General features: G+C 44.4%; 102 protein-coding genes and 1 tRNA gene (2 of these 103 cut by a window edge). 79 read left to right on the top strand and 24 right to left on the bottom strand.

Translation table 11 applies throughout. The features are described from left to right. Positions 1-132 carry the beginning of a CopG family transcriptional regulator gene (locus L5L91_RS04195; RefSeq protein WP_263235719.1) on the bottom strand. It extends 333 nt beyond the left edge of the window, so the window shows 132 of its 465 coding nt (coding positions 1-132); it begins with the start codon at positions 130-132; its stop codon lies beyond the left edge, outside the window. Then, on the bottom strand, positions 92-898 hold the full coding sequence (locus L5L91_RS04190; protein ID WP_263162167.1) for an AAA family ATPase: 807 nt from the start codon (positions 896-898) through the stop codon (positions 92-94). Before L5L91_RS04190 ends, L5L91_RS04195 begins: the two co-directional genes overlap by 41 nt. Positions 899-1,425: 527 nt before the next feature. Between L5L91_RS04190 and L5L91_RS04185 the strand changes: the two genes are divergently transcribed. From L5L91_RS04185 to L5L91_RS04165, 5 genes are all read left to right on the top strand, one after another. Next, positions 1,426-1,896 (top strand): GNAT family N-acetyltransferase, encoded by a 471-nt coding sequence (locus tag L5L91_RS04185; RefSeq protein WP_263235718.1) that lies wholly within the window; start codon positions 1,426-1,428, stop codon positions 1,894-1,896. 152 nt (positions 1,897-2,048) lie between these two features. Beyond that, positions 2,049-2,258, top strand: a complete 210-nt coding sequence (locus tag L5L91_RS04180; RefSeq protein WP_006082494.1) for a DUF3820 family protein — start codon at positions 2,049-2,051, stop codon at positions 2,256-2,258. A 125-nt stretch (positions 2,259-2,383) separates the two neighbouring features. Beyond that, complete coding sequence (locus tag L5L91_RS04175; RefSeq protein WP_006082493.1) at positions 2,384-2,686, top strand: hypothetical protein; 303 nt, start codon at positions 2,384-2,386, stop codon at positions 2,684-2,686. 186 nt (positions 2,687-2,872) lie between these two features. Then, positions 2,873-3,394, top strand: a complete 522-nt coding sequence (locus L5L91_RS04170; protein WP_219250966.1) for a GNAT family N-acetyltransferase — start codon at positions 2,873-2,875, stop codon at positions 3,392-3,394. Positions 3,395-3,560: 166 nt separating this feature from the next. Continuing rightward, complete coding sequence (locus tag L5L91_RS04165) at positions 3,561-4,085, top strand: GNAT family N-acetyltransferase (RefSeq protein ID WP_263162170.1); 525 nt, start codon at positions 3,561-3,563, stop codon at positions 4,083-4,085. 235 nt (positions 4,086-4,320) lie between these two features. Here L5L91_RS04165 and L5L91_RS04160 read toward each other — a convergent pair whose 3' ends face one another. Together L5L91_RS04160 and L5L91_RS04155 are read right to left on the bottom strand one after the other, a co-directional pair. After that, a complete protein-coding gene (locus L5L91_RS04160; RefSeq protein ID WP_263162173.1) occupies positions 4,321-5,031 on the bottom strand; it encodes a pirin family protein in 711 nt (236 codons plus the stop codon). A gap of 13 nt (positions 5,032-5,044) precedes the next feature. Next, positions 5,045-5,488: a DoxX family protein gene (locus L5L91_RS04155; RefSeq protein WP_263162176.1), complete on the bottom strand. Its 444-nt coding sequence runs from the start codon at positions 5,486-5,488 to the stop codon at positions 5,045-5,047. A gap of 183 nt (positions 5,489-5,671) precedes the next feature. Between L5L91_RS04155 and L5L91_RS04150 the strand changes: the two genes are divergently transcribed. Further along, a complete protein-coding gene (locus tag L5L91_RS04150; RefSeq protein WP_168824535.1) occupies positions 5,672-6,565 on the top strand; it encodes a LysR substrate-binding domain-containing protein in 894 nt (297 codons plus the stop codon). A gap of 84 nt (positions 6,566-6,649) precedes the next feature. Here L5L91_RS04150 and L5L91_RS04145 read toward each other — a convergent pair whose 3' ends face one another. Continuing rightward, entirely contained in the window at positions 6,650-8,395 is a 1,746-nt protein-coding gene (locus L5L91_RS04145) for a bifunctional metallophosphatase/5'-nucleotidase (RefSeq protein WP_219250961.1), read from the bottom strand. 144 nt (positions 8,396-8,539) lie between these two features. Beyond that, positions 8,540-9,631 carry a CNNM domain-containing protein gene (locus L5L91_RS04140; protein ID WP_028761257.1) on the bottom strand — a complete coding sequence of 364 codons (1,092 nt, stop codon included), beginning with the start codon at positions 9,629-9,631 and terminating at the stop codon, positions 8,540-8,542. 151 nt (positions 9,632-9,782) lie between these two features. Between L5L91_RS04140 and L5L91_RS04135 the strand changes: the two genes are divergently transcribed. The 8 genes from L5L91_RS04135 (at position 9,783) to der (ending at position 18,751) form a co-directional block, all read left to right on the top strand. Next, a complete protein-coding gene (locus L5L91_RS04135; protein WP_028761256.1) occupies positions 9,783-10,904 on the top strand; it encodes a bifunctional tRNA (adenosine(37)-C2)-methyltransferase TrmG/ribosomal RNA large subunit methyltransferase RlmN in 1,122 nt (373 codons plus the stop codon). 32 nt (positions 10,905-10,936) lie between these two features. Continuing rightward, on the top strand, positions 10,937-11,725 hold the full coding sequence (pilW, locus tag L5L91_RS04130) for a type IV pilus biogenesis/stability protein PilW (RefSeq protein ID WP_028761255.1): 789 nt from the start codon (positions 10,937-10,939) through the stop codon (positions 11,723-11,725). Next, on the top strand, positions 11,722-12,786 hold the full coding sequence (locus tag L5L91_RS04125) for a RodZ domain-containing protein (RefSeq protein ID WP_168824531.1): 1,065 nt from the start codon (positions 11,722-11,724) through the stop codon (positions 12,784-12,786). The genes pilW and L5L91_RS04125 overlap by 4 nt, the downstream gene beginning before the upstream one ends. A gap of 48 nt (positions 12,787-12,834) precedes the next feature. Then, the gene (gene ispG / locus L5L91_RS04120) at positions 12,835-13,950 is read left to right on the top strand and encodes a flavodoxin-dependent (E)-4-hydroxy-3-methylbut-2-enyl-diphosphate synthase (RefSeq protein ID WP_168824529.1); all 1,116 of its coding nucleotides are present in this window, start codon (positions 12,835-12,837) and stop codon (positions 13,948-13,950) included. A 144-nt stretch (positions 13,951-14,094) separates the two neighbouring features. Next, a complete protein-coding gene (gene hisS / locus L5L91_RS04115) occupies positions 14,095-15,372 on the top strand; it encodes a histidine--tRNA ligase (RefSeq protein ID WP_263222182.1) in 1,278 nt (425 codons plus the stop codon). Between the two features lie 13 nt (positions 15,373-15,385). After that, on the top strand, positions 15,386-16,006 hold the full coding sequence (locus L5L91_RS04110; RefSeq protein ID WP_168824527.1) for a tetratricopeptide repeat protein: 621 nt from the start codon (positions 15,386-15,388) through the stop codon (positions 16,004-16,006). An 11-nt stretch (positions 16,007-16,017) separates the two neighbouring features. Then, positions 16,018-17,205 carry an outer membrane protein assembly factor BamB gene (gene bamB, locus L5L91_RS04105; protein ID WP_263235717.1) on the top strand — a complete coding sequence of 396 codons (1,188 nt, stop codon included), beginning with the start codon at positions 16,018-16,020 and terminating at the stop codon, positions 17,203-17,205. Positions 17,206-17,284: 79 nt separating this feature from the next. After that, a complete protein-coding gene (gene der, locus L5L91_RS04100) occupies positions 17,285-18,751 on the top strand; it encodes a ribosome biogenesis GTPase Der (protein WP_006082478.1) in 1,467 nt (488 codons plus the stop codon). An 82-nt stretch (positions 18,752-18,833) separates the two neighbouring features. On the opposite strand, the gene xseA is transcribed toward der, so the two are convergent. Beyond that, entirely contained in the window at positions 18,834-20,180 is a 1,347-nt protein-coding gene (xseA, locus tag L5L91_RS04095; RefSeq protein ID WP_168824523.1) for an exodeoxyribonuclease VII large subunit, read from the bottom strand. Positions 20,181-20,300: 120 nt separating this feature from the next. Here xseA and guaB point away from each other — a divergent pair, with 120 nt between their 5' ends. From guaB to tadA, 4 genes are all read left to right on the top strand, one after another. After that, entirely contained in the window at positions 20,301-21,767 is a 1,467-nt protein-coding gene (guaB, locus tag L5L91_RS04090) for an IMP dehydrogenase (protein WP_263235716.1), read from the top strand. Positions 21,768-21,883: 116 nt separating this feature from the next. Then, entirely contained in the window at positions 21,884-23,461 is a 1,578-nt protein-coding gene (gene guaA, locus L5L91_RS04085; RefSeq protein WP_263235715.1) for a glutamine-hydrolyzing GMP synthase, read from the top strand. A gap of 373 nt (positions 23,462-23,834) precedes the next feature. Next, the gene (locus L5L91_RS04080) at positions 23,835-27,671 is read left to right on the top strand and encodes a hypothetical protein (protein ID WP_263235714.1); all 3,837 of its coding nucleotides are present in this window, start codon (positions 23,835-23,837) and stop codon (positions 27,669-27,671) included. 157 nt (positions 27,672-27,828) lie between these two features. Then, positions 27,829-28,353 (top strand): tRNA adenosine(34) deaminase TadA, encoded by a 525-nt coding sequence (gene tadA / locus L5L91_RS04075; protein ID WP_219253484.1) that lies wholly within the window; start codon positions 27,829-27,831, stop codon positions 28,351-28,353. Positions 28,354-28,822: 469 nt separating this feature from the next. On the opposite strand, the gene mltF is transcribed toward tadA, so the two are convergent. Beyond that, a complete protein-coding gene (gene mltF / locus L5L91_RS04070; RefSeq protein ID WP_263235713.1) occupies positions 28,823-30,253 on the bottom strand; it encodes a membrane-bound lytic murein transglycosylase MltF in 1,431 nt (476 codons plus the stop codon). 279 nt (positions 30,254-30,532) lie between these two features. Here mltF and purL point away from each other — a divergent pair, with 279 nt between their 5' ends. From purL to cydX, 4 genes are all read left to right on the top strand, one after another. Next, the gene (purL, locus tag L5L91_RS04065; RefSeq protein WP_263235833.1) at positions 30,533-34,414 is read left to right on the top strand and encodes a phosphoribosylformylglycinamidine synthase; all 3,882 of its coding nucleotides are present in this window, start codon (positions 30,533-30,535) and stop codon (positions 34,412-34,414) included. Between the two features lie 1,273 nt (positions 34,415-35,687). After that, positions 35,688-37,244, top strand: coding sequence for a cytochrome ubiquinol oxidase subunit I (locus L5L91_RS04060; RefSeq protein WP_028761244.1), 1,557 nt, complete (start codon positions 35,688-35,690; stop codon positions 37,242-37,244). Between the two features lie 15 nt (positions 37,245-37,259). After that, positions 37,260-38,399: a cytochrome d ubiquinol oxidase subunit II gene (gene cydB, locus L5L91_RS04055; RefSeq protein ID WP_028761243.1), complete on the top strand. Its 1,140-nt coding sequence runs from the start codon at positions 37,260-37,262 to the stop codon at positions 38,397-38,399. 19 nt (positions 38,400-38,418) lie between these two features. Further along, on the top strand, positions 38,419-38,535 hold the full coding sequence (gene cydX, locus L5L91_RS04050; protein WP_011788717.1) for a cytochrome bd-I oxidase subunit CydX: 117 nt from the start codon (positions 38,419-38,421) through the stop codon (positions 38,533-38,535). A gap of 667 nt (positions 38,536-39,202) precedes the next feature. On the opposite strand, the gene L5L91_RS04045 is transcribed toward cydX, so the two are convergent. Further along, entirely contained in the window at positions 39,203-41,206 is a 2,004-nt protein-coding gene (locus L5L91_RS04045; RefSeq protein ID WP_263235712.1) for a methyl-accepting chemotaxis protein, read from the bottom strand. A gap of 260 nt (positions 41,207-41,466) precedes the next feature. On the opposite strand from L5L91_RS04045, the gene L5L91_RS04040 reads away from it, so the two are divergent. Then, complete coding sequence (locus L5L91_RS04040) at positions 41,467-41,712, top strand: YdcH family protein (RefSeq protein WP_113939445.1); 246 nt, start codon at positions 41,467-41,469, stop codon at positions 41,710-41,712. Here the strand turns inward: L5L91_RS04040 and L5L91_RS04035 are convergent. Both L5L91_RS04035 and L5L91_RS04030 read right to left on the bottom strand, forming a co-directional pair. Further along, a complete protein-coding gene (locus tag L5L91_RS04035; RefSeq protein ID WP_263235710.1) occupies positions 41,697-44,777 on the bottom strand; it encodes an efflux RND transporter permease subunit in 3,081 nt (1,026 codons plus the stop codon). The genes L5L91_RS04040 and L5L91_RS04035 overlap by 16 nt on opposite strands. Positions 44,778-44,779: 2 nt before the next feature. Then, positions 44,780-45,886 (bottom strand): efflux RND transporter periplasmic adaptor subunit, encoded by a 1,107-nt coding sequence (locus L5L91_RS04030; protein ID WP_263162201.1) that lies wholly within the window; start codon positions 45,884-45,886, stop codon positions 44,780-44,782. 139 nt (positions 45,887-46,025) lie between these two features. Here L5L91_RS04030 and L5L91_RS04025 point away from each other — a divergent pair, with 139 nt between their 5' ends. Continuing rightward, a complete protein-coding gene (locus L5L91_RS04025; RefSeq protein ID WP_263235708.1) occupies positions 46,026-46,655 on the top strand; it encodes a TetR/AcrR family transcriptional regulator in 630 nt (209 codons plus the stop codon). Between the two features lie 120 nt (positions 46,656-46,775). Next, on the top strand, positions 46,776-47,720 hold the full coding sequence (locus L5L91_RS04020; RefSeq protein ID WP_263162204.1) for an autotransporter outer membrane beta-barrel domain-containing protein: 945 nt from the start codon (positions 46,776-46,778) through the stop codon (positions 47,718-47,720). 12 nt (positions 47,721-47,732) lie between these two features. Here the strand turns inward: L5L91_RS04020 and L5L91_RS04015 are convergent, their stop codons facing one another. The 3 genes from L5L91_RS04015 to L5L91_RS04005 all read right to left on the bottom strand — a co-directional run bounded on the left by L5L91_RS04015 (position 47,733) and on the right by L5L91_RS04005 (position 51,654). Beyond that, positions 47,733-48,293 (bottom strand): chalcone isomerase family protein, encoded by a 561-nt coding sequence (locus tag L5L91_RS04015; RefSeq protein ID WP_263235707.1) that lies wholly within the window; start codon positions 48,291-48,293, stop codon positions 47,733-47,735. A gap of 303 nt (positions 48,294-48,596) precedes the next feature. Further along, positions 48,597-49,076: a DUF2947 domain-containing protein gene (locus L5L91_RS04010; RefSeq protein ID WP_263162210.1), complete on the bottom strand. Its 480-nt coding sequence runs from the start codon at positions 49,074-49,076 to the stop codon at positions 48,597-48,599. A 118-nt stretch (positions 49,077-49,194) separates the two neighbouring features. After that, the gene (locus tag L5L91_RS04005) at positions 49,195-51,654 is read right to left on the bottom strand and encodes a 6-hydroxymethylpterin diphosphokinase MptE-like protein (protein ID WP_263235706.1); all 2,460 of its coding nucleotides are present in this window, start codon (positions 51,652-51,654) and stop codon (positions 49,195-49,197) included. A 406-nt stretch (positions 51,655-52,060) separates the two neighbouring features. On the opposite strand from L5L91_RS04005, the gene pseB reads away from it, so the two are divergent. Both pseB and pseC read left to right on the top strand, forming a co-directional pair. Next, positions 52,061-53,062, top strand: a complete 1,002-nt coding sequence (gene pseB, locus L5L91_RS04000; protein ID WP_105251911.1) for a UDP-N-acetylglucosamine 4,6-dehydratase (inverting) — start codon at positions 52,061-52,063, stop codon at positions 53,060-53,062. Next, positions 53,059-54,207, top strand: coding sequence for a UDP-4-amino-4,6-dideoxy-N-acetyl-beta-L-altrosamine transaminase (gene pseC / locus L5L91_RS03995; protein ID WP_263235705.1), 1,149 nt, complete (start codon positions 53,059-53,061; stop codon positions 54,205-54,207). Before pseB ends, pseC begins: the two co-directional genes overlap by 4 nt. A gap of 81 nt (positions 54,208-54,288) precedes the next feature. Here pseC and L5L91_RS03990 read toward each other — a convergent pair whose 3' ends face one another. Both L5L91_RS03990 and L5L91_RS03985 read right to left on the bottom strand, forming a co-directional pair. Then, entirely contained in the window at positions 54,289-55,989 is a 1,701-nt protein-coding gene (locus L5L91_RS03990) for a cytidylyltransferase domain-containing protein (protein ID WP_263162218.1), read from the bottom strand. Next, positions 55,982-57,904: a glycoside hydrolase gene (locus L5L91_RS03985; RefSeq protein ID WP_263235704.1), complete on the bottom strand. Its 1,923-nt coding sequence runs from the start codon at positions 57,902-57,904 to the stop codon at positions 55,982-55,984. Before L5L91_RS03985 ends, L5L91_RS03990 begins: the two co-directional genes overlap by 8 nt. Positions 57,905-58,111: 207 nt before the next feature. On the opposite strand from L5L91_RS03985, the gene L5L91_RS03980 reads away from it, so the two are divergent. From L5L91_RS03980 to L5L91_RS03960, 5 genes are read left to right on the top strand one after another with little or no spacing between them, the layout of a single operon-like run. Further along, on the top strand, positions 58,112-59,023 hold the full coding sequence (locus L5L91_RS03980) for a class I SAM-dependent methyltransferase (protein WP_131523690.1): 912 nt from the start codon (positions 58,112-58,114) through the stop codon (positions 59,021-59,023). Between the two features lie 24 nt (positions 59,024-59,047). Continuing rightward, positions 59,048-60,253, top strand: a complete 1,206-nt coding sequence (locus L5L91_RS03975) for a class I SAM-dependent methyltransferase (RefSeq protein ID WP_131523691.1) — start codon at positions 59,048-59,050, stop codon at positions 60,251-60,253. A 16-nt stretch (positions 60,254-60,269) separates the two neighbouring features. Continuing rightward, on the top strand, positions 60,270-62,045 hold the full coding sequence (locus L5L91_RS03970) for a 1-deoxy-D-xylulose-5-phosphate synthase (protein WP_131523692.1): 1,776 nt from the start codon (positions 60,270-60,272) through the stop codon (positions 62,043-62,045). Between the two features lie 3 nt (positions 62,046-62,048). Next, positions 62,049-62,804, top strand: coding sequence for an SDR family NAD(P)-dependent oxidoreductase (locus L5L91_RS03965; protein WP_131523693.1), 756 nt, complete (start codon positions 62,049-62,051; stop codon positions 62,802-62,804). Further along, positions 62,794-64,011, top strand: a complete 1,218-nt coding sequence (locus L5L91_RS03960) for an ATP-grasp domain-containing protein (RefSeq protein WP_131523694.1) — start codon at positions 62,794-62,796, stop codon at positions 64,009-64,011. The genes L5L91_RS03965 and L5L91_RS03960 overlap by 11 nt, the downstream gene beginning before the upstream one ends. A 60-nt stretch (positions 64,012-64,071) precedes the next feature. Here the strand turns inward: L5L91_RS03960 and L5L91_RS03955 are convergent, their stop codons facing one another. The 5 genes from L5L91_RS03955 to L5L91_RS03935 form a co-directional block, all read right to left on the bottom strand. Continuing rightward, positions 64,072-64,932: an N-acetylneuraminate synthase family protein gene (locus L5L91_RS03955; RefSeq protein ID WP_131523695.1), complete on the bottom strand. Its 861-nt coding sequence runs from the start codon at positions 64,930-64,932 to the stop codon at positions 64,072-64,074. Positions 64,933-65,010: 78 nt separating this feature from the next. Continuing rightward, the gene (locus L5L91_RS03950; protein ID WP_105251922.1) at positions 65,011-65,250 is read right to left on the bottom strand and encodes a hypothetical protein; all 240 of its coding nucleotides are present in this window, start codon (positions 65,248-65,250) and stop codon (positions 65,011-65,013) included. Further along, positions 65,247-66,575 (bottom strand): motility associated factor glycosyltransferase family protein, encoded by a 1,329-nt coding sequence (locus tag L5L91_RS03945; protein WP_263235703.1) that lies wholly within the window; start codon positions 66,573-66,575, stop codon positions 65,247-65,249. Before L5L91_RS03945 ends, L5L91_RS03950 begins: the two co-directional genes overlap by 4 nt. 51 nt (positions 66,576-66,626) lie before the next feature. Beyond that, positions 66,627-66,702 (bottom strand) — tRNA-Arg (locus L5L91_RS03940). 55 nt (positions 66,703-66,757) lie between these two features. After that, positions 66,758-67,924 (bottom strand): flagellar assembly protein FlgT, encoded by a 1,167-nt coding sequence (locus tag L5L91_RS03935; RefSeq protein WP_173243771.1) that lies wholly within the window; start codon positions 67,922-67,924, stop codon positions 66,758-66,760. A 279-nt stretch (positions 67,925-68,203) separates the two neighbouring features. Between L5L91_RS03935 and L5L91_RS03930 the strand changes: the two genes are divergently transcribed. Next, positions 68,204-68,836, top strand: a complete 633-nt coding sequence (locus L5L91_RS03930) for a FlgO family outer membrane protein (protein ID WP_028761216.1) — start codon at positions 68,204-68,206, stop codon at positions 68,834-68,836. Continuing rightward, entirely contained in the window at positions 68,833-69,282 is a 450-nt protein-coding gene (locus L5L91_RS03925) for an LPP20 family lipoprotein (protein ID WP_028761215.1), read from the top strand. Before L5L91_RS03930 ends, L5L91_RS03925 begins: the two co-directional genes overlap by 4 nt. Before the next feature lie 127 nt (positions 69,283-69,409). Here the strand turns inward: L5L91_RS03925 and L5L91_RS03920 are convergent, their stop codons facing one another. The 3 genes from L5L91_RS03920 to flgA form a co-directional block, all read right to left on the bottom strand. After that, complete coding sequence (locus tag L5L91_RS03920) at positions 69,410-69,835, bottom strand: flagella synthesis protein FlgN (protein WP_173243774.1); 426 nt, start codon at positions 69,833-69,835, stop codon at positions 69,410-69,412. 2 nt (positions 69,836-69,837) lie between these two features. After that, complete coding sequence (flgM, locus tag L5L91_RS03915) at positions 69,838-70,161, bottom strand: flagellar biosynthesis anti-sigma factor FlgM (protein ID WP_107948432.1); 324 nt, start codon at positions 70,159-70,161, stop codon at positions 69,838-69,840. Positions 70,162-70,236: 75 nt separating this feature from the next. Next, entirely contained in the window at positions 70,237-70,944 is a 708-nt protein-coding gene (gene flgA, locus L5L91_RS03910; protein WP_173243777.1) for a flagellar basal body P-ring formation chaperone FlgA, read from the bottom strand. Positions 70,945-71,149: 205 nt separating this feature from the next. On the opposite strand from flgA, the gene L5L91_RS03905 reads away from it, so the two are divergent. The 45 genes from L5L91_RS03905 to L5L91_RS03685 all read left to right on the top strand — a co-directional run. Then, positions 71,150-72,070, top strand: a complete 921-nt coding sequence (locus tag L5L91_RS03905) for a chemotaxis protein CheV (protein WP_028761211.1) — start codon at positions 71,150-71,152, stop codon at positions 72,068-72,070. 100 nt (positions 72,071-72,170) lie between these two features. Then, complete coding sequence (locus L5L91_RS03900) at positions 72,171-73,010, top strand: CheR family methyltransferase (RefSeq protein ID WP_168824478.1); 840 nt, start codon at positions 72,171-72,173, stop codon at positions 73,008-73,010. A gap of 143 nt (positions 73,011-73,153) precedes the next feature. Beyond that, positions 73,154-73,558, top strand: coding sequence for a flagellar basal body rod protein FlgB (gene flgB, locus L5L91_RS03895; protein WP_113939454.1), 405 nt, complete (start codon positions 73,154-73,156; stop codon positions 73,556-73,558). A 2-nt stretch (positions 73,559-73,560) separates the two neighbouring features. Beyond that, positions 73,561-73,977 (top strand): flagellar basal body rod protein FlgC, encoded by a 417-nt coding sequence (gene flgC, locus L5L91_RS03890; protein WP_006085646.1) that lies wholly within the window; start codon positions 73,561-73,563, stop codon positions 73,975-73,977. 24 nt (positions 73,978-74,001) lie between these two features. After that, positions 74,002-74,772, top strand: a complete 771-nt coding sequence (gene flgD, locus L5L91_RS03885; RefSeq protein WP_131523075.1) for a flagellar hook assembly protein FlgD — start codon at positions 74,002-74,004, stop codon at positions 74,770-74,772. An 82-nt stretch (positions 74,773-74,854) separates the two neighbouring features. After that, positions 74,855-76,216, top strand: coding sequence for a flagellar hook protein FlgE (gene flgE / locus L5L91_RS03880; protein ID WP_028761207.1), 1,362 nt, complete (start codon positions 74,855-74,857; stop codon positions 76,214-76,216). A gap of 173 nt (positions 76,217-76,389) precedes the next feature. Then, positions 76,390-77,133: a flagellar basal-body rod protein FlgF gene (flgF, locus tag L5L91_RS03875; RefSeq protein ID WP_105251930.1), complete on the top strand. Its 744-nt coding sequence runs from the start codon at positions 76,390-76,392 to the stop codon at positions 77,131-77,133. Positions 77,134-77,143: 10 nt separating this feature from the next. After that, on the top strand, positions 77,144-77,932 hold the full coding sequence (gene flgG, locus L5L91_RS03870; RefSeq protein ID WP_028761205.1) for a flagellar basal-body rod protein FlgG: 789 nt from the start codon (positions 77,144-77,146) through the stop codon (positions 77,930-77,932). 11 nt (positions 77,933-77,943) lie between these two features. Further along, on the top strand, positions 77,944-78,618 hold the full coding sequence (gene flgH, locus L5L91_RS03865) for a flagellar basal body L-ring protein FlgH (RefSeq protein WP_028761204.1): 675 nt from the start codon (positions 77,944-77,946) through the stop codon (positions 78,616-78,618). An 11-nt stretch (positions 78,619-78,629) separates the two neighbouring features. Next, on the top strand, positions 78,630-79,721 hold the full coding sequence (locus tag L5L91_RS03860; protein ID WP_263162236.1) for a flagellar basal body P-ring protein FlgI: 1,092 nt from the start codon (positions 78,630-78,632) through the stop codon (positions 79,719-79,721). Positions 79,722-79,738: 17 nt separating this feature from the next. Next, positions 79,739-80,881 (top strand): flagellar assembly peptidoglycan hydrolase FlgJ, encoded by a 1,143-nt coding sequence (gene flgJ / locus L5L91_RS03855; protein WP_028761202.1) that lies wholly within the window; start codon positions 79,739-79,741, stop codon positions 80,879-80,881. Between the two features lie 40 nt (positions 80,882-80,921). Continuing rightward, on the top strand, positions 80,922-82,847 hold the full coding sequence (gene flgK / locus L5L91_RS03850) for a flagellar hook-associated protein FlgK (protein WP_263162239.1): 1,926 nt from the start codon (positions 80,922-80,924) through the stop codon (positions 82,845-82,847). 11 nt (positions 82,848-82,858) lie between these two features. Then, a complete protein-coding gene (flgL, locus tag L5L91_RS03845; protein ID WP_198572631.1) occupies positions 82,859-84,070 on the top strand; it encodes a flagellar hook-associated protein FlgL in 1,212 nt (403 codons plus the stop codon). 94 nt (positions 84,071-84,164) lie between these two features. After that, the gene (locus L5L91_RS03840; RefSeq protein WP_028761199.1) at positions 84,165-84,986 is read left to right on the top strand and encodes a flagellin; all 822 of its coding nucleotides are present in this window, start codon (positions 84,165-84,167) and stop codon (positions 84,984-84,986) included. 253 nt (positions 84,987-85,239) lie between these two features. Continuing rightward, on the top strand, positions 85,240-86,058 hold the full coding sequence (locus tag L5L91_RS03835; protein ID WP_131523080.1) for a flagellin: 819 nt from the start codon (positions 85,240-85,242) through the stop codon (positions 86,056-86,058). Positions 86,059-86,198: 140 nt separating this feature from the next. After that, entirely contained in the window at positions 86,199-86,576 is a 378-nt protein-coding gene (locus tag L5L91_RS03830) for a flagellar protein FlaG (RefSeq protein WP_131523081.1), read from the top strand. A gap of 33 nt (positions 86,577-86,609) precedes the next feature. Further along, a complete protein-coding gene (fliD, locus tag L5L91_RS03825; RefSeq protein WP_173243786.1) occupies positions 86,610-87,980 on the top strand; it encodes a flagellar filament capping protein FliD in 1,371 nt (456 codons plus the stop codon). A 30-nt stretch (positions 87,981-88,010) separates the two neighbouring features. After that, positions 88,011-88,331 (top strand): flagella biosynthesis chaperone for FliD, FliT, encoded by a 321-nt coding sequence (locus tag L5L91_RS03820; RefSeq protein ID WP_263162246.1) that lies wholly within the window; start codon positions 88,011-88,013, stop codon positions 88,329-88,331. A gap of 6 nt (positions 88,332-88,337) precedes the next feature. After that, positions 88,338-88,748 carry a flagellar export chaperone FliS gene (gene fliS, locus L5L91_RS03815; protein ID WP_028761195.1) on the top strand — a complete coding sequence of 137 codons (411 nt, stop codon included), beginning with the start codon at positions 88,338-88,340 and terminating at the stop codon, positions 88,746-88,748. Positions 88,749-89,035: 287 nt separating this feature from the next. Beyond that, positions 89,036-90,469: a sigma-54 dependent transcriptional regulator gene (locus tag L5L91_RS03810; protein ID WP_105251936.1), complete on the top strand. Its 1,434-nt coding sequence runs from the start codon at positions 89,036-89,038 to the stop codon at positions 90,467-90,469. Positions 90,470-90,578: 109 nt separating this feature from the next. Further along, complete coding sequence (locus L5L91_RS03805) at positions 90,579-91,661, top strand: sensor histidine kinase (RefSeq protein WP_113939465.1); 1,083 nt, start codon at positions 90,579-90,581, stop codon at positions 91,659-91,661. Next, positions 91,654-92,997 carry a sigma-54-dependent transcriptional regulator gene (locus L5L91_RS03800; RefSeq protein ID WP_173243795.1) on the top strand — a complete coding sequence of 448 codons (1,344 nt, stop codon included), beginning with the start codon at positions 91,654-91,656 and terminating at the stop codon, positions 92,995-92,997. The genes L5L91_RS03805 and L5L91_RS03800 overlap by 8 nt, the downstream gene beginning before the upstream one ends. 231 nt (positions 92,998-93,228) lie before the next feature. Next, positions 93,229-93,564: a flagellar hook-basal body complex protein FliE gene (gene fliE, locus L5L91_RS03795; RefSeq protein ID WP_028761191.1), complete on the top strand. Its 336-nt coding sequence runs from the start codon at positions 93,229-93,231 to the stop codon at positions 93,562-93,564. 45 nt (positions 93,565-93,609) lie between these two features. Then, on the top strand, positions 93,610-95,298 hold the full coding sequence (gene fliF, locus L5L91_RS03790; protein WP_028761190.1) for a flagellar basal-body MS-ring/collar protein FliF: 1,689 nt from the start codon (positions 93,610-93,612) through the stop codon (positions 95,296-95,298). Next, entirely contained in the window at positions 95,291-96,343 is a 1,053-nt protein-coding gene (gene fliG / locus L5L91_RS03785; RefSeq protein WP_028761189.1) for a flagellar motor switch protein FliG, read from the top strand. The genes fliF and fliG overlap by 8 nt, the downstream gene beginning before the upstream one ends. Further along, on the top strand, positions 96,330-97,325 hold the full coding sequence (gene fliH / locus L5L91_RS03780; RefSeq protein WP_263162250.1) for a flagellar assembly protein FliH: 996 nt from the start codon (positions 96,330-96,332) through the stop codon (positions 97,323-97,325). The genes fliG and fliH overlap by 14 nt, the downstream gene beginning before the upstream one ends. Continuing rightward, positions 97,294-98,631, top strand: a complete 1,338-nt coding sequence (gene fliI, locus L5L91_RS03775; protein ID WP_028761187.1) for a flagellar protein export ATPase FliI — start codon at positions 97,294-97,296, stop codon at positions 98,629-98,631. Before fliH ends, fliI begins: the two co-directional genes overlap by 32 nt. Positions 98,632-98,660: 29 nt before the next feature. Continuing rightward, on the top strand, positions 98,661-99,107 hold the full coding sequence (gene fliJ, locus L5L91_RS03770; RefSeq protein ID WP_028761186.1) for a flagellar export protein FliJ: 447 nt from the start codon (positions 98,661-98,663) through the stop codon (positions 99,105-99,107). A 242-nt stretch (positions 99,108-99,349) separates the two neighbouring features. Continuing rightward, the gene (locus L5L91_RS03765) at positions 99,350-100,939 is read left to right on the top strand and encodes a flagellar hook-length control protein FliK (protein WP_263162253.1); all 1,590 of its coding nucleotides are present in this window, start codon (positions 99,350-99,352) and stop codon (positions 100,937-100,939) included. An 84-nt stretch (positions 100,940-101,023) separates the two neighbouring features. Then, complete coding sequence (fliL, locus tag L5L91_RS03760; protein WP_263162256.1) at positions 101,024-101,551, top strand: flagellar basal body-associated protein FliL; 528 nt, start codon at positions 101,024-101,026, stop codon at positions 101,549-101,551. 39 nt (positions 101,552-101,590) lie between these two features. Then, entirely contained in the window at positions 101,591-102,619 is a 1,029-nt protein-coding gene (gene fliM / locus L5L91_RS03755) for a flagellar motor switch protein FliM (RefSeq protein WP_105251943.1), read from the top strand. Positions 102,620-102,630: 11 nt separating this feature from the next. After that, the gene (gene fliN, locus L5L91_RS03750; protein ID WP_028761182.1) at positions 102,631-103,011 is read left to right on the top strand and encodes a flagellar motor switch protein FliN; all 381 of its coding nucleotides are present in this window, start codon (positions 102,631-102,633) and stop codon (positions 103,009-103,011) included. 30 nt (positions 103,012-103,041) lie between these two features. Continuing rightward, complete coding sequence (fliO, locus tag L5L91_RS03745; RefSeq protein WP_105251944.1) at positions 103,042-103,470, top strand: flagellar biosynthetic protein FliO; 429 nt, start codon at positions 103,042-103,044, stop codon at positions 103,468-103,470. Beyond that, positions 103,467-104,213 carry a flagellar type III secretion system pore protein FliP gene (gene fliP / locus L5L91_RS03740; protein WP_028761180.1) on the top strand — a complete coding sequence of 249 codons (747 nt, stop codon included), beginning with the start codon at positions 103,467-103,469 and terminating at the stop codon, positions 104,211-104,213. The genes fliO and fliP overlap by 4 nt, the downstream gene beginning before the upstream one ends. Before the next feature lie 18 nt (positions 104,214-104,231). Further along, a complete protein-coding gene (gene fliQ, locus L5L91_RS03735; RefSeq protein WP_012587225.1) occupies positions 104,232-104,501 on the top strand; it encodes a flagellar biosynthesis protein FliQ in 270 nt (89 codons plus the stop codon). A 4-nt stretch (positions 104,502-104,505) separates the two neighbouring features. After that, on the top strand, positions 104,506-105,303 hold the full coding sequence (gene fliR / locus L5L91_RS03730) for a flagellar biosynthetic protein FliR (RefSeq protein WP_028761179.1): 798 nt from the start codon (positions 104,506-104,508) through the stop codon (positions 105,301-105,303). Between the two features lie 18 nt (positions 105,304-105,321). Further along, entirely contained in the window at positions 105,322-106,452 is a 1,131-nt protein-coding gene (gene flhB, locus L5L91_RS03725) for a flagellar biosynthesis protein FlhB (RefSeq protein WP_131523091.1), read from the top strand. 183 nt (positions 106,453-106,635) lie between these two features. Next, complete coding sequence (gene flhA / locus L5L91_RS03720; RefSeq protein ID WP_263235701.1) at positions 106,636-108,735, top strand: flagellar biosynthesis protein FlhA; 2,100 nt, start codon at positions 106,636-106,638, stop codon at positions 108,733-108,735. Between the two features lie 11 nt (positions 108,736-108,746). Further along, complete coding sequence (flhF, locus tag L5L91_RS03715; RefSeq protein WP_113939473.1) at positions 108,747-110,129, top strand: flagellar biosynthesis protein FlhF; 1,383 nt, start codon at positions 108,747-108,749, stop codon at positions 110,127-110,129. 4 nt (positions 110,130-110,133) lie between these two features. Then, positions 110,134-111,015 carry a MinD/ParA family protein gene (locus tag L5L91_RS03710; RefSeq protein ID WP_006082389.1) on the top strand — a complete coding sequence of 294 codons (882 nt, stop codon included), beginning with the start codon at positions 110,134-110,136 and terminating at the stop codon, positions 111,013-111,015. Continuing rightward, on the top strand, positions 111,008-111,721 hold the full coding sequence (locus tag L5L91_RS03705; RefSeq protein ID WP_028761175.1) for an RNA polymerase sigma factor FliA: 714 nt from the start codon (positions 111,008-111,010) through the stop codon (positions 111,719-111,721). The genes L5L91_RS03710 and L5L91_RS03705 overlap by 8 nt, the downstream gene beginning before the upstream one ends. A gap of 47 nt (positions 111,722-111,768) precedes the next feature. Continuing rightward, entirely contained in the window at positions 111,769-112,152 is a 384-nt protein-coding gene (gene cheY, locus L5L91_RS03700) for a chemotaxis response regulator CheY (RefSeq protein ID WP_007649667.1), read from the top strand. 13 nt (positions 112,153-112,165) lie between these two features. After that, the gene (locus tag L5L91_RS03695) at positions 112,166-112,903 is read left to right on the top strand and encodes a protein phosphatase CheZ (RefSeq protein WP_028761174.1); all 738 of its coding nucleotides are present in this window, start codon (positions 112,166-112,168) and stop codon (positions 112,901-112,903) included. Between the two features lie 15 nt (positions 112,904-112,918). Next, on the top strand, positions 112,919-115,168 hold the full coding sequence (locus tag L5L91_RS03690; protein ID WP_263162258.1) for a chemotaxis protein CheA: 2,250 nt from the start codon (positions 112,919-112,921) through the stop codon (positions 115,166-115,168). 20 nt (positions 115,169-115,188) lie between these two features. Then, on the top strand, positions 115,189-115,343 hold the beginning of the coding sequence (locus L5L91_RS03685; protein ID WP_263162261.1) for a chemotaxis response regulator protein-glutamate methylesterase. 973 nt of this gene lie beyond the right edge of the window; 155 of the gene's 1,128 nt are visible here — the first part of the coding sequence; the start codon lies at positions 115,189-115,191; its stop codon lies beyond the right edge, outside the window.

The following is a 115,343-nucleotide window of genomic DNA, read 5'->3' as shown; positions in this document are numbered from 1 at the left end:
ATTGCTTTTTATCTTATTCAGACTTTGTCCCATTGCGTACAAGTTTGCCGCTTCAATAAACTCATCTAACGAAAGCGAGTGCTGTAAGCTGCTAGATGACATAGCGTTTTTCTTGAGATCGCTGAGTCCCATTTTGCCCCCTTCGTTGAGTAGTCGTGTGAGTGGATTGAGTTTGATGGGGCAAATGATGATGCATTTGACTCACCCCCTTAGCGTGTATCGCGGGATGTAGGAGATTGGCTAAGCTGGCAGCACAATCGACTTGGAATAGTTCGCAGGCGATAGTGCGAATTTCTTCGGCTGCTTTTCCTGCGGGCTCGATTTCAATTACCGATAATCCTGATTCTTCACTGTCATCATAAACATTACGACAGTAAGTTATCGCGTCAAGGACATGGATATCATAGGTTTTACAGACTTCTTTGGCCTCTAAAATTCGGTTAGCTTGATTGGGTAGACTTGGACATTGGGTGATCACAAAAGATGCCTGTAACTTGGGATTAATCATCTTACACGTCGCGACGATATCGTCCATGTGACACACAGTTTTTAAATCGCGGCGCTTAGGTCTTAAGGGCATTAAAATGTAAGAGGCGACTGACATGGTTGCTCGTAGCGCTAGGTTATCTTGACCACCGCAGTCGACGAGAACGACATCATAGTGTTGCTCAAGACTGAGTAAGTCATTACGGATCTTACCGTAAAGCTGCACGCAATTGATGCTGGCCAGTTGCGGATTGTTGTTTCTTGCATGGATCCAGTCAGAGGTGGTGCGCTGGGGATCGCAGTCCACCATAATGACCGAGGCGTTACATTCTGTGGTTAGAAATACAGCTATATTTTGGGCCAAGCAACTTTTACCGCTGCCGCCTTTTTCTCCACCGATTAAGACTATCATGACGTATTCCTTAATTCTTTTGATGACCCTTGTGCAGCGAGTTGATGTGTTTGGATCTATCCGCATTGATGTCCGAAATCGAATGTAAACCTAATGTTAATCTCGGTCAATTGGCTGATTTTTGACGTTTTTTTAATTAAATTGTCGTAGGCGTTTTTCTGTCAGTATCTGGTCATATGCCGTTAATTTGACAAAAAAGATGAGACGAGGGATTTATAAAAATGTTTTTTTATCTTATTGGTTTTACATTGTTTTATCTGTTATCCGTCAGTTAAAAGGGTTGTTTGTGGTGATCGGTAACTGTGCATAGGACTTAGGGTGTAGTTTTTTATTTCTTCCTTGGTACAAATGTTAATTTTATATTTCTAAATGTTATTAACTGATCTGAGTAAATTATCAGCTTCTCAGTCGAAAGTGGTCTTGTTTGGTGAGGCACTTGTCATCAAACTGCCAAATGCTGGCTTTATCATCTCTATAGACTGACGTCTAAATCGCTTGAAATTTCAACCATGGAGAAGGGATGCCAAATGGATATCAAAACTATTATGCCTATTAAGTTTGAACTCGTTGAAACTGCAACGTTATTTCATGAACTACTTAATCTGCGGGCCACAGTTGGCCTCCCTTCTATTGGCGTTGAACTTGCGGATGTACAGGCATTGTTCTGGGTCTCTATTCGATTAAGTGACAAGACTGAATTGGAGCATGCCGGCGCTGGGGCCGCTAAGTCTAATCTATTGGCAACGGCGTGTGTTTATGGCAACAAGCCCGGGCATTTGATGATTGAAGATTTTATTGTCTTACCCGAATACCAATCCTACGGGCTAGCAAAGATAATACTTGAGCGGGTGATGGCCTTTGTTGATGACCATGCGAGTGCGGGAACTTGTGTCAGTATGACCGCCCATGGTGAGCATGAGCGCTTATGTAGTGAATATGGTTTTCAGTATGCTCCCTGCGCTAATTTAGGGCCTAATCTGTTAAAAATTATCGCTTAATATTCATGTGAGAATGCCTTTTGGATGTTAGCTAGCGCGTATTTTAGCCCTTGGGTATATAGTCACTTTTGCGTGAGTTAACGGCGACATTCGTTCGCTTATGTTGTAGCATCCGTAGGATTATCGTGACGTTCTGTATGAGATAACAACCTATGGATCAGCAACTCCTTATTGATGCTGTTAATCAAAAAATGCCCTTTGGTAAGTACGCTGGACGTAAGTTGCTCGAATTACCCGAACCTTATTTGGTGTGGTTCCATAAGCAAGGTTTTCCTCAGGGGAAACTTGGTGAGCAATTAGCGCTAATGTACGAAATCAAACTTAATGGCTTAGAAGGCATGCTAAAACCGCTGTTGAAATGAGTTCCCTTCTTTTAAGAAAAATACTGCTTTTGCGATAAGTGTTGTATTTCGTGATAGAGATTAGCGATTTATTGTTTTTAGCGTGCTTTAATGCAGCATATTAGCAAAACAAAAGGAACGCAGGCATGATGGCAAAATGGGTAAAATTAGCGGCAGTAGCGACTTTAGCGTTAGGCATGTCAAGTGCTTGGGCTCAGGGTGTCACCCACGAAGGTACTGTTGTTGATACGATGAACGGTGGTGGTTACACCTACGTACAGATTAAAGAAGCTGATACCACTTTTTGGGCCGCGGGTCCTCAAACTGAAGTGAGCAAAGGCGATAAAGTGGCTGTGGTTGAGCAAATGTGGATGAACGAATTCACCAGCAAAACCTTGAACCGCACCTTTGATAAACTGTTATTTGTTGGCCAAATCGATAAGAAATAGTCAGCAGTATCGAGTGCGCTAACCTGAGCGCCTCTGTAATTCAACGGCTTCGATACTTTCGAGGCCGTTTTTGTTTTTAGCGTTCAATGCCGCTAAATCTGAGTTTGTGACTATCTCGATGGGGACAAAGGCGGCAAAATAGCGGCTATTTTTCTAGCCGTTATTACTCAGCAGGGGATCACTCAAGTGATGGCGTTTGAACAGTTCGAGATCCAGCCTTATCAGTCATGTTATGCACGTGAAGTGAGTGAGTTATTTCACCTTTGCGTGCACAGCATTACCCATGTTCGTTATGCGCAGGCGCAGCTTATGGCTTGGTCTGCGGCGCCAAGATCGGCTAAACATTGGGATTTACGGTTACGTCGCTCGAAGGCGTGGGTGGTTTTAGCCATAGATGAAGCGACTGCTTCTTCTGTTTGTTGCGGTTTTATCAATGTCGAAACCCATTTCCCCCGTCAAGGTTACTTAGATAGCTTATATATACATCCAGATTATCAAGGTCAGGGATTAGGTGAGCGCGCTTATCTTGTTTTAGAAGCTTGGGCTAAGGCACAAGGCTATGTGCGCTTGAGCTTGGACGCATCTTATCTCTCTAAAGGGTTGTTTACTCGGATGGGATTTATTCAAATACAGCGCAGTTATCAGCAAAAACTTGGGCAAGTGATCCCCGGTTTCTATATGGAAAAGAATATAGGAAAGAATATTTAACGCGCGTTTACTATGGTTTCAGCTAGAAAGTGATGTAAGGTATTCCATAGTAAAACATTAGCTTAACGCCGTTTAGTGACACTATTTAACTAAATAAGCACTGTTTAGCTTAAATTAGAATTCGGTTAATCTAAGTCAATTAATGATTCAAGATGGAGGGCAGAGAATGAAGATTCGACTATTTACGCCATCGGATGTCTCGCAGTTGGCGGCAATCTTTGAGGCGAGTGTAATGCAAGGCTCTGGCGAGTTTTACTCGTTTGCCGAGCGCTCTGCTTGGGCTTATATTGAAGGTGAGACCCGCAGCGAGAGTTATTGGCTTGAACGCTTACAGGGAACCACTATTTGGGTTGCCGAAACCGATAATATGCTGGTGGGTTTTATCAATCTTAAGATAGGCGCCGACAGCGATGTTGAAGCCGCTGCTGAAGTGGAATGTTTGTTTGTTCATCCAGAATATGCCCGTTCTGGGGTGGCGACCTCTTTGTATTTTGCGTTGTTTGAAGAAGTTAAAATCTTAGCGCTGAAACGATTAACGGTTGAAGCATCCTATCTCGCGCGGCCTTTTTTTGAGAAACAGGGATTTCGCAGTATTCGTCGTAATGAACATAAGCGTTTTTTGAATGCGGCGGATAAAGCACAGGGTCAAGCTCAAGTGTTGGTTAACTTCAGCATGACGCTCGCCCTCTAACTCAGCTTATCAAGGGCTGTTCTGGTAGCTAAACGAAGCCGTTAGCACTGCTTTATAACATCGCCATAGAAGCGCCAATAAAAAACACTGCCAAAGATGACTTGTGGCAGTGCTTCTTGGTGAGTGCTTATCAAGCTGGCATCTAATCACTTACTCAATCGTTTGCTTGGTAGTTTGCTAATAACTAATAAATAGTGAAGCTGAATTACTGAATCGCTTTGTTAAATCACTTGTATTACGCATTAGGCGATAAATCGAACACTAATGCGGTAACTGGGCCGCTTGTTGCAGTAAAGTCGACACTTGCGAGTTGTGTCAGATGCGCGCCATCCCCAGCCGTGAGTGTTGTGCCATTGATATCCAACGTACCTTCAATCAATTGAACATACAGATGACGATTTGCTTGAGCGGCGCTTCTGTCCATCGTTACTTTTTCGCCTTCACTCAACACTAAACGATATAGGGTCGCATCCTGTTGCACTTTGAGCGTGCCATTTTCACCGTTTGGTGTCACCACGGCCGTCAGTGGTGAGCTTTGCTCGAATGCCTTTTGCTGATAACCCGCATCTATGCCTAAAGTATCTGGGCGGATCCAAATCTGTAAAAAGTGCAGCGGCTCGGTTTTAGAGGCATTAAACTCGCTGTGGTAAATGCCTTTACCTGCGGACATCAATTGAAACTCTCCTGCGGGTAAGGTTTTGATATTGCCGAAGCTATCCTTGTGAGCGATAGTGCCGGATATCACGTAACTGATGATCTCCATGTCTTTATGACCATGGGTATCAAAACCTGCGCCGGGTGTTACTCTGTCATCGTTGATGACTCTTAGGGATGAAATCCCCATGTGCTCTGGGTCATAGTAGCTAGAGAAAGAGAAGGTATGTTGACTCTTTAGCCAGCCTAAGTCTGCTTGACCGCGATCTTGTGCTTTTCTTAATGTGATCATCTTGCTTTCCCCTTTATTTGATGCGGTTAGCGAATCGGTTATCTACAGCGAATTTGCCAGCACCAGATACCGTCAATGAGACTGTGGCTGCTAATAGGGCGAGACCAAATTCGTAACCGTTATTGGCAAGGAACAGACCGTTGCCTATATGTACCGAGAAAATCGCCACAACCATAGTGAATGACAAGACGAGGGCCGTTGGGCGAGTCAGCAGGCCGAGCAATAGGAACAGGCCGCCGAAGAATTCACTTGAACCTGCCATCAATGCCATTAAGTAACCTGGTGTCAAACCAATGGATGCCATCCATTGTCCAGTGCCTTCTAAGCCGTAACCGCCAAACCAGCCAAACAGTTTTTGTGAACCATGGGCGATTAAGATGATCCCGATAGGAATGCGCAGTGCCAGTGGGGCAAAACTCGGGGCTGATTTCAGTGTTTTTGTGATCAGTGCTTTCATGGGATATTCCTTATTTCAAATTATTTAACGAATAGTTAAGGGTATTGTTCACTCAGTCTTAAGTCAGTTTGGCTGCAGTTCCGCAGAACTTCTCCATTGCTAAGCAGTGTAGACTTGACCTTTGGCAAAGAAAATCGGAACATTTTCAATGTCCATTTCAAATAATTTGAATATAAGGTTTATATGTTGCCATCTATTAGTCTCGATGGATTAATCGTGCTCGATGCCATTGATAAGAAAGGCAGTTTTTCCGCTGCTGCCGAGTCCTTGTTTCGGGTGCCATCGGCACTGACCTACACAGTGCAGAAACTGGAAAGCGATTTAGGCACAAAATTATTTGAACGTAAGGGCCAGCGCGCCGAGCTGACCTTAGTCGGTCAACTTGTGCTGCGCCAAGGCAGAGAAATCCTTGCGGCAACATCAAGGCTCGAAGAGGCGGTGCGTCAACTCGAGACAGGCTGGGAGTCTTCATTGACCTTAGCCATAGATACAGTGGTGCCGGATTTACCCCTGCTGCAGTTGATTGGTGAGTTTACTGAGCTGGGTAAGCAAGTGACTGTGAATATCAGCGAAGAGTCCTTAGGTGGCGGGTGGGATGCGCTCTATTCTGGCCGTGCCGATATCGCCATCGGCGTAACAGGGGAGTTGCCCAAAGGCCAATATCATGTGGTTGAAATTGGGGAGTTGGAGTTTGTATTTGCTTTAAATCCTGCGCACCCATTGGCGCAACATGCAGGTCCAATTCCGACCGAGGCATTGCTGCAATTTCCTTCTATTGTGGTAGCAGATAGTTCGACTGCCCTAGCACAGCGATCAAGTGGTTTATTTGATAGTCGCCAAGTGATCCGTGTGCCGAATATGCAGACCAAAATTAAGGCGCAGCAATTGGGATTAGGTGTGGGTTACATTCCAAAGCACTTGATCTTAGATGCGTTGGCGGCGGGAAGCCTAGTGGCTTGTCATGTGGAAATGCCGCGCCCAACGCAAGCTGTGTTTATGGCATGGCGTAAATATGCTGAAGGCAAGGCGCAGGATTGGTTTACTGCGCGTTTACCGCAATGTGATTGGCAATTTTAAGCTCAGGTTTGTTTAGTGCTTTGTAAGTTGCCACTCACTTTGCACCTCACAGCATTAATGTTTACGCCATGAGGAGCATAGCGCCTAACCTATACGTTGGCTGTGGCTGGTGTAATGCACATGCTGTGACAATAAATCAGACAGATTCGGTGAGCGATTCAAGAATCGAATAAAGGCCTGTGGCAAAGTCAGTGACTCCATCGACTCCTGCCAGCGGGCTTGCAGCAATGGAGAATAACCTTCTTTACCAGCGGCGGTATAAGATGTTGAAACTCCTACGTAAAGTGACTCAGGTTCAACGGGATACCATAGTGATTGGCTGTCCTGCTGCATCATCTCCAATCTAAATAAACGCTCACCCAGTGGGCGTCGCCCATCGTAGTAATACCGTAGGCCGTAAGTGTAGGGGAAGCTACCCGCACCTGTGCCACGGACACTGTTGTTGGTTGCCGCGTTAATCGCCGATTCGAGCGCTTGATAGAGGAACTGGCCTTGAATTTCATATTTAACTAATGGCAATTCGAAGGGCAGCAACTGCCCCATCACATCCGCTAGCGTCAACTGACCTTGGGCCACTGACTGGCGTACACCGCCGGCATTATGCAGAGCAAAGTTCACTCTTGGGTCGACCAGTTTGGCTTCTTGGAACATGCTGCGACTCACCCAAGGTGCTATTTCACTGCCGTGGGGCAGGGCTTTAGAGGGTAAGCGGGTATGGACTAAGTTCTTCGGCACCAGTGCTAACACTTTGTTTTCCATCTCTGCGATAGCGGGTTTGTAGATATCTCGGATCACGCCATCGATATCGGCATCGGCATCATCCCAAAAGATATTCGGATGCTGATTAAGCTGCTGGCGCACAGCTTGGTAATCTTGGTTATCGACTGCCGTGTTAGCACTTAAGATAAAGTGTTGATCTAGCATGAAGTAGTTGCCGCCTGTTAAGCTCAGCATTTTACCTTCAGCGTCAAATACTACCTCGGCCAAGCCGACGACTTCGGCATACTTACCCGCATGCACTATGGGCGTGTTATTGATGACTTCACCGTAGGGCAGGTTGCTCAAACCTAAGGCGCGAAAATCCCCCTGTAGCGTATGCGTGTGACCGCCGACGATAAGGCTAATACCATCGACTTCGGCCGCGAGGCGTTTATCCTGATCTAAGCCTAAGTGACTGAGCACGATAATATGCTTAATACCTTGATTTTTAAGGTGCTCAACCGTGCGCGCGGTAGTGGCGATAGCATCGACAAAATGGGTGTCGGGATCGGGACGAGCGATCTCTTTCATCTGATCTAAGGTAATACCGACAATTGCTAATGTCTTATCGTGGAAGGGCTTAAGCAGGTATTTCGCGCGTTTTTGCTCATGATCATAATCCAAGATATTAGGCAAACCTCGCAGACAACCGGGTTTGTTGAGATCTTCTTGGCTTAAATCCATATTGCCCGCAAGCAATGGGAAATCAATTTGCTTGGCAAACTCGGCAAGTCTGGCGTTACCTTCATCAATATCGTGGTTGCCAATGACCATAGCATCAGGTGCCAACAGATTGAGTAAGTGGGCGTTGGCCTTACCTTTAAAATGGCTGAAATACAGCGTGCCCTGGAAGCTGTCACCACCATGCAGGAAAATAAAAGGCGTATTGGTTTGTGCAGCGGTGTGACGCGCTTTTGTGATGTGATGGCCGATGCGGGCATAACCACCGCTATGGCTGGTCACATCTAGCTTATGTTGACCTATGTTAAGGCTAAATTGGACGCGGCAGGGTTCAAAATTCGAATGGGTGTCATTAATGTGCGCGAGTGAGAGTGTGTAGCTCTGTGTCATAACTTACCTCTATTACGGCGGGTGAGTATATACCCAAGCAACCTGAAAATGCGAGTTTCAGAGGGTTCTGAGTCATCCGCATTCTAAAAGAATAAAGGGAGCTAGGCTCCCTTTATATTAACAAGCACTAAACTTGGTTAGCCTTCAGCCGGATTTGGCTTCGTCATCATCGGATGCGGCTTCAAAATCACCGTCATCGGATAGGCGAATGCCTTTTTGCTTCATGCGCTTAGTCCAAAGTTTACGTGCCAATTGCTGCATATCGGTCGCGGGGTCGTTTAGATCGACAATCTCTAATCCTAACATAGATTCGATGATATCTTCTTGAGTTACGATACCTTGGCTACTGCCGTACTCGTCGACCACCATCGCAATTTGGGTGTTACGTTTAATCATACGCTCAAAAAGTGGCAGAATTTTTGCGGTTTCAGGCACCACAAATAAACTCCGTTTAAGTTCACCAATCGGTGCTTCTGGCGTGTAACGCTCTGCTAGCAATACATCGGTGCGGGTAATGTAACCAATCACATCATCATGATCTTGGTCGTATACTGGAATTCGGGTAAAAGGCTTGTCGCGGTATTGGCGCACAAACTCATTTTGGGTGAGATCTATGGGTAAAGAAAACATCACAGTGCGCGGCGTCATGATCGCCGTGACTGGCATATCTCGCACCTTCAGCATTTGCGTCAAAATTTTTGACTCTTGCTCATCAAGCTCACCGGATTCATGGCCAATTTTGGCCATAGCACTCATCTCTTGGCGTATGTAGTGGCCTTCATCACCTTTGCCCATTAGGCGAGTGACTTGCTGTGACATCCAGATCAGCGGTTTAGTGGTACGCTTCATCCACAGCACGGCAACAGAAACACTTGGTGCGAGGCGACGCCAATGGTTTGCACCCAATGATTTAGGAATGATTTCTGAGAAAAACAGGATAATAAAGGTTAATACGCCCGAGAAAACACCTAACATATCGTCACCAAATACTTTAGCCGCTTGCGCACCTGCAACGGCGGCACCGACGGTATGAGCGATAGTATTTAGGGTAAGGATTGACACCAAAGGGGCTTCGACATTCTCTTTCAATCTACGCAAGCGCGCGGCTGCGGCACTGTCAGTTTGTTCGAGTGATGCGATATAACTTGGGGTAACCGATAACAGAACTGCTTCGAACACACTGCACAGAAAAGAAACAGCAACAGCGACAAGCACTATAATGATGAGGGTTAACATATAGGTGGAATTACAACTCCGTATTTTAGGCCAATATTAGCCCTTGGAGATTCTATCATAGGTGAATTGAGTTACTGGCTAAAATTTATTTGCGTCTGTATAATTCGCCGCCCTGTTGCAGGATCCGGTTTTTGGTGTTGAGGTTAGCTATATGAGTGAAAAGAAGATCAATTTATTAGACCTTGATCGTAAGGCGATGCGCGCATTATTTGCGGAAATGGGTGAAAAACCCTTTCGTGCCGATCAGCTCATGAAATGGCTATATCATTTCGGTGTCAGTGACTTCGAAGAGATGACCAACATCAACAAAGTGTTACGTCAAAAGTTGGCGGCCCGCTGCGAGATCGTTGCACCAGAAATTTCGAGTTTCCAAAAATCGACCGATGGTACGATAAAATTTGCAATTAATGTTGGCCAAGGCCAAGAAGTGGAAACGGTTTATATTCCTGAGGATGATCGTGCGACCTTGTGTGTATCTTCACAGGTTGGTTGTGCGCTGGAATGTACTTTCTGCTCGACGGGTCAGCAAGGTTTTAATCGTAACTTAACGGTTTCTGAAATCGTCGGCCAAATCTGGCGCGTGTCGCACTTTTTAGGATTTGCAAAAGACACGGGCGAGCGTCCGATCACTAACGTCGTGATGATGGGCATGGGTGAGCCATTACTCAATTTAGCCAATGTGATCCCTGCGATGGACATCATGCTCGATGATTTTGGTTTTAGTTTATCAAAGCGCCGCGTGACTTTATCAACATCAGGCGTAGTGCCAGCGTTAGATAAACTGGGCGATGCCATCGATGTGGCACTTGCTGTCAGTATTCATGCACCGAATGATGAGTTGCGTGACATTCTGGTCCCGATCAATAAAAAGTATCCGCTGGATGAGTTTTTAGCGGGTATTCGTCGCTATATTGCTAAATCAAATGCTAACCGCGGCCGCGTGACAGTTGAATATGTGATGCTAGATCATATCAACGACAGCACAGATCAAGCCCATGAGTTAGCTAAGTTAATGAAAGATACACCTTGTAAGGTGAATCTGATCCCATTTAATCCGTATCCTGGCTCGCCTTATGGCCGCTCATCTAATTCACGTATCGACCGTTTTTCTAAGGTTCTTATGGAATACGGTTTTACTGTCATTGTACGTAAAACCCGTGGTGATGACATTGATGCCGCTTGCGGTCAGTTAGCTGGTGATATTCGCGACAGAACGAAACGTTTAGCGAAAAAACGCATGCAAGAAAACCAGATTTCAGTCACAATGAATTAACTCTTTGTTTGCACAGATTTATAGGCTTGCCCATGAAGCATGGATTGCCAAGGTTTTCGTTGATTTTAAGCCTGTCATTATTGATGACAGGCTGCGTCACTGAGCGTACTTATACTGGGACAGATATTCCTGTTTCGGAACGAAAGTTAGACAAAGTCGCCGCCGCAAGAGAGCGGATGCAGCTCGGTTTAACCTATTTAAATCGAGGTAGCACGGAACAAGCCAAATACAATCTTGATAAAGCATTAGAATATGCTCCAGAGCTCGAAGATGTGCATACCGCTCTGGCTTATTACTATCAAACCGTGGGCGATTTAGTGCGTACCGAAGAGTCGTACATGAATGCCATTAGTACTAAGGACGCCTCTGGCGATTCCATGAATAATTTCGGGGTGTTTTTGTGCCAACAAAAGCAATACAACAAAGCTGAAAAAATGTTTTTGGCCGCAATTGAAATGCCCAAATATACGCGCACTGCCTCAAGCTATGAGAACTTAGGTCTTTGTAGTCGCGAAGCAGGACAAGCAGAAAAGGCACGACAGTATTTTCAGATGGCGTTAAAGTATGACCCGAGACGCTCGGTGTCATTACTGGAGTTGGCAGAGTTAGAAGTCGATCAAGGTGATTTTATTCAGGCGCGAAACCAATTAGCGCGCTATCACCAAGTGGCTGAGCAAACTCCAGAAAGTTTAGCGCTCGGGATCAAAATAGAGCAGGCAGTGAATGATGATGCCGCTGTGAAGAGATTTGGTATTTTATTGCTTGCCAAATTCCCAGCATCACCTCAGGCCAAGCAATACAGAGTTAATTTGCATCAATGAAAGATCATGAAACCAATGCGCCAGTTGAGTCGGTAGCACCGCAATCAGTCGCGCTAGATGTCACGCTTGGTACTTTATTAAAAGCCGCCCGCGAAAAAATGGGCCTTAGTATTCAAGATGCCGCTGTAAAGCTGCATCTACGTCCTCGTATTATTGAAGATATTGAAGCTGACAATTTTACGAATATAGCCTCATCGACTTATGTACGTGGCTATGTGAAAAACTACGCGCGTATGGTCAGTGCCGATGCGGCTTTGATTGAAGCTTGTCTTGTGCAGCAAGTGCCAGTTGTGACTGAGCCTGCAATGCAAAGTTTTTCACGCAAAACCACATATCAAGCTCGCGATACACGTTTAACTTGGCTGAGTATTTTTATCGTCATAGTGTTACTCGGTTCGTTAGTCGTCTGGTGGATGCAAAAAACGACCTTGCTAAGCACTATTGATGTGTCGCAACCCACGGCTGAAGAGGTCGCAGCAGCGAATCAGACGCTGCCAGGTGATGTGTTATTGACCGAAACGGATGCCAGTCCTCGTTTGACTGAGATTGCCGCAAACGGCTCAATGTCTATCGATGGTCCAATTAAAGATACTGATGCAAGCACTATTGATGTCAGCACAGGACCAACGGACAATAATTATCCTCAGACCGTTGATACGAGTAATGAAGATGGCGGTTCAGCAATCGCAGCCACAACGCCATCGGTTCCGCAAACGACAGCTCCTGTAGTCCAACAGCCTGTTAGTGCAACGCCTTCACCGACCACAACATCAACGACCACTGCCACTGCAGCAAGTACTTTGGTTGCTGTTGCAGGACAATCGATTATAGATGTCCAGTTGACGGGTGATTGCTGGATAAACATTGTTGATGCTAAAGGTAAAGCGTTAGTCGATGGTGTTAAAGGCGCTGGCGCAACAGTGCAAGTGAGCGGTGTGCCACCGTTTAAAGTCATTTTAGGTGCACCCCATGTAGCGACCTTAAGCTTAGATGGTCAAATTGTTAGCCTAGCGGATTTTCCCAAGGGACGAGTCGCGCGTTTAACCTTGCCTAAAGCCTAACGACCGCGTAATGATCTGCAGCACGTACCGAAATAGAGCGTATTAAGCATGTATAATGAAACTCCCATAAAAAGACGTCCTTCCACCCGCATTTATGTGGGTAATGTACCGATTGGTGATGGGGCGCCGATTGCTGTTCAGTCAATGACCAATACTAAGACCACAGATGTTGAAGCGACAATTGCTCAAATTCGTGCCTTAGAGAAAGTCGGTGCCGATATAGTGCGTATCTCTGTACCCACTATGGATGCGGCTGAAGCCTTTAAGCTCATTAAGCAAGCGGTCAATGTTCCTTTAGTGGCCGACATTCATTTTGATTATCGCATTGCTCTAAAAGTTGCCGAGTACGGTGTCGATTGCCTTCGAATCAATCCGGGCAATATAGGCAATGAAGAGCGTATTCGTAGCGTGGTGGAATGTGCCCGTGACCATAATATTCCCATCCGTATTGGTGTGAATGGTGGGTCATTAGAAAAAGATCTAATGGACAAGTACAAAGAACCCACACCTGAAGCCTTGCTTGAATCAGCTATGCGCCATGTGGATATTCTGGACAGATTGAACTTTGACCAGTTTAAGGTCAGCGTTAAAGCCTCCGATGTATTTTTAGCGGTCGAATCTTACCGTTTATTAGCAAAACAAATTCGTCAACCCCTGCATTTAGGCATTACAGAAGCCGGTGGCGCGCGCGCGGGTTCAGTGAAATCGGCCGTAGGCTTAGGTATGTTATTGGCCGAAGGCATAGGTGATACCCTACGTATTTCCTTGGCCGCTGATCCGGTCGAAGAAATCAAAGTCGGTTTTGACATTTTAAAGTCGCTGCGTATTCGTAGCCGTGGCATTAATTTCATTGCCTGTCCATCTTGTTCTCGTCAAGAGTTCGATGTGATCAGTACAGTCAATGAGTTAGAGCGTCGCCTCGAAGACGTGACTACCGCCATGGATGTGTCTATTATCGGCTGCGTAGTTAACGGCCCAGGTGAAGCCTTAGTGTCGCACATCGGTTTAACTGGTGGGCACAATAAGAGCGGTTACTATGATGAGGGTGAACGTCAAAAAGAACGTTTTGACAACGACAACATTGTCGATTCCCTCGAAGCGAAAATTCGCGCAAAAGCCACTCAAATGGCGAACCGTATTCAAATCAAAGACACAACTGAGTAATATGTACCCGCATTTGGGCATAGATTACGCCTAATGATGTTGAGCTAGGCCCCGAAACCGACGGGGTCGTTTTACGTTTTACGCTCAAAAGCCTATAATGCGTGACATTTTTATTAATTTAGCGAAATCGGACGAGTCGATACAGTGGCAAAACAGATCCAAGCGATTCGCGGAATGAATGACATTCTGCCAACTCAAAGTCCTCTATGGCAAAAAGTGGAAGCGGTACTACGTTCGAGCGTCAGTGCTTACGGTTACAGCGAAATCCGCACTCCAATAGTGGAAAATACCGATCTTTTTAAACGCTCTATCGGTGAAGTGACTGATATTGTTGAAAAAGAAATGTATACCTTCGCAGATAATAACGGTGACAGCTTAACGCTACGCCCTGAAGGTACCGCGTCGACAGTGCGTGCAGGTAACGAAAACGGTCTGCTATATAACCAAGAGCAACGTCTTTGGTATATGGGTCCTATGTTCCGCCACGAACGTCCACAAAAAGGCCGTTATCGTCAGTTTAACCAATTTGGCGTTGAAGTGTATGGCATTGGCTCGGCTGATATTGATGCTGAAGTCTTGATGCTATCGGCACGTCTGTGGGAAAAACTCGGTATTAGCGAGCACGTCTCGTTAGAGCTAAATACCTTAGGTGATCCTGCTGAGCGCGCTGTTTATCGTGATGCCTTAATAGCGTTTTTAGAGCTGCATAAAGATGCGCTCGATGAAGACAGTAAGCGTCGCATGTACAGCAATCCACTGCGAGTATTGGATTCAAAAGATCAAAATGTCCAAGCCATATTGGTTGATGCACCTGAGTTAATGGATTTTCTCGGTGAAGAATCAAAGACACATTTTTCACAATTACGTGAACTACTTGACGCAGTGGGTATCAAATACACCATTAATCCGCGTCTAGTACGTGGTTTAGATTACTATAATCGCACTGTATTTGAATGGGTTACATCTAGTTTAGGCTCACAAGGTACTGTACTTGCGGGTGGTCGCTACGATGGTTTAGTCGCCCAGTTAGGTGGTAAAGATACTCCAGCGGTCGGTTTTGCTATGGGCTTAGAGCGCATTGTCTTGCTGCTTGAAACCTTAGAGCTGACCAAAGATATTCCGCCAGAAGTGGATGTGTATGTCACGGCCATGGGGGATAGCTGTCTGGTTGAAGCCATCAAGGTCGCGCAGGAATTACGTAACGCACTGCCAAACCTTAAAGTGATGAGTCACTGTGGCGGCGGTAACGTGAAGAAACAAATGAAGCGTGCCGACAAAAGCGGTGCGAGTGTGGCACTACTGATAGGTGAAGATGAACTTGCCGAAGGTATGGTTACGGTTAAACATTTACGCAATGACATCGAACAACAACGGGTAGCTCGAAGTGCCTTAGGCACATTTTTGGCTGAACTGATCAAATAAAGGGGACGTGCGCGTGGAAATTTATAGCACAGAAGAACAACAAGTTGATGCTATCAAGCAGTTCTGGAAAGATTACGGAAATTCAATTTTAATCGGTGCCGTAGTGGGTTTAGGCGGCCTATATGCGTGGAATTATTATTCTGACGTTAAAGTGGCGCAAGCGGAAGAAGCTTCAAAAGCGTTCCAAAATTTGACCACTAAATCTGCCGATGAAGCCGCAATGCTTGCGGGTGTCGCCGAGTTTTCTAAAAATCACGATCAAAAAGGCTATCAAGCCTTGTTAGAACTGATCGTGGCCAAAACTGCGGTAGAAGCGAAGGATTATCCAAAAGCGATTGATGCTTTGAACAAGGTGATTGCGGCTAAACCCGGTGCTGGTTTAGATGTGATTGCGACTTTGCGTTTAGCACGAGTACAAGCAGAGCAAGGTCAAATTGATGCAGCTCTAGCGACCTTAGATCAAGTAACAGATAAAGCTTTCTTCGCTCAGCGCGATGAGTTGAAAGGTGATTTCTTAGTTCGTCAAGGTGAAGTTGAGAAGGCAAAAACAGCTTATCAAGCTGCCATGGACAATGGTGGTGTGGTGACAAGCCCTGCGCTTAAAATCAAACTTGATAGCCTAAATCAGGCATAAGGGATCCCTTGATGAAGTCTTGGTGCAAAAACCTGCTAGCCGCTGGATTAAGTCTGGCCATGTTATCCGCCTGTTCGTCGAGCGATGTCGAAGAAGAACCGGTAAGTGAGTTAACTGCCATTCAGGCGACAGTGTTTCCTGAAGTGAGTTGGAGCACCTCTGTCGGTAATGGTGTTGGTGATTATTATTCTCGCCTTGCCCCCGCCGTTAGTTATGGAAAAATTTTTGCCGCCGACCGTTATGGTGAAGTGGTTGCCTTCGATGAGGCCACTGGCGAGCGCGTTTGGACTAAAGATTTCAGCGAAGAGTTTCGTGATAACGCTTTAGCTAAAAATGAAGGTGCGCGTATTGCTGCTGGTGTGACTGCTGCGCGTAATAAAGTCTTTTTAGGTGGTGAAAGTGGGCTGCTTGCTGCATTGAACGCTGAAGATGGTCAAGTGTTATGGCATGTCGTTGCGGGCGGTGAATTACTGTCTGCTCCCACTGTGGCCGATGACGTCGTGGTGGTCAGTACCAGCTCTGGTTCACTCGAAGCGTTTAACGTTGATACTGGCGCCAAGCTGTGGGTGTATGAAATGCAATTGCCGAATCTGACCCTGCGCGGTACAGGTTCTGCAGCTTACGAAGCGGGTGGTTTCTTCATAGGTACCGCCGATGGCAAAGTGGCTGTTGTGATTAAAAACAATGGTCAAGCTGCGTGGGAACAGGCTATTTACAATCCAACGGGCGGTAACGAGTTTACGCGTATGGCCGACGTGGATATGACGCCCTTGATCCTTGGCGACAACTTATATGCAGTGAGCTACAACGGTAACTTAGTGTCGATGGAACTGCGCACGGGTCGAGTTGTGTGGACACGTAAGTATTCTAGCTTTAACGAGTTAGCATCAGCGGGCCTAAGCTTGTACTTAGTTGACGATCACAGCCGTATCTACTCAGTTGATAAACGTAACGGTTTGGAACTGTGGAGTAATTCTGAGTTAGCTAACCGCACTCTGACATCTCCGGCTGTATATAAAGACTATTTAGTTGTGGGTGATTTCGAAGGTTATTTGCACTTCATCGATCGCAGTACAGGGACGATTGTGGGTCGTGTCCAAGTGGACAGCTCAGGATTATACAGCCAGCCGTTAGTGGTGGATGATAAAATCTATGTTCAAGGTCGCAGCGGAAAGTTGGCTGTTGTAACACTTCCATAGTTAAAAGTGTTATCCTTGCTGAGCCCCTGGAAGTGTGTTCCGGGGGCTTTTTATTGAAAAGTTTTTTAGAGGCAAAATCATGATCCCTGTAGTGGCCCTTGTTGGTCGGCCGAACGTCGGTAAATCCACCCTATTTAATCGCCTTACGCGCACGCGTGATGCGCTGGTTGCTGACTTTCCTGGCCTAACACGTGACCGTAAATATGGTCGAGCATTCTTATCCGGCTATGAGTTCATTGTGGTCGATACCGGCGGTATCGATGGCACTGAAGAAGGGATCGAGACGAAAATGGCTGAGCAATCCCTTGCTGCCATTGAAGAAGCCGATGTCGTTCTATTTATGACCGATGCGCGCGCGGGTTTAACCGCTGCGGATCTGTCGATTGCACAGCACTTACGTAGCCGTGAAAAAACCACCTTTGTGGTTGCAAACAAAGTTGACGGTATTGATGCCGATTCAGCTTGTGCCGAGTTTTGGTCTTTAGGTCTTGGTGAAGTTTACCAAATGGCGGCGTCTCAAGGACGTGGTGTGACCAATATGATCGAATACGCACTGACCCCTTATGCCGAAGCGATGGGCATTGTGCGTCAAGGTGAGGACGAAGTTACTGAAGAGCGTGAATATACCGAAGAAGAAGCCGAAGCTGAGCAAAAGCGTCTGCAAGATTTGCCTATCAAGCTGGCGATCATAGGTAAACCTAACGTCGGTAAGTCAACCCTGACTAACCGTATTCTAGGTGAAGAGCGCGTTGTGGTATTTGATGAACCCGGCACGACCCGTGACAGTATTTACATTCCAATGGAACGTGAAGGTCGCGAGTACGTGATTATCGATACCGCGGGTGTTCGTCGTCGCAGTAAAGTACATCAAGTCATTGAGAAATTCTCAGTGATCAAGACCTTGAAAGCGGTTGAAGATGCTAACGTGGTTTTGCTTATCATCGATGCCCGTGAAGGTATTGCCGAGCAAGATTTAGGTCTGTTAGGTTTCGCACTCAATGCGGGTCGCGCTTTAGTTATTGCCGTCAACAAGTGGGATGGTATCGACCAAGGCATTAAAGATCGCGTGAAGAGCGAGCTTGACCGTCGTCTTGGTTTTATCGACTTTGCCCGTATTCACTTTATTTCGGCGCTGCACGGTACTGGTGTTGGCCATTTATTTGAATCGATTGAAGAAGCTTACGACAGTGCCACACGCCGCGTCAGCACTTCTATGCTGACCCGTATTATGCAAATGTCGCAGGACGATCACCAGCCGCCATTAGTGAATGGCCGTCGTGTGAAGCTTAAATACGCTCACGCCGGTGGTTACAATCCGCCAATCGTGGTTATTCACGGTAACCAAGTGAGTAGACTGCCTGACTCGTATAAGCGTTACATGATGAACTACTTCCGTCGTTCATTGAAAGTCGTAGGTACGCCAATCCAGCTGCGTTTCCAAGAGGGTGATAACCCATTTGAAAACAAGACTGAGAAGTTGACTATGAGCCAAGAGCGCCGCCGCAAGCGCGCACAAAGCCATATTAAAGACAGAAAAACCAAATAGTGTTTTTTACCAGACACATTTGAAACAAAAGGAACCTTAGGGTTCCTTTTGTGTTTTAAGACTATTTCAGCGTCATGTAGATTTATTCGAGCGGCTTTATCTGAGTGACGGTTGAAATCACTTGTCCATGGCGCAAGCGGGTCTGCAAACTATCACCTATGGCCAGTTTATCAGCAGAGTCGACCACTTGATTGTGGATGTCAGTGGTAATGCTGTAACCACGGCTTAAAGTGGCAAGCGGACTGACGGTTTCGAGTTGATGGGCCGCGTATTTTATCCGCTGTTCACTTTGGCTGAGTTTGTCCTGCAATGCATCCTGTAAGCGGCTCGCAAGATAACTTAAGCGGTTACCCTCAATGGCGAGTTTATGCTTGGGAGATTGCTGTTCAAGGCGGCTTGCGAGCAACTGCTGACGGCGGCTGAGCAGATGCAAGCGATTCGACAGCGCGGACTCTAGTCGTAATTGCATCTCATCGAATCTTTGTTCGAACTGCTGCAAAGTCCGTTTAGGGTCTTGGCGTTGCAGTCTGTGCTCTAGCAAACTAAGTCGTCTTTCTTGTTTAAGCTGATAATGTTTCGCGCTTTGTTGCAGGCGCGATAAGGCTGTGGCGAGTTTTTGCGCCTTATTATCACTGTCTTGTGATAATAGCTCCGCGCCCGCAGAGGGTGTTGGGGCGCGGATATCAGCAACATAATCACTGATAGTCGTATCAACCTCGTGGCCGACGGCGCTGACAATGGGCAGGGCGCTGTTATAAATCGTGTGGGCGAGGGCTTCGCTGTTAAAACACCACAAATCCTCAAGCGAACCGCCGCCGCGGGTGAGCAGTAATACATCGACTTCTAAACGTTGGTTGGCGATATTGATTGCCTGACAAATACTCTGCGCCGCGGTTTCGCCCTGAACTTGAGTCGGATAGATAATGACTTCAATCGAAGGATCGCGCCTTGCCAATACATGTAACACATCACGGATCGCCGCACCCGTAGGTGACGTAATAACGCCAATGCGTTGAATATTTTTGGGTAGCAATCTTTTGGTGTCGGCGGCGAATAATCCTTCGGCTGCGAGCTTCATCTTGAGTGCATCGAACTGCTGGGCGAGTAATCCATCCCCAGCGGGCAGCATGGACTCAATTAATAATTGATAGTCGCCTCTGGGTTCATAAACGCTGATCGCGCCTTTGACCAGCACTTGCTGACCATTGATGGGCTTAAAGCTGACCGTCTGGTTACGGCCCTTAAACATGGCGCAACGGATCTGTGAAGAGTGGTCTTTTAAGGTGAGATACCAATGACCTGAGCTGGGGGAGGAAAAGTTGGATATTTCGCCATTAAGCCAAATTTTACCCAGTTGTCCTTCGAGAATTTGTCTGACTTCACCATTGAGCCGCGAGACAGTATAAATGTTGTTTTTGGTGCCTTGCATCGAATAACTCAATAAAATGGGGATATTTACTATTTTCCATTTACCAGTGGCGATATGCAAGGTATAATCCCGCCGCAATATTTCACCTCTAAATCCTACTCAACTGGGGAGATGTTGCATATGCTACGTTTAATTAAAGAAGCGCTTACTTTTGACGATGTGTTGCTTGTTCCTGCGCATTCGACTGTACTCCCAAATACCGCCATTCTAAAAACTCGCCTGACCAATACCATTGAATTGAATATCCCACTTGTGTCTGCCGCTATGGACACAGTCACCGAAGCTCGTCTTGCGATCGCGATGGCGCAGGAAGGTGGCTTAGGCTTTATTCATAAAAACATGAGTATTGAAAAACAAGCCGAAGAAGTTCGTAAAGTAAAAATTTACGAAGCGGGCGTGGTTCAACAACCTGTGACTGTGACTCCATCAACGACCTTAGCCGATCTGAAAGTGTTAACACTGAAGAATGGTTTTGCGGGTTATCCCGTGGTCAATGAAGCCAACGAGCTGGTCGGTATCATTACTGGCCGTGACGTACGTTTCGTGACAGATTGGAGCAAAACGGTAGAAGAAGTGATGACGCCTAAAGCGCGTTTAGTCACTGTTGCCGAAGGCACTAAATTAGATGAAGTGCAAAAATTGATGCACTCACATCGTATCGAAAAAGTGTTAGTGGTCGATGATAACTATAAATTGAAAGGCCTTATCACAGTTAAAGACTTCGAAAAAGCCGAACGTAAACCGAATGCCTGTAAAGATGAGTTAGGCCGTTTACGTGTGGGCGCCGCCGTCGGTGCGGGTGCCGGCAACGAAGAGCGCGTTGATGCGCTGGTTAAGGCCGGTGTTGACGTACTGCTGATCGATTCTTCCCATGGCCATTCCGAAGGCGTATTACAACGTATTCGCGAAACCCGTGCCAAATACCCAGATTTACAAATTGTCGGTGGTAACGTTGCCACGGCAGAGGGCGCATTAGCGCTGGTTGAGGCGGGCGTTAACGCCGTTAAAGTCGGTATTGGCCCTGGTTCTATTTGTACGACTCGTATTGTTACCGGTGTGGGTGTGCCACAAATTACTGCGGTTTCCGATGCCGCCGAAGCCGTAAAAGGCTTAGGTATTCCTGTAATTGCCGACGGTGGCGTGCGTTTCTCTGGCGATTTAGCTAAAGCATTAGCCGCGGGAGCCTCTTGCATTATGGCGGGTTCAATGTTTGCCGGTACCGATGAAGCACCGGGTGAAACCGAGTTATATCAAGGGCGTGCATATAAATCATACCGTGGTATGGGTTCATTAGGCGCTATGTCTCAAGGATCTTCCGATCGTTATTTCCAATCTGACAATGCTGCCGACAAACTCGTGCCAGAAGGCATTGAAGGCCGCGTACCTTACAAAGGCAAGCTGAAGGAAATCATCCACCAACATATGGGCGGCCTACGTTCATGCATGGGCTTAACGGGCTGTGCCACTATCCTTGAACTGAATGAAAAAGCGCAATTTGTGAAAGTGACTTCTGCGGGTATGGGCGAGTCCCATGTGCACGATGTGACTATCACTAAAGAAGCACCTAACTACCGTTCAGGTTCTTAAGCGTTTGACATAACGGGGCGGCGATAAGCCGCCCCGTTAGTAATCTGTGTAATGCCCTCAAGATTGACCATATCGATTTTGAGCCAAGTTAAACAATAGATGAGAAAAGGTTATCCATGAGCGATATTCATGAGCACAAGATACTGATCCTCGATTTTGGATCCCAGTACACTCAACTGATTGCCCGTCGTATCCGTGAAATTGGCGTTTACTGCGAATTATGGGCGTGGGATGTGACCGAAGCCCAAATCCGTGAGTTTGCCCCTAATGGTATTATCCTAGCGGGCGGCCCTGAAAGTGTGACGGCTGAAAATTCTCCCCGTGCACCTGAATATGTCTTTAACGCTGGCGTGCCCGTGTTAGGTATCTGTTACGGCATGCAAACCATGTCTGAGCAGCTTGGCGGTAAAGTGATCCAAGGTGTGGGCGAAGGTGAATTCGGTTACGCGCAGATCGAAATGTTGGCGCAATCGGCACTGTTTAAAGATATCGAAGACGCCGTCAATAGCGAAGGTAAACCGCTGCTTGATGTGTGGATGAGCCACGGTGATAAAGTGTCTGCGATCCCCGAGGGATTTGTGGCGGTGGCTAAAACCGATACTTGCCCCTTTGCGGCCATGGCCCACGAAGGAAAACGTTTCTATGGCGTACAATTCCACCCTGAAGTGACCCACACTCGCCAAGGTCAGCGCATGTTATCGCATTTTGCCTTAGACATTTGTGGCTGTGCCGCTAACTGGAAACCTTCCTCTATCATCGAAGATGCGATTGAGCGTCTGAAAAAGCAAATCGGCGATGATGAAGTGATTTTAGGGCTGTCTGGTGGTGTCGATTCATCGGTTGTGGCCATGTTGCTGCACCGTGCTATCGGCAAAAAACTGACCTGCGTGTTTGTGGATAACGGTTTATTACGTTTGAACGAAGCCGAGCAAGTGATGGACATGTTCGGCGATCATTTCGGCCTGAACATTATCCATGTCGATGCGGAAAACCGTTTCCTCGATGCGATGAAGGGCGTTGCCGATCCTGAAGCAAAACGCAAAATTATCGGCCGTGTCTTCGTCGAGATTTTCGATGAAGAGTCGAAGAAGTGCGTTAATGCTAAGTGGCTAGCCCAAGGCACGATTTACCCCGATGTGATTGAATCCGCTGGCAGCGCCACAGGCAAAGCCCATGTGATCAAGTCGCACCATAACGTGGGCGGTTTGCCAGACGATATGGCGCTCGGTTTAGTCGAGCCTCTGCGTGAACTGTTCAAAGATGAAGTCCGTAAAATCGGTTTAGAGTTAGGCCTGCCGTACAACATGCTTTACCGCCACCCGTTCCCGGGCCCAGGCTTAGGGGTACGCGTTTTAGGTGAAGTGAAGAAGGAATACTGCGATTTACTGCGCCGCGCCGATGCTATCTTCATCGAAGAGTTGCATAAAGCCGACCTGTACAACAAAGTTAGCCAAGCCTTTACCGTGTTCCTACCCGTGCGTTCTGTCGGCGTGATGGGCGATGGCCGTAAATACGATTGGGTGGTGTCACTGCGCGCCGTCGAAACCATCGACTTTATGACCGCACACTGGGCACATCTGCCCTATGATTTCTTAGGTCGCGTATCAAACCGCATCATCAACGAAGTCGATGGCATTTCCCGCGTAGTTTACGATATCTCTGGCAAGCCGCCAGCGACGATCGAGTGGGAATAGCCCAAATATAAATAGCTAATAAGATACTATTTATGATTTATCTCAATGCCAGTCATTTTATTGACTGGCATTTTTATTGGGATGACGATATTTTTTCTAAAAAAAAACAAGGTGATCCAAAAATCTGAAGCAGTCAGTATTGCTTCGGACGCAAATTGCAGTCCTTTGACTGAGTAATAATATAAGACAGCACTTTCTTTCCAATGCGGGATTGTGTACCACTATTTGAGTTAACACATCTATTGATAAGGTTTTTCTCCTTAAACTTCTTTTTAATCATTATGCTAAGAGCTGTTATTATCGAATTCTTGATTATCCGATAAAATTATCTTGCTCTAGATAGAGTTAACAAGATGTTCAGCTGAGGATTACCGTGGCAATTTTTGATATTGAGAAAGACGAATTACTCCGACTCTCTGATACTCTGCTCGAAGAGTTGATTGCTCGCCTCGCCGAGGCTGAAATAGCAGCGCAGGGGCATAGCCCTGCGTATGTAAACTGGTCAGGTTCAATTAAAGCTGCTGATGGTGGGATTGATATTCACGTTCAAGTCCCTGTCGCTCAGCTGAGCACAGGTTTTCTCGAAAGGCCCAACACAATTCTTCAGGCAAAAAAGCATTCGATGCCGAGGGCTGCAATTACTAAGGAAATGGTCACCGCAGGGAAACTGTCTCCGACCATCTCTGAACATGCTAAAAAAGGTGGGAGCTATATCATTGTCAGCTTAGGTGATGATTGCTCTCCTCTTATGAAGAGGGACCGCCTCAAAGCTATGCGAGATGCCGTAGCGGATGATCCTAATAGTGACAATCTTTACTTGGACTTCTACGACCGTTCTAAACTGGCTCAATGGGTACGGCAACATCCGTCAGTCATGCTCTGGACAAAAAGAAATCTCGGTCAGGGATATTCCGGTTGGCAGCCATACGGCGCATGGAGCAATCCACCAGAGGGGACGCCGGACATCTTGATTTCAGCACCAGGTGTGACTGTCACTCTGCCGTCAGGCAGGGGGCAACAGCTCAGCATTAATGACGCCATCGCACCGATGCGAGATCTTATTCGCTCTACTAGGAAGGCGGTTCGCATCACTGGGTTATCTGGTGTTGGAAAGACCAGAATCGTACAGGCACTTTTCGATGAAACGGTCGGTACAGATGCGCTTGACCGGACTATCGCAGTTTATGTTGATACCGGAGAAAGCCTGGAGCCTTCTGCTACAGCAATGCTAGACAGGCTGATTGCAGAGGGTAAACGGGTCATCATGATCCTCGATAATTGCCCTTCAGATTTACACTCTTCGCTTGCAAGCAAGGTATCGGCCGTAGGCACAATGGTCAGCCTTATCACGGTTGAATATGACATCAGAGACGATAAGCCTCAGACCACAGAGGTCATCCATATAGAAGCGGTTGGGCCTGAGGTGGCTGAACAGCTTCTGCTGCGCCGTTTTCCTAAAATCGGCCAGAATAACACCCGCCGAATTGCCGAGTTTGCTGATGGTAATGCGAGGGTATCCCTAGCTATCGCCGAGCGGGTTGAGGAAGGTGAGAGTTTGGCTCAGCTTTCTGATACTCAGTTGTTTGATCGCTTGTTTGAGCAACGCAAAGGCCCTGATGATAACCTGCGTGAGCACGCTGAAGTACTGTCTCTGGTCTATTCGTTCTCGGTAGCAACTGTTGAGAAAGGCCAAAACGAACTTGAGTTATTGGGTTCGAACTTTGGGTATTCTGCAAGCCAATTGTATCGGTCAGTCAACAAGTTGTCAGGCCGCCATATTGTACAGAAGAGGGCTCATTGGAGAGCTATTTTACCCCATGTCATTGCCAATAAGTTGGCGACATCGGCACTGAATAATTTACCCGTTGCTCAACTCAGAGAAACCTTTGAAGCCCCCGAACGTCAACGCTTACTCATGTCTTTCGCACATAGGCTTGGGTTGTTGCACGATCATCCTGTGGCTAAAGAGATCGTTGAGATTTGGCTTCAACCCGATGGGTTGCTGGGGCGGATAACAGAATTAAACGATATATCGGCACGAATGCTGGATTATATCGCACCAGTTGCGCCAGAAGTTCTGCTCGACAGAATTGAAGCGATGCTTATCTCCTCTGATTTTAAGGGCATGAAACTAGGTTATAAGTCTCGGCGAACGTCAATTATTAATCTTCTGCTATTACTGGCGTATGAACCGAGCGCCTTTGAGCGTTGTATCAGGCTACTCATTCGTCTGGCGGACTTCGAGGAGGAAAGTAGCAACAATGCCTCGGTGCGAAATCAGATAACGAAGTTCTTCCAAGCATATCTCTCTGGTACCCACGCTACTTTAGAGCAACGCATTGCGACCATGAATGAATGTCTTTCATCAAGTGTGGCTGGACGTAGGTCGCTGGGTTTTAGGATGCTCTCTACTGCCTTAGAGGCGCGGTGGAGTGGGTCAGGGGTAAACGAGTTTGGTGCTCGCCCAAGAGATTATGGATTTCAACCCAATCACGATCAGCTGGTGCAGTGGCGCAGTGCTTTTATCGACGTTGCTGTCAAACTGGGAACCTCCGGTGATTCGACTCTTGAAGATCTTGCAAGACAGACGCTGGCGAAAGCATTTAGAGGAATGTGGCGACAAGTTGCAATGAGGGAAAAACTAATTGACGCTGCTCGCAAATTACATGCACATCGCCCTTGGGGAGATGGTTGGAAAGCCGTCCGAACAACTATCTATTTCGACTATACCAAGCGCAAAGACGGTGATGATGTTGAGCCACCGCCAGACAATCTTGCCGCATTGGAGAGGGAGTTGGAGCCCCATGACTTGATTCCGGCAATTCTGACTTATGTGCTGAGCAATAGGCAGGATTATTGGGCATTGGATGCTAATTTTGATCATGAAAAAATCCACAAATATAATGAAGCTAGGCAATTACTTGAAACCAAGGCGTTCCGGTTAGGAGAGGAGTTTGTGTTATCGGACCATAAGCTCGACGAGCTGGGTCCACATCTTTTTTCAAATGATTGGATGCCTAATCGCACAGCATTTGGGAAGGGGGTTGCGAAGGGAGCACATGACTTGTGGGCTACTTGGCTGCAACTCGTCGATCAACTGGAACAACATGCAGAGGCAAGCTGGAATTTTGCTATCTTTGATGGCTTCATCACAGAGGTTAATTCCATCAATTCATTTCTGGCTGAAAAACTGCTCGACCAGTGCGCTCAACATCCTATACTTCGGCGCGCATTAGTCTATCTACATCCTTTGGGGACATTTACAGAAACAGACCTAGATCGTTGTATGGCAATTCTAGATGACCCAGAAATTCACCCTAGCATATATGAACCAATCCTTTGGCGGGACGAGTATGCACATTTACCTAAAGGCCGTATCATCAATCTCGCTCAACGGCTTTTGAGTAAACCGAACGGCGATGATGTGGTGTTGGATGCGCTAAGCATGAGGTTGCATGAAAAAGACGTGGATGTGGATTCACTTGGCCCCGACTTTCGACAAATAGGTTTAAGAGCTGCGATCTTGAGTCTCTCAAAAAATCATGACAATTATAGTGGTGGCAGGGATTACCGAATGGAGCGTGTGATCAGTGCTGCGTTACGCTTTAATGGCAATGAGGCCGCAAAGCAAGAGTGGTTGGATACCATATTTACTGTTGTCGATGACAACTATGGTTACATTTATTCATGCGAAAACACCATAGCGTCGACTTCGGCATTAATGCCAGCAGCATTCCTGAATCGTGTTTTTGACGGCACTGAAAAGCAACAACATCTGCGGCAGTTCTTTATTCGGCATAGCGGATTGGAGCCGTCAATTCTCGCCAAAATCGATGTGGACGTGTTGATTGAATGGTGCAGTGCCAGAAACGATACCAACGTGTGGGCGATTGTAGCGGCGGGTATTAGTCTCTGGGAACAGGATGGAAATAAGGGTGCAGTTATTATGTCAGAGTCAGCGCTCAGACTGCTGGAAGCATCTCCTAAACCTGAAACTGTTCTGGAGGCATTTGCTGAACGTGTTACTTCTGGTAGCCGAGCAAACGCAATGCAACCTGGAGCGGATGCTATTAAAAAGTTGGTTGAACATGAAAGATCAGATATTGCGGCCGCAGCTAAAACACTCTCTGCAAACTTGGTTCAACTAATCGAGCGCCAGAAAGAGCGAGAACAGCGGGAGGATATGGAGCACGAGCAACGGTTTGAATAAGGGCTACTCTCCCCGAACTCTGCATGTCCAATCCCGAGAGAGATGAAAGCCCATTATCTACTCAGGCAACAATCGAGAGGGCTTAATCCTTATTCAGTGAAAGGCGCCAAGTGCGCCTTTTTTATTGGTTATAGGTATAATTGCCGTATTTTTACAGATGAGTGACAGCCTAGTGGACCAAATGAAGTTAGATGAACATTGGATGCAAGTCGCGATGCTGATGGCAGAAAAAGCCGAGGCCGAGGGCGAAGTGCCCGTGGGTGCGGTATTGGTCAAAGACGGTCAGCAGATTGCGACGGGTTACAATTTATCCATTAGCCAGCACGATCCTAGCGCCCATGCGGAAATTTTATGTTTGCGGGAAGCGGGGCGTTTGGTCGAAAACTATCGTCTTTTAGATGCGACTTTATATGTCACCCTCGAGCCTTGCGCTATGTGTGCGGGCGCTATGGTGCATAGCAGAATTGCTCGTGTGGTATTTGGCGCACGGGATGAAAAAACGGGTGCAGCGGGTACTGTGCTGAATTTGCTGCAACATCCGGCATTTAATCACCAAGTTGAAGTCACATCTGGGGTGCTGGCCGATGCTTGTAGCGCGCAATTGAGTCGTTTTTTTAAACGTCGCAGGGAAGAGAAAAAAGCCCTGAAACAGGCTCAAAAGGCGCAGCAAGCTATTGGGTAAGTGACGATTAACGTGACAGGATTAATCCTGAGACTGAATAAAAGTAAAGAAGAGTTTTTGACGATTTAAAATACGGCGATGACGAATTTTTAGCAAAGTACGACGACGCGCAACGGTATTGTTGATGGTTTTTCTTCTCATATTGACCCCATTAATTGTTATTATCGATGCCCTACAGAGATTTATCTTAGGTCATAACCCAAGACAGTAGCAGTTGCACAGGAGTGCAGCAATAGCACTGGTCAGATAAGCTGAACTAAGCGATGTTTTTCATCGCAAATTTGAGTTAGGTTGATAAACCTTAATTCAGCTTGCCTGTTGCTTAGTATCTGACCTTGTTGAAGACATCTACGTACATCTTGAGTTTTTATGTTGGTGTTCTTGTTACGTAAAACTCTGTACTTGATATATAAGAAGTGAGTTGTTGGATTGTCGTTTGGCCCATGCACCTGAGCGCTAACGAGTTAAGCTATTTAGGTTGATCAGGGCTTAACGTTCCCGCAGGAATCAAGGGTTCTTCCGCAGTAAGATCGCTCGAGTCATCATCGGGGTCGGGTTGTTTCGACTGATTATCCACCCAGACTAACGTGTCATAGTAGCGACGGATGCTGTCGACGTAATGAACGGCTTCACTGCCTCGGGCGTAACCATAACGTGTTTTTTGATAATATTTACGCTTTTGCAGTAGCGGTAGTACCTTTTTTAAATCTCGCCAAGCATTGGGATTTAACTCCATCGATTCCGCAAGCTTACGTGCATCTTCAATATGGGCATATCCTATGTTGTAAGAGGCCAGCGCAAACCACATGCGTTGACTCTCGGGGATCGATTCTGGCAGGCGATTGATCATATCGTTCAAATACGCCGCGCCGCCGCGAATACTTTCTTCGGCATCGAGTCTGTTGGTGATCCCAATCTCTTTGGCGGTTGGCTGAGTCAACATCATCATGCCACGCACTCCTGTGGCCGAGCGGGCATTAGGATTCCAATGTGACTCTTGATAGCTGGTTGCTGCTAGTTTACGCCAATCTAAATTGCCTGCATGGGTTTCAAATAATTGTCGATAACGCGGCAATACTGTCTCAATGGCACGGATAAATGCGCGAGTATCGATATAATCGAAGCGTTTTACATGACCAAAGTATTTCTCGTTGAGATGATCCAGCGTACCGGCAAGCTTCTCTTGGTGCCAAAAGGCCAGCAATTTACTCATAAGTTCATCACTGTGAGTGGGAGGTAATAGCCAGATCACATCGAGTTTTTCTTCCAGCACAGGGCCTGAGCGTAAGTCGGGCAAGTAGCGACGGTTGATCTGTACGCTACTAGAGTCGGCGATAGTGTAGTCAATTTCTTTGTTGGCAATCATAGCCAACAACTCTTCACTGTCTTTGTCAGTAATTTGATCCCACACCAGCGTTGGATAATGCTTTTGCAACTGGGTCAAGGTCTCGACGAAGGAAGAGTCGGCGATAACGGTGATCTTGCCTTTTAAGTCGCTGATGTCTTTTGGGATTGGCATGCCTTCGCGATACACCAACACTTGATTCACCCGGTATAGCGGTGGACCTAAGCGGAACTGTTCTCGCCTTGTGGGCGTTTCTGTCATGCCTGCAGCAATAATATCGATTTCATTCTTTTTGAGGGCTTCGTACAACTCGATACGGTTTGTGTAGGGCACCATTTTTAAGGGCACATTTAAGTATTCGGCAAACAATACCGCCATATCGTAATCGAAACCGCTATCACCTTGGCCCGAGGTCATATAAATCTGTGGGCCGTAAAGTGTACCGACTCTTAGCTCAGTTAATTTTTTCGGCACGAATTCTGTTTCGTCCACGGTCACCTGCTGACAGGCAGTCAGTAGGAAACCTAAGATAAGAGCGAACAGAAATCGAGTCATTAAATGTACTTATAGTAAATAAAATCAATATTATAGATAGCGAGTTAACAGTGGGGCATTAGTGGTGAACTGGCTGACATTGGTGGGATTATATCCGTTTGTCTGCGATTTCGAAAAAAAATCATTCTGGGGGAAAGTACAGCCGACACAATACTGGGCTTTTTATATCACAGGAAACACTGTTTTGCGTAAGGTCGCAGGTGATTTGTGACAGACATTTCCTTATAATAGCGCCACCTCTGACCCCTGCAATAATAAATAATAAGGTGAATAGACGTGATGGAGATCATCCGCGGAGCCCCTGCACTCTCGACGTTTAGGGTGCAAAAGCTGATGGAGGCCTGCGAAAACGCGGCGCTTCCGGTACGCCAAATCTATGCTGAGTATGTCCATTTAGCGGATTTGAGCGAGTTGCTCGACACAAATGAACGCCAGCAACTTGAAAAAATTCTCACCTATGGACCTGCGATAGAAGCTCATATCCCCCAAGGTTCACTCCTGTTTGTCACTCCTCGCCCCGGTACTATTTCTCCTTGGTCTTCAAAAGCCACTGACATCGCGCACAATTGTGGCCTTGGTAAAGTGAAGCGTTTGGAGCGAGGCGTTGCGTATTATGTCGAGTCAGATGCACTGACAGCGCCTCAGCAACAAGCCTTAAATGCGTTGCTGCACGATCGTATGGTTGAAATTATCCTCGATGATTTTGCTAAAGCCGATGTGTTGTTCAAACGCACTGAGCCTGCGCCGTTTAAGAGCGTCAATATTCTTGCCGAAGGTCGCCGCGCACTTGAAGTGGCTAACACTGAATTGGGGCTTGCTTTAGCCGAAGATGAAATCGATTATTTAGTCGAGAACTTCGTCCGTTTAGGCCGCAATCCCCATGACATCGAATTGATGATGTTTGCTCAGGCGAACTCTGAGCATTGTCGTCATAAGATTTTTAACGCAGATTGGACCATTGACGGTGAAGTTCAGCCTAAGTCACTGTTCAAGATGATCAAGAACACCTTTGAAACCACGCCTGATCATGTGTTATCTGCCTACAAAGATAACGCTGCTGTGATGGAAGGTTCGGTTGCGGGTCGTTTCTTCCCCGATCCTGATGGGGTATACAACTACCACACTGAACCAATGCACATCCTGATGAAAGTGGAAACCCACAACCATCCAACCGCCATCAGCCCATATCCTGGCGCTGCAACTGGTTCGGGTGGTGAAATCCGTGATGAAGGCGCGACAGGTCGTGGTTCTAAACCTAAAGCGGGTTTAACTGGCTTTAGCGTATCTAATTTAAAAATCCCAGGGTTTGTTCAACCATGGGAAGGTCACTACGGTAAGCCTGAGCGAATCGTGAGCGCGCTGGATATCATGACCGAAGGACCACTCGGCGGCGCGGCATTTAACAACGAGTTTGGTCGTCCGGCATTGGTCGGTTATTTCCGTACCTATGAGCAGGAAGTTAGCAGCCACAACGGTGTTGAAGTCCGTGGTTACCACAAACCGATTATGTTAGCGGGTGGTTTAGGTAACATTCGTGAAGAGCATGTACAGAAGGGCGAAATCACCGTTGGCGCTAAGCTGATTGTGCTCGGTGGCCCTGCGATGAACATAGGTCTGGGCGGCGGCGCTGCTTCATCTATGGCATCGGGTCAATCGAGTGAAGATCTCGACTTTGCTTCTGTGCAACGTGAAAACCCAGAAATGGAACGTCGTTGTCAGGAAGTGATTGACCGCTGTTGGCAGCTTGGCGATAAAAATCCTATCCAATTTATCCACGATGTAGGCGCGGGGGGCTTATCAAATGCTTTCCCTGAGCTCGTGAATGACGGCGAGCGCGGCGGTTTGTTTAATCTGCGTAACGTGCCTTCGGATGAGCCTGGCATGAGCCCGCTGGAAATCTGGTGTAACGAATCACAAGAGCGTTATGTGATGTCAGTTGCCCCTGAAAACCTCGCGTTATTTACTGCCATCTGTGAGCGTGAGCGCGCACCGTTTGCGGTTGTGGGTGAAGCGACAGCGGAAAAACATCTGACGCTCGCCGACAGTCATTTCGACAATAATCCTATCGATTTACCGCTCGAAGTCTTATTAGGCAAAGCGCCTAAGATGAGCCGCGATGTGGTATCGGCCAAAGCCGTATCGCCAGCGCTCGAACAAAACAAGATTGATGTTAAAGAAGCGGTTAAACGCGTACTGAGCTTGCCTACAGTTGCGGATAAAACCTTCCTTATCACTATTGGCGATCGCACAGTAACGGGTTTAGTGAACCGTGACCAAATGGTGGGGCCATGGCAAGTGCCTGTGGCCGATTGCGCTGTCACTGCGGCAAGCTTTGATACCTACGCCGGTGAAGCTATGTCACTGGGCGAGCGTACACCGCTAGCGCTACTAGACTTTGGTGCCTCTGCCCGTATGGCCGTGGCTGAATCCATCATGAATATCTCTGGTGCCGATATCGGTTCATTTAAGCGTATTAAGCTTTCTGCCAACTGGATGTCTGCCGCGGGTCACCCAGGTGAAGATGCGGGTCTTTATGAAGCGGTGAAAACCGTAGGTGAAGAACTGTGTCCAGAGCTGAGCCTGACCATTCCGGTCGGTAAAGACTCTATGTCGATGAAGACCGCATGGCAACAAGATGGCGCGGATAAAACCGTGACGTCGCCTATGTCATTGGTCATTACCGCCTTTGGTGTGGTGCAAGATATTCGCAATACAGTGACGCCAGAGCTACGCACAGATAAAGGCGAAACGTCTTTACTGTTAGTGGATTTAGGTGCGGGCAAAAATCGTTTAGGCGGTTCTTGTTTAGCCCAAGTGTTTGGTGAGCTGGGTGATATTGCGCCGGATCTTGACGATGCTGCACTGCTGCGTGGTTTCTTCGAAACCATGCAAAATCTAGTCGCTAAAAAATCGGTTATCGCTTACCACGACCGTAGCGATGGTGGTTTATTCACTACCTTAGTGGAAATGGCTTTTGCTGGTAATACAGGTTTAGACATAGATGTAGAAGACTTGCAGGGCACTGATTTAGAACGACTCTTTAATGAAGAGCTCGGCGCTGTGCTGCAAGTGAGCCGTGACAATGCTGCGAAAATTGCCGCTCAGTTCGCTATCGCTGGCGTGCCTTGCCATGTGATCGGAACCCTAGCCGACGATCAACGTATCACCATTAAAGATGGCGCGCGTGAAATCTTCAGTGATACCCGTGTAGCGCTGCGTACTGTGTGGTCAGAAACCACGTATCGTATGCAAGCTCTGCGTGATAACCCAGCGTGCGCGCTTGAAGAGTTCAAACTTAAGCAAGACGAAACTGATTTAGGCTTAACCGTTAACTTAAGTTTTGATCCAAGCACTGATGTTGCCGCGCCTTATATTCTTAAGGGCGCTGCGCCTAAGATGGCGATTTTGCGTGAGCAGGGCGTTAACTCCCACGTAGAAATGGCCGCTGCTTTTGATCGTGCTGGATTTGAAAGCCGCGACGTACACATGTCGGACATTTTATCTGGCCGTATCAGCCTAGAGGAGTTCCAAGGCCTAGTGGCCTGTGGTGGCTTCTCCTACGGTGATGTATTAGGTGCAGGTGAAGGTTGGGCTAAGTCGATTCTGTTTAATGAGCGAGCTCGCGATGAGTTTTCTCGTTTCTTTGAACGTGACTCAAGTTTTGCCCTTGGTGTGTGTAACGGTTGTCAAATGCTGTCGAACCTGAAAGAAATTATCCCTGGCAGCGAGCACTGGCCACGTTTTGTGCGTAACCGCTCGGAGCGTTTCGAAGCGCGTTTCAGCTTAGTTGAAGTGCAACAGAGCCCGTCGTTATTCTTCCAAGGTATGGCCGGTTCACGTATGCCCATTGCTGTATCTCACGGTGAAGGTTTGGCTGAGTTTGCTAGCCCTGAAGCGCTGGCGATTGCCGAAGCGTCAGGCACGATTGCGCTGCGTTTTGTCAATGGTAAAGGTGATATCGCGACTCAGTATCCACAAAACCCGAACGGCTCGCCAAATGGCTTGACTGGGATTTGTACGACAGATGGCCGCGTAACCTTGATGATGCCGCACCCCGAACGTGTGTTCAGAACAGTGGCGAACTCTTGGCATCCAGATGCTTGGGGTGAAGATAGCCCTTGGATGCGTATGTTCCGTAATGCACGAGTGACCTTAGGTTAAGCGTTTAAAGTCAACGGCTTTTGCCTTTGTTGAGGGGGTAAAAGCAGGTTAATGAAAGCGTAAAAAAGGAGCGATAATTTCGCTCCTTTTTTTATATATAAAATGCATTTTATGGAAGTGATTGTATTTCAAATTATTAACGCTTATTGCAAATAATCTAATGGACTAAAGTGGCAAAATAGCCACTTTAATCGGTAAATACCTATTAATAGGTATGTTGCGCATTTGATACGGGGCGTGGTGTTTTATGGGGTACTGGAGTTGTTGGGGGATGCTAGGGTCTTAATATACAAAAAGCCCCCAATCTCAGGGAGATGGGGGCCTGTTTTGCGCTAACAAAACTTCACATAAATGCAATCAATTTCACGAGTAATTCTGGGGATTATTTCAGCTCATTAGCTGTATAAAGTTCAACAAAAACACGCTTGTAGCTGTTAACCAGACGTTCAAATAATTTAGTCATATCGATATCTCCACACCAAAAGTTAGTACCTATGTGCGCGAAGTTGGTCTTGGCTGGGCTACGACACCAGTTCTACCAAATTGTCTCCTTAACACAGGACATATATTAAACAACTTAGGTTAGCTTCTCAAACGAGAAAAAATACAAATATTCATTATTAAAACTAATGTATTTTAGCCTGGGCGATTGTGATTTTTTATATCTATATGTATTTATATTTGATTTTAAAGGTTTTAAATCATGTGCCACTTAAATTTGTGACAATATTTTTTTAGTTAATTTATTGCAACATTATTTATTTATTGGTTTTTTGATGATTAGAACTGATTTTTACTGCCTAATTGGTAAAAGTATGACTTTATATTAATTAATGGCTGCTCACTACTCTTGTTTTTATCAATTGTCAATCCTCTCTGGTGGGGAAGTGTGTACCTCACCGCAAAACCCACCTAAACCCCTGAGTTTGATTGATTTGCATCAAAGCGAGGTGGTATAAAATAGCCACAAATGAAAATGAATAAATATCTTAACTATCTGATATTTATATCGATGAAATCATTTGATTGAGTGAGTGGTAGGGTGTCGGTCTCAGTTACTTGCGATAGTGTGACTCGCGTCTCAATATGCAACAGATATTGGTACTTTTTAGCCCTTGCTGCTTCGAACTAATGCAAAAGATTAAATTTAACGGTTTATACTGTTGTCGCAGATATAAACACAAAATGAAAACTCACTATCCTACAAAGGCACTTGCTGTGATTGACGCGGGTTATGTCATAGCAATTGGACGCACCAAGTAAGGAGTCACCGATGATTGTTGAAGAGGTTGTTGAGCTATCGCGGTTGCAGTTTGCGCTGACAGCCATGTATCACTTCCTATTTGTTCCCTTGACTTTGGGGTTGGCATTTTTGCTGGCTATCATGGAATCACTGTATGTGATGACAGATAAACAAATTTATAAAGATATGACTAAGTTCTGGGGTAAGTTATTTGGTATTAACTTTGCCTTGGGGGTTACCACAGGTTTGGCAATGGAATTCCAGTTTGGTACTAACTGGTCTTACTATTCGCATTACGTAGGGGACATCTTTGGTGCGCCTCTGGCTATTGAAGGTTTAATGGCCTTCTTCCTTGAATCTACCTTCGTGGGTATGTTCTTCTTCGGTTGGGATCGTTTCACTAAGCGTCAGCATTTAGTCGTGACTTGGTTAGTGGCCTTTGGCTCTAACATGTCGGCATTGTGGATCCTAGTGGCAAACGGTTGGATGCAAAACCCTGTGGGTTCAGTGTTCAACTACGAAACCATGCGTATGGAAATGACCAGCTTCGCTGAAGTTGTGTTTAACCCTGTCGCGCAGGTTAAGTTTGTTCACACCGTCGCTTCTGGTTATGTGGCGGGTGCCATGTTTGTACTGGCGATCAGTGCTTATTACATCCTCAAGAAACGTGACTTACCTTTTGCTCGTCGCTCATTCGCGATTGCGGCAAGCTTTGGTATGGCGGCGATTCTGTCGGTTATCGTGTTAGGTGACGAATCTGGCTATAAAGTGGGTGAAGCACAGCGCGTTAAGTTAGCAGCGATTGAAGCTGAGTGGCATACAGAGCCTGCTCCAGCGGCCTTTACTGCTGTCGGTTTTCCGAATCAAGAAACCATGAAAACAGATTTTGCAGTCAAAATTCCTTATGCGATGGGTATAGTGGCAACACGCTCGTTGGATGAAGAAGTGACTGGTATTCATGACTTGATTGCTGAGCATGAAGTGCGTATCCGTAACGGTATGAAAGCCTATGCCATGCTAGTGAAACTGCGTGCGGGTGAAGAAACGCCTGAACTACGTGCTGCTTTTGAAGAAGCGAAAGTCGACTTAGGCTACGGTTTCTTACTGAAACGCTACACAGACAAAGTGGTTGATGCGACTGAAGAGCAAATTAAAGCAGCAGCTAAAGATTCTATCCCGAACGTAGCACCGATTTTCTGGAGCTTCCGTGTGATGGTAGGTCTAGGCTTTATCATGTTGTTCGTATTTGCTGCGGCATTCTGGCAAAGCACACGTCATCAAATCGCTGAGAAAAAATGGGTACTTAAAGCTGCACTTTATAGCTTGCCATTGCCTTGGATCGCGATTGAGTGTGGTTGGTTTGTGGCTGAGTATGGTCGTCAACCTTGGACGATTTCTGAGGTACTACCGACCTTTATGTCTGCGTCAAGCTTAACGACTGGCGACTTATGGTTCAGTATCCTTTCTATCACCTTGTTCTACACTGTACTGCTGGTGATTGAGATGTTCTTGATGTTTAAGTTTGCCCGCATTGGTCCGAGCAGTTTGAAAACTGGTCGTTATCATTTCGAGAACCTAGAAGCCTAAGCAGAGGATTTCATTATGTTTGATTATGAAATATTAAGAGTTATCTGGTGGGCTCTGATCGGCGTACTGTTCATCGGATTTGCGGTTACTGATGGTTTTGACATGGGTGTCGGTGCGTTACTGCCAATTATAGGCAAAGACGATACTGAGCGCCGTATCATGGTTAACACTATTGCTCCCCATTGGGACGGCAACCAAGTGTGGTTAATCACAGCAGGCGGTGCGTTATTTGCCGCTTGGCCTATGGTGTATGCAGTGTCTTTCTCTGGCTTCTATGTCGCCATGATGTTAGTGCTGTTTGCCCTCTACATGCGTCCAGTCGGATTCGATTATCGTTCTAAAATCGAAAATCCAAAATGGCGTAAGTCGTGGGACTGGGCCTTGTTTGCCGGTGGTTTTGTACCTCCGCTAATCATAGGCGTGGCCTTTGGTAACTTGTTGCAAGGTGTGCCTTTTGAATTCGACGAGTTCCTACGTGCGACTTATCACGGTGGTCTGTTCGGCCTGTTGAATCCTTTCGGTTTGCTGGCAGGTCTTGTGAGCGTGAGCATGTTTATGATGCAAGGCGCTTCTTGGTTACAAATGAAGACTGACAGTGAGCTGCGTGTTCGTGCTGCGAAAGCCACGCAATTCTTCGCACTGTTAGTGGCAGTGTTGTTTGCTGCTGCGGGTGTGTGGTTAGCCAATGGTATCGATGGTTATGTAGTGACTTCAGTACTGGACCATAATGCGGTTTCTAACCCTGCCATGAAAACCGTCGCAATTGAAGCGGGTGCTTGGCTTGCCAACTATGACAAATACCCCATCACTATGCTGTTCCCTATCTTAGGTGTGGCATTGCCTCTGCTAGTGATTTTGGTTAGCCGCTTTAACCGTTCAGGTTTTGCGTTCCTATTCAGCTCACTCACTGTGGCTATGGTGATTTTGACTTGCGGTGCAGCAATGTTCCCATTCGTCATGCCATCATCACTTAACCCTAACGTCAGTTTGACTATGTGGGATGCAACAGCCAGTAAAATGACCTTAGGTGTTATGACTGCTGCTGCAGCGATTTTCGTACCTATAGTGTTGAGCTACACTGTCTGGACTTACTACAAGATGTTTGGTCGTATCGGCCGTAAGCATATTGAAGATAACAAAGCCTCACTCTATTAGGCATTAAGGAGCATCTGCTATGTGGTATTTTACGTGGATATTAGGGGTTTTGTTGGCCTGTTCTTTTGGGATTATCAATGCCCTGTGGCTTGAGAATACAGAGAACATGGACAGATCGGCAGAAGATGCCGAGTAACGTCTAAACTCGATTTAAAAACCTCGCATCAGCGGGGTTTTTTATTGGGATTTTTTGATGGGCTGAAGTTATTTTAGTTTGAAGTAGAGCTGCGTTATCGTATTAGGCCAAGCAGTTAACTTCGCTGCAGAGTGGTGATGTAACTGCAGCGAATAGGTCTGATATCATTGTTTTTTGATTGTGCTCTCTGCAGATGCTTGCTCTGCATGGCTTAAGATATTTTTCTCCATTACTCCATTACTCCATTACTCCATTACTCCATTACTCCATTACTCCATTACTCCTTTACGTCAGGAGCCTAAATTAAAGTCCCATTTCTTAAATGTGGCTCCTATCGTTTTGATGTAGTGCTGTTATAAAAAATGCCGCCCTGTTAGGGCGGCATTTAACGTTTGATAAAGCACTAACTCTGTATCTAACCTGAACTCGGGATAACGAGTGTCGAAAAATCTAAATTTAACAAATAAAATCAATGGTATAAAGTTATTAGTTTAAAGCGAAAAATCTATTTCCTGACTGAATGCGCAGATTTTTGCGCATATCAAGGCGCTCTGTCGTACGCCATAGCTAGCTATGGTTAGACAGAGCAACGCAGAGAGGCCCGAAAAGATGCCTATTCAGCGGCTCTGCTTATCCCGAGCTCAGGTTATCTAAGTCCGTATTTGAGTTATGCCTTAAACTGGCTTATTTGGCGTTTTAAGGCGGCGGCTAAGGAAGACAGTTCATTGGCAGAATGCACTGTTTCAGTGGCACGGTGCTCGCCTTCGTTAGCGAGTTCGCTGATCTGATGCAAATTGTGGGTTATCTCTTGTGCAACACTGCTTTGCTGCTCAGTAGCCGAGGCTATATTGCGTGAGCTAATCGCGAGTTCGCCAATCCTACGGGTGATTTCCTTCAGTTGTTCACCCGTTGCTTCACCCTGTGTTGCAGATTCCATTCCTAATTGATGACTTTGGCTCATTTGTTCTGTGGTGCTTTTCACTTGAGTTTGCAGCTTTTCAATCGTTTGGCCAATTTCTACAATGGATGACTGGGTCCGCTGGGCGAGAGTTCTCACCTCATCGGCAACGACGGCAAAGCCTCGACCTTGATCGCCTGCGCGCGCCGCTTCAATTGCTGCATTTAATGCGAGTAAATTAGTTTGCTCGGCAATGCTGTTAATGACTTCGGTCACCTTGCTGATCGCTTCACTTTCATGGCTGACTTTTTCAACCGATTGATGACTGTTGCTGAGTTGCTGACTGAGTTTGAGTAAATCCTGCACCATTTTAGTCTGTTGGTTTTGACCTTCTTTGGCTGCGGCATCCACTTGCTGGCTTTGAACTGCGCCATCTTGGGCATGATTAGCCACATCACGGATCGAGGTCGACATTTCTTCGATGGCAGTTGCGATTTGATCCGTTTGTAGCATTAGGGCTTGAGCTTCTTCACCATTTTGCTTCGCGATGCTCTGTGCCTTGGAGGCTTGTTGCTCTAGACTCATGACTGAATCCTGCAATGCAATAATCAATTGCCTGAGCTCTGAGGACATAGTTGATACGCTGGTCGTGATTCGATCCACTTCGTTTTGACTCTGTGGTTCTGATGGCGCTAAGTGATGGCTAAAATCGCCACTGCCTAAATTTTCCATATGCACTTGGAGGGCATGCAAAGGTTTGAGTGCGCGAATTAAGACAACTGATAATAGCGCTGTGATCAGCGCGATCCCTGTGATAGCAACGATGGCGTTGATGGTGAGCAATTGCATACTTTCTTCATTAAGCTCACTTGCCTTGACTTGACCCACTAGCACCCAATTCCAGCCCGTCACGGTTTGGCTATAGGCAAACATGGGCTCATTTTTACTATTGCTGTAATGGGATTCCGCATCATTTTGGGTGGCATACGCAACACTTAAGCCATCAAGCATACTTTCGGTGATGATGTCACCTGCATTGAACTTAGGATGGGCGACCAACACATTGTCTGCTTTGCGTACTAATAGAAAATGGCCACTTTCTTCTAAGGTAATTCTGTTAACTGCTTCTTGTAATTGTTTTAAGGAACTGGTGATGTCGAAGCCAATATATAAGATACCAATAACTTTGCCCTGTGTGTCTTTCACTGGACGATAGACTGTCATGTAGTCTTTGCCGAAAAGTTTGGCATAACCTTCGTATTCATTACCGCTGATCAGCACTTGATAGCCTGGATGTGTTTTGCCAAGGGAAGTACCTAGTGCACGGCTGCCATCGGCTTTTTTGAGCGAAGTCGAAACTCGCATAAAGTCATCGCCATCACGCACGAATACCGTAGCGGTACCGCCAGTTAGATTAGCAAAACGATCGACTTTGCTTTTTGATGAGTTCACTTGTTCTTGTTCATGCATTAGGGCTGGAGAGCCTACTCCCATCACATTGACCGTTTTATTTTGCAGACTAAATTGTCCAGGATACATTTCCTTAAAAACATCGGCGTTGCGTCTCGCAAGCTGCAGAAGACTATCGTACTGCAGCTCTAACATGTCTGAAACTGCACGCATTTCAGATTTCATGGCACTGATACCTTTATCTTCTAATACATTTGAAGCGGCTTTATAGGAGACGGAACTCAATACGCCAAAGATGAGAAGAGTAAGAATAAACGCGAGGGCGCCAATTTGTTTTGCAATAGGCCAATTTTTATAATTCATCGTAAGATCCTATAGGTAACGGTTACATCAATGTAGCCTAAGTTTTACTTTGTAGTCTTGATGTGGGTCTAAAACTTCTGCAATTTTAAACTCATTTCGTTGATATTTTTGCAGTTTTATACTTGGACTCATCGGCTTATTTTGCAGAAATGTTAGTAGATAACATGTCCAAGTACTGGCTGTATTTTGAGGGTATAGACTAAGCTGCTTAAGGTAAATGGAGTTTATAGTGTTAGAACCACATTATAGGAGAAGTGTATATGCTAGGTGAGAATCATGCGTTGGTTTATGAGTTTCCTGATTTCGTCGATCAAATTAAGCATTTAAAAGTCAATAATACCGTCTTCGCGACCATGGCTAGTCGTTACCATGAACTCGATAATAAAATTAGGGCGCTGGAGTTAACAAAAGTGCCCACCGCCGATGAGCACTTTTTAGCGTTAAAATTAGAGCGATTAAACCTTAAAGATAAACTGTACCAATATCTAGTTCATGATGCGATTTGAGCTTGAATCGCGGATGGGGTGTTCGCCGTACGGGTTTTCATCAGCAGCAAATACATGGTTGGAACCCATACCAGAGAAAGTAAAGTCGTCAGCAGTGTGCCACCCGCGATAGCAATGGCAAAGGGAGGCCAAAACCCGCCGCCAGCAATGATGAGCGGAATAAAACCGCCCACGGTGGTAATGGTCGTTGAGCTGATATGACGACCACAGCTGCTGACGGTAGAGACTATGGTTTCCATATCGCCGAGCCGAGCGCTCGGCATATCTTCTAGTTCGGCCAAGATCACAATCGCAGCGTTAATGGCAAGTCCCATTAATCCAAGCAGTCCTATGATGACCGGGAATCCAAAGGGATAACCGAACACAAACACGGCTAATAGGCCAAGTCCTGCTGATTGTATCGCGCTCAATAGAATAATCGCCGTGAGCCTAAAGGAGTTGAACGACAACACCACAGTGGCTAATAACAAGGTGACGACCAACATCATATTGGACAGTAAATTACTGACTGCTTCGTTACGCTTAGCGCTTTCCCCACCAATTTCAATGCGATAACCCGATGGCAATGATAATTGAGCGACTTTATCTTTAACATCATTAAGTACTTGGGCAGGTAATACCCCACTGACGATGTAGGCTTCTATGGTATTAACCCTTTGGCCGTTGCGCCTTGGAATGGCGCCGCGGCTCACTTGCACTTCGTTGTGGGCGAGGGCGGATAATGCAACAGACTCACCCGAAGGTGTCATTAATTGAATTTCAGAAAGGCGGCTCACCTGCTCGCGACTGTCATCAGCAAGGCGAACTCGTACGGGTAAGGATTCTGTTTGCTCAAGCACGCTACCACCGATAACGCCTGTGGTTGACATTTGGATCTGCTTGGCAATGTCCGTCAGGCTTAACCCACTCATTAGACTGGCATCTTCATTTACCTGTAGCCACAGCTTAGGCGCACCGGCACTTAAGGTTGCACGTGTGTGAAGTACGTCCGGCGTTTGCGCGAGAATATTACGAACTTCGTCGCCCAATGATCGCAAAGTATCTAGATTCGGGCCGAAGATCATTAACTCCACTGGCGCATTAAAGGGCGGGCCTTGCTCGAGTTTTCGTACTAGTACTTGCGCTTCGGGAAAAGCGCTATCAAATTGCTGTTGTAATTCGGGGATTAACTCATTGGCACGCTCAAAGTCAGTCACTTTTACCATGGCTTGTGCATAGTTAGTCGCCCCTTGTTGGCGCTGCGTCAGGTTGTAATAAAATGAGGGCGTATTACCGCCGACCACCCAATCGACTTGAGTGATCCCTGTGACTGCGTGGAGTTTTTTATCCATCAACTGCACTTGGTTCAAGGTGTTTTCTAAACTCACATGGGGCGCAAGATAGATTTCAATTTGGAACATGTCCCTGTCCGATGGCGGAAAGAACTGCTCTGTCATCTTACCCGAGGCGAAAAAACCTAATACTGGTGTAATGCCGATAAGCAGCGCGCTGACGATAGGGCGTTTAAGGGCAATTCTCAGGCTCGCTTGAAAATATTGGCTCACTAGCGGGAGGTTGATCCCGTGTTGATACCAGACATCCTGTTTACCTTCATGACTAAAACGTCCCGCGAGCCCTGCAATTAGCGTATGGGAAATCACGTAAGAGCCCAGCAGCGCAAACATCACTGACATGGCAATACCACCGACAAATTCCCCCGCAGCACCGGGCATGAGTACTATGGGCGCAAAAGCCAAAATAGTGGTGATAGTCGATCCCGCTAAGGGCAGCCAAAGGTGGTGTAAGGTTTCGCTCACTGCGGCTAAACGGCTCATTCCTTGCTGACGCCTTTGTGATATGGCATCGACAATCACTATCGCATTGTCCACCATGATCCCAAGGGCGACGACGAGTCCTGTCACCGACATTTGATGTATCGGCAGGCCGATATATTTCATGCAGGCCAAGGTAAACAGCGCTGTGAGCGGCAATGAAATCGCCACTATGATGGCGTTTCTTAAGCCTAGGGTGAGGAGTAATACCAGCAAGATGATGACAAATCCTTGCAGCAGGTTAACCACTAGCCCGCCAAGTCGTTCGCTGGTGTAACTGTTTTGCTCGAATAGCCATTGGATCTGGATATTAGCGGGAACTTCGCGATTGAGTTCGTCAACGACGTTATTGACTTGTGCTTGCCAAAGATCAACACGGGTATTATCGATCATTCGCACTGCAACCATTACGCCTTGTTCACCATCGACTAACGCTATGCTATCCGCTGGGGTTTGAGCTTGGCGAATCACAGTGGCTATGTCGCCGAGGCGAATAATTTGCCCTTGGCTATCAATTTTAAGCGGCACTTGGCGAATACGGGTTAAAGAATCAAGCTCGCCGGAGACTTCAACTAAGGCGCGAAATTCACGGTTGTTGATTTCACCGGCAGCAATTTTACTGTCGGCGCCGCTGAGAATATGGGCGATGGACGCAGGAGAGAGCTGTAACTGGCTCATCTTGTTACCATCAAGCTGCACTAGCATTTCTTCGGTTGGGGCGCCGTAAAGTTTGACAAAATCCGTGCCCGATAACAGCCTGAGCCGACTCTGTAATTCTTTTGCGTAGCGGTTTAGCATGTCGACTTGTACGGGCGTATTACTATTCCATACTAAACTTAAGATGGCGGTGTAGGCATAACCAATTTGATCATCGAGTGTGGGAGATTGTATGCCCTCAGGTAAATTAATTTTCGCATCGGCCAATAAATCCCGCGCTCGAGACCATACGGGAGCCGTTTCTTTAACTGTGTCTTTCAATTCTAACTGTATAACTGAAATCCCTGGTCGAGAGGTCGATTGGATCAACTTAATTTCTTCCAAACGCCTGAGCTGGTTTTCAATGACTTCAGTCACTAAGGCTTCTACCCGTTCGGCTGAGGCGCCAGGATAAGGGGTGATCACTGAGGCGAAACGGTTAGTTATGTGGGGATCTTCAGTACGAGGCAGGCTCGATATCGCACCAAAACCTGCGACAAGTAATAGCGCAATAACGAGGCTGACTAAGCGGCCGTTTTCAACAAAGGCTTTAATCATAATTACCTCGTGGCTGCAGCAATGGGAGATACAGTTTGGCCGACGACCAGCTTATGCAGCCCTTGACTTACATAGATTTCATTAGGCTGAATCGCGCCTTGAATGTAGGCCATGTCTTGGGTGGTGTAGAGGATTTCCACATCGCGGCGCTCTATGATGGATTGCTGTTCATAGTTTGCGATGACATAGAGATTCCATAATCCGCGAATACCATCCGTCAGTGCGGAAATGGGTACCCAATAGCCCGGTTGCGGGATTTGCTGTTGTTGATGCAGATACGCAATTTCGCCGTTAATCACACGGGCATCTCGGGGCAGGCTTATTCTCAGTTGTAGGGTACGACTGATGGGATTGACTTCAGCGCTAATACCGGCAATTTCAGCAGAAAAGGTTTGATCTCGTACACTAACTTGCACTTGCTGTTTGGTGTTAAATTGCTCCGCTAGCGCAACAGGAACACCAATATAAGCTTCAGGATTGATGTTACCCACTAAGGTGAAGATAGGACTGCCCACGGCAATCACTTCGCCAAGATTATGTAGCCTTTGGCTTATGGTACCGTCAAAGGGAGCTATTAAAATGGATTTATCGAGCTTAAGTTGGTTGGCATGCTGCGAGGCGAGTAGACGGTTTTTCGCTGCGGCTAAGCTATTTAATTGTGAGCGGTTTTCATCTAATAGCTGTTCAGAGACATAGCCCGATTTTTTCAATTCTTGATTACGTTTTAGAGTGCTGGTGGCCAGATCAACATCGGCTTGGGTTTGTGCCAGACTTGCTTGGATCTCTTGACGCTCGGCTTCGAGTAGCCGGGTATCGAGAACTGCAAGTATTTGTCCTTGCTTAACTTTACTCCCAGAATCGACCTGTAAATTGTTTAACTTTCCCGCTAGTTCAAAGCCTACACCTGTGGTATTACCTGCACGGATGGTGCCAGTGAAGGTCTGAAAGTGTTCATAACTTGGGGTCTGGATCAACGTTTGGCTTGTGACTGTGGGTAGCGTGGCTGTCGTAGCGTGTTCGGTGACTTCCTTTTGACAGGCGGATAATGTGGCTAAAGCAAACACGCAGACGCTAAGAGTGCGCCAAGAAAGTCGGGCAGTTCGATCCATTTTAAAGGCTTCCACTGTAAGTTAAACGTTAATACTATGTAACTAGACTTGCTAGTCTAGTTGCACGAAACTAGACTGTCTAGTCTATTTTGTGCTTAACTAATGCCAATTAATTATGTCTATCCATTTGAGAGTTGATATGACGCATTCCTCTGAGACGCAATTACCTTTGAGCCGTAGTGAACAAAAACGTCAGCAAGTCCTTGTGGCTGCTATTGATTTGTTTTGTCGTCAAGGTTTCCCTAATACCAGTATGGATGAGGTTGCCAAGCTTGCGGGCGTGTCGAAACAAACCGTATATTCCCATTACGGCAGCAAAGATGAATTATTTGTTGCGGCAATTGAATCTAAGTGTGTTGGCCATAATCTTAATGATGATTTGTTAAGTGATCCCACTAAACCGGAATCGGCATTAACCCAATTTGCCTTGCAATTTGGGGAGATGATTGTCAGTCCTGAAGCTATTACTGTATTCAAAGCCTGTGTGGCGCAATCCGAAAGTCATCCTGAAGTGTCGCGATTGTTCTTTGATGCAGGCCCTAAACACATAGTGGGCTTATTGGCGGATTATTTAGTCGCTGTAGAGGCGTTAGGGCAATATCGATTTGGTAATGCTCACCATAGTGCAGTGCGTTTATGTTTAATGTTGTTTGGTGAGTTAAAACTTAAATTAGAATTGGGATTAGTGGCCGATGAACTTTTTGACGACAGGAATCATTATATATTGGGTTGTGCTGACATGTTCTTGAGGGCGCATCGGGTAGAGTGAAGGCTTGTTTGTTTCAGAGGTATTAGTTTGTATCTTCATTTTGAAAGTGTGAACCTTTTTATTCAATAGCGCGTATTATGCACAAAAATTTATCCATTATTTTAAATGCAAGGAGCTAGCGTGGCTAATCGAAAACTCGCACCATTAAGCGTAAAACAGCGGTTGCTGAAAAGCAGTTTGTTATTGTTACCGTTAATGAGCTGTGCCGCTATTGCAGCGGATAAACCTTCGCAGGAATACAAACCTTTTAGATTAAGTGTCACACAGATCAGCACCCAAAGCGCCGAGGTAGCTAATGGCAATACTGAGCTACAAAGGGACAGCTTATTACTGAATGCTGGGATGAATGTATCACTGGATAAGCAATGGTCGCTAGGTTTTCGTGTGGGCTATGACCGACTTGATTATGACTGGCGTAACATCACGCTTACTGGCGCAAACAATGTCGCACCGCTGTTTGGCACCGACGGACAGAATTGGGATCATATTAATCGTTACCGTGCCGGAGTGTCGTTAAATTATCGCATGGATAAACATTGGGCCTTCTTTTTAGCGCCGCAGATCCAATATGCCTACGCCGATACTGCATCGGCTAGCCAAGCTCAGAGTTACGGTATTGTGGCATCGGCCATGTATGCATTTGATTCGGGAAACATGATTGGCTTTGGCGTCGCGTATCTTAATGATATCGATGAAGTTCGCACAGTGCCTTATCTTGCCATGCGTTGGCAGATAGATGAACATTGGACACTGGCTAATCCATTCCAAGCTGGTTTTAGTGGTCCAGCAGGACTAGAGCTTAGTTATCAATTCAATCCTGATTGGAATATTGGTTTGGGTAGTTCACGTCGTACTGAGCGATTCCTTATTGAGGATGATGATATTGCTGTAGAAACGAACGAATGGGTGAGTTATCTGCGTGGCGGTTGGCGAGCAACGCCTGCTCTAACCGTAAATCTCTATGCTGGTTATTACTTTGATGGTGAGTTAGAAGTGACAAATCAAGCCGCGCTTGAAATGGATAACCAAGGCGCAGCGGCCTTGGATATCGAATTCAAATTCTAACGTTAATGTCAGTTATTTGCCCAGCATGGCCTCTTTGAGGCTTTTCTGGGCTGGCTTATCACCTAGCCAAATTTTTAACAGTGCTTGACGGAACATTTCACCTTCGATGGTGGCTTGTTCCTGACCATTTTTATAGGCCGTCACGCCGCGGGCTTTATTGGCGACTAAGGTAAATTGGTCACCTTCTTTAATTTCTTCCTTAAACAGCGCCATAAAGGTATCTATCTGCGGTTGAATATCGGCGGTGTTTTCTGCCGTCGCTTGCTCAAAACCTTCAGTGATCGCATCGCGCATTTTTTCTGAGGTGATCATGCCAGAGGTAATGTTAAGGCGTATCGCTGCAACTGGTGCATCAATAACCGCTGCAGTGCTACTTAATGCTGCTGGCAAATACAAACTGCCTACATATAAATCCATAAAGAACTTACTGCGAACGCCCGCACCATTGAGGTGTAATGTTTGGCTATCTAATGTCACTGTCTCGGCGACTTGCACTCCTGAGACTTCTTTGGCCATTAATGTGTGGGGTAATAACAGCGCGCTTGCTAGGGTAAGAGTGGAGAGTAACTTCATAATACACCTCATTTTTCTATTTTAATTATTGGGTTTTAAGCAGATTTTTTATGAGTATTTACAGCAAAAAGTTGACCCCCAACTTCTCAAATACTCGGCACCGAAAACGGATGTTAATCTAAAGAAGAGGTGAGTGATAGGCTAATTGTGCTTACGCATCATTCAAACATGGTTAAATATGGCATACTCATCATTAAATATGAGCATGCCAACAAGATGACTCATCGCGCTAAATTATCGGCGTAAAAGTGTTGGCGTAAAGCTATCGATGGGAAATCATCAGCGTTAAGCACCCTGTATAAATTATCTGCGAGTGCCTAGCTTGTACTGACCACTCTGTTCGAACATCACCGCTTGTTTCTGTTTTGGCGAGATCAAAATGGGACCGTCATCAAAGAAAAGAAAACACTTCCAATTGCGGACGAACACATCCCAACGAGTTTCAATAATCTGATATTTTTCATAGCAAAAATACACCGGCGTCTCATCGGGCCATTTTATAAACTCAGCTAACATGGTGGGTAAACTGCTATCTTCACTATCCCAAGCGCTCTGCCAATGATCTGTTTCCACCCAAGCATCAGCCTTCGCCGCCCAGTCTCCCTTAGTAAATTGCTCCGCACGACTACTCTTGTTGCTGATCCATTGGCTCCAGATTTCCATCGCACTTTTATCTGTTAACGGCAGGATGTGCGCCTTGTCCTCGTCGGTGACAGGCAAGTCTTTGTGGTTGAAAATCCACTTACGGCGGTAAGTTTCTAAAGGTATATAGGTATGAGCCAAACAAAATCTCCTAGGATATGCAGATGAGCAATGCTGAAACGAGGCTAATTATACGGTCTAGCGAGGTAATAGTGAAATCACCGAACACGAATATGCGAGTTCGGTGATCTTGAGCCTGTTATTGTGAGACGTTCATTAGTCTTGTGAGTTCAGATAAGTAATCACGTGCCACTTGATTATCGGGATCGGCATTAATTGCATTAGAAAATGCAGTATGCGAAGCTTCTATTTGATTGATTTCAAACATGAATAATCCAAGTTTTATCCATGTTTGTGTATCTGATGGATACTTCTCTAGGTAATCTAGGTAGACATTAACTGAGTCTTGAATCTTGCCTTGGAGTTTTAAAATATGCGCATACTGAGGCATGTACTCATCACTATAAGCCAAAATTTTGACTAGAGTTGCTGTTGCAAGCTCAAGGTTACTTAGTTTGAGCGCCAGTAAAATAATATGCTTTAACTCCATCTCAGTACAAAGTTCTTCAGGCAGAGCAAGTAAAGCATCTAATGCCTGCTGCGGCTGCTGTTCAAGGCTGAGTTGGAATGATAAGGCGAGGTGGTACAGCCTTTTAGCTTCATTGTCAGATTCAATTAAGGGGAATAAGTTTTGGACTGTAAGTGATAATCCATAACTATTTTCATTCGAGTTTAGTCCCATAATTTTTTTATAGACGCGTTCCATTCCAGAGGCTTTATTTAGCGTATCGATATAAGCTTTTCGTACTTGAGTGATATCTTCTTCAAATTTATCTTTTAATTGTGAAAAAATAAAATTTTCATGCGAGTCAGATAATGCAACTTTATGGTTTTTGCACCATAAGAAAACTCTACCAGGTTGATGATTTTCTAGCCAGACAGGGGCGAGTGGAGCTAATGAGCTAGAATCAATTTCTAATATTCTAAAAACTATTTTTTTGTAAGATTTTATTACTAGTTTAAGAATGTTATGGCAGGTCGTATTAAATGCATTATAGTAATTTATAGTCATTTTATTAATGTGTGATTGAGTCCAATTTTCTGTTTCTCTTGTAGTTAGAAACTTTGAAAACTCAAGATATCCATAGGTTTTAATTAATCTTGTTAGCTCTGGGTACTTTGAGTTTATACTTTTTTCAATCTTATTGACTTCATCAAGTATGACATCAGAGTTCAATGAGTTTAAATTGAGTTTTTTAGATAGCGCTAACGCTTTCTTTGTTAGCTTTAGTAGCTTGGTGAGATCGTCTTTAGCTTTTTTACATTCATCTAATGTTTGTTCTAAGTCAATTTTTTTATTTTGGGTGTCGCACTTTTCTAGGCAAGAAATTATTTTACTACCAAGTTCATCAAGAATAATATTTTTAGTAGAAATATGAGAAATGTCTTCGATTTTTGCAGCATTTTTTGACAAATTTATAAAGTCAACATTAGGATATTTTTTAGCCTCAGATGCTAGTGACTCCATCGCATGGACAAGCTGTATTGGAGTTTCAGCTTGGTAGCCTGCATAGGTTTCGACCCATTTATTATTATGTCCTAAATTAGGGCCTAGATTAGCTTCAACTGTTCCGTTTGCATGAGTGTATCCAGATCTTGAGTAACAATAATCAACACCACTTAATAGTATTTTTTTGAACCCCATCTCAACAGCTAGGCGAATCGAACTATTAGTAACTGTCGGCCCGACAGTAATGATGTTGTCGTGATCCTTTTTGCCACTCCATGGATATCGTTGACCTAGATATATACTTTGTCCTTGCCATTGTGAAAGTACTTTTGGACTAACGTGGTAAGAGTTTACTAGAAGTGTGTTTTCACTTAATGCAAAAATTTCTCGACTAACATCAAAGCTAAACTCTTGTGGATCAACGCAAGTGATAATATCAACTGAAATAGAGTGTTTAGCTAGCTTACCTGCAATACGCGACACTGCAATAATGAAAAGATTGTCACTGTTCTTTATTATCCAATCAATATGCTCATCAAGTGAGGGGCCGCCAGCAACGACCAAGCAAGTTTTCCCTTCAAATTTGTTTCTAAGAAGCTTTGCAGGTGTGTGATTGTCTGGGATATTCTCTAGTTGAGTCTGAAAGAATATTTTTTGGGTGAATAAAACCCTATGATTAAAATATTCATCTTGGACTTTGTTTTCTATTCTGCTAAATAGTGAGTTATAGGCTTCTAGGTGTTGGGATGTGACACCAAGAGAAGCATAAATCTCATACTCTCCTTTAGCGAGATATATTTTTATATCCTCTTGTTCTAACTGCTCTAGAAAATCAGTTTCATTTACTATCTTAAAGTTTTTTTGCTTAGCTGACGGGATATCTATAATTAATAATGGTAGCACTTCATCCAATTCGATAAATATAAATTTAGACCCTAAAGCGATTTCCTGTTCTAATGCATAACTTGCTAGCAGTCCTGAGTCCATTCCAATAATAATATTAAGCTTATCTTTAATCGAAAATGCCTTTTTAAACTTATTGTTATAAATTGTTTTTGAGTCAAGATTTTCAAAAGTATGGCGATTTATGCTAGGTAAATAGTATTCATTAAATCGACTTATTGCGAAACTATTCAATATTTTGTTCATTAGTTATACATTCCTATTGGTCGGCAAGTAAGTCAATACGAGCTCTTATCTTATATGCCAAGGCAAAAAATTGCTCAGGTAGAAAACAGCAATAAATGCGCCATGTTATTTTTTTGACAGTTTATATTGACATTTAGCCCTCAGGTGTTGATTGACTAGTTAGAAAGGGCTGACTTGATGCAATAAAGTCGAAATTAGCCTATAAAATCATGTAAATTTTACGAGTAACTACCTATACTAATAGAGCTTTATAGGTGAGTAAACTACGTTCTAGTAATGATTTTATGCCATGTTGGCTTGTTTTTTGCTTTGATTTAATTGCTTTAGCAGTAAATCGTCAATTGTATAGGTTGCTACGGTTACATTATCAAGATGGAAAGCTAAATTGAGCCACTGGGGAGGCCCTATGTTTGATAACAAAACAATTTTAATTACAGGTGGCACTGGGTCATTTGGGCAGAAATACACAAAAACAATTTTAGAAAGGTATAAGCCCAAACGGTTGATCATTTTTTCCAGAGATGAATTGAAGCAGTTTGAAATGCAGCAGATATTTAATGCTCCCTGTATGCGTTATTTCATTGGAGATGTGCGTGATGCCGACCGCTTAATGCAAGCATTGCAAGATGTCGATTATGTTATCCATGCAGCAGCATTAAAACAGGTACCTGCTGCAGAGTATAATCCTATGGAATGTATCAAGACAAACATTTATGGTGCAGAGAATGTTATTAAGGCCGCTATTGCTAATAAAGTAAAAAAGGTGATCGCCTTATCGACAGATAAAGCTGCGAGTCCAATTAATCTTTATGGTGCGACAAAGTTGGCTTCTGATAAGTTATTTGTTGCAGCCAATAACATCGTAGGTCCTGGGAAAACACGCTTTGCTGCCGTCAGATATGGAAATGTCGTAGGTTCTCGTGGTTCTGTCGTTCCTTATTTTAAGCAGTTGATTGCTAATGGTGCTTCATCTCTTCCTATTACCCATCCCGATATGACACGCTTTTGGATTACACTCCAAGATGGTGTTGATTTTGTTCTTAAAAATTTCTCTAGAATGCAAGGTGGAGAAATTTTTGTACCTAAGATCCCTTCAATACGAATTTCCGATTTAGCGGATGCTTATGGTAATGGATTACCACATGAGATCGTAGGTATTCGTCCTGGTGAAAAAATGCATGAAGTTATGTGTCCAGGTGATGATTCTCATCATACGATAGAATTCTATGATCATTTTGTTATCACACCATCAATTAAATTTTTTGGTCGTGAAAGTGATTTTACAGTTAATGCTTTAAATGAAGTTGGCACTTTAGTTAATTCTGGCTTCGAATATAACTCTGGTAGTAATGTTCATTTTTTAACAGTCGAAGAAATATTAAAACTAGATGAGGAGTCATGTTCATGATTCCATATGGAAGGCATGATATTAATCAGGATGATATCGATGCTGTGCTTGCGGTATTGAAATCAGATTACTTGACACAAGGTCCAGTCGTTCCTGTGTTCGAACAGGCTGTGGCACTGGCTGTTGGTGCAAAATATTCAGTAGCAGTAAATAGTGCTACCTCAGCATTACATATAGCCTGTCTTGCATTAGGTGTAGAAAGGGGGGATTTAGTCTGGACATCTCCTATTACGTTTGTCGCATCAGCAAATAGTGCGCTTTATTGTGGCGCTGAAGTAGACTTTGTTGATGTGGCTCCCTATACCGGTAATATGTGTCCTAAGGCTCTGGCAACAAAACTGCTTCTTGCTGCAGAGGTAGGAACTTTACCAAAGGTGGTTATTCCTGTTCATCTATGCGGTCACAGTTGCGATATGCAGGCCATTTCGGCACTCGCTGATGAATACGGATTTAAGGTTATTGAGGATGCTTCACATGGAATAGGCGGTAGCTATCAGGGTCATAAACTTGGCAGCTGCGAATATTCGGACATTACAGTTTTTAGTTTCCATCCGGTGAAGATTATTACCAGCGCCGAAGGTGGCATGGCAATGACTAACTGCGCAGAGTTGGCATCAAAAATGGCTCTCTATCGGAGTCATGGAATAACCAAAGTACCTGAAATGATGCTTAGGCCTGATGAAGGGGACTGGTATTACGAGCAGCATTTACTTGGGTTTAATTATCGAATGACGGATTTACATGCTGCTCTGGGACTATCACAAATGAGTCGTCTAGATAATTTTGTGACTAAGCGAAATCAATTGGCTGATATCTATGAGCAAGAACTAGCAGGTTTACGACTGAATGTTGTTGACCCTATACCAGATTCTATCAGCGCTAGACATCTCTATATGGTACGGCTACAACATGCGGATCAACGTCGTATAGTTTTCGATACAATGCGTCGTAATGATATTCAAGTGCATGTGCATTATTTTCCTGTACATTTGCAGCCATTTTATATTTCTCTTGGTTTTCAGACTGGCGACTTTCCTAATGCTGAACGTTTTTATGAAGAAATTCTCACACTTCCTTTATATCCCACATTGGACCGGTCTGAGTTGCAATATATCGTAGCTACGCTTTTTACTTGCATAAGTTAATCTATGCTAGCCAAGTACCATTTCGGCAGCCTCTGGCTGCGAGTAGCATATATCTACTTAAATTTTGTATGGTTTTAGACACTATTGTTCCAATAGCCGTTGAATATCTTCCATCAGATTTATCATACCTGCGTGGTCGTTAAATACTCTGCTTGCTTCTTTTTGTAGTTTTTGTCTTGCGTTGCAATCACTCAATAAATCTTTAAGTTTTGAGATTGCATCAGGAAGGGAACTACTCGTAAGGCAGCAGTGCTCTTTGATAAGCAATTCGAGTTCTACGCTATCACACAAATGTTGTGTCGGGAGTAATATGCTAGCAGCACTTGAGAAGATGGATTCGAATAGTGACAAGCCATAGCAAGTTAAAATAATTTCTGACTCTGCGATTAACTCATGAAGATCATCGGGATCTGTCAGTACGCTTATTGTTGAACTTAATGGCAATAAGGGGGGGGAGGCCAGTGGTCCTTGTACCCAAATAATAGGCCAATCAGTACAAAGTGTTGATAGTAGCGTGGGTAAAATGGTGCCGTAAGCAAGTGCATCACTGCCACCTGTTAATACAAGAATTTGGTGTTTCTTTGTTTGTTGGGGCATTGAAGAAAATAGATAGTTTTGCCAGCCGACAGAGACCTTAGGATGCTGAAATGATTTATTGAAGCTAGGGATAAATAACCAATCAAGCTCATTTATAATTGATATGAGTTTATCTATCCCTACAATTTTAGTATTTTTATCTCTGAGTGGCTGGAGTGTCTTTCTAAGTGCTGGAAGTGAAATAAAGTCTGGATGTAGATCAAGTAGAATGAGTGGATTTGGATCCAAAATCATGGCTGTTAGCAACTCATTTTCATTCTTATACCAGTGAAGTCGAGGTGATGTTTTTTCAAGTTGTGGTCCTTCGTATTGGACGTGTACTATGGCCCCAATTCCAAGATACTCTTGCAATGCATCGGCAATCGATTTGGACCGCTTGTAATGTCCCAAGCCAATAGAGGGTCCTAGATGACAATAGATACTGGCCTTTGCGTACAGTTTATCTGCCGCTTTCTGTTTCACATGATTGTTGATAGCCGCTAGCATTGGATCTTCTAATAACTGTTGTTGCACCCATGCTAGGCTGACGATGGTGTCTACAGTATGGATCTTGTACCAACGGCGATATACTTCTTCCATAAAGCGATAGTCGGCTTGAGTATCTACTGATATTCGGTGTTTTATCTGCGAATAATTTGCGCTATCGGTAATACTTAAGCAGTCAAGCACTGGGGTGATTCTGTCCGCGTAACCCACGTGCTCCCTCGACATGGCACATTGGCTTACAGACATCAGTTTTTCCCATCCTTTGCGACTGTAAAATGCCATGCCTTCGTGAATAGAGATGACTCCATCATGGAGTTTGATGCTGTCTTTGCCCGAAGCCTTAAGCATTGTCAGGGCATGATCGATAAAATCAGGAGCAATGAGTGGGCAGTCACCGCAAATATAGATAATAAAGTCAGGTGCTTGTCTTTGGATTATGTTATCGAGTCGTGCCATTAGATCGTTAACATCTCCTTTAAAAGGATGGCAACAAATTTGGTGGGTATGTGCCCAATTTATGAGAGGTTTATTAAAATCATCAGCAGTGGTAGCCAGTTCAAAACTATTAACCTCTTGGCACAATGCTAGGCGGCGCCATAACTGTTCAATTAGCGGCTTCCCTGCGAGCTCTAATAAGTGTTTGCCTGCGAGACGACTAGAGTTAAGGCGAGCACCAACAATTGCAAGGGCTTTAGACATGACAAGGTCTCATGGTTGGAGTGATACAGATGGCAAAGTTGAGTAAATGCCCCCCAGATTTTAGGGTTTCATCAGCTTCAGCAAGGGAAAACCACAGACGGTTCAAATATTGATTGTTAATTTTTTTACTTGAGATCATTGGCAGTGCTGCACAGTTGGCAGGGTTCCAACTGATGTGTATTCCCCGAGTCTTACTGCCAAAGCTGATGGTACCATTTGTAGCGCCTAGTGCACTTGAGGAGGATACGATGGAAGATACTGCGGCTCCTTGATCCATGTCATTAGTAATTTGGAAAAACTCATCTTGGTTTCCACCTAAACGTGTTTGGTACCATGCGCGTTGTTCGCAGTCTAATAAAGTCATAAAACCAAGACGTACCGAGGCTTCGGGCCTATGGCTGTCCTCAAAACAAAACCCAGTGTATAAGCTTTCGCTATCCAGTTTATACCATTTAATTAGACCGCCACTGTTTAGTGATTGTTTACAAAAGATAATAAGGCAGCTATCCAGTTCACCTAGTTGATATTCAACTAGGTTGAGATCGGTCACCCTGTCTCTATCACGAAAGCGCTCGAGTAATAAATGGTTGCTATAAAAATCAGCTCCATAGCTGATATGATCGAAATAGCCATGTGAAAGAGTGCCTATAATGGGTTCAAACCCTTGACTGGAAAAGGCTAGAGTATCAATAGCAAGACCTCTATTACCATTGAGAGTTAGGTATAGATAGGGTGTTCGGATATGCAGTCTGCGTCGTTCCGCATCGTAATCTAGTATTACATCTGCTCTGGGAATCCATGGAGCGAAAGTTGGTGACTTTGAGGATGGTGTCGTTAGCTTTAGCGCGTTATAGCGATTTTTTGTTAGATGGGTTCTAAGATCGCTGGCCCAAAGACGGCAAAGGTTTCGCCATTCATTATCATCTGCATTAGGCTTAATTTGGAGTGAGGCGAGGTGTTTATAACATTGGGTATTCAGCAACAGATCGTTGCGCCCGCTTAATCCCCAACGGCACAGATTATATTTGGCTTGTTTTTTTACCGAGACGGGATGATGGGCATTAGTCAATTTCAGTGGTTTGCTCGGCTGCCAAAGCGACAAAAGGCTGGATGGGCATACCCATCGATACTTTTTCATTTCTTTAATAGCATTAAATAATGTTTTAACTCGCTGCCATTCACCTGTTACTTCATTGGCTTCTGTTAGGTAGCGCCCTGGACGAAAATCAAATACCTCAGCATCGCTGCCATACACGGGAAAAGCGATTGTGCCGGGTTTAAGTACTTTGAGCAGATAATTGAGGTAATCTTCCTGTGTTAGTTCTCCATGAACATAACGCTGAAATTTTTGAAAGGCTATAGCGTGGTTCCAGATAACTTTAATTTTTCGGCCGCTCGCGCTTACTAGTGACTGAGGGCGCTCAAGTAACTCAGTGTGCCAGTCAGGATTGTGGGAGAAAGGATTGTCCCACTCTACAACCACTGCTTCGAAACCTTCATCAATATATATATCTAAGAGACCTGCTGAGACCGCCTGCTCATTGAGATAGGCAATATTGGGTTTAATTCCTAGCTCCTGCTGGTAGTAGTCTTGGCCAAGTCTTAAGTTGATTTGGTTTACCTTGGCAGGAATAAGCGGACCAATGATCTGACTATCGCCACTGGCTACTAATTCGCACTTGCCTAATAATAATAATGACTTGAACGCATTGATCCATTCAGGATCTACAGCCTTAATTGCTTCGAGGGTATTTGCTGTCATTTCTAAGCCAAGGGCTACGTCATCTTGGGCTAATTCCAGTAAGGGCCAGTAACAACGTTTAACTACCTCGCCATGCTTCTCATTTTCAATGGATGAGAAGGCAAGGTTTAAGTGGAAAACCGTATACAGGGCAATGGATTGATCCTTTGGCATTTTTTCACTTACCCTTTAATTATTTAGCCAATAATGATAATTGAGTTTAAAAAATTGCAGAAGCAATATATGTACCGCTAGTGAGTAATCAGATGCTAAAATCTTAGCAGCTATAGGGAGTTTGTTACAACTTCATATTAATTGGCTTGAAATTTGCTAATTCTTGGAAAAGCCAAATTAGTGACGCCGTCCATTTGAGGAATAGAGATGCATCAAAAGACTTCTGAACAACACATCGGACATCTTGTCGATGATGTTAATGGTTTCCAAGTGATTGAATGTCAAAGTTGCGGTTTCAAGCACGTGCACCCTCTTCCTACTCTAGATGAACTTGAAAACATATATAGGCACGAATATTACACTACGAATAAGCCTTTGTTTATTAAGGAAAGTGGTGAGGATAATTCTTGGTGGGATCAGGTTTATGCTGATCGTTATGAAACATTAGAGTATTTCTTAACGGATACATCACGACGTATTTTGGACGTGGGATCTGGCCCAGGGCATTTTGTTAATTATGGTCGACGGCATGGATGGACTGCATTGGGAATCGAGCCATCAGCGCGGGCGTGCGAGCATGCAAGAGGTTTAGGAGTAGAGGTTGTTGAGAGTTTTTTTAATCAAGAGACAGTCAATATTCTCGGAAAATTTGATGCAATTCACGCCAATGCAGTCCTTGAACACATACCAAATCCTAGAGAAATGTTGTCACTATGCAGAGAAGCACTAGTACCCGGTGGTATTTTGTGTGTTGTAGTTCCAAATGACTATAACCCATTTCAGGAAACGCTTAGATCTTATGAAGGTTATCGCCCTTGGTGGGTTGCTCCTCCACATCACCTTAATTATTTCAATTTCGAAACCTTAGGTAATTTGCTTGCTTCTGTCGGCTTTGATGTTGTCATGAAGGAAACAACCTTTCCAATAGATATGTTTTTGTTAATGGGTGACAATTATGTTGAGTCACCGGAACTAGGACGTGTTTGCCATAAAAAGCGTATGAGATTCGATACCCAGATGTCGAAAGCTGGTAATAATCAAGTCAAAAGAGATTTTTATCGAGCGCTTGCCAGCGTAGGTATGGGGCGAGAAGTTGTCCTTTTTGCCAAAAAATTATAGATAATATGCCATGTAGGGGTAGATATGAGTAATATCAAAGTATTGATTCAGGCAAGTTCTCGCTCTTGGGCTGGAGGTAGAGATATTTGCATGGGATTGGTTGACGGTGAAATTGCCATAGTAAGGACAATTAAGCGTGCATTGACTGCATTTCCCGAGGCTCAGTTTTGTTTAGTTGCCCCAGAATTTGATCGTGGCGGCGAGCTAAAAGGGATTGTTGATGAAATTGCCGATAAACGATTGCAAGCATTTTATGGATTTGATGAAAGCCCTCTCAGACGTATGGTTGCTGCATCAAGCGAGTTGAATGATGATGATTTCATTGTCCGAGTGGATGGTATTCATTTCTGCTTCGATACTAATCTTAGTCAACAGATGGTTAGTCTCGCACAAAAAAATAATCTTGATTGTATCAAGCTACCTGCTGACTTTCCTGTTCATTTTAGCTCTGAAGTCTTTCGTGTCGGCGCACTTCGGATGCTGGTTACAATTCTTGATAAACCTGAGTTAGCAAAATTTCACGTTCATCCTAAAACTTATTTTGAACTCAATCGATATGATTATAAGTTTGAACATCTCGAGTCCTTACCTCAATACACGGATGACTATTTAAGAGAGTGTAGGCAGTTGGCACATGCTATCTATGAGATACCACGTCAAGAAGTGAATAATCATCGGATTGCTTCGGGTGACAGGCTTGGTTATCACTATCAATTAGCGCTTAAATACCTCAAGTCCAATATGAAAGTATTGGATATAGCTTGTGCTGATGGTTACGGTGTTCGAATGATGTCGACATCTCTTGCCACGGTGCACGGAGCTGATCTAGATCCAGAAAGTGTTGCCTACGCTAAAGCTCATTCATCTCAAAAAAATGTTGCGTTTTTTGTTGAAGATATTACTGACATGTCCTTCGATGATGATAGTTATGATGCAGTTACCAGTTTCGAGACATTAGAACATGTGTCTGAAGAAGCTTGTTTGAAAGAGCTACAACGTATCATTAAACCTGGCGGCATGTTAGTTCTAAGCACACCGCAAAACAGTTATGGTCATATTCCAGTGAATTCTTGCCATATAGTCGAATATAGTTTGGATTATCTTCTGAACTTAGTTGGACAGTATTTTCACATTGTCAAAGTGATTGGTATTAAGGCTGGCATTATACACGATGATGCTGATCCCTATGGCACCAATACTGTTCTTGTTTGTATAAAACCTATTCGTTAATTTTTAAGGATTTTTTATGGCAGCCATTGATTATATTGAGTTTGTAGGCTCTCCAGCTGAACTTAAAAAATTGCCAATTGAAGCTCTGGATGGACAGGCCGAAAAAATACGTTGTTTTTTGATAGATAAAATATCTGCCACCGGTGGTCATATTGGTGCCAACCTTTCAGTGATTGAGCTAACCTTGGCAATTCATTTTGTTTTTAATTCTCCTTTTGACAAAATTATTTTTGATACTGGTCACCAAGGATACACCCATAAGCTTTTAACTGGGCGCCGTGCCGCATTTGACTCCCTTAACACTTATAAGGGGATGAGTCGTTTTATCGCTAGGGAAGAAAGTGAGCACGATACTATCGACGCCTCCCACGCTGGTACATCAATTTCATTGGCGACAGGTATCTCTGCTGCGCTTAAAAGCAAAGGAAGTAGGGACTTTACAGTTTCAGTCATCGGAGATGGTTCTCTAGTTGAAGGAATGGCATTTGAGGCTCTAAACTTTGGCAGTGTAGATCGGGATGCCAAACTTATTCTTGTGGTGAATGATAACGAAATGGCAATAGCACCGTCAGTAGGCGGTGTTAGGCAGCTCACTATTGGTGATAATTGGCAAGAAAAATCCCAACACTTTTTTGAAAGTTTAGGTTACGGCTATTTGTCTGTTGCAAATGGTCATTGCACAAAGTCTCTTGTTCAGGCTCTTAAGAATGCAAAGACTCTTGGGCGTCCTACAGTAGTGCATATCAAAACTCTAAAAGGAAAGGGGTTAGATTGCGCAGGTTCTCATCCCTATAAAATGCATTTTTCAATGCCTTTTAATCCAATGACTGGTGAAGGTGCGTCACCTACAGTTGCTGGAAAGACATTTGCGGTTGTTTTTGCTGAAAAATTAGCTGCACTTATGGCATCGGATCCTGATATTCATGTTATCACTCCTGCAACACCCTATGCTTCGTCTTTGGATGGTTTATTTGCCTTGTTCCCAGGTCGAGTCATAGATGTTGGAATGGCGGAGCAACACGCTGTTGGAATGGCTTGTGGTATGGCGCTTGAGGGATTAAAGCCTGTAGTATGTATGCAAACTACCTTTATGCAAAGGGCTTTCGATCAGTTGTTGCATGATGCTTGTTATATGAATTTACCCATCACTGTACTGGGCGTCAGGGCTGGTTTTGCGGGATACGATGGCTCTACTCATCATGGGATTTATGATATTCCGTATTTAAAATCATTCCCGAATATGCAAGTAGAATATCCGATTAATAGTATCGAGGCGCAGAGATTGTTGGAAAGGCGTTTAGTTTCGCCTGTGGGTCCCATGGTTATTTTGCATCCCTATGAGCCTTTAAGTACTTCAGAGCCTGATACTGGAGTTCTTAGCAAGGGGATGTCTATCGCCGCCAAAGGTAAAAATGGTTATATTATTTGTCTTGGAAATACTTTGGCAAAGGCTTGGGAACTCAAATCACTATTGGCAAATTTAGGTAAAACGTTTGGTATTATTTGTGTTCAGAGCATCAAACCTTTTCCTGTAAATGGCATTCTCGATTTGTTGGTTCCTGGAATGGACATTATCACCCTTGAGGAGAGCGTATTAGCGGGGGGCTTTGGTTCTGTATTACTTGAGACCATAAGCGATTCAGATATTAGTCTCAGGGTTTTTAGAAGTGGTGTCGAAGATAGTTTTATAAGGCCAGGAAGTAAGCAAGAATGTAGTGATGAAGCTGGTATTACTGTAAAACAGATAGTGGTGAAAATCCAGCAGCGTTGGATCGAATATCAAGAGGAATAACGAGTGGGTAGACTCACAGGTAAAGTGGCGCTTATCACTGGTGCATCACGAGGGATCGGTGCAGGTATTGCTGAAGCTTTTGCCAGCGAAGGCGCTGATTTAATCATTAATTATCGTACAAATGATGAGGCGGCTTTTCGTGTTGTTAGTAAGCTTAAGAATTTGGGGCGTAAAGTGGTCGCGATCCGTGCTGATGTTTCTAAGCGAAGTGAGATCCAAAATTTGATACACCTAGCGCAGATTGAGTTCGGTCGCATTGATATTCTGGTAAACAATGCTGGTATTAACCAAAGAGGCTGGTTTGATGAAGTAACTGATGAGGCCTGGGATATGATAATGGGGACCAATCTCAAAGGCCCCTTTATGTGCTGCCAGGAAGTGTTTCCTTTGATGAAGGCTAATGGCGGCGGCAGAATTATCAATATTTCTTCTGTTGCTGGTCAGTATCATGGACCGAAGACTGTGCATTATGCGGTATCAAAGGCTGGGTTAAATAGCCTGACTAAAGTACTTGCACGTTATGGCGCTGAGTATAATGTTCTTGTTAATGCAGTGGCGCCAGGATTGGTTAGAACAGATCAAACTGCTGATGAAATAGATTCCCCTGCAGGAGCTAGAGTGCTAGATATGACTTTGTTGAAAAAAGCGGGAAGAATTGAAGATATTTCAAGTGCCTGCGTATTTTTAGCATCGGATGAACAACAATATATGACAGGGCAAATTCTTGCGGTTAGTGGAGGAGCAATTCTTGACAATTGAAGTAAAAAATCTCCTACTTTTAGGTGCGAGTGCCGATCAAGTTTTTGCCATCAAGACAGCAAAGGCGATGGGTTTGCATGTCATTGTTGTAGATGGGAATCCCAATTCTCCAGGATTTGCGCTTGCCGATCAGTATGCGATTGTCAGCACAAGAGATTTACCAGGGCTTAAAGCTTTTGTTGATCGATTACAAATAACTGTTCACGGTGTGGCGGTAATGGGTAGTGATATTTCTCAGTATGTATCTGCTCTTGCCGAGTATCTTTCAGTGCCTTGTATTCCTTTGGGAACGGCCCTGATTACAACAGATAAACTTCTTATGAAACAACATTTTGCTGAAAAAAATGTTGCTATCCCTTGGTTTTCTGCCGTTGAGAGTTTTGAGCATTTATGTATTCTGGTGGCCGAACGCGGTCTACCTTTAGTGCTAAAACCAGTAGATCGGTCTGGTGCCCGGGGAGTGTTTCTTTTGAAGGAGGGCATGGATATAGAAGCTTTATATCGGCGTTCAATAGAAGAATCGTTTAGTGGGCAGGTTATCATCGAAGAGTATCTACAAGGACCGCAGGTTAGTACCGAAACGCTTTTTTATCAAGGAAAAGGATATACTGCGGGATTTGTTGATCGTAACTATGAGATGTTGGATGTTTTTGCCCCCTATATTCTCGAAAATGGCGGTTGGCAACCAAGTCGTTTATCCAAATTACAGCGAATTGAAATCGAGAAACTTATTGATGATGTTGCTAAGGCATTAGATATTGAAAACGGAGTCATCAAAGGTGACATTGTTTATACTGAGACTGGAGCAAAGGTTATCGAGGTTGCAACTCGACTGAGCGGTGGTGATTTTTCTGAAAGTCTTGTTCCTTTGGGGCTGGGAATTAACTATGTACGCACTGCGTTAGAAATTGCACTGGATATTAAGCCTGACTTTGAGGCCTTAATCCCAAAACAAAATCAATTTGTTGCTAATCGATATTTTTTCCCTGAAAAAGGTCAACTCATTGGAATTCATGGAATTGAACAAGTTAAAATTCAGAGTTTTGTCAAAAAGCTAGAGTTTTTTATTAATGTAGGTGAAAAAATACAACCTATTTGTAGTCATGCGGATAGGGCTGGTGTTTTTATCGTCACAGCGGATTCTTTAGAAGAGCTAGAGAAGCGAGTATCGTGGGTTTACAAGACTATTAAGTTTGACATTAGCTAAAGCTATAACTAAACACCTTGTATGGTACTCGGTGTTTAGTTATGAACGATGAATGATTGGCTAAAAATACGGCCTGATGTGTTTGAGTGGACGTAATCCATCAAGGGGATCCGCTCGCCATTCTCTATCTGAGGCTTCACTAGCAACAAATTGTTTTTCTGGTTTGCCATCAATCACATTGGCTAATTTTATACCTTGGATTACGGGTGCTATCTGTTGTGGCAGCCAACAATGTCCTGAAGCATATTCATCACCTTTTTCATCTAAATCTAAATGAAACTCTATGACATCGGCTCGCCATTTGTGTACAGCTCGGTTAAGTACCGCACTAGAGACAGTATGATCAGACCAGCCAACGTTAACTTGATAGCGGTTTCTAAAGCTTTCTAATACCGCAAGATTACATTCATTCTCAGGAGTTGGGTATGCCGATACGCAATGGAGCAAGGTGATGTCTTTCGCGCCATTTTCTTTTAGCGTGAGTACCGCTTGATCTATCTCTTCTAAAGTAGCCATGCCAGTTGAAAGAACGACAGGTAATCCGGTTTTTGCACAGGCTACCAGTAGATCCGTCCATAACAATTCGTAGGAGGCAATCTTATAAAAATCGACATATGGAGCCAGTTCTGCCACTGCATCTAAGTAGAATGGTGTGCATGAAAACTGAATGCCATATTCATCACAGCTTTGTTTTAATTCAGGCAAAAAACTGACTGGGAGCTCCCAATCTTTGCGCTTTCGATGCGTTTCACTTTTAGCCAGAATCTCGGGAGCGAAAAGTTGCTCTATTTGGAAAAGCTGAAACTTTACGGCATCGCAACCAATGTCTGCAGCAGTTTTAATAAACTCAATGCAACGCTGTAAGTCTCTATGATGGTTGCTGGAGACTTCAGCGATAAAAATAGGTGAATGTGTAGTCATAGTTACTCGCAAATGGCTCGGTATAGTCTATTAACGGCAAGTCTCTGGGAAGCTTGATGCCCTGTTGCTCTTGCTTTATCAGACTAGTTCTATTAGTTCATACTCTAAATAATCGGCAAGGCTTAACCAATCGTGTTGCTCTTGTGCCTGAAGCATAGCAGGCAATATTTGCTGAAAAGTCGAATTAAGGACAAGTTCTGGGCAGTTTTTTTCTATTTTATCAAGACATAACCGTAACTCTACTGAAGCCTTTGCTTCTTGACCGAGTCTAAATAAACCTGCCGTTTGCCGCAGTGAATCTTGTAGACTTAAGCTCATAATATGAGGTCCTTATACTGAGAACCGCGAATTTTAGCGCCTGATAAACTCGCTTGGTAAAACTTTACTTCTGGATGCTTAGCGATGTAGCGTTCCAAGTGCCTGAGATATGCTCTTAGGTTTAGATCCGTCGCTATCCGCTGGCCTTTGCCATTGATCAACCAGTGTTTAGCTTCCTTCACTTTCTGAATAACCGCATTAACCCATATTTGTTCTTTTATATCGTTTTGACCAAATTTGTGATCATTCCAGAACGCATGACTCTTGTTATTGCAATAACAAAAATCACACCCTAATAGGGTAATTTCTTTTGCCTTTAATTTGATCGCTAAATCAATTGCCGGATGAATGACGCTTCCACTCGTGAACAGTCTTAGTTTGGGATATCGAGAAGCGAGCTGGTCGTATATTTTACTGCCTCCATAGGCAATAAATCTTTGGCCTAACCAAGCATTAAGTACCATTGGATCAACCCGGGGAAAATAAACAAGATTGATGTTATGAGTCGAGGCTAGCGGTAAATGGTATTCACCTATCAATCCGTCAATGCAGATCACAATATCTGGTTTTATATTATTGTGAAGTAAACCACGTAATGCAGTATCGGCCGCTATGATTAGTGGCCTATGGGAACTTGAACTAATTTGTTGCAGATAATCATAATGCTCTTCTAAAGAAGGACCCGAGCCAATCACGATAGCTTTATAACTACTATGACTATTTATTAAGCTCGCAGCATCAGGATCGTGAGTAATATAAAGTTGGTTATCCTCGAAGCGTTTTAATATTGCAGGATCATCAGACTGATGTCGTTGATTAGAGAACTCACGATTGAGCTCCATGACTAATAAGTCTCTAAGAGTCGCATTTTCATCACTGACAAGAGTGAGATCTGGCGTAATTGCAATATTAGGAAAATTTAACTTTGCGCTTGGAAGCGCCGTTAAATTAATGTTTGGATGCTTTAACCATTCGCTTTGATCTGTGTAACTGATGAGGAGGGCAAAAACGCTGAGATTTAAAATGCAAACATCAATTGAAAGATACTGTGGATTATCGATAAGTAAACTTGGTACATCTCCCATCCCGACACCGTAGACGGTTACGTGAGTTGCATCTGCAGGTAATGTACTGATAAAGAGCCGTGCTTCGGCGATGCGGTCATGACGGCTGCTGAGTTGAATACCATTAACACTGATAGTTTGATTGCGACCGTTGACAAGGTGGGCATCTAATTCATTGATGGTTTGGCTTTTGACCGCAGCGGCTACGATAGGCCAACGCTTAACGATAATATTGAGATTAGACGCAAACAGCTCGGTCATTCCGTTTCTCCGGAAGATTTCTGGGAGTTTGATATCACCAAGGTCACTATCTGGTCTCTCCACAGGGACTCGAACCCCGATCGGCCGCTTAGGAGGCGGCTGCTCTATCCTGTTGAGCTATGAAGAGACGACAGTGATTATACTGGTTTTATCTTTGATTAAAAGGCTTATGATTTAGTTGCTTAAATCTTAAGCGCTATGTCGTTTATCTGTACATTGTAGGCGGCATTTTGGTCTACAAGGATTGCGGTGGCGCTTTCTTCGCTTACTTGCTCAATTTTTACCGTTGCACGACTTTTGGTCGCGACGGCGCGCATTTCATTGAGTCTATCGGGTAAGTTTTGTTGTAATACTACTTGGAATTTATCACCGACACGAATGCCATGTTTACGGCCTAGATTTAATATAATCCTGTCTGCTTGTCGGCTAACGACTTGGCCAAGTAATGGCCTGCAATTAAGTGTGCTGTCTAAATCTCGGGTAGCTTGCAATATTAATTGAGTAATACTTTTTCCATAGGAGGAACGCCAGAATCTATTACTGTTGGGAGCAATGATAGCCTGTTCTTCAAATTCCCATGGGGCCGATGTGCTGTAGCTTTTGCTCCAGACCTCTTCGCCACTGATCCCATGATAGAGGCTGAGTTTGAATTGAAATTGCCTTAGCGGAGCTTCATCCCAAAATCCTAAGAAGGTGGGTTGTACAGGCTCTATCGATATATCAATGATCTGCGGTTGAAGAATATATTGGCTGTCGGTAATTTCACTGAGCCAGCTTGGGAGTCGATAACCGCGAATATCCACTAGGTCTTGTTCAATATCGAGTCGCTCGTTAGCATGGATGTGACTAAAGCCAGTTGAAGAGTAATCTTCTATAGTGTTCCCTAACGACTCTGAAATGACCTCTTCAAAGCCTGAAAGTTGTCCATATCTAAGCTGAGAACGATCTTTTATTTGTGTTTGAGGTATTAAAATAGCGGCCTTTAATTGGCCATTAGGACACTGTTGTGTTGGATCATCATTTAGATCGAGGCGTAGGGATACATATATTTTATTTCCCTGAATTTGTTCACTAACGAGTTGGATGTTTATGGCTTGGGCGTTGCGATTTATCGCAAAGTTATTTTGTGTGAGGTTACCATTAGAGGTTTGTTGCTCACTGGATATTTGAATACCTGTGCTTAATGTCGCATAGCTAACAGCTTGATTAATTGCTTCTTCCCTTGCTTGAGCTGTATTACCATTGATAATAGTTGCTTCTCCGCTGGCTTCTATCCATTCGGCTCTGGTGGGCAAAGAAAGTAGAAAAAGGCTCAAAATGATGAGCGAAGCTGAACCTGGTATGTGCATCAATTCAATCCTTATCGCTAAGCTAATGGCGATATTACCAATCGAGCCAGTTTTCTGACTCTTAATCTAATACGACAATAAAGCAAATTTCGTGCCTGAGTATGAGAACTTTTGATAAAGTTTCCATTGTTACAGTCGATATACTGTGTAATAGAAGAATATTGTCGGACTGAGGTTAATATTGGTCCGAAGATTGCTGTTTTTGTTACTCATTAAAAATTTGAAGCTTAGAAAGTGAGTCACTTGACTGCCAATGCACCCATAGATGAGGTAAATCCAATGCTAAAGCGTGTGATTATTCCCTTAACATTGATAATGTTAGGTGGATGTGTAGCTAAACCGGTTACGCCGCCCAAACCGAGTTTAGTGGATGGCAATGGGTTGCCGCCAACGGCAGTGATTAACCATTTAGCACAGCGAATAGTGACTGAGCTCGTTAAGCAAAATGATGCTTTGCGTTCTGATCAACCTATCGTAGTTGCAACACCAGTATTAGTGGGCGATTTGAATGGCACTAATGCGTTAGCGCAACAGTTACAGCAAGGGTTAATGACGTCGCTCCATAGCTTTCAGTTTAATGTGGTGGATTTAAACTTAGCTGATGGCTTGAGAGTCACATCTGACGGGGATTTTATTTTGACGAGAGATTGGCAAAAATTGTCGAAAGATCTTCCTGTTGAACATCTTGTCGTTTCGACTATGAGCGTAGTAACCAATGGTATGGCGATCAATACTCGGATTGTGAACATTAGTAACAATCGCGTGGTATCGGCATCTCAAACTTTTGTGACTCAAAAAGAGTTGGCAAACTACATGCAGCCTTCGGAGCAAATTGTGTCACAAAATGGCATCTTATATCGTCAGGCGAGTCCAGGTATGAATGAAGTGCGTGTTTTAGGAGATGGAAAATGAAACGCTACCTTTTAGTTATTGTGGCGCTAATGCTAACTGGCTGCGCTGCTAAAGATAGATATGTGCAATGGGAAGATGTGCCGCCGCCGAGTTTTCCTAAGTTGACGGCTATAGGATATGCGCCGTTAGCGACTCAACCGGCTAAAGAGCAATCACAAAGAGTGTTGATGGCTATGCAGGCATCAAAAATTGTGGCTTATCGTGAATTAGCGGAACAAGTTTATGGGCAGAAAATAACGGCAAACAGCAGTGTCAGTGATTGGATGTTGACGGACGATAATGTCAAAGCGTCAGTTTCTGGTGTGATCCGCGGTGCACGAGTCGTTAAGAGTTATCCAGCAGGCGAGCATTATGTCACTGAGTTAGAACTTGATTTTTCACAGGTTTGGGCGCTTTATCAACAACAGAACCGTCCACAACGAGTGAAGGAAGTGACGTATTTCTAGCTTTTTTGAGAGTATGTTCAACAGCATGTATTGAGCCGCGTATTTACGCGGCTTTTCTTTTTGTACAAGACATTAATATCTAATCAGAGCTTAGAAAAGGTAATGCTAAGTGGGAGTGATGCGCTTGTTAGGCCTTTAAATCATTGCCTAAACTTGAGATAGTCGAGGTCTTGCCTTTATCGTTATAGGTGAGGCTGGAGGCATTTCTGCTGGCTTGTAAAGCTTGAGCAAAGCGATTTAAACTCGCTAAATTCATCTCAATTAAACTGGCATTTTGTTCGTTTAATTCTTTGCATTCAGTCAATGCGTCTTTGATATCGGCCATTTTATGCACGAGTTCGACTTGCTGAGTGAGTAGTGATTTATCACTGTGGTTTGCCAGAATATCATCATTAGTCTTTAGTTCTTTCAGACATTGCGATTTTTCGTTAGCAAGGGAAAGCAGTAAATCGGCGTTTTGGTCAACCAAAGCGCCTTTTTCCTTGAGTATGATTTGCTTAAGAACAGCCAAATGGGCGTGTTGTAGATCTACCAGTTTAGCTATTTCAGTCATAGTTACTCTTTATTTAAGTCATTAAGTTCGGCTTCAAAACTTGCAATATTGGCAGCCAACTTTTCAGGGTCAATTTTATAGCGACCTTCGGCAATAGCTTGTTTGATTTCGGCTACTTTCTTTTGATCAACTTCAGGAAGGCTAGCCATTTTAGTCTGAGCTCCTTGAAGTTGTTGTGCCTGGGCCGTAATGACCACTGAATCGCTTCTCTGTGGTGTTGTCGATTTTGTAGCAACTTGAGCAGATTGATCGCTGCTCGTTTTCGTTGCGCCTGAACGAACTTGCGCAGTCGTTGCAGTGTTGAGTTTGCTAATATCAATTGCCATTTTAGGCTCCAGCGTCGTGTGTACGGGATTTCTTAACTGGGGTATCGGCAGCTTACAAAAAAGCTTTAGATTATTTTACATTCTTACTTCAACTTCGCCAATGCCTGTGACTATAGCATCTAGTTCTTTGTTTGAACTGCTATTTTTGACTCTGATCCGATCACCTTTATTGCCATCTTGTAGGGCTTCGCCCACTGTTTTGAGCTCGAATGAGCCAGAACGAACGTAGATAGATACCGAATCATTTTTACAAACGAAGCATAAGTTGTTGCTTAATATGGGATTATCTTTTGCTACTCGTCGTTTTACTCGCACGCCAGCCAATTTACTCGGGTCATCGAATTCGGCACCTCTCAAGCTATTTTGTTCAATGTAACGGACTTCTACTTGACTAGGAGAGATGAGTTCGCCTGGTGCTAAGATTTCGGTTGAGACAACAACGGGGAATAAGATATCCACCCGAACCGAGATATAGATTTGCCAAGGGTAAGCTAAGTCTTGTGTATCGCAGCTGACTTTTAAGGTGTTATTACGGCTAATTTCCCTATCGCTAGCCAGTTCTACTTTCATTGGAGATGAACATTGTGACGGCAGCATTCTTGCGTCAACCATCTGTGGCGAAATATTTACTTTGGCATTTTCTGGAACGGATATTTTTTCTGAAATAAGCGCTTTAGCTAATTCTGAGATTGCCGATACGGTGGGGACAATAGGCTCTGCACTCGCTAAAGCGGGCATGAAGAGGGTGAAAAGACTAAAAAAACAGACTAAATTTACTTTCATAATGAAGAGACTAGCTTGTAACGCCAGAATGCACCTATACTTTTATTAAGTTCGAAGCTGACCACTGTAATAATAATTTGCATCACTGTCAGAAGATTGACTCAGTTTCGACTATGTTTATCGATAGATAAGACGTAAGCAATTAATATGCCTATACTCAACTGAGTTATAGGGCCGAACATAAACAGAACAACAAGGCAGAGTTATGTCGAGTATTCTTGATTCAGTCAACAAACGAACCCAGCTCGTTGGACAAAACCGTTTAGAATTGCTGCTTTTTAAATTAAACGGTCGTCAACGGTTTGGGATTAACGTGTTTAAGGTGAAAGAAGTACTGCAGTGTCCACCACTGACCACTTTGCCTAAACTTAATCCTTATGTGAAGGGTGTTGCTCATATTCGTGGAACAACCATTTCAGTGATTGATTTGAGTGCGGCAACAGGGGGAAAACCTTTAGCGAGCACTGAAAACTGTTTCATCATTATTTCTGAATATAACCGCAGTGTTCAAGGCTTCTTGGTCAGTTCTGTTGAGCGGATCATCAACATGAATTGGGAAGCGATTATGCCTCCGCCGCAAGGTGCTGGTCGTTATTCTTATCTGACAGCTGTGACTGAAATTGAAGGTGAATTAGTTGAAATTCTCGATGTGGAAAAAATCTTAGATGAGATTTCACCGGTTAAAACGGCTATCAGTGAAGAAGCCAATGAAAAACTGACCCTCGACAGAACTCAGCATTACCATATTATGGTTATTGATGATTCTGCCGTGGCGCGTAAACAAATTATTCGTTCACTCGAGTCATTGAATTTACAAATTGATACCGCAAAAGATGGTCGTGAAGCATTAGACAAGCTTAAAGAGATCGCCAAAGAGATGGATAATGTGGCCGATGAGATCCCCCTCATTATCTCTGATATTGAGATGCCTGAAATGGATGGCTACACCCTGACCGCTGAAATCCGAGATGATCCTAAGCTTAAGCATATTAAAGTGGTACTGCATACTTCGTTAAGTGGTGTATTCAATCAGGCAATGGTTCAAAAAGTGGGGGCTAATGACTTTATCGCTAAGTTTAATCCCGACGAACTGGCCGCTGCTGTGAATAAGCATTTAAGTTTGTAATTGCTGTCGGTTAGTACCTAGATACGCTTTACGCTATAATCTCGACTTTATAACATGATGGTTTCGCACTGATTTTGGTGCTTGCTATAGGATTTAGGATGTGAATGTGCCAAATAAATCACTCGCTGAGGCTGAATATAATCAATTTAGGTTGTTCTTAGAGCAACACAGCGGCATCGTACTGGGTGAAAATAAGCAATATCTTGTGCGCAGTCGTCTTGCTCCTTTGATGGGCAAATATAACCTGCCATCCTTATCTGATGTGGTTAAGCATTCGATGAAGCCTACTGAGCGTGCGCTCAGAGCTGAAGTGATCGATGCTATGACGACCAATGAAACCCTTTGGTTCCGTGATCGTTATCCATTTGAGTTGTTGAATAATGTCCTACTACCTGAATACAGTCGTCTGGGGCGTCCACTTAAAATTTGGTCTGCGGCTTGCTCGTCAGGCCAAGAGCCGTACTCATTGGCTATGACTATTCTTGAGTATCAACAGAAGAAGCCTGGTGCCTTGGCTGGTAGTGCTTCGATTCAAGCAACGGATCTATCTCCTTCCATGTTGGAACGCTGCAAAAATGCCGAGTACGATAGTTTGGCATTAGCGCGTGGTTTATCTGAAGAACGTAAGCGTCAGTTTTTTGATGCATTACCTTCAGGTAATATGAAGTTAAAGGATAATGTGAAGCGGTTGGTGAACTTTAGAGCGCATAATTTGCTTGAGAGTTATAGTCTGCTTGGCAAGTTCGACATTATCTTTTGCCGCAATGTGCTGATTTATTTTGCACCAGAGGCAAAGGCAAAAATTTTGCGGCAATTCGCTGCCGCTCTCAATCCCAAAGGAATTTTATTTCTCGGTGCATCAGAATCTATCGCTGGTTTAACGGACGAGTTTGATATGGTTCGTTGTAACCCTGGCATTTATTACCAGAAAAAGACTTAACTCAGCCGCTCTAAAGAAAATTACCGACAATTGTCGGTAATTTTTTACCCATCACTTGCTCATCCTTGTTGTTATTCTCAAAATTTTCCTGATGTTGGCACATGAATTGCTTTATTTTCGTGAGAACACGAGGAGGCAATTTTATGGCGATCAATTTTGATAATGCACTGGGTGTGCATCAATACACTCTCGGTATTAGAGCGCAGCGGGCTGAAGTCATTTCAAGCAATATCGCTAACGCAGATACGCCACATTACAAAGCCCGCGATGTTGATTTTTCTGCGGCAATGCAGGCCGCTCGAGGCCAACAGCAGCAGCGAAATAGTCTTGAAATGCAAGAGCCAGATAAGCATTTTGGGCTTGCGGAGTTGACTGGGCAATTTGTTAAGTTCCGTGTGCCAAATCAACCCGATACCGGTGATGGTAATACTGTTGATATCCAACAGGAACAATCGGCATTCATGCAAAATGCACTTGAATATCAAATGTCGCTAGGTTTTTTAGATAGTAAGTTTAGTGGCATGAAGAAAGCGTTGAGAGGGGATTAATCATGAGTTTATTTAGCATATTTGATGTTGCTGGCTCGGGAATGTCTGCTCAATCGGTCAGGCTAAACACCACCGCGAGCAACATAGCTAACGCGGATTCCGTCTCGAGTAGTGTAGATAAGACCTATCGTTCCCGTCATCCCATTTTTGAAGCCGAAATGGCTAAAGCCCAAAGTCAGCAACAAGCTTCTCAAGGCGTTGCAGTAAAAGGCATTGTAGAAAGTGATAAACCACTACTGAAAGAATACTCGCCCGATCATCCTATGGCGGATGCGGACGGCTTTATTTATAAACCGAATGTTAATGTTATGGAAGAAATGGCAGATATGATTTCTGCTTCGCGCTCATATCAAATGAATGTTCAAGTCGCTGAAGCAGCTAAGTCTATGCTGCAACAAACACTTGGGATGGGTAAATAACATGTGTTACTTAGGAGGTAAGCTGTGAGCCTCATTAATCAAATTAACCAAGCGTCGGCGCAGACGGCTCAAAATAAGAGTCAGCCAAATGCCGTTACGACGAATTCATCAACCAGCTCAACGGGTAATCCGTTTCTTGATGGCATACGTTTGCCAAAAGATTCAATAGTACCGGAAGCAAAAAGCCAGCAGTTAACTCAAGATGACTTTTTCTCGTTATTAAGCCAACAGTTATCGATGCAAGATCCCTTTAAGCCCGTCGACAACGACCAAATGATTGCGCAGATGGCATCATTCTCGACGGTTGATGGTATTACTAAGTTGAATAAGGAAATCGTTAATTTAAACGGTGTTATGACATCAAGCCAAGCATTACAGGCATCAGGACTTGTTGGTCGCAAGGTATTGATCCCAACTGATACAGGTAACATTTCAGCTGAAAGCCCAACAATAAAAGGTGTGATTAGCACGCCAGCTAAAATTCCTGAAGTTACTGTACGTGTTGAGGATGAGAAAGGCCAAGTTGTGACCACCTTTAAAGTTGATGGCAGTAAGGGGGGCAATGTCGATGTTAACTGGGATGGCCTCGATAAAGATGGAAAACCTGTAACCGCAGGTAACTATACGATCAAGGCGAGTGGTTTAGTGGATGGGAAATCCCAAGAATTGCCAGTCTCGACCTATGCTCATGTGACCAGCGTTTCTCTCGGTACGGCCAGTACTGGCGCGATTCTTAACTTGAGAGGCGGTATGGGCATCAAGTTAACCGATGTGTTAGCTGTGTCTGAAACCTAAGCTTGTATAAAAGAATTTTTGCAGCATCCGAATTGGGCGTAAATCGCTCATAAATGAATTGAGTCAAGTGTAGAGGTGAATTATGTCGTTTAACATTGCATTGAGTGGCATTTCTGCTGCGCAGAAAGATTTAAACACTACGGCGAATAACATTGCTAATGCGAACACCATTGGCTTTAAAGAGTCACGTGCTGAATTTGCGGATGTTTACGCTAATTCTATTTTTTCAAATGCTAAAACTGCTGTCGGTGGTGGTGTTGCGACGAGCCAAGTGGCACAGCAATTCCATCAAGGTAGCTTACAGTTGACGAATAACTCCCTTGATATGGCGATTAAAGGGGGTGGCTTTTTCGTTACTGCTTCTGAACTGGGTACATTAGACCACTCGTTTACCCGTGCTGGAGCATTTAAGGTAGATAAAAATAATTACATGGTTGATTCTGCTGGTAATTATTTGCAAACTTTCCCAGTGGATAAAGATGGGAACTCAACATCAGTGAGTTTAACGACGGCTAAGCCGGTACAAATACCAGACACTGCGGGTAGCCCTGTAAAGACTGAGAATGTTACTTTACAAATGAACTTAAATGCTAAGGAAAGTGCACTCGACCCCGCGGCATTCGATCCTCTAGATGCAAAAACCTACAATAACGTTACATCAATGACAATTTATGACTCACTCGGTGAGCCACATATTATGACCACTTATTTTGTTAAGCCCAAAGATGGTTCGTACAATGGTGAGAACAATTGGGTGGCTTACTATGCTGTTGATGGAAAGCAAGTCGATTTAGCCGGTCCTGCTGGTACTTATCAAACAGATACCACCGGCGATGGTACGCCTGATGCAACGGGCACAGCTCAAACTGCTGGTGGTTGGAAAGGCTCTGTACTCAAGTTCAATTCTGTTGGTGTCTACACTGGTAGTGATCCTGCTATAGTCAAGACTGAGGCTTTGGGCGTCAGTGGTGCGGGTGTTTTAGGGCCAGGTGCCGATGGTACTCAAGAGTTGACTGTGAAGTTTAATGCCCCAACGCAATATGCTGCTCCTTTTGGTGCAACTGAGTTGACGCAAGATGGTACGACTGTAGGTCGCTTAACTAACGTTGAAATCGGCGAAGATGGTTTAGTGACCGCGAGTTATTCTAATGGTTCAACCGTGCCTTTAGCACGGGTTGCTTTAGTTCGTTTTGCTAACGAACAAGGTTTAACGCAAGTGGGTAATACGTCGTGGAAAGCCAGTTTAGCTTCAGGTCCAGCGTTAGCGGGTGAGGCAAATAGTGGAACTTTTGGTAGCATCAGTTCATCGGCGTTAGAGCAATCGAACATCGATTTAACTACTGAACTGGTCGATTTAATTTCGGCGCAACGTAACTTCCAAGCGAACTCTCGTACGCTTGAAGTGAATAACACGCTGCAACAAACCGTATTACAAATCCGCTAATCATTACTTTATTTAACTAAGTGTTGCCGCCAGTGGCAACACTTAGCCTTTATCCTGCCGTCAAATCACTTCATTTTCATATTTTTCAATTCTATCAGTAAATTAAACGTTATTTTTTGTTGGCATGATGCTTGCTTTGATATTGTCATGTAGAAAATTTGACGGAGCAGTCTGTGGACAAATTCCTTTATGTCGCCATGAGTGGCGCTAAGCAAAATATGAATGAGCTGGCACTCCGTGCGAACAACTTAGCCAATGCTAATACCGATGGTTTTAAATCAGATATGGCGCAGGCCAGATCGATGCAAGCCTTCGGTGAAGGGTTGCCTTCAAGGGTGTTTGCGATGACAGAATCTCCGTCAGCTAATTTTCGCTCTGGTCCGATAAAAACCACTGGACGGGATCTCGATGTTGCCATTAAAGGCGATGGCTGGTTTGCCGTTCAGGCGAAAGATGGCAGTGAAGCTTATACCCGTTCAGGTAGTCTCAGTTTCGATGCGACGGGCATGTTGTATAACGACAGAGGCAATCCCGTGATGGGGGACGCTGGCCCGATAGTGCTGCCATTACCTATTGATAAAGTGTCAATTTCACAGGATGGCATAGTGTCTGTTCGCCCTCAGGGGGCGACTGCTGAAGTGATAGAAGAAGTGGCTAGATTGAAGTTAGTTAATCCCGGCAATGCGCAGATGATGCGTGGTGAAGATGGATTATTTCGACAAATGTCAGGCGAACCAGCACCAGCTGACCCTTTCGTCGCAGTTGAAAGTGGTGCCGTAGAGGGCAGTAACGTTAACCCTGTTGATGAAATGGTGTCTTTGATTGATCTTCAGCGCCAGTTTGAATTGCAAGTCAAGATGATGAAAACCGCGGAAGAGAATGATCGCGCTTCATCTTCATTAATGCGTATTAGTTAGGAGATAGATTATGCATCCGGCGTTATGGATTAGTAAAACTGGCTTAGACGCACAGCAAACTGATATTTCAGTGATTTCAAACAACGTAGCGAACGCTAGCACTGTGGGCTACAAAAAAAGCCGCGCAGTATTTGAAGATTTACTCTATCAAACAGTTAACCAAGCGGGTGGTGTTAGTGCATCTAACACTAAGCTACCCAACGGATTAAACATAGGTGCGGGTACGAAAGTCGTCGCCACTCAAAAAATGTTTACTCAGGGTAACATGCTGACGACGGATAACTCACTGGATCTCATGATTGAAGGTCCTGGATTTTTTGAAATCCAGCTCCCTGATGGAACCACTGCTTATACTCGAAATGGTCAGTTTACCTTAGACGATACAGGGCAGATTGTGACGCCAGGTTCTGGCTATTTGCTACAACCCGCGATCACTATTCCTGATAATGCGACCAGTATTACCGTTTCCGCGGAGGGTGAAGTTTCAGTAAAAACGCCGGGTACCGCAGAGAACCAAGTCGTGGGTCAGTTGACTATGACGGATTTTATTAATCCATCGGGTTTAGATCCTATGGGACAAAACTTATATACGGAAACTGGTGCCAGTGGTACGCCCATTCAAGGTACCGCTTCGTTAGATGGCATGGGAGCGATTCGTCAAGGCGCCTTAGAAACCTCTAACGTTAACGTGACCGAGGAACTGGTGAACCTTATCGAAAGTCAGCGCATTTACGAGATGAACTCTAAAGTGATTTCAGCGGTAGATCAGATGCTGTCTTATGTGACTCAGAATTTATAGAGGCAAACATCATGGCTAGATATCTTGTGTTGGCCGTCGCGTTATTGCTTGCAGCTTGTAGCTCGACGCAAAAGAAACCCCTTGCGGATGATCCCTTTTACGCGCCGGTATACCCAGAGGCACCGCCGACAAAAATTGCCGCAACTGGCTCTATTTATCAAGACAGCCAAGCATCTAGCTTGTATTCGGATATACGCGCCCATAAAGTCGGTGACATTATCACTATCGTATTGAAGGAATCGACTCAAGCTAAGAAGAGTGCAGGCAATCAGATCAAAAAAGGTTCAGACATGAGCTTAGATCCCATCTTTGCTGGTGGTAGTAATGTGTCCATCGGCGGAGTGCCAATTGATTTGCGTTACAAAGATAGCATGAACACTAAGCGTGAATCGGATGCGGATCAGAGCAATAGTCTAGATGGCAGCATCTCGGCAAACGTGATGCAAGTGCTAAACAACGGCAGCTTAGTGATCCGTGGTGAAAAATGGATTTCAATCAATAATGGTGATGAGTTTATTCGTGTCACTGGTCTCGTTCGCTCGCAGGACATTAAACCCGATAACACTGTCGATTCAACGCGAATGGCTAATGCCCGTATCCAATACAGTGGCACAGGCACTTTCGCAGATGCTCAAAAAGTGGGCTGGTTAAGCCAGTTCTTTATGAGCGACTGGTGGCCCTTCTAAGGAGTCGTATCATGAAATATAAACTGGTGTTAGCCGTTGCCATGCTAGTGTTTTCTCTATCTAGTCAGGCTGAACGAATTAAAGATATTGCCAATGTGCAAGGTGTGCGTAGTAACCAGTTGATTGGTTATGGCTTAGTGGTCGGTTTGCCGGGAACTGGGGAAAAAACCAGTTATACCGAGCAGACCTTTATGACTATGCTTAAAAACTTTGGGATTAATCTTCCGGACAACGTCAAACCGAAAATTAAAAACGTTGCAGTGGTAGCCGTACACGCGGATATGCCCGCCTTTATCAAACCTGGTCAAGATCTTGACGTGACGGTATCTAGCTTAGGCGAAGCCAAAAGCTTACGCGGTGGCACCTTATTACAGACCTTTTTGAAAGGGGTCGACGGTAATGTGTATGCCATAGCCCAAGGTAGTTTAGTGGTGAGTGGTTTTAGTGCCGATGGTTTAGATGGTTCAAAGGTGATTCAAAATACGCCAACTGTAGGTCGTATACCGAATGGCGCGATTGTTGAGCGTAGTGTAGCAACCCCATTTTCAACTGGCGATTATTTGACGTTTAACCTACGTCGTTCGGATTTCTCTACTGCGCAGCGCATGGCCGATGCGATCAATGATCTATTAGGTCCAGATATGGCGCGTCCTTTAGATGCGACGTCTGTTCAGGTAACGGCTCCACGTGATGTATCACAACGAGTCTCCTTTTTAGCAACGCTTGAAAACCTTGATGTTGTTCCCGCAGAGGAATCTGCCAAAGTGATCGTTAATTCACGTACTGGAACCATAGTGGTTGGGCAAAACGTACGCTTACTCCCTGCGGCGATTACCCATGGCGGCATGACTGTCACGATTGCGGAGGCGACACAGGTTTCGCAGCCTAACGCGTTGGCAAATGGTCAAACAACCGTCACGAGTAATAGTACGATCACAGCGACAGAAAGTGACCGTCGTATGTTTATGTTTAATCCAGGCACTACGCTGGATGAGCTGGTTAGAGCGGTTAACTTAGTCGGTGCAGCCCCTTCAGATGTGTTAGCAATACTTGAAGCATTAAAAGTGGCAGGAGCTTTGCATGGTGAACTTATCATCATCTAATTTCTGTCGGGAAAATCATGGAAAAGCTTTCAAGTTCATCACATTTTCTTGACCTGGGCGGGCTAGATTCACTCCGCGCCCAGGCTCAGAAAGATGAGAAGGGCGCCTTGAAAAAGGTCGCCCAACAATTTGAAGGTATTTTCGTGCAAATGCTGATGAAAAGTATGCGCGATGCCAATGCGGTTTTTCAGTCTGATAGTCCACTCAATAGCCAATACACTCAGTTTTACGAGCAGATGCGCGATCAGCAGTTATCGGTCGATTTATCTGACAAAGGTGTATTGGGCCTTGCCGATATGATGGTGCAGCAACTCTCTCCCGAAACAAGTCATTTCACGCCTGCATCGGTATTGCGTGACGATGGTGGCATGAAAATGCTCCACGACGATAAAGCGCTTAATGTGCCTATGCAGAGTTCAGCCGCTCCAGTGGTTGAACCCACAGTTGTAAATCATGGTGTGCCGGCTGCTATTGCTCGGCCTGTATTTGAACCGGATAGAGCTGAAGATGCAAATTCATCAATGGACATTGATGCGCCTAATCGTTCATTGGCTATCGATACGCCTAAGCCGAGCTGGAGTGAACAATCACTTTCAGTGGTAGAACCTGTGATTAGCGGCCAAGTTTTGCCGACGGCAGCATTTAGGGAAACCCAAAAAATTGTCAGGTTCGGTAGTCGAGAAGAATTTTTAGCTACCTTATATCCACATGCTGAAAAAGCCGCAAAAACATTAGGTACCCAACCAGAAGTATTATTGGCGCAATCGGCACTGGAAACTGGCTGGGGACAAAAAATCGTCCGCGGCAATAACGGTGCGCCGAGTCATAACCTATTCAACATTAAAGCTGATCGTCGTTGGTTAGGTGATAAGGCTAACGTCAGTACCTTAGAATTTGAGCACGGTGTTGCTGTCCAGCAAAAAGCTGACTTCCGAGTTTATAGTGATTTCGAGCATAGCTTTAACGATTTTGTGTCCTTCATTGCCGAAGGTGAACGTTATCAAGATGCGAAAAAAGTGGCCGCTTCCCCTACTCAATTCATCCGAGCTTTGCAGGATGCGGGTTATGCCACTGATCCTCGATACGCTGAAAAAGTGATTAAAGTGATGCAGTCGATCAGTGAAGAACTGAAATCAATTCTGCCAGGAGAAGACAAATGATGAATCTTACAACCCTGTTTGTTCATAGGAGTGTCAACTAATGGCCGTTGATCTACTGAATATAGCGCGAACTGGGGTGCTTGCCTCCCAGTCGCAACTGGGTGTTACCAGTAATAACATAGCTAACGCCAATACCGCTGGTTACCACAGACAAGTGGCAACCCAGTCGACTCTTGAATCGCAGCGTTTTGGCAGTAGTTTTTATGGCACAGGAACTTACGTTAATGACGTTAAGCGTATCTACAATGACTATGCCGCAAGAGAGTTACGCATTGGCCAAACAACGTTAAGTGCCGCCGAAGCCAGCTACGGTAAATTGAGTGAGCTAGATCAGCTGTTTTCACAGGTAGGTAAAGTTGTGCCACAAAGCTTGAATGACCTGTTTTCGGGGCTGAATAGTGTGGCTGATTTGCCTGCAGATTTGGGTATTCGGAGTTCGACCCTAACAAACGCACAGCAAGTTGCCAGCAGTCTTAATCAGATGCAGTCGTATTTGAATGGCCAGCTTAATCAGACCAATGACCAGATCACTGGTATGACTAAGCGTATCAATGAGATCAGTACAGAACTGGCAAATTTAAACCTAGAGTTAATGAAGTCGCCGAATCAGGATGCGCAGTTGCTTGATAAGCAAGATGCACTTGTTCAAGAGTTAAGCCAGTACGCTCAAGTGAATGTTATTCCATTAGAAAATGGTGCTAAGAGCGTAATGCTCGGTGGCTCAGTGATGTTGGTTTCTGGCGAAATTGCTATGACGATGGGAGTCCAAGCGGGTGATCCATTTCCGAATGAGCTCCAATTGACTTCAAGTATTGGTTCGCAAAGTGTCACTGTTGATCCGAGTAAACTTGGCGGTCAGTTAGGGGCCATTTTTGATTATCGTGATCAAACGTTAATTCCCGCGGGTCATGAGCTCGATCAATTAGCCTTGGGCGTGGCTGATAACTTCAATAAAATGCAAGCACAAGGTATTGACCTCAATGGACAAGTTGGTGCCAATATCTTCAAAGATATCAACGATCCTATGATGTCTTTGGGCCGTGCAGCAGGTTTTTCTGGTAATACGGGTAATGCAACGTTAGGCGTCACCATAGATGATACCAGTTTATTAACTGGTGGTGCCTACGAACTGTCATTTACCGCGCCTGCAACTTATGAACTGAGAGATTCGAAAACGGGGGCAATTACGCCACTGACGTTAAATGGCTCGACTTTATCGGGTGGATCTGGATTTTCAATTGACATAAAAGCGGGCGCTATGGCGTCTGGCGATCGTTTTGCGATACGTCCGACAGCAGGTGCTTCAAATGGCATTGAAGTGGTCATGAAAGACCCTAAAGGCATTGCCGCCGCATCCCCAAAGATTTCAGCAGATGCCGCTAACTCGGGCAATACCCAAGTGAAGTTGACTCAAATTAGCAATCGTAATGCCGCAAATTTCCCTGTAACGGGCAGTGAGTTGACGATAAAGCTCGATACCACAGTTGTGCCTCCAACCTATGAAGCATTCGACGCCGCTGGAACATCCCTTGGGGCTGCAGCCCCTTATACGCCTCCGAGTATCAGCGCTTTTGGTTTTACCTTTGAAGTTGACAGCAAAGCGGCTGCAGGCAATGACAGATTTACCTTCGATTTATCCTTCGCAGAGGGGGATAACTCTAATGCTGTCGCTATGGCTAAGTTGAGCGAAAGTAAGGTGATGAATGGGGGAAAGTCGACCCTAGCTGATGTGTTCGAGAACACTAAGCTCGAGGTAGGCAGTAAAACGAAAGCGGCTGAAGTGCGTGTTGGTTCGGCAGAGGCCGTGTATCAACAAGCTTATGCGCGAGTTGAGAGTGAGTCGGGCGTGAACTTAGATGAAGAAGCAGCAAATTTAATGCGTTTTCAGCAAGCCTATCAAGCCTCTGCGCGGATCATGACGACTGCACAGCAGATTTTTGACACCTTATTATCCTCAGTGCGTTAGGAGATTTAACTATGCGATTATCATCCGCGCAGATTTTTAATCAAAGCATTACCAGTGTGCTGCAAAAGCAAACGGCGACCAGCAAAATTCTTGACCAATTGAGCAGTGGTAAGAAAGTCAATACTGCTGGTGATGATCCTGTGGCGTCACAGGGTATCGATAATCTGAATCAGAAAAATGCACTCGTCGATCAGTTTATGAAAAATATTGACTATGCGACAAATCGTCTTGCTGTGGCAGAAAGCAAACTCGGTAGTGCTGAAGATTTAACTGGCTCTATGCGTGAGCAAGTTATGCGAGCGATAAACGGCACACTCTCAGGAACTGAGCGGCAAATGATTGCCGAAGAGATGAAAGGCAGCTTAGAAGAATTGCTCTCTATTGCCAATAGTAAGGATGAATCTGGCAATTATATGTTCTCTGGTTTCAGTACCGATAAAGAACCTTTTGCTTTTGATAACTCGACGCCGCCTAAAATAGTGTATAGCGGCGATTCTGGCGTCAAAAATAGTTTAGTACAAACGGGTGTTGCCATGGGGACAAACATCCCTGGCGATAGCGCGTTTATGAAAGCACCCAATGGACTTGGTGATTATAGCGTCAATTATTTGGCCAGCCAGCAGGGGGAGTTTAGCGTTAAAACAGCAAAAATTGCTGACGCTGCAACTTATGTGGCTGATACATATACATTTAACTTCACTGATAATGGTGCCGGTGGTACTAACTTGCAAGTGCTCGATTCTGCAAGTAATCCCGTCGCAAACGTAGTTAACTTCGATGCCACTAATCCCGTTAGTTTTAATGGTATAGAAGTTAAAATTGATGGAAAACCCAGCGCTGGCGATAGTTTCACCATGGAGCCGCAGGCCGAAGTCAGTATTTTCGATACGATCAGCAGTGCGATTGCATTAATTGAAGACCCTAATTCTGCCAACACTCCCCAAGGCCGAGCTCAGTTGGCACAGATATTGAATAACATCGATAGTGGCGTCAATCAAATTAGTTCTGCCAGAAGTGTGGCGGGGAATAATCTGAAAGTTGTCGAAAGTTACAAAGAGACTCATACCGAGGAGAAAGTGGTGAACTCATCAGCGCTATCACTCTTGGAAGATCTCGATTATGCATCAGCGATTACGGAATTTGAAAAGCAACAGCTTGCATTGAACGCAGTCTCTAGCGTGTTTAGTAAGGTGGGTTCTGTTTCCCTGTTCGACTTTATTTAACAGAAAGCAAGTACCTATCCATCTGTAAGATAAATTGTTAAAAATTTAGCCAAGCTCCAAGCCTTGGCGGTATAACTAGGAAGAGGAACTCAACATGGCTATTACAGTAAATACCAACGTGACTTCAATGAAGGCACAAAAGAATTTAAATACTTCCAGTAGCGGTTTAGCGACCTCAATGGAACGTTTATCCAGTGGTCTACGCATTAACAGTGCAAAAGACGATGCCGCTGGTCTAGCCATTTCTAACCGCTTGAACAGCCAAGTGCGCGGTTTAGATGTGGGTATGCGTAACGCAAATGATGCGATTTCAATTGCTCAAATTGCCGAAGGTGCGATGCAAGAGCAAACCAATATGTTGCAGCGTATGCGTGATTTGACTGTTCAAGCAGAAAACGGTGCGAATAGCACTGATGACTTAACCGCATTGCAAAAAGAGATGGATCAATTAGCAGAAGAAATTACTGCTATAGGTGATAGTACGGCGTTTGGTAATACCAAATTAATGACTGGTGGCTTTTCTGCGGGTAAAACCTTCCAAGTAGGGCACCAAGAAGCTGAGGATGTCACTATTTCGGTAGGGACAACTAATGCTGCAAGTTTATCTGTTAATTCGCTATCCGTAGCGACTTCAGCTGGTCGTTCAACTGCACTTGCGAATATTGATGCTGCCATTAAAACAATTGACAATCAACGAGCCAATTTAGGTGCGAAGCAAAACCGTTTGGCCTATAACATTAGTAACAGTGCTAATACTCAAGCCAACGTTGCTGATGCTAAGAGTCGTATCGTGGATGTCGATTTTGCGAAGGAAACTTCAGTTATGACTAAGAATCAAGTGTTACAACAAACGGGTTCTGCAATGCTTGCACAGGCTAACCAGTTACCTCAAGTTGCATTATCTCTTCTGGGTTAATGTTACTTGCGTGATGTTATATGAAGTGCTTTTGCCTACTTGTTCTAGAATTATCTAGAAAAGTAGGCAAAGTTTTATAGGAGTTGATATTTATGTTTATGATAATTAGAGTTATTTTTTAAAATCAAGATATTTTAAAAAATAACTCTAAAGTTAAAAAAGATACTGCCGTTAAATATACTGTAACCACTAAGACCCGCCTGGCTTAAGTAGACAGGCAAGTTCACAAGCCAGGTATAAAGAGGAAACGATCATGGCCATTACAGTAAACACAAACGTCACTTCATTAAAAGCTCAAAAGAATTTAAATACTTCCGCAGGCGGTTTGGCCACATCTATGGAACGTTTATCCAGTGGTCTGCGTATTAACAGTGCCAAAGATGACGCTGCTGGTTTAGCGATATCTAACCGACTAAACAGCCAAGTGCGTGGCCTTGATGTTGGTATGCGCAATGCTAACGATGCCATTTCAATCGCCCAGATTTCTGAAGGTGCGATGCAAGAACAGACTAACATGCTTCAACGTATGCGTGATTTGACAGTACAAGCAGAGAACGGTTCTAACAGCACTGATGATTTGACAGCATTGCAAAGTGAGATTGATGAACTGGCATTAGAAATTACAGCAATCGGTGATACAACTGCATTTGGTAGCACAAAATTACTGAATGGTGATTTCTCCGCAGGTAAGACCTTCCAAGTCGGACACCAAGAAGGTGAAGACGTTACTATTTCAGTAAAAGCAACGAATGCTGGCGCTTTATCTGTTAATAGTTTGTCTGTTGGAAGTTCTGCTGGTCGTTCAACTGCACTTGCGAATATTGATGCAGCCATTAAAACGATTGATAGTCAGCGTGCTAACTTAGGTGCTAAACAAAACCGCCTAGCATACAACATCAGTAACAGTGCTAATACTCAAGCAAACGTTGCTGATGCTAAGAGCCGAATTGTGGATGTGGATTTTGCGAAAGAAACATCACAAATGACCAAGAATCAAGTGTTACAACAAACGGGTTCTGCAATGTTGGCCCAAGCCAACCAGTTACCTCAAGTGGCCTTGTCACTGCTGTAGTTTAACGCAGAATAGTGAGAAAGTGATAAGGGAGGTTCGGTGACGGATCTCCCTTTGCCACTTTAAAGGTTAATGTAGTTTTATAGGGTAATTTTAATGTAACTATTTAAAGTTATTACTAAATTTGCTGAGGTATGGTTATGGATATCAATATAGCAAGTTCACCTTCTATGCTTCACAGTAAGGTTGATTTAGCTCAAACGCCACTAAAAGCATCTGCTCCAGATGCTGAGTTAAAGCGAAATACGGCTATTGAACAAGCTGCGGAACAAGATGTAACGAAAAATGAACAGAACCCGAGTAAGCTGGCTCAAGTTGCCACAGAGTTGTCTGATATGATGTCTATGATGCGTAAAGGTTTAGCATTTAAGGTTGATGAGAACTCTGGACAAGCTGTTGTGACTGTACTTGACCGAGATACTGGTGATGTGATTAGACAAATGCCGAGTGAAGAAGCATTAGCCTTGGCAGAAAAACTATCAGAAGTCACAGGGCTTTTGATGAAAACAGAAGCATAAATATTTGTAAGTACGTTTGATTGAGAGGTCTATATGGCATTAACAGCAACAGGCATGGGATCTGGCCTTAAAATTAGTGAAATTGTGCAAGTTTTAGTTGATGCCGAAAAAACACCGAAAGAAGCGATGTTTAATAAAACGGAAGACAGCATCAAAGCAAAAGTTTCTGCTATGGGAACCTTAAAAAGTGCGTTGTCTACGTTTCAAGATGCCTTAAAAAAACTTCAAACTGGCGATGCCCTCAATCTGCGTAAGGTTTCTGTTAGTAATCAAACTTATTTGTCAGCAACAACAGACAAAACCGCACAAGCGGGTAGCTATGGTATTAAAGTTGAGCAACTTGCGGTAAATCATAAAATTGCTGGAAAAAACGTTGCAGATCCTGGATTACCTGTAGGTGAAGGGAGCCTTGATTTTGGTATCAATGGTAAGAATTTCTCCATTGATGTTTCGGCTACCGATTCACTTGCTGCGATTGCTAAAAAAGTTAATGAATCCCCAGATAATGCGGGCGTAACTGCAACCGTTATTACCAGTGATGCAGGCAGTCGATTGGTTTTTAGTTCAGATAAGTCAGGTGAAGACAATCAAATTAGTATTACAGCTAATGACACGACTGGAACTGGACTAAATGATATGTTCGGTGCTGGTAATATCTCCACGCTTCAAGATGCTAAAAATGCAGTTGTTTATATCGATAATCAGAAAGTTACCTCACAAACTAATGAAGTTAAAAATGCTATTGCGGGGGTGACGTTAAACTTAACTGATGCTGATGTTTCTAAGACGACTACGTTAAAAATTGAACAAGATGATGATGCAGTAAAGACAAATGTGAAAGCTTTTGTCGATGCCTACAATAGTTTAGCGACTGCAGTTGATAAAATGTCGTCTTATGATAAAGAGAAAAAAACAGCAGCTGCATTACAGGGCGACTCTATGATCCGTTCTATAGAATCGCAACTCCGAAGTATATCGAGTGAACGAGTGCCAACTGATAGCGGCAGTTCGATAGCATTATATGATATTGGTATAAAAACAGATAGATATGGTAAGTTGTCTGTCGATGATACTAAACTTAATAAAGTCATCTCTGAAGATATGGCCAGTGTTGAGGCATTATTCTCGACACCAGATAAAGGGCTTGCTAATCGCTTTAATGATCTTGCTGATAGTTATGTCAAGTCTCGAGGATTAATTGCGTCACGTCAAACCGGATATACTAATCAACAAAGCCAGCTTACAGATAGAAGAGAAGCTTTCACGCTTAAAATGGATCAACTAACAGCCCGTTTAACGAAGCAATTTAATGCGATGGATCTTGTCGTTGGAAAACTAAATCAGCAGAGCAGTGGTCTTGTTGATCGTTTGAATTCGCTTCCTGGAGCTGTTAAAAAACGATAGTGAAATTATAAATGAGTAAGGGGAGTATAAGTGAAACAACTCGATGAGCTTAATGTCCTTTTGAGTGAAAATTTAAATAAACTGACTCAGCTTCCTGCTGAAGAGCCTCAATCTGACGAGTTGGTGTCGAACTTGCAAGTACTGGTTGGAGAGCGTCAAATTTTACTCAATGTATTAGTGGCTGATGCTAATATGACAGATGTTGATTATCTTCAACATCAGCTTGAACTTACTCAAGAGTACACAGGTAAAGCAAGTGTTGTTATGGCAGATAGGCAAGCATTATTACATGCAGGTAATAAGAATAAGCGCCAGATTAGTGTTTATGAGACTATAGATTTAAACAGGTAGGTGTTTATGAGAGGATCACTGCAATCGTATCGTAAGGTGTCTTTAGAGAGTGAAATTACTGTTGCGTCACCACATCGTATTATTCAGCTTATGTTTGCGGGGGCACTGCAACGTTTAGCACAAAGTCGTCTTGCGATTGAACAAAATGACTTGTCTAATAAAGGTATGTACATTGGCAAAGCTATTGGGATTATTACTGGTTTAAACAATAGCCTAGATATGGATGCTGGTGGCCAGATAGCTAGAAATTTGAGTGATTTATATGACTTTATGTTGCGTAGAATTTCTGAAGCTAACGTAAATAATGATGTGAAAGCGATTGATGATGTATGTGATATTTTACGTACTATCAAAGAAGGTTGGGATGCAATTCCTGCAGATAAACATAATATTTCTGCGCATTCTGAAGCGGGTTAATATCTTATTTCGTGATTAAAAATAGACGCACTGGTTGCGTCTTTTTTTTGGCTAAAAGTCAAAGTATTGACGTTTTAGACTAGAATCATGATGTAAATGAACTAAAATCAATTCAGTTTGGCATAAACCTCATCTGAGGCTTGCTTCTCGTCTGCTGATAATACAATATTCATCATAAGTAGTGATGGTGGCACAGATTGTTACATTGAATTTGTTAAGCTTTTACAGCAACTAATCATAAATAATTAATGCGAATTAATACATATTAGAGCTTTACGGCCTACTGAATGATGCAAACAGATCAACGAATTTTACTTATCGGCCCTCCATCAGAGCGATTAAATCGCCTGTGTTGCATTTTGGATTTTTTAGGTGAGCAATTTGTACAAATTGACACCGAAAAATTAAGTGCTAGCCTCCAAGATACCCGTTTTCGAGCTTTAGTTATCCTAACTGATGTTATGGATGCTGATGGGCTTAAAAACATCGCAGGTCAACATCCATGGCAACCTATGCTGTTGCTTGGCAATGTTGACGATCTGCAAGTGTCTAATATTCTTGGACATATAGAAGAACCTTTAACGTATCCTCAGCTCACTGAATTATTACACTTTTGCCAAGTATTCGGTCAAGTTAAACGGCCTCAAGTCCCTACTAGTGCGAATCAAACAAAGTTATTCCGAAGCTTAGTGGGACGCAGTGATGGTATTGCGAATGTGAGGCACTTGATAAATCAAGTAGCAACATCTGAGGCAACCGTGCTTGTTCTGGGTCAATCAGGTACAGGTAAAGAAGTGGTCGCCCGTAATATCCATTATTTGTCTGAGCGCCGTGACGGTCCATTTATCCCTGTTAACTGTGGTGCTATACCGCCTGAGTTATTAGAGAGTGAGCTATTTGGTCATGAAAAGGGGTCATTTACGGGGGCAATCTGTTCTCGTAAAGGCCGTTTTGAATTAGCTGAAGGTGGTACACTATTTCTCGATGAAATAGGAGACATGCCACTACAAATGCAAGTTAAATTACTCCGTGTGCTGCAAGAGCGGGTATTTGAGCGCGTTGGTGGTACTAAGACTATTAATGCTGATGTACGCGTAGTTGCTGCGACACATAGAGATTTAGAAACCATGATCAGCGTTAATGAGTTCCGTGAGGATCTTTATTACCGCCTAAACGTATTCCCGATTGAAATGCCCGCGTTGTGTGATCGCAAGGACGATGTGCCTTTGCTATTACAAGAGTTAGTTAGCCGAGTCTATAACGAAGGCCGTGGTAAGGTGCGTTTTACGCAGCGTGCGATAGAGTCGCTGAAAGAACATGCTTGGTCGGGCAACGTGCGCGAGCTGTCTAATTTAGTCGAACGCCTCACCATTTTATATCCGGGTGGACTGGTCGATGTTAACGATTTACCTGTCAAATATCGCCATATCGATGTGCCCGAATATTGTGTAGAGATGAGTGAAGAGCAACAGGAACGTGATGCTTTAGCTTCTATCTTTAGCGATGAAGAGCCGGTTGAAATCCCTGAAACGCGTTTCCCTAGTGAGCTGCCGCCTGAAGGTGTGAACCTTAAGGATTTGTTAGCAGAACTAGAAATAGACATGATACGTCAGGCGCTAGAGCTACAAGATAATGTCGTAGCTCGCGCTGCTGAAATGCTTGGAATACGCCGTACAACGCTTGTAGAAAAAATGCGTAAGTACGGAATGACCAAAGATTAGTTTTCTATTTTATTGTTATATAAGTTGTTTTAACCTCTAAAGTTCAATTTCCAATTTGGCATAGATACTGCAGTCACCCCGTCATAAGCAATTTTTTGACGGAGTGACTATGTCAGCCAACCCACTAGCGCAAATTGAGTCATTCAAGCACACTAGCAAACAATGGAACCAACTGCGTGAGGCCGCGAATATGTCCAATCGAATGGAGCATATTTTACAGGCTATGCCATCTGGCGTGGTGATTATCAATGGCGACGGTATAGTCACGGATGCCAATCCGGTAGCAGTTGAATTACTTGAGCGCTCCTTATGTGGCGTTCGCTGGATTGATGTGATCCACAGTGCCTTTGCGCCGCAGGACGATGATGGCCACGAAGTGTCACTGCGTAATGGCCGCCGCGTTAAATTAGCGATTACGCCATTGACGCCAGAGCCTGGTCAATTAATTGTGCTAACTGATCTGACTGAAACTCGGTTATTACAGAAAAATATCTCCCATCTACAACGTTTATCTGCACTGGGCAAGATGGTAGCAACTTTGGCCCATCAGGTGCGCACGCCTTTATCTGCCGCTTTGTTATATGCCTCTAATCTTGCGAGCCCTAAGTTATCTGATGCTGCTAAAGCGAAATTCCAGCAAAAACTTGTTGATAGACTCAATGAACTCGAGCGGCAGGTTAACGACATGCTATTGATGGCGAAAGGTCGTCAGGATGAACTTGGAGATCTAATCTCGTTGGCTGAGGTTATCGACAATGTTTTGGCAAATTGTGAGCCGATAGCGGCAAAGCAAGGCTGTGACTTGTTATTTGATGATGCGTCAAGCAGCTCGATGTTAGCTAATTCCAATGCATTAAGCTCGGCGATTAATAATTTAGTCATGAACAGCATAGAAGCCGGAGCAACTGAAATTCGTATCCAAGCGAAGGAAGAGGGCGAACGGTTATTATTGGACGTCATCGATAATGGTAAAGGCTTAGACGCCACTATGCAGCAGAAGGTATTTGAACCTTTCTTTACGACTAAGTCGCAGGGAACTGGGCTTGGGTTAGCCGTTGTGCAATCTGTGGTGCGCAATCATGGGGGGCAACTGCAACTCAGTTGTGTACCGAATAAAGGCTGTACTGTGTCTTTAGTATTCCCACGGGCTAAATCCGCGGTGATATTACCTTTGGAGATTACCCATGTCTGAAGCAAAGTTATTGCTCGTTGAGGATGATGCTTCATTACGTGAAGCCTTGTTGGATACCTTAATGCTGGCTCAGTATGAGTGTGTTGATGTTGCCTCCGGTGAAGACGCTATTTTAGCCTTGAAACAACATCAGTTTGATTTAGTTATTAGCGATGTGCAGATGCAAGGTATTGGTGGTTTAGGTTTATTGAACTATCTGCAGCAGCATCATCCTAAGTTGCCAGTGCTGTTGATGACGGCCTACGCGACTATTGGTAGCGCGGTGAACGCTATAAAATTAGGTGCTGTTGATTATTTAGCCAAACCTTTTGCACCAGAAGTGTTACTCAATCAAGTCTCACGCTATTTGCCATTAAAACAAAATGTGGATCAGCCCGTCGTCGCTGATGAGAAAAGTTTAGCATTATTAGCACTTGCTCAACGGGTTGCCGCCTCCGATGCCTCTGTCATGATCTTAGGTCCTAGCGGTTCGGGTAAAGAGGTTTTGGCCCGTTATATTCATCAACATAGTAGCCGTGCTAATCAAGCCTTTGTGGCCATTAACTGTGCCGCTATTCCTGAGAACATGCTCGAAGCCACCCTTTTTGGTTATGAAAAGGGTGCATTTACGGGGGCTTATCAAGCGTGTCCGGGGAAATTTGAGCAGGCTCAAGGTGGCACTTTGCTGCTCGATGAAATCTCTGAGATGGATTTAGGCTTACAAGCTAAGTTGTTGCGGGTTTTGCAAGAGCGTGAAGTTGAGCGTTTAGGTGGCCGTAAAACTATTAAATTGGATGTGCGCGTGCTTGCTACATCCAATCGTGATTTAAAGGCAGTGGTCGCCGCAGGGGGATTTAGGGAAGATCTCTACTATCGAATTAACGTATTTCCTTTAGCTTGGCCTGCGTTAAGTCAACGTCCTGCAGATATTTTACCTCTTGCGCGTCATTTACTAGCTAAACATGCTAAGGCATTGAATGTTGCCGATGTGCCTGAGTTGGATGAGAATGCGCGTCGACGTTTATTGAGTCATCGCTGGCCTGGGAACGTACGTGAACTCGACAATGTGATCCAGCGTGCTTTGATATTAAGAGCTGGTCAATTGATCACTGCCAATGACATTATTATCGATGCGCAGGATGTGATTTTAAGCGGTGAAGATCTAGAACCATTTTCTTCTGAGCCAGACGGTTTAGGTGAAGAGCTCAAAGCTCAAGAACATGTGATTATTTTAGAGACCCTTAATCAATGCCAAGGAAGTCGTAAGTTAGTCGCCGAAAAGCTAGGAATTAGCGCACGAACCCTAAGATACAAGATGGCAAGGATGCGTGATATGGGGATCCAACTGCCAAATTAGTCTATAAATTCAAGTTATCATCTCGCAGCCTCCACATTGAGTGTGAGGCTGTATTTATTAAAATACACAACCGTAAAAGTGGCTCATTTCATCCCAAATCCTTAGATATTGACATCTTCTTATCCCGTCAATTTATTATCAATCACGACCATCTGAAAACTTGGCCGTTATTTTGCATTGTCCCGTTATCGGTATTTTGATCGTCAAGAATTCGACGACTGGGAGCTCAGCATGCAAATAGGCGCAAATTCATTCCTGCAGGAAATGCAGAAACTCCAAGGCGAAATAACGCCGTCGTTTGGCGTTCAGCCAAATATCATGCAGCAAGTGAATAACACCAGTGGTGCAGACTTCGGTCAGTTGCTATCGCAAGCCGTAGGCAATGTCAGCGGCTTACAGTCCGCATCGTCAAACCTCGCGACACGTTTAGAGATGGGTGATACTACCGTTTCTTTATCGGACACTGTGATTGCCCGTGAGAAAGCGAGTGTTGCTTTCGAGGCGACAGTGCAAGTGCGTAATAAGCTTGTCGAAGCCTACAAAGAAATAATGAGCATGCCTGTCTAGGCCAGTGAATAACCCAATTAGCAGGTACGAATCGTGAGTACAGAAATGATTGTCGGATCCAATTCCGGTTTAGCTGACCAAGGTGTCCAGCAAGAACATAAGTCAGGAATGATGGGAAATCTTGGCGGTGTCGATATGATGCGCCAAGTGACTATGATTTTAGCCTTAGCGATTTGTTTAGCCTTGGCGGTATTTGTCATGCTGTGGGCGCAGGAGCCAGAGTATCGTCCATTGGGTAAAATGGAAACTCAGGAAATGGTTCAAGTGCTAGATGTACTTGATAAAAATAAAGTTAAGTACCAAATCGACGTGGACGTTATTAAAGTTCCTGAAGATAAATATCAAGAAGTCAAAATGATGTTGAGTCGTGCAGGTATCGACAGTCCTGCGGCCAACCAAGATTTTTTGAATAAAGACAGTGGCTTTGGTGTCAGCCAACGCATGGAACAGGCTCGTCTTAAGCATAGCCAAGAAGAAAACCTCGCCCGTGCGATAGAGCAACTACAAAGTGTCAGCCGTGCCAAAGTCATTCTTGCGTTACCTAAAGAAAACGTCTTCGCCCGCAATGCCTCTAAACCGAGTGCAACTGTGGTGATCAATACCCGTCGCGGTGGCTTAGGCCAAGGTGAAGTCGATGCTATCGTCGATATTGTTGCTTCTGCAGTACAAGGTTTAGAACCATCAAGGGTGACGGTAACAGACTCTAACGGCCGTTTATTGAACTCTGGCAGCCAAGATGGCGCCTCTGCAACGGCTCGACGTGAACTTGAATTAGTACAGCAAAAAGAAGCTGAATATCGCACTAAGATTGAATCGATTCTGGTGCCAATTTTAGGTCCTGATAATTTTACCTCTCAAGTCGACGTCAGTATGGATTTTACTGCGGTTGAGCAAACATCAAAGCGTTTTAACCCTGATTTACCGGCACTGCGCAGTGAAATGACAGTTGAAAATAACACCACTGGCGGCTCTTCTGGTGGGATCCCTGGCGCGTTATCCAATCAACCGCCAATGGAGTCTAATATTCCAGAAGATGCAACAAAAGCGGCAGAATCAGCAACGGCTGCAGCAGGTAATTCGCACCGCGAAGCGACCCGTAACTTTGAATTAGATACCACCATTAGCCATACCCGCCAGCAAGTTGGTGCAGTGCGCCGTATTAGTGTGTCAGTCGCGGTGGACTTTAAACCTGGTGCCGCTGGAGAAAATGGTCAAGTAGCCCGTGTTGCCCGTACCGAACAAGAACTGACCAATATCCGTCGTTTGCTTGAAGGCGCGGTTGGTTTTAGCTCACAACGGGGTGATGTGCTGGAAGTGGTAACTGTTCCCTTTATGGATCAATTGGTTGAAGATTTACCCGCACCTGAACTTTGGGAGCAACCTTGGTTTTGGCGTGCGATTAAGCTTGGTATTGGTGCGCTAGTGATTTTGGTGCTGATTTTAGCTGTGGTACGTCCTATGCTGAAACGCTTAATCTATCCTGACAGTGTGAATATGCCTGAGGATGGCAGATTAGGTAATGAATTAGCAGAAATTGAGGACCAATATGCGGCTGATACGCTAGGGATGCTCAATACTCAAGAGGCGGAATACAGTTATGCTGACGATGGCTCAATTCATATCCCTAATCTTCACAAAGATGATGATATGATTAAAGCTATCCGTGCGCTCGTGGCGAATGAGCCTGAGCTCTCTACTCAAGTCGTGAAAAACTGGTTACAAGACAATGGCTGAGAATAAAACGAAAGAAGTGGCTCCTGCGGCCGCACCTGCCTTTAATATCAAAGATATTAGTGGCGTTGAAAAGACCGCTATTTTACTCCTCAGTTTGAGTGAGGCTGATGCTGCATCCATTTTAAAACACTTAGAGCCGAAGCAAGTGCAAAAAGTGGGTATGGCCATGGCGGCAATGGATGAGTTTGGTCAGGAAAAAGTTATCGGGGTACATAAGCTGTTTCTTGATGATATTCAAAAGTATTCTTCAATTGGTTTCAACAGCGAAGAGTTCGTCCGTAAAGCCTTAACCGCCGCGCTGGGTGAAGATAAAGCGGGTAATCTGATTGAACAGATTATCATGGGCAGTGGCGCTAAAGGTTTGGACTCGTTGAAGTGGATGGATGCGCGCCAAGTGGCGACCATTATTCAAAACGAACATCCACAGATCCAAACCATTGTTTTGTCTTATCTAGAACCCGATCAAGCGGCGGAAATTTTTGGTCAATTCCCTGAGAATACCCGCTTAGACTTGATGATGCGTATTGCAAATCTTGAAGAAGTGCAGCCTGCAGCACTGCAAGAGTTGAACGACATCATGGAGAAACAGTTTGCCGGTCAAGGTGGCGCCCAGGCCGCAAAAATGGGTGGCTTAAAAGCGGCCGCCAACATAATGAACTACTTAGATACGGGTATCGAAAGTCAGTTGATGGAAACCATGCGCGAGTCTGATGAAGAAATGGCGCAGCAAATCCAAGATTTGATGTTTGTATTTGAAAACTTAATCGATGTCGATGACCGCGGTATTCAAGCCCTGTTGCGTGAAGTGCAGCAAGATGTACTGATGAAGGCGCTCAAAGGCACTGATGATCAACTGAAAGAAAAAATCTTGGGTAACATGTCAAAACGTGCCGCTGAATTGTTGCGTGATGACCTTGAAGCCATGGGCCCAATCCGTATCAGTGAAGTGGAAGTCGCACAAAAAGAAATCCTGTCTATTGCTCGTCGCTTAAGTGACAGCGGCGAAATCATGTTAGGCGGCGGTGGTGGCGATGAGTTCCTCTAATCCGAGCGACAATAAATTGTTGAATAAGGTCTTGAGCGAAGGAGATGTCGAATTTAGTCACTGGGCGCTGCCAGATGTGACTGAAGCCGATGATGATTCTATCTCAAATCTGTTCGGCCATTCTAATCATCAAGCCACTAAGTCGACTACTGTGGAAAGTGTTTCTCCACCGACTATGGCTGAGATTGAAGACATTCGCGCCCAAGCCGAAGAAGAAGGCTTTAGCGAAGGTAAGCTGCAAGGGTATGAGCAAGGGCTAGAAAAAGGACGTTTAGAAGGGTTAGAGCAGGGCCATACTGAAGGGCTCGCCCAAGGGCATGAGCAAGGATTAGAAACCGGTTTAGCCCAAGCAAAAATATTGCTCTCGCGTTTTGAAACCTTATTAGCCCAATTTGAAAAACCATTGCAATTGCTCGATGGCGATATTGAACTTTCGCTACTGAACCTGAGTATGACATTAGCGAAATCTGTCATTGGCCACGAATTAAAAACTCATCCTGAACAAGTGCTTTCGGCATTGCGCTTAGGTATAGAATCGCTGCCGATAAAAGAGCAAACGGTCACAATCCGCTTGCATCCTGACGATGTTATTTTAGTCGAACAACTTTATTCCAGCGCTCAATTGACCCGCAGTAAGTGGGAACTTGAAGTTGACCCTTCCTTAAGCCCTGGTGACTGTATTCTCAGTAGTCATCGTTCTTTAGTCGATTTGACCCTCGCATCGCGTATTGATGCTGTGTTTGAGTCCTTACGGAACCAACATGCTCACTTAAGTGATAAGCAGCGTCAACTGCAAGAGGCGATAGAGGTTGAAGATACCGCAAAACACGTTGCGGCTTCTGAGGCTGTGGGAACAGAGCTTGATGATCAGGTTGTCGATACGGTTTCTCAACATGCTGAGGATATACAATCTGCCTCAAACACAGGTGAGCAATTAGAGGCAAAATCAGATGCAAAATCGGCAACATCAACTGCTGAATAGGCTTAATCATCATCAGGGTAAGGTGCCGCCATTTCGCGCAGTGGCCAGTGGTCAACTGGTGCGTGTTGTTGGCTTAACGTTAGAAGCAAGCGGTTGCCGTGCGCCTGTGGGCAGCTTATGTTCGATTGAAACCATGGCGGGCGAGTTAATCGCCGAGGTGGTCGGGTTTGATGGCGAACTATTATATTTAATGCCCATTGAAGAATTACGTGGTGTATTGCCCGGTGCGCGGGTTGTGCCTTTGGGGGAACAAACTGGACTCAATGTTGGTTTATCCCTGCTAGGACGCGTACTCGATGGTAACGGCGTGCCTTTAGATGGTTTAGGCGCGTTGCAAACCGACCAACAAGCGCCAAGACATAGCGCTGCCATTAATCCTTTATCTCGCCGTGCCATTACTGAACCGCTGGACGTTGGCGTTCGCGCTATCAACGCTATGCTGACCGTGGGCAAAGGCCAACGTATGGGCTTGTTTGCGGGCTCAGGTGTCGGTAAGAGTGTGCTCTTAGGTATGATGACTCGCGGTACTACCGCCGACATTATTGTGGTTGGGCTAGTGGGTGAGCGTGGCCGGGAAGTGAAAGAGTTTATTGAGGAAATTCTTGGTGAGAAAGGTCGAGCGCGTTCAGTCGTCGTTGCTGCGCCTGCGGATACATCGCCTCTGATGCGCCTTCGCGCCTGTGAAACCTCTACTCGTATTGCCGAATACTTCCGCGATTTAGGCTATAACGTTTTATTGCTTATGGACAGTTTAACGCGCTACGCCCAAGCGCAGCGTGAAATTGCTTTGGCTGTGGGTGAACCGCCTGCGACTAAAGGTTATCCGCCTTCTGTGTTTGCAAAATTGCCACGTTTAGTTGAGCGCGCCGGAAATGGTGGCCCTGGGCAAGGTTCAATTACGGCATTTTATACTGTGTTGACGGAAGGAGACGATCAACAGGATCCCATTGCCGATGCTTCGCGGGCGATCCTTGATGGTCACATTGTCTTGTCACGTTCGCTTGCGGATTCGGGGCACTATCCTGCGATTGATATTGAAGCTTCTATTAGCCGAGTCGCGCCTATGGTGATTTCCAATGAACATTTGGAGGCGATGCGCCGCGTGAAACAAACCTATTCTTTGTATCAGCAAAATCGAGATTTGATTTCTATTGGGGCCTATGCCCAAGGAAGCGATCCGCGCATTGATAATGCGATACGACTGCAGCCAGCAATGAATGCTTTTTTGCGACAAACCATGCGTGATGCATTTAGCTTTGCCGATAGCCAAGTCATGCTTGGGCAACTTGCTGCACAGTGCAAATAATGGCGTCATCGAATTAATCGAGGTCTAGTATGGCTAACGCCGATCCCTTGTTGTTAGTGTTAAAGCTTGCTAATGATGCCGAAGAACAAGCGGCTTTATTGTTAAAATCGGCGCAGTTAGAGTGTCAAAAACGGTTGAATCAACTCAGTGCTCTGAATAACTATCGCTTAGAATACATGAAGCAAATGCAATCCCAGCAAGGTCAAGCCATCAGTGCTAGTCACTATCACCAGTTTCACCGTTTTATTCGTCAGATCGATGACGCAATTATCCAGCAAAATCGCGTCGTAGCCGACGGTGAAAAGCAAAAAGAATATCGACAACAACATTGGTTGGAAAAGCAAAAAAAACGTAAGGCAGTAGAATTACTCTTAGCCAGTAAAGAGAAGAAGCGTCAAGTGGTTGAACAAAAAAGGGAGCAAAAAATGACCGATGAATTTGCTTCCCAGCAATTTTATCGCCGTCATCAACGTTAGTGAAATGATAGGCATATTTACTGCTCGCTAGCCGGATAGGCTCTTTAGTTTTTTTGTATTGATGGCATAAGCATCAATTTGACACCTCCCAGAGTTAATTCTTTTCGATATGCTGTCGTAAAACCTGATGTGTTGGCATCTTATTTGCTTTGATTTAGTCCATGACCCTGCAACCGCAGTGTTTAATTGACGTTTCTACCTAGCCATTTTCTTTTTTTGCTGGGTGATGTTTGGGAGCACTTATGCAACAAATGACCAATATCCTGTTAAGTAAAACAGGCAACTCTGCGGCCAATTCCGCTAAGACATCTTCCCAAGAGTCTAATAATGAAGACTTTTCATCTACACTTGCGTCAGTCACCGCTAGCTCATTTTCTATTTCTGCGTCTAAAAAAACCATTGCTAACATTGATGATACTGTGCAGGTTACCTCTGCTGATAAAGTAAAAGATGACGATATATCAACTGATGACGCCGACGTAAATCTCATTTTTGCCCAAATTAGCATGGCAAATGATATGAAGAAAACGGCATCAGATGGAGATAGTTTGCCGCTAGCATTTTTAAATGCTGAAGAAGATATAACTGGTGAAGAAAATATTGATACTTCATCAGCTTTATTAACCGGCTCAGCATTGGCATCTACTGTTTCTGCTGAGATTGAACTGGCATCAGATATAGATGAAGCGGGTTTTTCTGCTGAATTACAAAAGTTAGTTTCTACTAGCCCAGATATGGCAGCAATTTTAATCGTAGATGATGTGAAACCATCATCTTTGACTGATAAGTCACTCGTACAAATTCTCCCCATAGACCCAAATATACTTGAAGTGTCAGCGGATAGTGATGCTGTGATTGATCCAAATTTGACCGATGACGCTTCAGAATTACCTTTAGAAGACACTGAGCTTGTCTCTGCCACTGAAGTCGGGGTGAGTATAGATGAGTCTTTAGTTGAGAATGAGGTCACACTTAATGCTGTGATTAATCAAGCGGGCTTAGCGAACAGTGCAACGATAAAGTCGGCAACCAACACTGCGGCAAAAGCAACGACTAGTAGCTCGACAGTGAATAGTCCCAATACGGCTAATATCGCGACCTCGGGAAATACTTTCGACCTGAATACCTTAGGCTCTTCAACTTCATCTGAACCATTAGATACAACATCTGTAACAGAAAGTGATCTTGATGGGAGTCCCAATTCCGATTTGGCTGCTAACCTATTACTGAAAGATGCTAAATTAACGGTTGCGATGGATATTCCCAGAGACGAAAGTTTTATGGATGATAGTAATACTTTCTCAGAACTTAAGTCGACATCATCCATACAGACACTCTCGATGTCACAATTAAATCGCCAAGAAACCATGCAAGTTCAGCTGTCATTGCGTCAAGGAGTAGAACAGCAAAACCAAATGCAGGAGATGATCCAACGATTTTCACCTGTGATGAAGCAGCAATTGATTACTATGGTGAGTCAAGGCATCCAACATGCGGAAATCCGGCTCGATCCACCTGAACTTGGACATATGTTGGTAAAAATCCAAGTGCATGGCGACCAAACCCAAGTACAGTTTCATGTTACTCAGCCGCAAACGCGCGATCTGGTTGAACAAGCTATGCCAAGATTACGTGAGTTATTGCAAGAGCAAGGGATGCAGTTGGCTGACAGCCATGTTTCTCAAGGCGATCAAGGTGAGCGTCGGGAAGGTAGTTTCGGTGATGGCGGCAGTTCAAATGCGGCTGATATGGATGAAATCTCGGCAGAAGAGTTACATTTAGGTTTAAATCAAGCGATTAGTGTAACTTCAGGTATAGATTATTACGCTTAAGCAGGTAACCTATAGCAATGACTGACATAATTACGTTTCAAATAAAACAGTAATGAGTTTCCGCCTAAATTAAAGAGAATAGTGATGGCTAAGGAAGAATCGTTAGAACTTGAAAGTACTGCAGAGCCTAAGAGTAAGAAGAAACTATTTATTTTTGCTGGTGTGGGCGTTTTAGTCGCGCTGTTAATCGGTGGCGGTGTCTGGTTCTTTATGGGAAGCAGTACCGAAGAGGTTCCCGCCGTAGCAGCAGATAGTGCTGTTCAGGCTGAAGTACCAGCATCAGGAGAAGTAGCTACCGCATCATACGTGCCTATGCCACGTCCTTTCTTATTCAACTTACCTGGGCCTGATAGGGCTCGTTTAGTTGAGATTAAAGTGCAGCTGATGGTGCGTGGTACCGATGATGATGTGCTAACACAAAAACATATTCCGCTGATTGAAGATGCGCTTTTAACGACCTTTAGTGGTGCAGATGTGCAAAAGCTCAGCACGCAAGCGGGGAAAGATGAGTTACGGCAGTTAGCACTTTTGAGTGTGCAAAATACTCTACAGTCAGTAACTGGGCGTAAGGTTGTCGAGAAAGTACTATTTACCGGTTTTGTAATGCAATAATCCTTTAACTTCAGCACCAAAAGAGGCGAAGGCAATATAGTGAGTGATTTATTAAGCCAAGACGAAATTGATGCGCTATTGCACGGGGTTGATGACGTTGATGATGACGAAATTGACGCTGTTGGAGAAGATGCCCGTTCCTACGATTTCTCTTCCCAAGATCGAATAGTTCGTGGGCGTATGCCGACGCTGGAAATCGTGAATGAGCGTTTTGCGCGCCATTTGCGCATCAGCATGTTTAATATGATGCGCCGAGCGGCCGAAGTGTCGATCAACGGTGTACAGATGCTCAAGTTTGGTGAGTACGTACATACGCTTTTTGTTCCTACTAGCTTGAATATGGTGCGTTTTAGCCCACTCAAAGGCACAGCATTGATCACCATGGAAGCGCGACTGGTATTTATCCTGGTGGATAACTTCTTTGGTGGCGATGGGCGTTTCCATGCCAAGATTGAAGGGCGAGAATTTACACCGACAGAAAGACGAATCGTACAGTTACTGCTTAAGATTATATTCGAAGATTATAAAGATGCTTGGGCGCCCGTAATGGATGTTGAGTTTGATTATTTGGACTCTGAAGTCAACCCCGCCATGGCGAACATTGTTAGTCCTACCGAAGTTGTGGTGATTAATTCATTCCATATTGAAGTCGATGGAGGCGGTGGTGATTTTCACATCACTATGCCTTACTCCATGATTGAACCTATCCGAGAGTTACTCGATGCGGGTGTGCAAAGTGACAAGCAAGATACTGATATGCGTTGGTCACAGGCATTGCACGATGAAATCATGGATGTGAAGGTCGGGTTCGATGCCAATATTGTTGAACATGAATTAACGCTCAAAGAGGTCATGAATTTTAAAGCGGGCGATATTATTCCGATTGAGTTACCCGAGTTTATCATGATGAAAATCGAGGATTTACCGACATATCGTTGTAAAATGGGCCGTTCTAGAGATAACCTAGCGCTTAAAATATGTGAGAAAATCCCTCGGCCAGAGACAGTTAAATCTGAGCTGCAATTGGTGACGCGTAAGGGTAAATCTCGTGATATATCAGAATTATAAGGTGAAGTAAGATGAGCACAGACGATACGGATGATTGGGCTGCAGCAATGGCAGAACAAGCGTTAGAAGAAGCCAACGCAATTGAACTCGATGAGCTGGTTGATGATTCAAGACCTATTTCTAAGGCTGAAGCGGCTAAGTTAGATACAATTTTAGATATTCCTGTCACCATTTCGATGGAAGTGGGCCGTAGCTATATTAGTATTCGAAACTTATTACAACTTAACCAAGGTTCTGTGGTTGAGTTAGATAGAGTCGCAGGTGAACCGTTAGATGTGATGGTCAATGGCACGCTTATCGCTCACGGTGAAGTGGTGGTGGTAAACGATAAATTCGGTATTCGCTTAACGGATGTGATCAGTCAAACTGAGCGAATTAAAAAGCTTAAATAATTCGAGATGTAAAAGTCGTTGGAACTTTAAATGAGCACATCGGTAATACAGAGTTTAGTGGTAGCGGTTCAAGCGAGCGCCGATAGCCTCGGTGGGGAAGGCGCAGCGAATATTGCTTCAATAGCGCCTGCTGCTACAAAAATGGCAGAACCTTCTCAAGTTGCGACCTTAGCAAGTATGTTAGGCGGCTTGATTCTGGTTTTATTATTAATTTTCGCGTTAGCTTATTTACTGAGAAGGTTTAATTTAGTCCCCACGACCAATGGCGTGCTAAAGACTATTGCTGTGACTTCCCTCGGTCAAAAAGAACGTTTAGTCTTGGTTCAGGTGGGAGAACAACAATATTTACTTGGGGTTAGCTCGCAGCAGGTGAGTTTGATTGATAAGTTAGCTGAACCTATCCATCTAGAAGCTGATTCGTTTGCGAGTCGATTACGCCAGGCGAAATTAAAACAATGACAACACGTATCCTCGCGTTAGTTGGGTTAGTTATGCTGCTATTGATGCCGTCAGCATGGGCCGCAGATGGCGTCTTACCTGCTGTAACAGTAACAACGGCGCCAGACGGCTCAACGGAATATTCGGTCACAATGCAGATTTTACTGCTGATGACATCGCTGAGTTTTTTACCTGCCATGCTCATCATGTTGACCTCTTTCACGCGGATTATCATTGTCTTGTCGATATTACGCCAAGCCATTGGATTACAACAGACTCCATCTAATCAAGTCTTAATTGGCATGAGTTTGTTCATGACTTTTTTTATCATGGCACCGGTATTCGACCGGATTTATGATGAAGGGGTGAAGCCTTATATCGATGAGCAATTAACCTTGCAGCAAGCGTTTGATAAAGGGAAAGAGCCGCTGAGAGGCTTTATGTTGGGCCAAGTAAGAACGACGGATTTAAAGACCTTTATTGAGATTTCTGGCTATAAGGATATTAAGTCTCCCGAAGAAGCACCTATGAGTGTGTTAGTGCCCGCTTTCATTACCAGTGAGTTAAAAACCGCATTTCAGATTGGCTTTATGCTATTTGTGCCTTTTTTAGTACTCGATTTAGTGGTGGCGAGTATCTTGATGGCTATGGGTATGATGATGTTATCTCCCATGATAGTGTCGCTGCCGTTTAAGATCATGTTGTTTGTGCTCGTAGATGGTTGGAGCTTAGTCCTCGGGACATTAGCGAATAGTTTCGGATAGCCAAGGGAGAGTAAACACATGAGTCCTGAGGCGCTAATTGATATTTTTCGTGAAGCTCTCGCTGTTATCGTTATGATGGTGTCTGCTATTGTGTTGCCAGGGTTGGGGATAGGGTTAATCGTTGCTGTGTTTCAAGCGGCGACTTCTATTAACGAGCAGACCTTAAGTTTCCTTCCGCGTTTGTTAGTGACACTTTTTGGCCTAATGTTTATGGGACATTGGTTAGTTGAAACCCTGATGGACTTTTTCATCGAGATGGTGAATCGCATTCCTCAAGTGATAGGCTAACGCGATGGAGCTGCTGCTCGATACCTTAATGCAAACCATTGCCGCTTATATTTGGCCATTGTTTCGCGTCGCGAGCATGTTGATGGTCATGGTGGTATTTGGGGCGGCAACGACACCAACACGAGTTCGCTTATTATTGGCGATGGCAATTACCTTTGCGATAGCACCTGTTCTTCCTCCAACTCAAAATGTGGATTTATTTTCGTTAAGCGCAGTATTCATCACGGCGCAGCAAATTATTATCGGTGTTGCCATGGGATTTGTGACTCAAATGGTGATGCAAGTCTTTGTGCTCACCGGACAGATCATTGGTATGCAGACCAGTTTAGGCTTTGCCTCTATGGTTGATCCCGGTTCTGGCCAACAAACACCCGTTATTGGTAACTTTTTCCTTTTATTGGCGACATTGATTTTCTTAGCTGTGGACGGCCATCTTTTGATGATCCGTATGCTAGTGGCAAGCTTTGAAACTTTGCCGATTTCTAATCAAGGCTTAACACTGACAAGTTATCGATCGCTGGCTGATTGGGGGTCATATATGTTTGGTGCGGCACTCACTATGTCGATATCTGCGATTATCGCCTTGTTATTAGTCAACTTGTCTTTCGGAGTCATGACCCGCGCCGCGCCGCAATTGAATATTTTCTCTATTGGTTTTCCGATCACTATGATTGGTGGACTGTTTATTCTGTGGTTAACCCTAACACCGGTAATGGCACACTTCGATGAAGTATGGTCGACGGCTCAAGTGCTGCTTTGCGATATGTTAGCGCTCCAATGTAACGCTGATGGCTTGATATGATGGGATTAGGAGAAGTCCATGGCTGAAGAATCAAGTGGCGAACGTACAGAGGAACCCACGGGGAGGCGTCTAGAACAGGCACGGGAAAAAGGACAGATTGCACGTTCGAAAGAACTCGGGACTGCAGCGGTATTGATTTCGGCGGCATGTGGGTTTTATATGCTAGGCCCAAGTTTGGCCATTAGCCTAACTCGGGTGTTTGAAATTGTATTTACCATGGATAGGGCGCAAATTTTTGATACTAATGAAATGTTCAACGTGTGGGGTGTTGTTGCGAGTGAAATAGCCTGGCCCATGGCTAAAATTATGCTACTGATTGTGGTGGTTGCGTTTATCGGTAACGTCTCTCTTGGTGGGATCAATTTTTCGACCCAAGCTATGATGCCAAAAGCCAGTAAAATGAGTCCCCTTGCTGGTTTTAAACGTATGTTTGGCGTACAGGCTCTGGTTGAACTCACCAAAGGCATTGCAAAATTTTCTGTAGTAGCGTTTTCTGCTTATTTTTTATTAAGCTTCTATTTCAATGACATCATGTTGCTGTCTAGCGACCATCTTCCTGGTAATGTTTACCATGCATTAGATTTGTTGGTTTGGATGTTTATCCTGTTATGTTCCTCGATTTTGTTTATTGTCGTCATCGATGTGCCGTTCCAAATTTGGAATCACAACAAGCAACTTAAGATGACCAAACAAGAAGTAAAAGATGAATATAAAGACACTGAGGGTAAACCTGAGGTGAAAGGGCATATACGGCAGATGCAACGTGAACTAGCACAAAGGCGTATGATGGCTGAAGTGCCAAATGCCGATGTGATTGTCGTTAACCCTGAGCATTTTGCCGTTGCGATTAAATACGATGTGCAGCGCTCTGCAGCTCCCTTTGTGATAGCGAAAGGTGTTGATGATGTGGCCTTTAAAATACGTGAGATTGCCCGCGCGCACAATATTGCGATTGTCTCGGCCCCACCACTTGCAAGGGCGATTTACCATACGACTAAGTTAGACCAGCAGATCCCTGAAGGTTTGTTTACTGCTGTCGCACAGATTTTGGCTTATGTATTCCAGCTGCGCCAATATCAAAAAGGACGCGGTCGTAAACCTATTCCAGTCCCACTTAATCAACCTATACCAGATGAATTGAAATATTGAACCACTAGTCTCAGATGGTAGTCATTGGTAAAGCTGATGATGTCAAGTTCATTTGTTTTTTTATGGCTAATTTTATGTATATCAATCAGTCACAGTACATATCTTTCCTTCATTAATGGCTTTAATCTTGTTGGCGCGTTTTTTGCTTCATGCTATTACACGTCAAAGTTTAGGTTATAGCGAATGGATGTTAAAGCGACTCTTGGTCAAGTAAAACAAATTAGGCTCAGCACTTTTAAAGGCATTGGCACGCCGGTGGTTGTGCTTGCTGCATTGGCCATGATTGTTTTACCTATCCCTCCATTTCTATTAGACATACTCTTTTCATTCAACATTGCGTTAGCTCTCATCGTATTACTGGTGGCCATTTATACAGATAGACCCTTAGATTTTGCTGCCTTCCCAACTGTGTTACTGGTGGCGACATTATTACGTCTTGCGCTCAACGTTGCCTCTACTCGTGTGGTTTTACTTGAGGGTCATAATGGCGGTGATGCCGCGGGTAAGGTGATTGAAGCCTTCGGTTCTGTGGTGATCGGTGGTAACTATGCCGTTGGTCTAGTGGTATTTATCATTTTGATTATCATCAACTTTGCGGTGGTGACTAAAGGTGCTGGTCGTATCGCAGAAGTCAGTGCCCGCTTTACCTTGGATGCTATGCCTGGTAAGCAAATGGCAATCGATGCTGACTTAAATGCTGGAACCTTAAACCAAGATCAAGCGAGAATACGCCGTGCCGAAGTGACCCGTGAAGCCGATTTCTATGGTGCGATGGACGGTGCGTCCAAATTCGTTAAAGGGGATGCGATTGCCGGTATCATGATCTTAGTGATCAACATCGTAGGTGGTTTCATCATAGGGATTGTGCAGCATGGCTTAAGTTTCTCTGAAGCGGTTGAAATTTATACCTTACTGACTATCGGTGATGGTTTAGTGGCGCAGATCCCTGGTCTATTATTGTCAATCGCCGCAGCCTTGATGGTGACTCGTCAAAACGAGTCAGGTGATATGGGCCAAATGATGATGAGTCAGATGTTTGACAGTCATAAGTCATTGGGTATCGCCGCCGGAGTCCTGTTTGTAATGGGTATTGTTCCTGGTATGCCGCACATGGCGTTTTTAAGCTTTGCCTTTATGACTGCTGGTGCAGCTTATTTTGTTTATAAACGAAATGAAAACAAACGTCTTAAAGCGCTAGAACAAGTGAAATCGGGTCCAATAGAAAGACAAGATAAAGAGCCTAAAGAGCTAGGTTGGGACGATGTACATCATGTGGATACTATTGGTCTTGAGGTTGGATATCGTTTGATCCCTCTGGTAGACAAGGGCCAAGGTGGCGAGTTACTAAGCCGCATTAAAGGCGTGCGTAAAAAGTTGTCTCAGGAATTAGGATTCTTAGTGCCCGCGGTGCATATTCGCGATAACTTAGATTTATCACCTAATGCGTATCGCATTTCATTAATGGGCGTCGTCGTCGGAGAGGCAGATATTCGTCATGATTGCGAATTGGCGATCAACCCTGGTCAAGTCTATGGCAAACTCGATGGTATCGAAACGCGCGATCCCGCCTTTGGCCTGGAAGCGGTATGGATCGCCCCTGAGTTACGTGAGCACGCACAAACACTAGGTTATACCGTCGTCGATGCTGCGACGGTTGTTGCAACTCATATTAGTCAATTACTCACAAATAATGCTGCTAAGTTGTTAGGTTACGAAGAAGTGCAACAACTGATGGATATGCTTGCGAAACACTCACCTAAGCTGGTTGATGGCTTTATTCCAGATATCATGCTACTAGGACATGTCGTAAAAGTGATGCAGAACCTATTAAATGAAGGGGTTTCAGTTAGAGACTTGCGTACTATAGTGCAAACTTTGTTAGAATATGGCACTAAGAGCAATGACACTGAAGTCTTGACTGCCGCTGTACGTATCGCTTTGAAACGTATGATAGTTCAGGAAATCTCAGGCCCAGAGCTCGAAATCCCCGTCATTACTTTGGCGCCAGAGTTGGAACAGATGTTGCATCAGTCAATGCAAGCAACCGGTGGTGATGGTCCTAATATTGAACCCGGTCTTGCAGAACGCATGCAGCAGTCCCTTGCCGATGCGGCTCAGAAGCAAGAAATGGTCGGACAACCCGCCATATTGTTGACGTCAGGTATGTTACGCGCGACGCTGTCACGCTTTGTTAAACATACTATTCCTAATCTCAGAGTCATTTCATATCAAGAAATACCTGATGAGAAGCAAATACGTATCGTATCTGCAGTCGGCCAGTAGAGGACGCATAAGTGAAGATTAAACGATTTTTTGCCAAAGACATGCGCGCCGCACTGGCCCAAGTGAAAGAAACACTCGGCTCAGATGCCGTCATTATGTCAAATAAAAAAGTGAACGGTGGCATCGAAATTGTCGCTGCCGTTGACTATGACGAACCTAAAGCGAAAACTGCAGCCACTGCGCCAGCACCGACCTTTATGGACGTGAGCGACGATCTCGTGTCCCTAGGTGCTAAGCAGCCAGTCCGTGTAGAAACTCGCGCTAAGCCAGCGGCACCTGCAGACTCATTACAAGCCTTACTTGAGAAGCAGCAAAGCCGTTTGAATCAACAAATGTCACATCAGCAAGTTGATGCCGAGTTACCTGCATGGGCTAAGGGCTTACAAGCCCCTACAGCTGTGAAACCAGAACGTCGTGAAGTGCCTTCCTCGTTTGATAAAAAGCCACAAACATCACAGAAACAAAGTGCTGATATTGAAGCTATGCGTGATGAATTAGCATCACTGCGTAATTTACTGACACATCAAGTATCCTCCTTGATGACGGAACATAAAAAACGCATCGATCCCGTCGGTGCTATGCTCGAAGCCAAATTGCTTGAGGCTGAATTCTCCCCTGCGGTTGCGAATAAATTAGCCGCGCTGAGCCAGCATTATACGCCGGCTGAATTAGTCAGAGCATTACCACAAAGTCTTGCTAATATGCTTGATAATCAGGGCGATGACATTGTTAAGCAGGGCGGAGTGGTTGCATTAGTTGGTCCTACTGGGGTTGGTAAAACAACGTCATTAGCTAAACTTGCTGCCCGTTTTGCGGCACATCATGGTGCTGAACATGTTGCTTTAATTACCACAGATCATTATCGCATCGGAGCCTATGAGCAATTAGCAACTTATGGCAAAATAATGGGCTGCCCAGTAAAGCAAGCTCATGATCTAAATGAATTAGAGCAAATTCTCTATCAGTTTAGGAATCGCAAGCTAGTATTGATAGATACGGCTGGCATGGGACAGCGAGATATGCGCCTTTACCAGCAACTTGATAATTTAACTGCAAATAGCAGGATACCTATCCGCAGTTATCTGGTACTGTCTGCGACAGGGCAGCGCCGTGTGCTGCAAGATGCAGTCAATCATTTTAAACGCATTCCCCTATCTGGTGTCGTTCTCACAAAACTCGATGAATCTGTGTCGTTAGCAGGGGCATTAAGTGTGTTGATCCAAAACGGATTACCATTAAGTTATATTACTGATGGACAAAGAGTTCCTGAAGATATGAAAGTTGCGGATACCCTAGATTTAGCCCAGCAGGCACTCGCAGCGTTAGATAGTACAGAACAACAATCATTACAAGACACAGCGTGGTCAGATAATATGGCCTGTGCATTTGAGTAGATTTATGACCCTGGATCAAGCAAGTGGTTTACGTATGATGAATCAACCCTATAACGAAAAAGTGAAAGTAATCGCGGTCACTGGTGGTAAAGGAGGCGTGGGTAAAACCAGCGTTTCTATTAATACTGCTGTGGCATTAGCCGAAAAAGGCAAGCGTGTCTTGGTACTTGACGCTGACCTTGGCTTAGCAAACGTCGACGTCATGCTGGGTATTCGTGCCGAGCGTAACCTCTCCCATGTTCTCTCTGGTGATGCAGAGCTTGACGATATTATCGTTCGTGGTCCAAAGGGGATAGGCATAGTACCAGCCACCTCTGGAACACAGGGGATGGTGGAATTAAGCCCGGCGCAACATGCTGGATTAATCCGTGCATTTAGTGAGATGCGGACTCAGTTTGATATTCTAGTCGTAGATACTGCTGCTGGGATCTCAGATATGGTGCTCAGTTTCTCACGTGCTTCGCAGGATGTGCTAGTCGTTGTTTGTGATGAACCCACTTCGATTACCGATGCCTACGCCCTGATTAAAATTCTCAGCCGTGAGCATGGCGTGTTCCGTTTTAAAATAGTTGCCAATATGGTGCGTAGTTTACGCGAAGGTATGGAATTATTTGCTAAACTCAGTAAAGTGACCGACAGATTTTTAGATGTTGCACTTGAATTAGTCGCCACGATTCCATTTGACGAAAACTTACGTAAATCTGTTCGTAAACAAAAATTGGTGGTTGAAGCTTATCCTAAATCACCAGCGGCAATTGCTTATCAAGGATTGGCAAATAAAATTTTGAGCTGGCCTGTGCCGCAGCAACCTGGTGGGCATTTGGAGTTTTTCGTTGAGCGTTTAGTACAACGACCAGATTTTCAAGAGGAAAAAACGAGTGAATAAAGCCGCTGCGTATACTTGTTTAGACAATAAATCGTCGATCGTTGAACAGTATGCTCCGTTGGTTAAAAGAATTGCGCATCATTTACTCGCCAGACTACCTGCATCTGTGCAGTTAGATGATTTACTCCAAGCTGGGATGATGGGGTTACTAGAAGCATCATCCAAGTTTGATGGTGGCAAGGGTGCGAAATTTGAAACCTTCGCCGGCATACGCATACGTGGAGCCATGTTAGATGAAATTCGTCGTGGCGACTGGGTCCCTCGTTCCGTTCATCGTAACAATCGTAAGGTTGCACACGCTATTGATGAGTTAGAGCAAGAACTGGGCCGTGATGCACGCGACACAGAAATTGCAGAAAAACTTGATATGACGCTCGATGAGTACCATCATATTCTTAACGATGTTTCTGTCGGAAAAATCATAGGGATAGAAGATTTAGGCGTATCTCAGGATATACTTACAGTGAGTGATCGGTCCGATGATGATTCATTTGAAGCATTAGCTGAGAACCAATTTCATTCTGCTCTGGTTGAGGCAATTAAATTATTGCCTGAAAGAGATGCATTAGTGTTATCCCTGTACTACGATGAAGCATTGAATTTAAAAGAGATTGGCGCCATTCTTGAAGTCAGTGAATCGCGGGTTAGCCAGATATTAAGTCAGGCAATGTTGCGATTGAAAGCTAAACTCAAGCACTGGACATAAGTATAATTATTAATCGAGCACAGAATGTCAGCTCACCGGAGGAAACCTTGGACAAGAATATGAAGATTCTCATTGTTGACGATTTTTCGACAATGAGGCGTATCATCAAGAACTTGTTGCGAGACTTGGGGTTTAATAACACCCAAGAAGCAGACGATGGCTCAACAGCCCTGCCGATGTTGCAAAAGGGGGATTTTGATTTTGTTGTTACAGATTGGAATATGCCTGGTATGCAAGGAATCGATCTGTTAAAAGCAATTCGCGCTGATGATTCGCTAAAGCATTTACCCGTATTAATGGTAACTGCTGAAGCAAAACGTGAACAGATTATTGCTGCCGCTCAAGCGGGAGTGAATGGTTATGTGGTTAAGCCTTTTACCGCTGCAACGCTGAAAGAGAAGTTAGATAAAATATTCGAACGACTCGCTTGAGCAAGGATGAGCTATGAAGTCACAAACATCAGGGCTCATCACGCTCGAGCAAGCTCAGCATTTAGTTGAATTATTAAGTGCAGGTGAGCAAAGTCAGGCAGATGATTTATTTCGGGAGCTTGCTGCTCCACTGCAACGAGAATTATTCGAAGAAGTAGGTAAATTAACTCGGCAACTTCATAGTGCGCTGATGGATTTTCAAGTTGATAATCGTCTTGCTGAATTAGCCAATACAGAGATCCCCGATGCCAAGCAACGTTTAAATTACGTTATTGACATGACCGAACAAGCTGCAAATAAAACCATGGATGCGGTTGAAGAATGTTTACCTTTGGCTAATGCCGTGACCGTAAATATTCAAAATGTCATGCCATCTTGGGACAGATTAATGCGACGCGAGATAGCGCTGACTGAATTTAAGGGCCTTTGTCACGATGTACAAGACCTTATGTCTCGTAGTGCAAATGACTCGACTCGATTACGTGAATTGCTTAATCAAATTTTGATGGCGCAAGATTTTCAAGACTTAACAGGACAAATAATACGTCGTGTTATTGATCTAGTAATGGAAGTAGAAAGTAATCTGGTTTCTATGCTGACGGTATTTGGTGAGCAACCTATGATTGAAAGTCAGATTGCTCAGAAAAATAATATTGAAGCAGAAGGCCCGATAATGAATGCCGAGCTTCGTCAAGATGTGGTAACGGGTCAAGACGAAGTGGATGATCTTCTATCGAGTCTGGGTTTCTAACTGGGAGTCAATTTGATGGCCTTTGATGTAGATGAAGAGATACTCCAGGACTTTTTAATCGAAGCCGGTGAAATTTTAGAGCTTCTGCAAGAGCAACTCGTTGCGCTTGAAAATAATCCTGATGATACTAACTTGCTGAACGCCATTTTCCGTGGTTTTCATACCGTTAAAGGTGGTGCTGGCTTTCTTAGCTTAACTCCCATGGTTGATGTTTGTCATGAGGCTGAGAATACCTTCGATTTATTGCGGACAGGCAAGCGTAGCGTTAACGCAGAGTTGATGGATATTATTTTGCAGGCTGTTGATGCAATTAATACCATGTTTGCGCAAACCCAGCAGGGCGAGCAACAAGATCCCGCCGATTCAAGTTTGTTAGCGAGACTTAAAATGCTCAGTTCAGGTGCGCCTTTGCCATCTGAAGTCGCTTCTGCCAAGGTTGCAGAGCCAGAACCTGTTGTTGAAGTCATTATTGATACTCCTACCCCTCAAGAAATCCCTGCTGATATAAGTGATAACTCATCTTCCATTGAAAATACGTCTTCAAGTATCGATGATATCAATGATGCTGAATTTGAAGCTTTATTGGATGCGCTTCATGGTTCAGGAAAGGGACCTGCGGTCGCTGCTACCACATTTGTATCTGAACCAGTTGCTGCAAAGCCTGCTGCACCAATTAAAACACCTTCAACATCAGGTGATGACATCACTGATGATGAGTTCGAGGCGTTACTGGATGAACTTCATGGCTCAGGTAAATTTAAAGCTGAGGCTGAAGTGCCTGTTAAGCCTAAGGTTGTGGCAACACCTGCGCCTCAACCGATTGTAGATGCTGATGAAATTACCGATGATGAGTTTGAACGATTACTCGATGAACTCCATGGGAAAGGCGGAGCACCTGCGAAAGCCGAAGTTAAAACGCCTACGACACCCATTTCGACTGTAGCACCTACTGCTGCACCACATGCTCCTGCGCCAGTTAAAGCCGCAGTACCAGCTCCTGCTCCAGTCGTTGCTGCAAAACCTAAGGTGGAAATTGCGGTTGTCGATAAAGCACCTGCTAAGGCTAGCTCTGCGAATGTGCCTCAGGGTGAAACAACAGTACGTGTAGATACCGCACGACTCGACCAGATCATGAATATGGTGGGTGAGTTAGTGTTAGTGCGTAATCGATTGGTGAGCTTAGGCATCAGCCGTGATGATGAGGAGATGTCGAAAGCTCTCGCGAACTTAGATCTCGTTACTGCCGATTTGCAAGGCGCTGTGATGAAAACCCGTATGCAACCGATCAAGAAAGTGTTTGGTCGTTTCCCTCGGGTGGTACGTGATCTTGCTCGTACACTAAACAAAGAAATTGATTTGATCATGGTCGGTGAAGAAACTGACTTAGATAAAAACCTCGTTGAAGCGCTTGCCGATCCACTCGTCCACTTAGTGCGTAACTCTGTGGACCATGGTATCGAGATGCCAAATGAGCGTGAAGCTAGTGGTAAGCCAAGAACGGGAACGATTACCTTATCTGCAAGTCAGGAAGGCGACCATATACTGCTGAAAATCGAAGACGATGGCGCAGGCATGGATCCTGAAAAACTCAAAAAAATTGCCATAAACCGTGGTGTGCTCGATGAAGATTCTGCTTCGCGGATGACAGACAGCGAAGCCTATAATTTGATTTTTGCACCAGGTTTTTCAACTAAAGTTGAGATTTCAGATATTTCAGGCCGTGGTGTTGGGATGGACGTGGTAAAAACTCGTATCACCCAGCTGAATGGCACTGTACATATTGATTCCATGAAAGGTAAGGGAACGATACTTGAGATTAAAGTACCGCTAACACTGGCGATTATGCCAACCTTAATGGTCGATGTCGCTAAACAAGTGTTCGCATTACCTCTATCTAGCGTGAATGAGATTTTCCATCTCGATCTCACAAAAACCAATATTGTTGATGGGCAATTGACTGTCATAGTGCGTAATAAGGCCGTACCTTTGTTCTATTTGGAACACTGGCTACATAGAAACAAAACGACCTTTAAACATGGCGATAAAAAGCATGGTCATGTGGTTATCGTGCAATTAGGCATGATGCAAATTGGTTTTGTAGTGGATGCCTTAATAGGACAAGAAGAGGTCGTTATTAAGCCTCTTGGCGCTATGTTACATGGCACACCTGGGATGGCTGGTGCGACAATTACATCGGATGGTGGTATTGCACTGATCTTAGATGTTCCTGGATTGCTAAAGCATTATGCGAAAAGTAAGAATTAGTTTCCAAGCTAAGGAATGGAATGGCCATTAAAGTATTAGTCGTTGATGACTCAAGTTTTTTCAGACGACGTGTTAGTGAAATAGTCAATCAAGATCCTGAACTGGAAGTTATCGCGACGGCCTCAAATGGGGCCGAAGCGGTGAAGTTGGCTGCTGAGCTTAATCCCCAAGTTAT

It is taken from the genome of Shewanella sp. SM55, assembly GCF_025654025.1.
In the GTDB taxonomy this organism is placed as follows: domain Bacteria; phylum Pseudomonadota; class Gammaproteobacteria; order Enterobacterales; family Shewanellaceae; genus Shewanella; species Shewanella oncorhynchi.
The sequence above is the reverse complement of the archived record's forward strand: the minus strand, read 5'-3'. Positions and strand labels throughout refer to the sequence as shown.

Excerpts from the sequence above, each read along its gene's own strand:
- L5L91_RS04140 (WP_028761257.1), bottom strand. The coding sequence starts at position 9,631 with ATGTTAACCCTCATCATTATAGTGCTTGTCGCTGTTGCTGTTTCTTTT.
- L5L91_RS04060 (WP_028761244.1), top strand. The coding sequence starts at position 35,688 with ATGATTGTTGAAGAGGTTGTTGAGCTATCGCGGTTGCAGTTTGCGCTG.
- L5L91_RS04135 (WP_028761256.1), top strand. The coding sequence starts at position 9,783 with ATGAGTGAAAAGAAGATCAATTTATTAGACCTTGATCGTAAGGCGATG.
- L5L91_RS03985 (WP_263235704.1), bottom strand. The coding sequence starts at position 57,904 with ATGCCAAAGGATCAATCCATTGCCCTGTATACGGTTTTCCACTTAAAC.
- L5L91_RS04035 (WP_263235710.1), bottom strand. The coding sequence starts at position 44,777 with ATGATTAAAGCCTTTGTTGAAAACGGCCGCTTAGTCAGCCTCGTTATT.
- flgK (WP_263162239.1), top strand. The coding sequence starts at position 80,922 with ATGGCCGTTGATCTACTGAATATAGCGCGAACTGGGGTGCTTGCCTCC.
- flgL (WP_198572631.1), top strand. The coding sequence starts at position 82,859 with ATGCGATTATCATCCGCGCAGATTTTTAATCAAAGCATTACCAGTGTG.
- xseA (WP_168824523.1), bottom strand. The coding sequence starts at position 20,180 with ATGCAAGGCACCAAAAACAACATTTATACTGTCTCGCGGCTCAATGGT.
- fliH (WP_263162250.1), top strand. The coding sequence starts at position 96,330 with ATGAGTTCCTCTAATCCGAGCGACAATAAATTGTTGAATAAGGTCTTG.
- L5L91_RS03920 (WP_173243774.1), bottom strand. The coding sequence starts at position 69,835 with ATGACTGAAATAGCTAAACTGGTAGATCTACAACACGCCCATTTGGCT.
- fliP (WP_028761180.1), top strand. The coding sequence starts at position 103,467 with ATGACAACACGTATCCTCGCGTTAGTTGGGTTAGTTATGCTGCTATTG.
- L5L91_RS03955 (WP_131523695.1), bottom strand. The coding sequence starts at position 64,932 with ATGACTACACATTCACCTATTTTTATCGCTGAAGTCTCCAGCAACCAT.
- L5L91_RS03840 (WP_028761199.1), top strand. The coding sequence starts at position 84,165 with ATGGCTATTACAGTAAATACCAACGTGACTTCAATGAAGGCACAAAAG.
- L5L91_RS03970 (WP_131523692.1), top strand. The coding sequence starts at position 60,270 with ATGGCAGCCATTGATTATATTGAGTTTGTAGGCTCTCCAGCTGAACTT.
- purL (WP_263235833.1), top strand. The coding sequence starts at position 30,533 with ATGGAGATCATCCGCGGAGCCCCTGCACTCTCGACGTTTAGGGTGCAA.
- L5L91_RS04045 (WP_263235712.1), bottom strand. The coding sequence starts at position 41,206 with ATGAATTATAAAAATTGGCCTATTGCAAAACAAATTGGCGCCCTCGCG.
- L5L91_RS03905 (WP_028761211.1), top strand. The coding sequence starts at position 71,150 with ATGTCGAGTATTCTTGATTCAGTCAACAAACGAACCCAGCTCGTTGGA.
- L5L91_RS04150 (WP_168824535.1), top strand. The coding sequence starts at position 5,672 with ATGTTGCCATCTATTAGTCTCGATGGATTAATCGTGCTCGATGCCATT.
- L5L91_RS04190 (WP_263162167.1), bottom strand. The coding sequence starts at position 898 with ATGATAGTCTTAATCGGTGGAGAAAAAGGCGGCAGCGGTAAAAGTTGC.
- L5L91_RS03690 (WP_263162258.1), top strand. The coding sequence starts at position 112,919 with ATGGCCTTTGATGTAGATGAAGAGATACTCCAGGACTTTTTAATCGAA.
- flgC (WP_006085646.1), top strand. The coding sequence starts at position 73,561 with ATGAGTTTATTTAGCATATTTGATGTTGCTGGCTCGGGAATGTCTGCT.
- L5L91_RS03925 (WP_028761215.1), top strand. The coding sequence starts at position 68,833 with ATGAAACGCTACCTTTTAGTTATTGTGGCGCTAATGCTAACTGGCTGC.
- L5L91_RS04015 (WP_263235707.1), bottom strand. The coding sequence starts at position 48,293 with ATGAAGTTACTCTCCACTCTTACCCTAGCAAGCGCGCTGTTATTACCC.
- L5L91_RS04005 (WP_263235706.1), bottom strand. The coding sequence starts at position 51,654 with ATGAACAAAATATTGAATAGTTTCGCAATAAGTCGATTTAATGAATAC.
- L5L91_RS04145 (WP_219250961.1), bottom strand. The coding sequence starts at position 8,395 with ATGACACAGAGCTACACACTCTCACTCGCGCACATTAATGACACCCAT.
- L5L91_RS03950 (WP_105251922.1), bottom strand. The coding sequence starts at position 65,250 with ATGAGCTTAAGTCTACAAGATTCACTGCGGCAAACGGCAGGTTTATTT.
- L5L91_RS03980 (WP_131523690.1), top strand. The coding sequence starts at position 58,112 with ATGCATCAAAAGACTTCTGAACAACACATCGGACATCTTGTCGATGAT.
- L5L91_RS04125 (WP_168824531.1), top strand. The coding sequence starts at position 11,722 with ATGAAAGATCATGAAACCAATGCGCCAGTTGAGTCGGTAGCACCGCAA.
- flhB (WP_131523091.1), top strand. The coding sequence starts at position 105,322 with ATGGCTGAAGAATCAAGTGGCGAACGTACAGAGGAACCCACGGGGAGG.
- fliN (WP_028761182.1), top strand. The coding sequence starts at position 102,631 with ATGAGCACAGACGATACGGATGATTGGGCTGCAGCAATGGCAGAACAA.
- ispG (WP_168824529.1), top strand. The coding sequence starts at position 12,835 with ATGTATAATGAAACTCCCATAAAAAGACGTCCTTCCACCCGCATTTAT.
- L5L91_RS03975 (WP_131523691.1), top strand. The coding sequence starts at position 59,048 with ATGAGTAATATCAAAGTATTGATTCAGGCAAGTTCTCGCTCTTGGGCT.
- L5L91_RS03710 (WP_006082389.1), top strand. The coding sequence starts at position 110,134 with ATGACCCTGGATCAAGCAAGTGGTTTACGTATGATGAATCAACCCTAT.
- pseB (WP_105251911.1), top strand. The coding sequence starts at position 52,061 with ATGTTTGATAACAAAACAATTTTAATTACAGGTGGCACTGGGTCATTT.
- flhA (WP_263235701.1), top strand. The coding sequence starts at position 106,636 with ATGGATGTTAAAGCGACTCTTGGTCAAGTAAAACAAATTAGGCTCAGC.
- fliO (WP_105251944.1), top strand. The coding sequence starts at position 103,042 with ATGAGCACATCGGTAATACAGAGTTTAGTGGTAGCGGTTCAAGCGAGC.
- fliI (WP_028761187.1), top strand. The coding sequence starts at position 97,294 with ATGCAAAATCGGCAACATCAACTGCTGAATAGGCTTAATCATCATCAG.
- flgJ (WP_028761202.1), top strand. The coding sequence starts at position 79,739 with ATGGAAAAGCTTTCAAGTTCATCACATTTTCTTGACCTGGGCGGGCTA.
- L5L91_RS03990 (WP_263162218.1), bottom strand. The coding sequence starts at position 55,989 with ATGTCTAAAGCCCTTGCAATTGTTGGTGCTCGCCTTAACTCTAGTCGT.
- L5L91_RS03765 (WP_263162253.1), top strand. The coding sequence starts at position 99,350 with ATGCAACAAATGACCAATATCCTGTTAAGTAAAACAGGCAACTCTGCG.
- L5L91_RS04040 (WP_113939445.1), top strand. The coding sequence starts at position 41,467 with ATGCTAGGTGAGAATCATGCGTTGGTTTATGAGTTTCCTGATTTCGTC.
- fliG (WP_028761189.1), top strand. The coding sequence starts at position 95,291 with ATGGCTGAGAATAAAACGAAAGAAGTGGCTCCTGCGGCCGCACCTGCC.
- L5L91_RS03930 (WP_028761216.1), top strand. The coding sequence starts at position 68,204 with ATGCTAAAGCGTGTGATTATTCCCTTAACATTGATAATGTTAGGTGGA.
- fliJ (WP_028761186.1), top strand. The coding sequence starts at position 98,661 with ATGGCTAACGCCGATCCCTTGTTGTTAGTGTTAAAGCTTGCTAATGAT.
- flgA (WP_173243777.1), bottom strand. The coding sequence starts at position 70,944 with ATGAAAGTAAATTTAGTCTGTTTTTTTAGTCTTTTCACCCTCTTCATG.
- L5L91_RS03860 (WP_263162236.1), top strand. The coding sequence starts at position 78,630 with ATGAAATATAAACTGGTGTTAGCCGTTGCCATGCTAGTGTTTTCTCTA.
- L5L91_RS04185 (WP_263235718.1), top strand. The coding sequence starts at position 1,426 with ATGGATATCAAAACTATTATGCCTATTAAGTTTGAACTCGTTGAAACT.
- L5L91_RS03695 (WP_028761174.1), top strand. The coding sequence starts at position 112,166 with ATGAAGTCACAAACATCAGGGCTCATCACGCTCGAGCAAGCTCAGCAT.
- fliQ (WP_012587225.1), top strand. The coding sequence starts at position 104,232 with ATGAGTCCTGAGGCGCTAATTGATATTTTTCGTGAAGCTCTCGCTGTT.
- L5L91_RS03810 (WP_105251936.1), top strand. The coding sequence starts at position 89,036 with ATGATGCAAACAGATCAACGAATTTTACTTATCGGCCCTCCATCAGAG.
- L5L91_RS04175 (WP_006082493.1), top strand. The coding sequence starts at position 2,384 with ATGATGGCAAAATGGGTAAAATTAGCGGCAGTAGCGACTTTAGCGTTA.
- L5L91_RS04030 (WP_263162201.1), bottom strand. The coding sequence starts at position 45,886 with ATGGATCGAACTGCCCGACTTTCTTGGCGCACTCTTAGCGTCTGCGTG.
- L5L91_RS03935 (WP_173243771.1), bottom strand. The coding sequence starts at position 67,924 with ATGCACATACCAGGTTCAGCTTCGCTCATCATTTTGAGCCTTTTTCTA.
- L5L91_RS04160 (WP_263162173.1), bottom strand. The coding sequence starts at position 5,031 with ATGATCACATTAAGAAAAGCACAAGATCGCGGTCAAGCAGACTTAGGC.
- pseC (WP_263235705.1), top strand. The coding sequence starts at position 53,059 with ATGATTCCATATGGAAGGCATGATATTAATCAGGATGATATCGATGCT.
- L5L91_RS04165 (WP_263162170.1), top strand. The coding sequence starts at position 3,561 with ATGAAGATTCGACTATTTACGCCATCGGATGTCTCGCAGTTGGCGGCA.
- L5L91_RS03800 (WP_173243795.1), top strand. The coding sequence starts at position 91,654 with ATGTCTGAAGCAAAGTTATTGCTCGTTGAGGATGATGCTTCATTACGT.
- bamB (WP_263235717.1), top strand. The coding sequence starts at position 16,018 with ATGAAGTCTTGGTGCAAAAACCTGCTAGCCGCTGGATTAAGTCTGGCC.
- mltF (WP_263235713.1), bottom strand. The coding sequence starts at position 30,253 with ATGACTCGATTTCTGTTCGCTCTTATCTTAGGTTTCCTACTGACTGCC.
- L5L91_RS03830 (WP_131523081.1), top strand. The coding sequence starts at position 86,199 with ATGGATATCAATATAGCAAGTTCACCTTCTATGCTTCACAGTAAGGTT.
- L5L91_RS04180 (WP_006082494.1), top strand. The coding sequence starts at position 2,049 with ATGGATCAGCAACTCCTTATTGATGCTGTTAATCAAAAAATGCCCTTT.
- flgB (WP_113939454.1), top strand. The coding sequence starts at position 73,154 with ATGGCGATCAATTTTGATAATGCACTGGGTGTGCATCAATACACTCTC.
- tadA (WP_219253484.1), top strand. The coding sequence starts at position 27,829 with ATGAGTGACAGCCTAGTGGACCAAATGAAGTTAGATGAACATTGGATG.
- fliL (WP_263162256.1), top strand. The coding sequence starts at position 101,024 with ATGGCTAAGGAAGAATCGTTAGAACTTGAAAGTACTGCAGAGCCTAAG.
- L5L91_RS03835 (WP_131523080.1), top strand. The coding sequence starts at position 85,240 with ATGGCCATTACAGTAAACACAAACGTCACTTCATTAAAAGCTCAAAAG.
- pilW (WP_028761255.1), top strand. The coding sequence starts at position 10,937 with ATGAAGCATGGATTGCCAAGGTTTTCGTTGATTTTAAGCCTGTCATTA.
- fliE (WP_028761191.1), top strand. The coding sequence starts at position 93,229 with ATGCAAATAGGCGCAAATTCATTCCTGCAGGAAATGCAGAAACTCCAA.
- guaB (WP_263235716.1), top strand. The coding sequence starts at position 20,301 with ATGCTACGTTTAATTAAAGAAGCGCTTACTTTTGACGATGTGTTGCTT.
- L5L91_RS03945 (WP_263235703.1), bottom strand. The coding sequence starts at position 66,575 with ATGACCGAGCTGTTTGCGTCTAATCTCAATATTATCGTTAAGCGTTGG.
- fliF (WP_028761190.1), top strand. The coding sequence starts at position 93,610 with ATGATTGTCGGATCCAATTCCGGTTTAGCTGACCAAGGTGTCCAGCAA.
- fliS (WP_028761195.1), top strand. The coding sequence starts at position 88,338 with ATGAGAGGATCACTGCAATCGTATCGTAAGGTGTCTTTAGAGAGTGAA.
- fliR (WP_028761179.1), top strand. The coding sequence starts at position 104,506 with ATGGAGCTGCTGCTCGATACCTTAATGCAAACCATTGCCGCTTATATT.
- L5L91_RS03805 (WP_113939465.1), top strand. The coding sequence starts at position 90,579 with ATGTCAGCCAACCCACTAGCGCAAATTGAGTCATTCAAGCACACTAGC.
- cydB (WP_028761243.1), top strand. The coding sequence starts at position 37,260 with ATGTTTGATTATGAAATATTAAGAGTTATCTGGTGGGCTCTGATCGGC.
- cydX (WP_011788717.1), top strand. The coding sequence starts at position 38,419 with ATGTGGTATTTTACGTGGATATTAGGGGTTTTGTTGGCCTGTTCTTTT.
- flgM (WP_107948432.1), bottom strand. The coding sequence starts at position 70,161 with ATGGCAATTGATATTAGCAAACTCAACACTGCAACGACTGCGCAAGTT.
- guaA (WP_263235715.1), top strand. The coding sequence starts at position 21,884 with ATGAGCGATATTCATGAGCACAAGATACTGATCCTCGATTTTGGATCC.
- flgE (WP_028761207.1), top strand. The coding sequence starts at position 74,855 with ATGTCGTTTAACATTGCATTGAGTGGCATTTCTGCTGCGCAGAAAGAT.
- flgH (WP_028761204.1), top strand. The coding sequence starts at position 77,944 with ATGGCTAGATATCTTGTGTTGGCCGTCGCGTTATTGCTTGCAGCTTGT.
- L5L91_RS04025 (WP_263235708.1), top strand. The coding sequence starts at position 46,026 with ATGACGCATTCCTCTGAGACGCAATTACCTTTGAGCCGTAGTGAACAA.
- fliD (WP_173243786.1), top strand. The coding sequence starts at position 86,610 with ATGGCATTAACAGCAACAGGCATGGGATCTGGCCTTAAAATTAGTGAA.
- flgG (WP_028761205.1), top strand. The coding sequence starts at position 77,144 with ATGCATCCGGCGTTATGGATTAGTAAAACTGGCTTAGACGCACAGCAA.
- L5L91_RS04155 (WP_263162176.1), bottom strand. The coding sequence starts at position 5,488 with ATGAAAGCACTGATCACAAAAACACTGAAATCAGCCCCGAGTTTTGCC.
- der (WP_006082478.1), top strand. The coding sequence starts at position 17,285 with ATGATCCCTGTAGTGGCCCTTGTTGGTCGGCCGAACGTCGGTAAATCC.